The sequence below is a fragment of the Microbacterium sp. AG157 genome, from assembly GCF_003385695.1.
GTDB lineage: Bacteria > Actinomycetota > Actinomycetes > Actinomycetales > Microbacteriaceae > Microbacterium > Microbacterium testaceum.
On record NZ_QRDK01000004.1, the window covers coordinates 448708 to 564050 of the forward strand.

A 115343-nucleotide genomic window follows, 5' to 3' on the forward strand; every position below is an offset into this window, starting at 1 on the left:
GAGATCGTGGTCACCTCGGTCGTGGAGGGGCGTTTCCGAGCGGAGTGACGCCGGGGCGGCGAAGCGGGCTAGTCGCCCAGCCGGTTCTTCGTCCGCATCGCACGTTCGGCTTCGCGCTTGTCTTCGCGCTCGCGGATCGTCTGACGCTTCTCGAACTCGCGCTTGCCCTTGGCGACCGCGATCTCGACCTTGGCGCGCCCATCGAGGAAGTACAGCCGCAGCGGAACGAGGGTGTAACCGCCCGCCGATACGGCGTGGGAGAGCTTGATGATCTCTTCTTTGTGCAGCAGCAGCTTGCGCGTGCGCTTGGCCGAGTGGTTCGTCCAGTGCCCCTGCGAGTACTCCGGAATGTGCACGGCATCGAGGAAGGCCTGACCGCCGTCGATGTAGGCGTAGCCGTCGGTGAGGTTCGCGCGCCCCTGACGCAGCGACTTCACCTCGGTGCCCGTGAGCACCAATCCGGCTTCGTACGTCTTTTCAATGGCGTAGTCGTGGCGCGCCTTCTTGTTCGACGCGATGAGCTTCTCACCCTGCTCACGAGGCATGGTGCCACCTCCTCATGATCATGGGCACACAGAGCCTTACAGTCTACCCACACCGGATGCCAGCCGAGCGCGACACCGCGAGATGTCAGGCCCGCAGCCAGCGCCGGATGGCGAAGCTGGCACTCAGCGCCGCGAGCACGATGCCGATGACGATGAGAAGCGGGATCACGATCGCGACATCCGCGAAATCCACCCACGAGGTGATGAAGGCGATCCGGTCTCTCAGGTACTGGTTCACGCCGACGCCGACGATCGCCCATACCGCCACGCTCGCGAGTGCCGACCCGATGAGGGCCGCCAGCACGCCCTCGACGATGAACGGTGTCTGGATGAACCGGTTGGACGCGCCCACCAGGCGCATGATCCCGAGCTCCTTGCGTCTCGCGAACGCCGACAGACGGATTGTCGTGGCGATCAGCAGCACGGCGGCGATCAGCATGAGCCCGGCGATTCCGACCGCGACGTAGGTGGCGACGGTCAGCGCCTGGAACAGGGGTTCGAGGTATTGCAGCTGATCGGTGACCGCCTCGACCCCGTTCTGCCCGCTGAAGGCCTCGGCGATCACGTCGGACTGGCTCTGATCCACGAGGTTGATGCTGAAGGTCGCGTTGAACTGGTCCGCGGTCACGACGCCGGCGATGTCGTCGGGAAGCTGCTGCTTCGCGTTCTCGAAGACCTGGTCGCTGGTCTGGAACGTGTAGTCGCGGATCAGCGGTGCGAGCGCCTGACCATCGAGCGTCGCCTTGACGGCGTCGATCTGGTCCTGGGTCGCCGGCTCCCCGGCCACGCAGGTCGGAGCGTTCGATGAAGCCGCGCACATGAACACCGCCACCTGGGCGCGGTCGGCCCAGTACGACTGCATCTTGCCGATCTGCATCTGCATGAGCATCGCGGCGCCGACGAAGGTCAGCGACACGAAGGTGACGAGGATGACCGAGATCACCATCGACGCGTTGCGGCGGAGACCGGTGAACGCCTCCGACAGGATGAGCCCGAATCTCATGACGTGGGTCCCACTTCGTCGTTGCGGTCTTTCTTCTCGCCCAGGCCGAGCCGGTCGGCGAGACCGAGAGCATCGACGTCGGGGCGGGTGACCGGGATGGAGCGTGTGTTCGTGCCGGGCTCGCGCGGCTCGGCTGCAGACGCCTCGGGCTCGGAGTCTTCGGTGGGAACCTCGGATGCCACGGGAGCAGCGGAAGCAACCGGCGCGTCCGACCGTGGCGCGGCGGGCGGAGCGTCGACACCCGGCCTCGTCAACGGTTCGACCGGGCCCGTGAGCCCGGTGACCTCGCGCTGCACCTCGAGGACGGCCGTGAGGGCCGCGACCGCGGCAGCACCACGCTCGACCTCGGGAGCCAGCCGCGGGAGGCTCGACGTATCGCCGTACCCACCGTGACGCTCGTCACGGACCATCTCGCCGCCACGCAGCTCGATCACGCGACGCTGCATCTGGTCGACGAACCCGGCCTCGTGGGTCGCCATGACGACGGTCGTCCCACCGGCGTTGATGCGCGCGAGAAGGCGCATGATGTCGATCGACGTACCGGGGTCGAGGTTTCCGGTCGGCTCATCGGCGAGCAGCACCTGCGGACGGTTGACGAGCGCGCGGGCGATCGCCACGCGCTGCTGCTCCCCACCCGACAGCTCGTGCGGCAGCCGCTTCTCTTTGCCGTCGAGGCCGACGAGCGCCAGCACCTCGGGCACGGCCTGCTGGATGAACCCGCGCGAGGCGCCGGTCACCTGCAGGGTGAAGGCGACGTTCTGATGCACCGTCTTGTTCGGCAGCAGGCGGAAATCCTGGAACACCGAACCGATGTGACGGCGGAAGTAGGGAACCTTGCGGTTCGACAGCGTGCGCAGGTCGCGACCGAGCACGACGACGCGGCCGTCGCTGGGAGTCTCGGCGCGCAGGATGAGCTGCAGGCACGACGACTTGCCGGAGCCCGACGCGCCGACGAGGAAGACGAACTCCCCGCGCTGCACTTCGAAGTCGACGGCGTTCAGGGCGGGCTTCGCGGTGCCGCGATACCGCTTGGTGACGTTCTCGAACCGGATCATGGCTCGATGAGCCTAAGCGCGGGCACCGAGCACGCGGAGAGGACGCGCCGTGTCGCGAAACCGAGAGAGCCCTATGGATGCCGGTTCAGCGGCATCCACAGGGCTCTTGTCACTCGTGGAGAGCGCTCAGTCGTCGTCCTTGCGCTTGCGCCAGCGGATGCCGGCCGCGATCAATCCGTCGAGGTCGCCGTCGAAGACGACCGCGGGGTTTCCGACCTCGTAACCGGTGCGCAGGTCTTTCACGAGCTGCTGACCGTAGAGGAAGTACGAGCGCATCTGGTCGCCCCAGCTCGCCGTGATGGTGCCGGCGAGTTCTTTCTTCTTCGCGGCCTCTTCTTCGCGCTTGAGCAGGAGCAGTCGCGTCTGGAGCACGCGCATGGCGGCAGCGCGGTTCTGAATCTGCGATTTCTCGTTCTGCATCGAGACGACGAGGCCCGTGGGCAGGTGCGTGATGCGCACGGCGGAGTCGGTCGTGTTGACCGACTGGCCGCCGGGACCGGACGAGCGGAACACGTCGACACGGATGTCGCCCTCGGGGACCTCGACCTCGACGGCCTCTTCCATCACGGGGATGACCTCGACCGCGGCGAAGCTCGTCTGACGCTTGTCGGCGCCGCCGAAGGGGCTGATGCGCGCGAGACGGTGCGTCCCTGCTTCGACCGACAGCGTGCCGTAGGCGTAGGGAACGTCGACCTCGAAGGTGGCCGACTTGATGCCGGCGCCTTCGGCGTAGGACGTGTCCATGACCTTGACGGGGTACTTGTGACGCTCGGCCCAGCGCAGGTACATGCGCAGCAGCATCTCGGCGAAGTCGGTGGCGTCGTCGCCGCCGGCGCCGGAGCGGATCGTGACGACCGCGGAACGCGGGTCGTATTCGCCGTCGAGGAGCGTCTGCACCTCGAGCTGGCCGATCACATCTTTCAGCGAGGCGAGTTCGCGACGAGCCTCGTCGGCCGATTCCTCGTCCTCCATCTCGATCGCGAGCCCGACCAGCACCTCGAGGTCGTCGAGACGCTGCTCGATCTCGGAGACGCGCTTGAGCTCCGCTTGGCGGTGGCTGAGACGGCTGGTGACCTTCTGAGCGTTCTCGACGTCGTCCCAAAGGTCGGGGGCACCGGCCTCGTCGCTGAGGCGTTCGATGTCGGCTTTGAGTGCGTCGACGTCGACCACGGCCTGGATATCGGCGAAGGTCGAGCGCAGCGCCTGGATGTCGGCGGTCAAATCGAGTTCGAGCATTTGAGATCAAGCCTATCGTGGAGACAGTGACAGCCGACTCTCCCCGGAACGTGCTGGTGCGCTTCGCACCGATGATCTACGGCCCCACCCTGCTCTTCGCCCTGGGCGAGGGCGCCGTGATCCCCCTCATCCCCGTGATCGCGAACCGCCTCGGCGCCGACGTCGCCCTGGCCGCGCTCGTGGCGGCCGCTCTCGTGGTCGGTCAGCTGTGCGGGAACATCCCCGCCGGATGGGCCGTCGCCCGCTTCGGCGAGCGCCTGACGATGGGGGTCGCCGGCATCATCGTGCTCGCCGGACTCCTCGGCATCGTCTTCGCGCAGTCGCTGGCGTTCTTCACCGCCGCGGTGTTCCTCATCGGCTTCTGCGCGGCCTCGTTCGCCCTCGCGCGTCACTCGTTCATGACCACGCGCGTTCCCCTGACCTTCCGCGCTCGCGCTCTGTCACTCCTGGGCGGCACGTTCCGCCTGGGCATGTTCGTCGGCCCGTTCATCTCGGCGGCCCTCTTGGCGATCTTCGGCTCCGAGACGGCATCCATCGTCTTCTTCGCGGTCTGCCAGGTCGCGACGATCCTGCTCGTGTTCTTCGGCCCGGATCCCGAGAAGGCCGTCCCCGTGGGCGCGGGCTCGCCCACCGGCCGCGGGGCGGGCGACTCGCGCGACGCGGAAGACACGGGCGAACCCGTCACCGGAGCGATCCCCACCGTCGAGCGGGTCGGGGTGTTCCGCACGATGTGGCGGTACCGCGGCGTGCTCGCGCGCCTGGGCCTCGCCGCCTCGTCGCTGTCGGCCGTTCGCTCGGCACGCCAGGTGGTCCTGCCCCTGTGGGGTGTCTCCCTCGGACTGGATGCCGGCACGATCGCCGTGGTCGTGGGTGTCTCGGGGGCGATCGACTTCGCCCTCTTCTACGCGAGCGGCCAGGTCATGGACCGCTTCGGTCGCCTGTGGGCGGCCCTTCCCGCCATGGTCCTCATGGGCGCGGGCTTCTTCGCCCTGTCGTTCACGCACGAGCTGTCTTCGGCGGCCATGTGGTACGCGATGTTCGCGGCGGTTCTGGGCGTCGGCAACGGCCTGTCCAGCGGCATCCTGCTCACCCTCGGCGCCGATGTGGCGCCTCCGACCGACCCCGCGGCGTTCCTCGGATCATGGCGGACCCTGACGGATGCCGGTGGCGCGGTGGCCCCGCTGATCGTCTCGGCCCTGACGGCCGTCGCGTCCCTGTCGGTCGGTGTCGGCGCGATGGGTCTGGTCGCGGTGCTCGGCGCCGCGGGCTTCATCCGGTGGGTGCCCCGATACGTGCCGCGCTCCCGCTGACCGCACCACACCCGCGTGAGGGGCCACTTCCTGTCGCTTCGGACACCCCACGGCGACAGGTTCCGACCCCTCGCGCGGGAGGGCGCACTCACTCCGCGACGCGGATCAGCACCTTGCCCAGCGCACCCTGCTCGACGGCGTCGTGCGCCGCGGCAGTGTCGTCCAGCACGAACCACGTGAGCGGGAGCCCGGCGTCCTCCCCGACCGGGAGCGCTCCGTCGGCGACGGCGGCGGCGACGTCTTCGGCGGCGGCGAGCAGCGCCCGCTCCCCCACCGTGTACAGCAGCAGGCCCTGCCAGCGCACATTCTTCGCGAAGCTCTCGCGCACGCGCGCCGTGAAGTCGGCCCCGCCGTTGTCGGCGTAGTAGCCGATCGTTCCGTGGTTGGCGACCACCTCGACGTCGAGGCCGGCGTTGTCGGCGATGGCGACCTCGACGATGTGCTCGACGCCGTTCGGGGCGAGCTCCCGGATGCCGTCGGCCAGCGTCTCGCTCGGGTACTGCAGCACGTGGTGGGCGCCGGCCGCGCGAGCCAGGGCCTCCTTCTCATCACTGCTCACGGTGGCGATGACCGTGGCTCCGGCCCACGCGGCGAGCTGGATCGCGGCGTGACCGACGGCCCCGGCACCGCCCTGCACGAGCACGGTGCGACCGGCGAGCGCACCGGGGGCCAGACGCGAGGGTCCGTCCTCGTGCACGGTCAGGGCGCGATGCGCGGTCATCGCGGGGACTCCGAGGCTGGCGCCGAGCTCGAACGACGCGCTGTCGGGCAGGGGTACCGCGCGCGAAGCGGGAAGGACGGTGTACTGCGCCGCCGTGCCGAACGGACGCTGGTGGGCGGCGAGGTACACCCACACCCGCTGACCGACCGACAGCGTGTCCACGTCGGCGCCGATGGCATCCACCACTCCCGCCCCGTCCTGGTTCGGGGTGACCTCGTCGAAGGCCAGCGGGCGCCCGGTCGTCGCGCGGGCCTTCCAGTCGGTGGGGTTCACGCCCGACACGGTGAGGCGCACGCGCACCTCGCCCGCGGCGGGCTCGGGCAGCGGTCTGTCCTCGAGCGAGAGGACGGAGGAGTCACCGGGCTGGGAGTACGTGATCGCCTTCATGCGAGGATCCAGCGTCGAAACGGCCCGAGACATTCCTTGGGCGTGTCGCGGCGCGCGGGACGAGCGCGGCGTTTGACGGCGGCTTCACAACGTCGGAGCGCTGCGCCCGCTTAGAATGAGCACACTCGCGGGAGTGGTGAAATCGGTAGACACGCAGGATTTAGGTTCCTGTGCCTTCGGGCGTGGGGGTTCAAGTCCCCCCTTCCGCACGGTGACCGCCACCTCCAGCACCGACCTTCCGACCCGACGGGACCGATGTGATCCACACCACCAGCTCGTTGCTCCCGTGGCTCGACCCCGCGACGATCATCACCAACTCGCAGCCGTGGGCGCTGCTCGTCGTCTGCTTCATCATCTTCGCCGAGACCGGTCTGCTCATCGGCTTCCTGCTGCCGGGCGACACCCTGCTGATCATGGCGGGCCTGCTGTCGCACTCGACCGACGCCGCCCCGAACGGCGTGTTCGGGCTCAACGCCTGGTGGGTCGCCCTCGCGATCGGTTTCGCGGCGTTCGTCGGCGGCGAGGTCGGGTACTTCATCGGCCACAAGGCCGGTCCGTCGATCTTCGAACGCAAAGAGTCTGGACTGTTCAGCAAGAAGAACGTCGAGCGCACGAACGCCTTCTTCGAGCGCTTCGGTGGCCTGACCGTCATCCTCGCCCGCTTCGTTCCGGTCGTGCGCACCTTCGCGCCGATCGCCGCGGGTGTCGGCCACATGCCGTGGAAGAAGTACTCGCTGTACAACTTCATCGGCGCGGTTATCTGGGGCATCGGCCTCACGATGATCGGCTACCTGGTCGGCTACATCCCCTTCATCCGCGACATCGTCACCGAGTACATCGACGTGATCCTGCTCGCCGCCGTCGCCGGCACGGCGATCTTCATCGCAATCCACTACTTCCGCGAGCGCGCCGCCGCCAAGCGCGAGGGTGCCGTCACCCCCGCCGAGGCCGAATCGCTCACGCTCGACGCGAAGACCCTCGAAGACGGTGACCAGCCGACGCGCTAAGACGCCTTCGCGCTCTTCTTCTTGGCCGCCGGCTTCGTGTCGGCGGCCTTGCCTTTCTCGTCGGCCTTGCCGGTGTCCGCGCCGCCCGATCGGGCCGCGCGACTGCGCTCGACGCTCGCGCGAAGGGCCTCCATCAGATCGATGACCTCGCCGCCGTCTTCTTCTTCCTTCTTGCCGAAGGTCGCGTCGGTGTCGATCGCGTCGCCCTGCTCGAGCTTCGCGTCGATGAGGGTACGCAGCTCCGCCTGGTACTCGTCGGTGAACTCCTCGGGGTCGAAGTCCTTCGAGAAGCTGTCGACGAGCGATGCCGACATCTCGAGCTCCTTCGCCGAGATCCGCACGCTCTCGTCCAGCGACGGGAACGCCGCCTCGCGCACCTCGTCGGCCCACAGCAGCGTCTGCAGCACGAGCACCTCGCCGCGCACCCGGAGGGCCGCCAGCCGTGTCTTCTGCCGCAGCGAGAAGCGCACGATCGCCGTCCGTTCGGTCTGCTCCAGCGTCTTGCGCAGCAGCACGTACGCCTTGGGCGAGGAGGAATCCGGCTCGAGGTAGTAGGCCTTGTCGAGAGTCAGCAGGTCGACCTGGTCGCTCGGCACGAACTCGACGACCTCGATCTCGCGACTGCGCTCGCTGGGCAGCGACGCCAGGTCGTCCTTGGTCAGCACGACCGTCTGCTCGCCGTCGTCGTAGGCCTTGTCGATGTCCTGGTAGGGCACCACTTCGCCGTCGACCTCGCAGATCCGTTGGTAACGGATCCGCCCGCCGTCCTTGTTGTGCACCTGGTGCAGCGAGACGTCGTGGTCTTCGGTGGCGGAATACACCTTCACGGGCACGTTGACGAGGCCGAAGGTCAGGGCGCCCTTCCAGATCGATCGCATGCGACCAGTGAACACCGGATGGGGCGCGAATGCCGAGACCCTTGCGGACCGGGTGCGCGCCCGTCCCACGCCGGCCACACCCATGCGGCAGGCCCCCACCGCTCTACCCCGGACTCGCCCCTGTCCACCGGAACCCCGCACCGCGTGCTCGCAACCCCCTGGGCACACGCCATCGTCCTCGCTCTACGCTGGGGCGATGACGGAGCAGACGGTGCGCATCGGCGGTCGCCGCCTGCGTCTGTCGAACCTCGACAAGGTGCTCTACCCCGAGACCGGCACCACCAAGGGCGAGGTGATCGACTACTACTCGCGGGTCGCTCCCCTGCTGCTCCCGCACGTCGCCGACCGCCCGGTGACCCGCAAACGCTGGCCCGACGGAGTGGGAACGGATGCCAGCCCGGGCGAACCGTTCTTCGCCAAGGCTCTCGAGCCGGGCGCTCCGGCCTGGGTGCGCCGCCTCTCGATCGATCATTCCTCGGGCGCGAAGGACTACCCCCTCGTCGACGACCTGCCGACCCTCGTCTACCTCGCACAGGTTGCGAGTCTGGAGCTGCACGTGCCGCAGTGGCGCTTCTCGGGCGACGGCGAACGGCAGAACCCCGACCGTCTCGTGCTCGACCTCGATCCGGGGCCCGGGGTCGGTCTCGTCGAGTGCGCCGAGGTGGCGCGGTGGGCCCGAGCGATCCTCCAGGACATCGGGCTCGACCCCCTCCCGGTCACCAGCGGAAGCAAAGGGATCCACCTCTACGCGCGCCTCGACGGACGACAGTCCAGCGACGCGGCCAGCGCCGTCGCGAGGGAGCTCGCGCGCGCGATCGAGGCCGACCATCCCGACCTCGTCGTCAGTCAGATGTCGAGAGCTGCGCGCCCGGGGAAAGTGTTCATCGACTGGAGTCAGAACAACGGCGCGAAGACGACGATCGCGCCCTACTCGCTCCGCGGCCGCCCTCACCCCTACGTCGCCGCGCCGCGCACCTGGGCAGAACTCGACGACCCGCACCTCCGCCACCTGTTGTTCACCGAGGTTCTCGAGCGTCCCGACGACCCGCTGGCTCCCGTCGACGCGACGCACGGACCGCTGCGCGCGTACCTCGCCAAGCGCACCGCCGGGAAGACTCCCGAGCCCGTGCCCGAGAATCCGCACGGCGCGCCCGCTCGCGAGGGACTGTCCCGCTTCGTCATCCAAGAGCACCACGCCTCACGTCTGCACTGGGACCTCCGGCTCGAACGCGACGGCGTGCTCGTCAGCTGGGCCGTGCCGAAGGGCGTGCCCTCGACCACCGCGAAGAACAGCCTCGCCGTCATGACCGAGGATCACCCCCTGCCGTACCTCGATTTCGCCGGAGAGATCCCCCGCGGAGAGTACGGCGCAGGCACCATGACCGTCTGGGACACCGGCACCTACGAACTCGAGAAGTGGCGCGACGACGAGGTGATCGCGACCCTCGAGGGCCGCGGCGACGGCCCCCTCGGTCGCGTGCGGCTCGCGCTCATCCGCACCGAGGGGCGGGGCGAGAAGTCGCAGTGGTTGCTGCACCGGATGAAGACGGATGCCGATGGCCGCCCGCAGAGCGACGGAGCGCCCGTCGCGCCCCGGGATCACCGTTCCACCAGCCCCGGGGTCGCGATCTCCTCGGCCCCCGCTGCCCCGCCGACCGCCGCCGAGCTCACGCCGATGCTCGCCCGTACCGCGACCGCCGGTATGGCCCGCGCCGCCGCCGAACGCTGGGGCGGCACACCCTGGGTGGAGATGAAGTGGGATGGCATCCGGGGTATGGGGATCTGGGATGGAGAACGATTGCAGTTGCGCTCCCGCAACGGCGTCGATCTGACCGCGGCCTACCCCGAGCTCACGAGCGTCCACCTGGGGCTCGGGCGCACCCCCGCGGTGTTCGACGGCGAGATCGTCGCCCTCGACGAGCAGGGTCGACCGAGCTTCCCTCTCCTGCAGAAGCGGATGAACCTCGCGAAGCCGCGCGAGATCGCTCACGAGGCCGAGCGCACCCCCGTTCACCTGTACCTGTTCGATGTGCTGTCCGTGGGAGGGCGCGATGTGGCATCGCTCCCCCTGTTCGAACGGCGCGAGATGCTCGAGACGCTGGCCGAGGAAGCCGGCGGCCCGGTCGTCGTTCCTCCCGTGTTCGACGACGTGGATGCCGCGGTCTCGACGAGCGGTCGTTTCGGCCTCGAAGGGGTCGTGGTGAAAGACCCGGGCTCGATCTATCGTCGTGGCGTGCGATCGGAGCGGTGGCTCAAGGTGAAGCATTCGCGGACGCAGGAGGTCGTGATCGGCGGGATCCGACCGGGCAAGGGCAACCGCGAGGGCTCGATCGGCTCCCTGCTGGTGGGGATACCCACGGAGCGCGGGCTGCAGTACGCGGGCCGGGTGGGCTCGGGATTCGGCGAGCGGACCCTGGCCCGGCTGACCGAGGTGCTCGAGCCGCTGCACGCCGACACGAACCCGTTCATCGGTGTGCCGGCCGCCGATGCGCGCGACGCCCTGTGGGTGCAGCCCACCCTCGTGGCGGAGGTCGAATTCGCGGAGTTCACCCCCGGCGGGATCCTCCGACAGGCGCGGTGGCGCGGACTTCGTCCGGACAAGTCGCCCGCGGAGGTCGTGCACGAGAACCGATCCTCGTGAGACCTGGACCGTTCAGTCGTCGACGACGATCCATTCGCCGAAACGGCGGAATCCGGATGCCAGCGCGAGTGCCACCGACGGCGCGTTGTCGAGCTGGCACCGGTACTGGGGTTCGTACCCGCGCTCCAGCGCGTCGGCAGCCATCGCCAGCACCGTCGCTCGCGCCAGTCCGCGCCCACGGAATTCCGGCAACGTGATGACGCCGAGGTCGGCGAGTCGCGTGCCCGTCCAGGGATACATGCTCGCCGCCGCCGCCAGCGTGCCGTCGACGAACGTGCCGAACACCAGCCAGTGGTCGAGCTCGACGAAAGCCTCGTCGAGGTCGTCCTCGGGCGCTGCTGCGGCGAGAGCGGCGAAGGCGTGCGCGTCATCGGCCGTCAGTCGACGCGTGCTCGACTCCGGCTCGGGAGCGGTGACGTTCGCGTGCTCCTCCATCGGAAGGTAGAAGAGGTGGTCGGGGTCGTTCAGGGAGATTCCCGCCGCGTCGATACGCTGCAGGACGTCGTCCGCCGAGAGCCTTTCCCCGTCAGAGACACCGACCTGCGCCGCCCGCTCCGGGCTCACCGACACGATGACCGCGCCCTCACCGGTGCGCAGGATCGACACAGACCGATTCTCGGGCAGTTTCGGATCGACGACGACGATCGCCTCGTCGTCCGAGAGGGAGCTCGCCGAGCCCGGCAGCCAATGGTCGATCACGAGAGAGGAGAACATACGGAACCTTCCGGGGATGCGGGTGCCTGTGCCCGAAGGCTATCCGACCGCGCTCACGCGTGACGCGAATCGTGCTCCACGTGCCCCGCGGGCTCGAGTTGGAACGTCGAGTGTGCGACATCGAAATGATCGGCGAGGCACGTCTGGAGCGAGCCGAGGATCGCGGCCGCGCGGCCGTCGGTGAGCGCGGCATCGTCGACGATCACGTGGGCGCTGAAGACCGGGGCGCCGCGAGTGAGCTGCCACACGTGCACGTCGTGCACGTCGACCACCCCGTCGGCCTCGCGCAGATGTTCCCGGATCTCGGCCACGTGCACCCCGACCGGGGCCGACTCCGTCAGCACCACGACGACCTCGCGCAGCAGGCCGATGGCCCGCGGAACGATGAGTACCGCGATCAGCAGAGAGGCGATGGCATCCGCCTGCGTGAACCCCGTCGTCACGATGACGAGGGCCGCGACGATCACCGCGACCGATCCGATGAGATCTCCCAGCACCTCGAGGTACGCGCCACGCACGTTGATGCTGCGCTTCTGCGCGCGTGACAGCAGGAACATCGACATGGCGTTGGCGATCATGCCGACGGTGGCGACGACGAGCATCAGCCCGCCCTGCACCTCCGCCTCGGCCGGGGTGAGCAGGCGCTGCACCGCTTCGACACCGACCCACGCGCACAGCACGATCAGGATCACGCCGTTCGCGAGAGCGCCGAGCACCTCTGCGCGCTGGTACCCGAAGGTGCGCCGATCATCGGCGGGCCGTGCGGCGATCGCGGTGGCGATGAGTGCGACCACCAGCGCCGCGGCGTCGGTGAACATGTGCGCGGCGTCGGCGAGGAGCGCGAGCGAGCCCGTGAGGATGGCTCCGACGATCTGCACCACCATCACCGTGGCGGTCAGCGCCAGGGCCGTCGCGAGCAGGCGCCTGTTGCCGGCATCCCGGATGCCACCGGAGGGCGCGTGATCGTGCATAGCTCCAGGCTAGAACGGTCACAGGCTCCGCTGCGGGGGTTCGGCGCAGTCGGGAATGAGAACCGGTGTCGGTCTCGTTCTCAGAGCCCCCGAAGCAGCGGCGCCAGCTCCCGGAACGCCCGCGCCCGGTGCGACGCGGCGTTCTTCTCCGCCGCCGTCCACTCGCCGACCGTCCGCTCCTGTCCGGCCGGCTGACCGTCGGGGACGAAGATCGGGTCGTAGCCGAATCCACCGGGGCCCGCCGGCGCGGTCGCCAGCCGGCCGGGCCAGCGGCCCTCGACCGTCTGCTCGGTGCCATCCGGATGCACGAGCGCGATCACCGACACGAACTGTGCCGTACGGTGCGGGTCGGCCACATCGGAGAGCTGATCGAGCAGCAGCTCGAGATTCGCCGTGGCGTCCTTCTTGTGCCCGGCCCAGTACGCCGAGAAGACCCCCGGCGATCCGCCCAACACGTCGACGGCCACGCCGGAGTCGTCGGCCAGCGCCGGCAGACCCGTGTGCGCCGCCGCCGCTCGCGCCTTGATCAGTGCGTTCGCGGCGAAGGTGACGCCGTCTTCGATCGGCTCCGGACCGTCGTAGCCGACCACCTCGAGGTCGGGACGTACCTCGGCGACGATCGCCTGAAACTCCTCGACCTTGTGCGCGTTGTGCGTGGCCAGAACGATGCGAGACACGTCAGCCCTCGAGCGTAGCGAGCTGGATGCCGCGCAGCTCGGCGCAGCCGTTCACGCCCAGCTCGAGCAGCTGGTCGAGCTCGCGCTTGTCGAACGGTGCACCCTCGGCCGTGCCCTGCACCTCGACGAACAGCCCCCGACCGGTGACGACGACGTTCATGTCGGTCTCGGCGCGCACGTCTTCGACGTAGGCCAGGTCGAGCATGGGCTCACCGTCGATGATGCCCACCGAGACCGCGGCGACCGAGTCGCGCAGCACCTCGGCCCGCTGACCGATGAACTTCTTCTCGCGCCCCCAGGCGATGGCATCCGCCAAGGCCACGTACGCACCCGTGATCGCTGCGGTGCGCGTGCCCCCGTCGGCCTGCAGCACGTCGCAGTCGATCACGATCGTGTTCTCGCCGAGCGCTTTGGTGTCGACGACGGCGCGAAGCGCACGACCGATCAGGCGCGAGATCTCGTGGGTGCGCCCGCCGACCTTGCCCTTGATCGACTCGCGGTCGTTGCGGCTGTTCGTGGCGCGCGGGAGCATCGCGTACTCCGCGGTCACCCAGCCCTTGCCCTTGCCGGTCAGCCAGCGCGGAACGCCGTTCGTGAACGACGCGGTGCACAGCACCTTGGTGCCGCCGAACGTGACGAGGGCCGAGCCCTCGGCGTGAGCCGACCAGCCGCGCTCGATGGTGACGGGACGGAGCTGGTCGTTGGTGCGACCGTCTTTGCGGGTCATGGGTCCTCCAGAGGAACGGGAATGGATGCCGCGACTCAGCGCGGCAGGTCGATGGCGCCGGTCTGCACGAGCTGCACCTCGCGCACCTCGCGGCCCATGAGTCGGTGAGCCAGGCGCAGGAAATCGTCGGCGGATGAGCCGGTGGCCTCGTAGCGGGCGGTGGGCACGGCATCCGGAGTCGCGAGAAGGTCACGCGACACGAGCTGGCGGTACACGTCTTTCGCGGTCTCGCTGTCGCTCGAGACCAGGCTCACCTCGGAGCCCATCACGTAACTGATGGCGCCCTCGAGGAACGGGTAGTGCGTGCAGCCGAGCACGAGAGTGTCGACGCCGGCGTGACGGAGCGGCGCGAGGTACCGTTCGGCCGTGGCGAGCACGTCGGGTGAGTCGGTGACGCCGGCCTCGACGAACTCGACGAAGCGCGGGCACGCCTCGGCGAACACCGTCAGGCGCTCGTTGACCTCGAGCATGTCCTGGTAGGCGCGCGAACCGATCGTGCCGACGGTGCCGATCACGCCGATGCGGCCGTTGCGGGTGGTCGACATGGCGGTGCGGACGGCGGGGCCGATGACCTCGACCACCGGGACGTCGTAGCGCTCGCGCGCGTCGCGGAGCATCGCGGCCGAGGCGGTGTTGCACGCGATCACGAGCATCTTCACGCCCTGTTCGACGAGGGTGTCGAGCACCTCGAGCGCGTATTTGCGGACGTCGGCGATGGGCTTGGGGCCGTAGGGCGAGCGGGCGGTGTCGCCGATGTAGAGGATGGACTCGCGCGGCAGCTGCTGAGAGACGGCCCGGGCGACGGTGAGTCCGCCGACCCCTGAGTCGAAGATCCCGATCGGCGCGTCGTTCATAGGGCTCCAGCCTACCGGGAGGGGGTGGGACGGGCTGGTCTGCGGCGTCGCGTTATACCGAACTCCTGAGGAACGAGGCGAAGAGCCGCCATGTGCTGCCGTTCGGCCGTCTCACGGTCGGAAAGTCAGGAGTTTCGCACGACGCGGCGCGGGCGCGGCGCGGGGGCGGCGCGGGGGCGGCCGGGGCGGGGGTGGCCCGGGACGCGGGTGGCCGGGGGCGCGGGGCGTGCGAAACTCCTGAGGAAATCCGACGGTTCGCGGTGCCACGGCATCCATGGCTCGCATCCGCCCCGAGAGTTCAGGATTTCGGTACGCCGGGAGGCGACTGTCAAGCGCGGGGGTCCGCGCGGGCACGGCCACGGGGCCGCAATATGCTGGCGCCATGAGCCGCAGCACCGCCCTGCACACCGACCGTTACGAACTCACGATGCTCGACGCGGCGCTCCGCGACGGCACGGCCTCGCGCCGTTGCGTGTTCGAGGTGTTCGGCCGACGCCTGTCGGGTGGGCGCCGGTTCGGCGTGGTCGCGGGGACGGGGCGTCTGCTCGAAGCGATCCGGGACTTCCGGTTCGGCGACGACGAGCTGCGTTACCTTCGCGACAACCGGGTGGTGGATGCCACGACCCTCGACTTCCTGGCCGATTACCGGTTCACGGGCTCGGTGACGGGCTACCGCGAGGGCGAGGTCTACTTCCCCGGCTCTCCCCTGCTCACGATCGAGGGGACATTCGCCGAGGCCGTGCTGCTCGAGACGCTCGCGCTCAGCATCCTGAACTACGACTCCGCCGTCGCCACCGCGGCCGCCCGCATGAGCGTGGCCGCGGGTGACCGGCCGCTCGCCGAGATGGGTTCGCGTCGTGCGAGCGAGGAGGCCGCTGTCGCAGCCGCCCGCGCGGCGTACATCGCCGGCTTCTCGGCGACCAGCAATCTCGAGGCCGGCCGTCGCTGGGGCGTGCCGACCATGGGCACGGCTGCTCACGCGTGGACGCTGCTGCACGACAGCGAAGAGGACGCGTTCCGCTCTCAGGTCGACGCGCTCGGCGCGGGTACGACCCTGCTCATCGACACCTACGACATCACCGAGGGCGTGAAGACGGCCGTCCGCGTCGCCGGCACCGATCTGGGCGGGGTGCGCATCGACTCGGGTGACCTGCCGATCGTCGCGGGCGAGGTGCGCGCGCTCCTCGACGAGCTGGGCGCGACGAACACGCGTATCACCGTCACGAGCGACCTCGACGAGTACGCGCTCGCGGCTCTGGCGGCCTCCCCCGTCGACTCGTACGGCGTGGGCACCTCGGTCGCGACCGGGTCGGGCGTGCCGACCGCGGGGCTCGTCTTCAAGCTCGTGGCGCGCGAGGCCGCCGACGGTTCGTGGGTGGGCGTGGCCAAGGCATCCGCGCAGAAGGCCTCCCACGGCGGGCGCAAGGCCGCCTTCCGCACGGTGGACTCGGGCACGGCGACCTCGGAGCTCGTCGTCGTCAGCGATGGGTTCGAAGAGCTCTCGACGGCGGCGGAGCACCCCGACGCCCGCGCCCTGCAGGCGATGCTCATGCAGAACGGCGAGGCGGATGCCGGCGCTCTCGGCTCAGCCGGCGTGCAGGCGGCTCGGGCGCACCATTCGCGCGTCCGCGAGGAGCTCCCCGTTCGCGCGCTCGCGTTGAGCAAGGCCGACCCCGCGCTGCCGACGGAGTATCGCGAGGCGGTCTAGCGACGCACGGCTGGCCCGCGCGCTGCGTCGTCCGTCGCACGGACACGTGAGGGGCCGACAGACGTCGCCGAGCGCAAGCCGGCGTGACGTCTCTCGGCCCCTCACGTGGGAGCCAGGACCCTCAGTTGATGAGGGACTCGTAGATCTCTTTGCACTGCGGGCAGACCGGGAATTTCTCGGGGTCGCGCCCGGGCGTCCACTTCTTGCCGCATAGGGCCCGAACCGGCTTGCCGCTGAGGGCGGACTCGAGGATCTTGTCCTTCTTCACGTAATGCGAGAAGCGCTCGTGGTCACCAGGCTCGATGTTCTCTTCGCGGATGAGCTCTTCGAGCTCACGATCCAGGGTCGCGAGACCCCCGCTGTCGGGACTGTCGAGAGGCGTGCTCATGGAGAGCCAGTGTAGCCGCGGTCAGCCCCGAACGGTCGGCCGGGACCGAGGTCAGGTCGCTTCTGCGAACTCCATGAGGCGCGTTCCGCGGCGCTCGAACAGCGCCGCGCCGATGGCGACACCGGCCACGAGCACGATCGCTCCCGCACCGACGCCGACCCACAGGGCGATAATCGTGTCGACGGTCTCGCCGTTGATCGCCTGCCAGGTCAGCCACGCGGCGGGCGACGCCGCGGCGATCGCGCCGACCATCACGAGGCCCTGGGCCACGACGCCGCCAGAGCCCGTGCGCTGCGGCTGTTGGAAGGGGCTGTCGCCCGGCCGCGAGACCGCGTACGGCGCCACGACCGACGAGATGCTCGACAGGCCCAGACCGGCGAGGAACAGTGCCGCGCACACGCCGACCATGGCGGGGAAGATCGCCCAGCGCCCGTGGGCCACGACGGCGAGCGGCAGCGTGACGGCGAGGATCGGGATGCCGATGAGCAGCACGGGCACGAGACGCCCGATGCGGTCGGGAGCACCGCGCACGCCGCTGGCGATGTGCATCCAGAGGGCGGTGGAGTCGTAGGCGAGGTCGTTGTGCGGCAGCCACCCGAAGAACAGCGCCATGATCGGCACCGGCAGCAGCACGGCGAGCTCGAACGGGACGCCCGCGACGAGCAGCGGCACCGTCGAGACGACGGCGGCGATCGGCACGATGATGACGTTGACGAGGTAACGGCGGTCGCGCAGCCAGTACGAGAGGCTGCGGGCGGCGACCGCTCCCCCGGGGGTGCCGGGAAGGATGGCGAACCACCCGAGGCCTCCCCGCTCGCGCACGGCGACCGGTCGGCGGGTGGTGGTGAGCAGGACGTCGACGAGCACGAACCAGGCGAGCGCCAGCAGGACGACGGTGGCCAGCGCCACGACGAAGCTGCCGACGGCCGCTCCGGCCGAGGGAGCCAGGGCGATGCCCCATGCGGCGCCGATCGGCGTCCACGCAAGCACCTCGGCCGCCGAGGCGAGCTGCGAGGGCACGACGCCCCGCCACTCGAGCGAACCGAGGAAGACACCCACCGGCACGACGACGACGAGCACCGCGATCAGGTACACGCCGACGAGTTCACGCGACTGTCGAGGCCTCTGCACGAGGGCGCCGAGCGCCATGCTCACGCGAGCGAACAGCACGCAGGTGGCGAGGCCCAGGACGACGGATGCCACGCTCGCCCAGGTCGAGGCGCCGTGCGCGCCCCACGCGATGGCCAGGCTGACCCCGAGAACGAGAACCACCAGCACCGGCACGCTGAGGAATCCGGCGAGGAGCAGCGCTGCGGCCAGGGGCCGGGGCTCGGGACCGACGACGGCGAAACGTCGCGGGTCGAGGGGGTCGATCGAGGCGGTCACGGGAGGACCGACCGCGAAGCCGAGGGTCACCGCCGATCCCGCGAGGACGGTGACGACGGCCGTGGTGAGGGGGCTGGCATCCGCGAGACCGGCCGCGCTGCGGGCAGCTACGACGGTGGCGGCGATCAGGATGACGATGCCGATGGCGCGCCGGAGTACTTCGCGCCGGTCGCCCCGGAGGGCGCCGAGCATCATCGCGAGTCTCAGGCGGAGAACGTGTGCAACCACTCGAGGCCCTCCACGTCGCCGAGCCCACCGGACAGCTCCCGGAAGCGCTCCTCGAGCGTTCCTTCGCCGCGCACCTCGTCGACGGTGCCCTCGGCGAGCACCTGCCCCGACACGATGACGGCCACGCGGGAGCAGACGCGCTCGACGAGTTCCATGCCGTGGCTCGAGAGGATGACGGTGCCCCCGTGCTCGACGTAGGTGCTCAGGATGTCGAGGATCACGCCGCTCGACACGGGGTCGACGGCCTCGAACGGCTCGTCGAGCACGAGCAGACGCGGGGAGTGGATCATGGCGCCCGCGAGCATGACCTTCTTGGTCATACCGGCCGAGTAGTCCGAGACCGGTCGCGACAGCGCCTCGACGAGGTCGAAGGCCCGGGCGAGGTCGGCGGTGCGGCTCTCGACGAGCGCCGCCGGGAGTCCGCGCAGCGCCCCGTAGTACGACAACAGCTGACGGCCGGTGAGCCGGTCGAAGGTGCGCAGCCGGTCGGGCAGCACGCCGATGAGCTTCTTGGCTTCGCGCGCACGCTTGGCCGCGTCGACGCCGTTGATCGTCACGGTGCCGCGATCGGGACGCAGGAGCCCCGCGATGATCGACAGGGTCGTGGTCTTGCCGGCGCCGTTCGGGCCGACGAGCCCGTAGAACGCGCCCGCGGGCACGGTGAGGTCGATCGCGTCGACGGCGCGCAGCTCGCCGAAGCTCTTCGTGATCGTGCGCAGGGCCAACGCCGGGACGGCGGTTTCGTCGTCGGATGCCGTGTGCACGTCGGCGGCGGCTTCCGCCCCGACCACGGCGGGCACGAGGGCGCCGTCGACCGGGGTGGTGGACTCGTCCGGCTCGATGGGGGGCGCGAGATCGGCCGTGGCCGCGTCGACCACGGGGGTCTCTTCGTTCTCGGCGGCCGGAGTCGCCTCGAAAACGGCGGTCTCGGGCATGTCGGGCGACGCAGGAGCATCGACGGACTCGGACTCGGACTCCGCGGATTCGGGTGCGATCTCGTCGACGCGCACGTCAGCGGGAGTCGGGTCTTCGGTCTCGCTCCCGCCGTCGATGACGGAGGGCGAGGGGTCGGCGGGGCCGGTGCCGGCGGGAACGTCATGCTCGAGAGGGGTCTCGGTGACGACCTCGACCGGGGGCGACACGGCGAGCGAAGTCGACGACTCGTCCTGCTCCGGCTCCTCTGGCGTGCGGGTCGCCGGTTGCTCGACCGCGACGTCGGCGGGAGTCGGATCGCCCACGGTCTGCGCAGCAGAAGCCGCGGACGCGGGCAGCTCCTCGGCGGAGGCCTCACCCGACGTGGCATCCGCCCCAGACGGAGCAGCGGGAGTCTCGGGCTCGAGGTCACCCCGCGCGTCGATGCCGTCCGCAGCGACCGGAGGCTCATCCGCGGTCTTTTCGTGACCGCCCTCTTCCGACCCGTCCGCCACGGGCAGAGGCGGGCGCGGCGGCACGACGATGTCGTCGGGCAGCAGAGGCGGGATGCCGGCGCTCGGCGCACCCGCGATGGCCGCAGCCTGCGGCGTCTCGACGGCCGGCGTCTCGGCCTTCGCCGCCGCCGCCTTCGCGGCCGCCGTCTGGCGTGGAGCCGCGGGCTTCCGGGGAGTCGCGGGTTTCTTGGGCGCAGCGGGCTTCGCGGCCGCCGGCTTCGCAGCCGTCGACCCCGCAGCCTTGGATGCCGCCGTGGCGCGGGGCGCGGCCGGTTTCTTCGGCGCAGCGGGCTTCTTCGCCGCGGGCGTGCGGGCTGTCGTCCCCGAGCCCGAGGCAGCACGGGCGGCGGTCGTTCGCGGAGCGCGCGGCTTGGGAGCCGGCTTCGGCGCCTCGGCCGAGCCGGCTTCCTCTTCGCCGCTCGCGGTCGCCGCGGTCGGTCGACGCGGTGCGCGGGGCGTGGTCGCCCGCGGCGTGCGGGGCGTGGGCGGAGGCGACGCCGAGGCTTCGGCGCTCGCCGACGCGCCCTCGGTATCTGCGGAGGACTTTTCGGGGGGCACCGGCAGCGACGCTGTCATCACACCAAACTACCAACCCCCTCCGACACCGACCGACGCCTGGTCGCGCGCCGCACACACTCACAGACAACAGGGGGACGGTGGACCCGCGCGAGACATCTCATCCGAACGACGGCCGTCCTCTCCGGCATCCCGGGCGCGCATCCGCACGCCGCACGCTCGCCCCCTCGCGTGAGGCGCCGACGCACGGCGCTTCGGCGACCTCGGGAGACCGCTCCGGCGCCTCGCGCAACCCCGCGCCCGGGAGTCGGCGTCCGCACCCTGCCGTCAAGCACCCCCGCCCGGCTCGCCGAACGGGTGAGGATGGAGGCATGGCTGAGAAGGTGCACCGCATCCACACCCTGCCCGACGATGCCCCCTGGAAGGGCGGTCTCCCCCCGGTGGGCTCGGAGGAGCACCCGCGCACCATCCGCATGCTCGATCGTGTGCTGTCGGTCCAGCGCCCCGTCGTGCTCGCGCACCTGCGCAGCATTCGTCTTCGGCATCCGGATGCCACCGTCGACGACATCCTGAAGATCCTCGAGCGCCGCTATCTCGCGGCCGTCACCACCGGCGGAGCCGCCGTGGGCGCCACCGCCGTCGTGCCCGGGATCGGCACGGGCGTCACGCTGGCCCTGAGCGGCGTCGAGACGGTCGGCTTCCTCGAGGCGACCGCGCTCTACGCCCAGTCGGTCGCCGAGGTGCACGGCGTCGTCGTCGAAGACCCCGACCGCGGTCGCGCGCTGGTCCTGGCCCTCATGCTGGGTAAAGAAGGCATCGACCTCGTCTCGCAACTGGCGTCTCAGGCCGCTGGCCGCGGAGTGTCGCGCTCCACCTACTGGGGTGAGATGGTGACGAAGACGCTGCCGCGCGCGATGATCGGTCCTCTCGTCGACCGCCTCAAGACGACGTTCGTGCGCCAGTTCGCCACGCGCGGCGGCGCCTCGTGGATCGGCAAAGCCCTCCCCTTCGGCGTCGGCGCCGTGGTGGGTGGGGCGGGCAACCACCTGCTGGGCCGCCGCGTGCTCGTCAACGCCCGCCGTGCCTTCGGCGCTCCCCCGCGCGCGCTGCCCGCCGATCTCGAGCCCCAGCCGGGTGCGGAGCGTCTCGAGCGCACCGCGTTCGCCGGGGTGCGCCGCGCAGGCGGGGCCCTCGTGGGAGCGGGGCGCCGCACCGGCTCGGCCGCTCGAAAGGCCCTCCCCCGTCGCACGCGCCGCACGGACGCGTCGGAGCTCGAGGCGAGCGGTGACGACGAGGCGGCGGCATCCTGAGTCTTCTCTTCTCTCATCGACACGGGTGCGTGCGCAAGACCTGCGCCGATGACGCGTCGGCGCGTTAGCCTCACCGCATGGGCGACCTCCTCGAACTTCTCGCTGTCTGGATGCCGCGTCAGCGCTGGTACGGAACGAAGGGCCGCGATCCGCTGCTGACTCCGGTGGCCGACTGGCCGATCGATGACGCCGATGCGCGCCTGCTGTTGGTTCGCGACGACGCCGTGCAGCCGGCGATCGTCTATCAGGTGCCCGTTGCGCGCAGGGCGGAGGGCTCGGTCCCCCCGGGGAGTCTGATCGGTCCGGCCGATGAGGGACGAGTGTGGACGGATGCCACGACAGACCCCGCCTTCACCGATGCGCTGTACGCGCTGGTCACGGCGGGCGGCGAAGCGGGGACGGACGAAGACGGGTTCCGCGGCATTCCCCTCGGGGCGGCCGACCGGCGTCCGCTGGCCTCGCGGATGACCGCTCGCGTGCTGAGCGGTGAGCAGTCGAACACCTCGATCATCTACCGTCCCGACGACGACGAGGCGGGTGTTCCCGTCATCTGCAAACTGTTCCGACAGGTGAACCCGGGGATCAATCCCGACGTCGAGCTCCAGTCGGCCTTGGCGGCCGGCGGGGCCGCTTTCGTGCCCGGAGCCATCGGCGAGGTGCGCGGAGTCTGGATGACGCTCGAGGGTATTCCGGTAGGCGGTTCGCTCGCCTTCGCGCAGGAGTTCTTCGAGGGCGTCGAAGACGCCTGGCGGGTCGCCCTCGACGCCGCCGCGGCCGGCGAGGACTTCTCGCAGCGCGCTTACGCGCTCGGAGCGAGCGTCGCGGGCATGCACGTGGCTCTGGCCGAGCGCTTCTCGACGCTCGCGCCGAGCGCCGCCGACCGATCGTCGGTGAACAACGCGTGGGAGCGCCGCCTCGCCATCGCGCTCATGGAGGTCCCCCAGCTGGCGCCGTACGCGGAGCAGATCCACCGGGTCTACGAACGTGCTCTCGAGACGCCGTGGCCGGACCTGCAGCGGGTTCACGGCGATCTGCACCTCGGCCAGGTGCTCGACACCCCCTCGAACGGCTGGGTGCTGCTCGACTTCGAGGGTGAGCCGCTCCGCCCGATCACCGAGCGCCTGCAGCCCGATGTCGCCGTGCGCGATGTCGCCGGCATGCTGCGCTCGTTCGACTACGTCTCGGGTGCTGTCGCCGATGACGACGGCGCTGCCGTGCGCGCGTGGGTCATCGCGGCGCAGCAGGCCTTCCTCGACGGGTACGCCGACACGACCGGCCGTCCCCGCACCGACGACGACCCGCTGCTGAAGGCCTTCGAGCTCGACAAGGCCGTCTACGAGGCCATCTACGAAACGCGCAACCGTCCGGACTGGGTGGGCATCCCCCTCGCGGCGATCGGGCGACTCGCGCCCTTGAGCTGACGAGACCCGTCACGACGAAGAACGCCACCCCGCCTGATCGGGCGGGGTGGCGTTCTTCGTTCTGGTGAGCGGGTCAGCTCGTGGGCATGGAGCCCAGGGTGACCTCGGCCGTCTTCTCCTGGCTTCCGCGGTTGTAGGTGACCTCGGCCTTGCTGCCGGCGGCGAGAGCGCGCACCTGAGCGGTCAGGTCGATGGAGTTCGTGATCGGGATGCCGTTGAACTTGGTGATCACGTCCCCCTTCTGGAGCCCTGCGGCCTGTGCGGCGCCGCCGCTCGAGACGTCGGCGATGTAGGCACCGGTCGTGGTCGCTCCCTGGATGGAGGCGGCATCCTGAACCGAAGCGCCCAGCAGACCGTGCGAGGCGGAGCCGTTGTCGATGATCTCCTGCGAGACGCGCTTGGCGATGTCGGAGGGGATCGAGAAGCCGACACCGATGTTGCCGGACTGTCCGCCCGACGAGGATCCGCCGGCGCTCGCAATGGCGACGTTGATGCCGATCAGCTTGCCCTGGTTGTCGACGAGGGCGCCACCGGAGTTGCCGGGGTTGATGGCCGCGTCGGTCTGGATGACCGCGATCTTGATGGTCTGGTTGGTCGACTGCTGCCGCTGACCCTGACCGAAGTCGAAGCGGAACGGGCTCTCCTGGCCGGGCTCCTGCTGCTGCTGGTCGGATCCGTCGCTCGGGGCGGCCGAGGACGCGACCTGGATCGAACGGTTCAGCGCGCTGACGATACCCGTGGTGACCGTGTTCGGCAGGTCGAGCGGGGCGCCGACGGCGATGGTGTTGTCGCCGACGTTGAGCTTCGACGAGTCGGCCCACTCGATCGGGGTCAGGCCCGAGGCGTTGTCGAGCTTGATGACCGCGAGGTCGTAGGTGGGGTCGGTGCCGACGACCTTGGCCGCGTAGACCTTGCCGTCGGAGGTGGTGACCGAAATCTTCGCGCTGCCGCTCTGGCCGTCGAGGGTGACCACGTGCGTGTTGGTGAGCACGTAGCCGTCCTGGCTGAGGATGACGCCCGAACCGGTGCCGCCCGACTGCCCGGCCGTGGCGCTGATGGTCACGACGCTGGGGACGACCTTCGCGGCGACCGCGGAGGTGTTGTTGACGCTGTCGGGGTTGTTGACCGTGATGGCCTGCGGTCCCGAGGCGACGGACGAGTTCGACCCGCCCCAGAGAGTGAGGCCGGCGTAGGTGCCGCCGAGGCCCGCACCACCGCCGACGAGGGCGGCCGCGACCAGCAGGGCGGCGATCCGAGGCGCGGAACCCTTCTTGCGGGGAGCGGTGGATGCCGAGGACGGCATCGCGAGCGTGGGGTGCGCGTCGGTCGCGGCGGGGCCGAAGGCCTGGCCGGTCGGCGAGGTGGCGCCCGAGGGGGCCGAGGCGTAACCGGGCTGCTGGGGCGCGGCTCCGGCGTGGGGCGCGGCACCCGCCGCGGGCGGCGGCCAGGCCGCGGCGGCCGAGGCCGGCGAGCGGGTGGGCACCGGCGGTGCGTCGTAGCGCTGCGCGGCGGGGGTGGTGGACTCGGGCTGCGGCGACGCGGGAACGGCGCCGTTCGCGGCCGAGGTGTTCAGGTGGCTGTTGTCGTTGCCGTCGGGACGGTTGTCCGTGGTGTCGCTCATGGGGTGCTCCTTGTTCCAGGTGCTTCTACGATGACCACCGATCCTGTGGACCACCTATGACGGGCGTGGGCCGTCTCTATGGGTCTAGCAGGAGAGACCCGCGTGGCATTCCCGCTTGCGCTGCACGAGGGTGCGGCATCCTGGATCCATGCGACACATCCCCGGCGCTTGGCAGCGCACCGCTCGAGGCGCGGGTCTGCTCGCGCCCGACGGCTCGTCGGTTCCCACGATCTTCGCCGAGATGAGCGCCCTCGCCACCGCGACCGGAGCCCTGAACCTCGGCCAGGGCTTTCCCGACGAGGACGGGCCGGAAGCGGTGCGGGATGCCGCCCGCTCGGCGATCTCGTCGGGGATCAACCAGTACGCGCCGGGGCGCGGATTTCCCGACCTGCTCGCCGCCGTCGCCGAGCACCAACAGCGCTTCTACGGGATCGAGCTCGACCCGCAGCGCGAGGTGCTCGTGACAGTCGGGGCGACCGAGGCGCTCGCCGCGACCCTGCTGGCGCTCGTGGACTCCCCCGACGACGAGGTGGTGGTGTTCGAGCCGTACTACGACTCGTACGCGGCCTGCGTGGCCCTCTCGGGTGCGAAACTCGTGACGGTGCCCCTGCGGTGGCCCGACTTCCAGCCCGACCTCGAGCAGCTGGCATCCGCCGTCACCGATCGCACACGCGTCATCCTCGTGAACGACCCGCACAACCCGACCGGCACGGTCTTCTCGCGCGAGGTGCTCGACGAGGTGGTGCGCCTGGCCCACCAGCACGACGCGATCATCGTCACCGACGAGGTGTACGAGCACCTGGTGTTCGACGGACCGCACGTGCCGATCGCCACCCTGCCCGGAGCTTTCGAGCGCACGGTGTCGATCTCGTCGGGCGGCAAGACATTTTCGCTCACGGGCTGGAAGACCGGATGGGTCACCGGCCCCGCCGACCTCGTGTCGGTCGTGCTCGCCGTCAAGCAGTACCTCACCTACGTGGGCGGCTCCCCCTTCCAGCCGGCGATCGCGGTCGGGCTTCGCCTGCCCGACGCCTTCTTCGCCTCGGTCGCGTCGGAGATGGCCGCCAAGGCCGCCCTGTTGGGCACCGGTCTGCGCGCCGCCGGTTTCGACGTCTCGACCCCTGCGGGGTCGTACTTCACGGTGGTGGATGCCGCCCCGCTCGGCGCCACCGACGCCGACGCGTTCTGCCGCGAGCTGCCCGCCCGCGCCGGTGTGGTCGGCATTCCGCTCACCGCTTTCGTCACGCCCGCGCACCGCGGCGAGTACGCGACGTTCGTGCGGTTCGCCGCGTGCAAGCGGGTGGAGGTGCTGGAGGACGCGGCGGGGCGGTTGGCGGGGATGTCGATCAACTGAGGCGGGTTCGCGGAACGCGGCGAATGAGCCGGAGGGACGATTTGATTGCCTTCTCAGCAGTGTCAGTCCACCAAGGCTGACCAGTGGCGCACGTCTGTGGGCGCCGCCGACGTCTGGACGAGGCGATTACGCTCCTTGCTCCGCCCCGCAGCGTTTGCCGGAGTGATGCGCTGACCCGTCCTGTACGTTTAGCCTCATGAGGTCAGGGGCTCGGCAGACGGCCGGCGTGTTCGCGGGTGTATTGGCCACAATTGTGGTCCTCGCCGGGGCGATCTCCCGCGTTGACGTATACGTCCCTCTACTACTGGCCACGGCCGTGGGATTCGTCGGCGCGAATGCGGGGTTAGAAAAGGCAATGCACCAGCGAGCGCGCGTGTCCCGTGACGAATGAACTACACGGTCGGCGTGGGCTCGGTATAGCGCTGACGATTGCGATTGGCACCCTCACCCTGTGGCCCTCGTCCGCCACCGCGCACCTGCCCGCAGGTAGCTTCTACCCCATCTTCATCGCTCTGCTCGCGCTGGTCGCTGGCCTCGGGGTGGCATCCAAACGGCTAAAACGTCCGCCGTTTATATGGACGCTTCTCGCCTTCTACATAATCGTGACTGTCTCGTCGATTGTTTTCACCGAGGCGAACCCCTTCTCCTTGATGATCGGCACCGTCGCCATCCCCGCTTATTGGGCCGCATACAGCGCTACCGGCGCGGAGAAACGCCGTGTCGTCCAGGCTGTCCTCGGTATAGCCATGATCGAAACACTGCTCGCCTTTGGAGAGGTGTTCCTTGAAACCGGGGTTCTGCTCGGCACGCCGTTCCGGCTGTCGCCAGAGAATCCCTTCTTCGAGGGAGCTCCCCGGGCGCAGGGAACACTGGCCCACCCTCTCGCTCTCAGCTTCGTGCTTCTCGTCGCGCTCGGGTTTGTGTGCGCGCGGCGATCGCACGCCGCGATGAGGATGGTGCTGGCAAGTATGTTCGTCGTTGGCGTGCTCCTCACGGGGAGCGCGTCCTCAGCCGTCATCGCTGCGCTAATCGTCCTCTATTGGTTCGTGAATCGCGCGACAGCTGCTGGCGTGACCTTCGCCATCCTGTCTGCGACGGCTGCCGTACTACTCGTATTTGCCAGCGGAGCCCCAGCTACGGTGTTCGAGCAGGAGTTCGACCAGCGAAATGCCGGGCACCGGCTCAACTCAATCGCGGCAATTCCCTCACTTGCTTTCGACCGAGACGCGCCGCAAGCGCTCCTCGGCAGCGGGTATGACGTCCGCAACCTTTACACATCGGGCTACTTCTACAACGACGGTTTTTTCACGATTGACAATCAGTACGTGAGCTTCTTGGCGCAGGGCGGGCTCGTCGGATTAGCGCTGGTCATCTCTCTCCTGGTCGGCGTGACTATCCGATCCAGCCGGCGTTACTTGCCCGGCTGGATCGGGCTACTGGGCATGGGACTGTCGTTCGACTTTATGAGTTGGTATGCGCTCGCCCCCTTGACGCTCGTGTTCGCGGCGCTCGCGATCAGACCGGGCCCACCAATGCCGACCGCAGCATCCCCACCCCGTCGAGCAGCTGTGCACCGTCGCAGCGTCATGGTTGCAAGCGCGCAATTGCCGGCGCAGACACCCCGAAAGCACCCCGACCGGTTCGGCTGACCGCTTACGTCGGATGGAGCACCGCGACACGGCTGCCGTCCCAGACATCGCCGCGTGCCTCCTCGAGGCGGTGTGGGAGCAGTCCTCCAGGGTTCGTGCGAGCAGAACACCGACAGATACGCGCGTGACGCTGGCGTGGCCGGGCTGACCGGCCTGGTCGAGGCGCGGAGCTAGCAGGGGCTTGGCGCGCCATGTCGCACGGCAAGTCGGACCCTATGTTGTCGCATGCGGTGACCGGTCCGGAAGTTGGCAAAGCCAACACCAGGACGCCGTGCAAGCTGCCACCGAATCAGCGGGGCGTGACCCGAAATCGCCGCAGCTCCAGCGCGGGATTCACACGTCGCACACGCGCGATTGCGGCCGGATCGACCTGCGCCACCGTCACGTCAATCGCAGTGCCCACCTGAGCCAGCGTGACGCCCTGCGGGTCGATAATCACTGACTGCCCCACCCCGAGCGGCGGCGGATGATCAGCGGCGGCCACGAAGAACGTGTTCTCGATCGCCCTGGCTGCCAATAGCGTTCTCCAGTGGTGCTCCTCCAGCGCACCACGTACCCATTCGACCGGAACCAGCGCCACGTCGACTCCCAAGCCGGCCAGCGTTCGCGACACCTCGGGCAACCGCAGGTCGTGACACGTCATCAGACCGAACCGCAGGCCCCCGCACCTCGAACACCTGAGGCGGGGCAATCTCCCCTGGCTCCACCCAATCGGCCTTACGCTGTGCAAACGCGTCGTACAGATGCAGCTTCCGATACGCAGATCGAACGCCATCGGCTTCTACCGCCACAACGGTGTTCCGTACTCGGCGACCGTCGTCCGCCATTTTGAAGAGGCCTGCAACCACAAACAGGGCGAGCTCGGCTGCCAGAGCTGTACGCGCACGCACAAACGGCCCGTCGAGGTCTTCAGCGTTCTCGCCGAGCGAGGAATCGAAGGGGTCGACGAAGTAGCTGAAGTACGCCGGGAAGACAACGACGCTGGCTCCGCGTACGGAGGCTAACGGGCGAGGTCAGCGATGTCCGCGAGGTTGCCTTCGCGAGAGGCGGACGGGGCGAACTGTGCGACTGCGATTCCGAGGGTCTCGTGACTCATCGTGCGCTATCTCTTCCCCGGCGCCGGATGATCATTGGCACCGCGATCCACAGCACCAGGATGACCACGCCGAGCACGACTCCGGACGCCACGGCCGCCCCGAGACCCACGACGACGTCGAAGACGAACGCGACGACACCTACTAGCAAGAGAGAGACCAGGGCGAGAGCCGCGCGGAGGGCGTCATGCGCGAGCCTCACGAGCACCGGTTTGACCTGCAGGTGGAACACGGCACGGTGGAGCGCTACTGGTGCGAGGGCAACCACCGCGCTCAGTGCGGCGAGGCAGATGAGTACGAGGTAGAGCACCCGCTGGGCGGTCTCGAGCTCGGCGAACGACGCTTGGAACGCCAGCGCTAGAAGAAAGCCCGTGAGGATCTGCGTACCGGTTTGCAGCACCCGCAACTCCTGCAGAATCTCGTTCCAGTTGCGGTCGGCCCTCTGCGCAGGGGTCTCGGGGCGCCCGTCGGCGAAGTCGTCGATGTTGCTGCTCACCTGGCCATTCTCTCGCGACACTCCCGGGCAGTAAGCCCGGATTTGCGGGTTCGTTCATCTGCGGGTAATGTTTTCTCTTGTGCCGCGGGGTGGAGCAGCTCGGTAGCTCGCTGGGCTCATAACCCAGAGGTCGTAGGTTCAAATCCTGCCCCCGCAACAAAAAGAAGGCCCCGAATCGAGAGATTCGGGGCCTTCGACTTTTCTAGCCGGTCCGCTCAACCGTGTCATCTGCTCGCCCGCAGCCCAAGCTCCAATCAAGGGTCTCGAGCCGCCTTGAACCCGAGACCGCCGCATCACTCGTCCGGACCCGTGATTCGCAAGGTGCGCGCAGAGCGTCTCCTCGCGCTGCGCCCCGAGTTCGTCGCTCGTAGTTTCCCGAGATCCCGCTGTCGACACCGCGGCGATTCGAGAGGTCGTCGCTGACGGCGGACGTCAGCATGAAGGCGGTCGCGTCCCATTCGCTGGCCCTATCTACGACCGCTATGCAACGAACCTCAATGACGCCCACGATCAGCGCGCAAGGCGGCGGCCCCGGTCTGCCGACCAGAAGAAATGCATTCTTCACGTGAAGGTGATGGAGCGCCCCAAGCCTGCTGGTAGCGTTCAGCCCAGGAGCGCCGCAATTGCTGCGCCCTAAGAAGGGACCCCCGCCGGATGTCGAGCGACCTCATCAACGGCTCAGCAAGGCCGAGCGCAGATACGGACGCATTGAGATCATCTGACTCCACATTTCGGATTCCCGCCGCATCCAGCGTCGCGCACCCTGCCGATGGGTGACGCGATGCGCTCCCCCTCGCGCAGGTCCCTACGCGCACGCCGCAAGGAGCACGGCGGCGCGGCTGGCATCTTGAGCAGCGCCGGCGCAGGCCTTCTTAGCATCTTTGTCGGCCTAGCTCTGCTTCCTCTGGTGATCGGAACCGTTGGCAGCGGGGCTTACGGACTCTGGCTTCTCGTCTCCGCGGTTTCTATATACCTGCAATACGCCGATGTGGGTGTTGGATCTGCCATTGTCCATTTCGGTTCCCGGTCGAGAGCGGGTGTCCAAGGCCACACCTTCTCCCAGTACGTGTCAGGCGGGCTGATGTGGAACCTTCTGGTCGCCACCGCGGTTGTACCGCTCTTCGCGGCACTTGCTGTCTTCATCACCTCGTCGAACGCGGATGCCGCAGGAGTGTCGTCGGCCGACGCCAACGCACTCGCGCTTCTCGCGACCCTCATGCTCGCCTGCCTTCTCATCTCGCCATTCGCCTCAGCGCTGATCGGGGCGGGGCTGCTCCCCGTCGAACGGAGAAATCAGTCGATCGGGATTGCAGTCCGTTGTGCCGGCACTCTTACTGCGTGCCTGGTCTTTGACAGCATCGTTTGGCTTGCTGCGGCTGAAGTCGTCGCTGCGATCACTCCTCACGCCGCGGCTGTCGCCACACTTGCGAAGCGCAAGTTGTTGAAGATCTCATTCCGACACGGCGCCTTCAGCGCCCTGCGAAAGATGTTGCGCTACAGCATCCGCTCTTTCGGTGTTGCACTGGTAGGAGCGACAATTCTTCAGTTGGGAACCGTCGTTGTCGGCAGCGTGATGGGCCCGAGCGACGTGACCTACTACAACGCTGCATTCCGCGTATACACGGCTGCCCGCCAACTACTGACCTGGATCGTTGACCCGTTCCGCTCGACGCTCAGCCGGCAATTCGTTGAAGATCCCACGAGAGCCAGACGAATACTGACGACTCTTTGCGCGGTGGCCTTCGGCGCGTCTGCGCTAGGCGCAGGCGTCCTTGTGTTCGGCGCGAGCGACATCGTCCATCTCTGGCTCGGCGCCTCCGTCCCGGCGGCCACCATTGCGCTGACAATGATCGTGTTCCTCATCGGCTTCGTCATCAACTCGATACAGATCCCGATGGTTCCCGCTGGCGACGCTCTTGGGCGGCCGGGGGCGTTCTTCTTGATACAGCTCACCTGGCTTGTCGCCTTCGCAGTGCTCAGCTTTCCACTGGTGGACGGTCTCGGCATCGTCGGCGCCGCACTGGCGTTGAGCGCACCCCTGGCATTCATTGCCCCCCTCTACCTCTGGCGGGCTCGTTCGGTGCTCGAGCTCGGGACCGATGACTGGCGAGCAAGCGGTATATTTGCGATCGTCGCGGTCGTCGTCGCTGCCACCACACTCGCCTCCGTGGCCGCCGGAATACAATTCCTCGCTGGGCTACAACCCCTTTCTCTATACAGCACGCTCGCGTTCGCGATGTCTGCGGCAATTTTCGCGCTCATCTTGCGTAAGCACCTCCCCGCCCAACGATTCGTCGAGCTACTTCGCGCAAAGCTGTAGCCAACCGTCCTCCGGAATGGAATATCAAGGTGAGCGAAACTGCCTTCCCCGTCTTCGAGTCGCTTGACGCCGTCCGGGCGTTCACTTCTTCCGTCTTGCAAGGCGCCCTTTCGGACGCCTCCGAGGTCGTTCTGCTCGATATCCCGACTCACGAGAACGTCGGAGATAACATGATCTGGCAGGGAGAAATCGAGTATCTGAAAAGGCTTCGCGTCCGAGTGGCTTACGAAGCGGATATCTTCCGGCACAGCAACAAGCTTCTCGATCGACTCGCTCCCGGCGCACCGATTCTGCTGCATGGAGGCGGAAACTTCGGAGACGTATGGCCAGTTTTTCAGGAATTTCGCGAACGGGTGGTAGCTGACCATCATGACCGCCGCATCGTTCAGCTCCCGCAGACCGTGTACTTCCAGTCCCCTTCGCGCGCGGCGCAAGCCAATGCGATCCTTTCAGCACATCCCAACTTCACCTTGCTTGTTCGTGACACGGACTCTCTCGAGAGGGCTCTGGCTGCTCTCCCCGATGTGAACGTCCGCCTGTGCCCCGACATGGCGCTCGGTTGGACCCCCAGAGAGACTCTGACACGCGGGGAACCTCAAGGCATCCTTGTCCTGGCGCGCGAAGACAAGGAAGCAGCTGGAGATCTCGCCGCGGAGGTCGAGCTGCACCTCGAGTCGTCTGACGAGGTGCGCGACTGGCGTTTGACCGGGTGGCAGAAAGCCCTGTGGAAAGTGACGCGCGTGCCGGGACGGTTGGCCCGGCTCGCCCCATGGCTCCGCGACAACGCTCTCATGTTCCGAGTAGTACAGCGCGCCAACGACTTCAATAGAAAGCAGAATCTCCTGGCTGGCCTGACACTGGTGCGGGGCAGGCGTGCAGTCATCACGAACAGACTGCACGCGCATGTGCTGGCCGGCCTACTCAGCGTTCCGCATGTCGTTACGGAGAATAACTACGGAAAGATCGGGCCGATCTTCGAGAATTACACACACGTGCTTCGTTCGGGGATATTCGCCCCCAAGGCAACCGACGTCCTCTCGTCAGACGTTCTGAAACGGGCGGAGAACCGATGACCCGCACCGTCACGGTAGGCTTTCCCGCCGTATGGGACATCGCGGAATGGGAGACGTCGCACGCGAACGGAGAACGACCGGACCGCTGGCCCTACGGCCTGGACCGTCTCGACGATCAGTACGATCTAAGAACCGTGGCGTTGTCGAGCCGCGGCTATCTCCCCCAATTTCAGAGTCGTCGATCGCAGCGGCGAGGTGTTGCGATCGGGTGGGAAGAAAGCAGTGTTGCTCGGCTCGTCGCTTCCCGTCGGTTCGAGCACGTCGTCGGGGGCGTCATTTGGAACACCGACCCGCCAGTGAACGCGCGAGACCGCGCAGTCAAAGCCCTCTACCGCAGGGCGCTCAAACAGGCGAGTGCACTGTGGTGCCTGAGTCGACCCCAGGTTGCGTTGGTAGAAGCGATTCTCGGCCGCGACAGACCCGCGGTTCACTTCTTGAAGTTCGGTATCGACACGGACTACTACAGGCCAGCGCCCCTTCCACTTCAGCCGCTCGTACTGAGCGCAGGCGGCGACCGCGATCGAGATATACCGACGCTGTACGCCGCAATGGCTGAGATCAAGGCCGCCCGACCGGACACGCAGGTGGTGGTTCAGACTGCCTCCGACCATCCGGTGCCCGCGGGTATCGTTCGCGTGCAACGCCTTTCCCATCGAGATCTGCGCGACCTTTACGGTCGCGCCTCCATCGTGGCTATCGCTACGCGTTTCAATCACCACGTGTCGGGGATGACAGTCGCCCTCGAGGCCGCGGCAACAGGACGGCCAGTCGTGACGACAGACACACCCGGGATGTCCGACTACGTCGACGAGGCGTCTGGTCGCCTGACGCCAGCTGGCGACGCAGGCGCCATGGCAGCAGCTGTCGTCGGACTCCTGGACAGCCCCCGCCAGCTGCGGGATCTGGGACGCGCTGGGCAACACCGGGTGTTGACGTCACACTCCACGAAAACAATGTCCTCAGCGATCGGCGAGATCGTCGCCTCTTTGTCCCATTGAACGCGTCGCACTCATTCACTTCTTACGAGGAGGCAGACTTTGCCTAAAGTCGCAATCATTGGCACACGCGGTTACCCGAGCTATTACGGGGGCTTTGAGACGGCCGTGAGGAAACTAGCACCGTACTTGAGCGAGGCCGGATGGGACGTTGTCGTGTACGGACGGCCGCAGTCCATGAAATTGGATGACCCCGAGCGAGACCAACGGGTGCACTCCGTCGCCACGCGCGGACTCGAGCGAAAGTCCCTCAGCACGCTGACATACGGCTTCACAGCTACGCGACGAGCAGTGAAGGACGGTTGCGACGTCGCTCTCGTCATGAATGTTGCAAACGGGTTCTGGCTTCCCCTGCTTCGTGCAGCTCGGATCCCGACACTTGTCAACGTCGATGGAATCGAGTGGGAGCGTGCCAAGTGGGGGCGGATCGCGAAAGCTGTCTTCCGCAGCGGCGCGAGGAGCACGGCACGCTGGGCCAACACGCTCGTCTACGACGCGCACGAGATCAAGCGTTGGTGGGGAGCGAAGTTCGGTCGGGACGGAATTTACATCCCCTACGGGGGAGACGCCCCAGCACAAGATAGTGAACCACCACTCGGCCTGAGGTTCCGCGGCTATGTACTGGTCGTCGCTCGTTTCGTGCCGGAAAACACTATTCCGGAGTTCTTCGAAGCAGCGGCATCAATCGCGAAAGCGTGGCCGGTGGTCATTGTTGGGTCGTCCGGTTACGGTGGCGAACTCGATGACAGTGCACGGCTGCTTGCGGAGTCGACCCCGAACATCACGTGGCTAGGACATGTCGCCGACGATCAACTTCTCCATCGTCTCATGCAGAACTGTGGCGTCTACTTTCACGGCCACAGTGTTGGCGGCACAAACCCTGCGCTTGTTCAAGCGATGGCGTGCGGCACCCCAGCTGTCGCCCGAGATACCGTCTACAATCGCGAGGTGCTGGGAGACGCGGGTGTCTTCACTGAACCAAGCCCACGTCAAATTGCGGACACCGTGTCTGAATTGATGCAAGACAGTAACCGCCAGTCCGCTCTTTCGCTCGCAGCTCGGAGCCGTCAGCAGGAATTGTTCACCTGGGAGTTGGTCTGTGGACGTTACGAATCCGCGCTAAGGGAGGCGCTGAATGCGCGTCCTGTTTGACGCATTCTGGTGGCATAGAGGACCCATCGCCAACAGAACCGTAATGCGCGAGATCATTTTCGGATGGTCGCGGCGTTTCCCGGAAGACGAAATAGTTCTCGCCGTGCGCGCACGCCATAGGAACCTTCAGGACGTACCGCCCGATGCGAGGATCGTTTTCACTCGGCTGTCCCCGCAGGCCCTCTCGAATGTCGTAGAGCTGCCCCTTCAGGCTCGACGCAACCGGGTCGACCTTGTCGTATCCCATAACTACACCTCCCCATTTACTCGCAATGCAGTGTTCATTCACGATCTGCTCTTCGAGGAATCCCCGCATTGGTTCACCCGCAAAGAACGAGTGTACTTCTGGCCCATGAGCCGTCTCGCGACCTACGCGTCGACCGTGTTCACGTCCTCGCGCACAGAAGCGGCGCGAATTGAGAGGCTGCACCCCCGTCTCTCGCCCGTGCGTGCAACGAGCCTCGCCATCTCACCGGCCCTCGCCGCCGCGACACCTCGCACCCCCGCAATGATGCCGACCGGCTGGGAAGGCTACTGGCTTTGCGTAGGGCGATTGAACCGGAGAAAGAACCTCGATACCGCTCTTCGCGGGGCGGTGGCGTCGGGACTTCTCTCGCCGACGCATCCGATGATCATCGTAGGAAGTGCCGAGTATTCCGGCGCCAACACCGAATTGCCAGAAAATATTCGCGCGCTCGTGGACGCGGGGCACGTCATCTTCGCTGGCCGCGTTTCGGATGAAGAGCTCAGATGGCTCTACTCCAATGCCAATTGTCTTATTTTCATGTCGCGCGATGAGGGTTATGGCTTGCCACCCGCAGAAGCTCGTTTTTTCGGAACTCCGGCCATAGTCTCCGACATACCCGTTATGCGGGAGCTGGTTCCGGATGCGCACGCCTTCGTCGATCCAGACTCACCGACAGCTTTGGCCACCGCCCTCGCAAGCATGCCGCAAAGGCGCGCCGCTGGACCCGTCGACGGGTTGCAAGACGCCGAATCTGCCTGGGAAGACATCGCTTCCCGGATAAGGTCCGCATCCATAGCACCGCGAGAATGAAAGAGGCGACAAGGTGATCGAAACGGATGAACCGGCCACCCCCGTCCCGCTCGTGACCGTACTCATCGTCACGTACAACAGTCGGTCCACTATTCGAGCAGCGATCGACGGACTCGTAGGCAGCTGCGAGATCGTGCTGGTCGACAACGCTTCGCCCGATGGCACCGCAGATTTCGTCGAGAACACCTACGGCTCACGAGTCACCTTGATCCGCTCAGGGGAGAACCTCGGGTTCGCGAGGGCAGTGAACCGCGCGGCAGAGTACGCCCGCGGCAGATACCTGCTCCTCCTCAACCCCGACGCTTCATTGGACTCCGAGAACATAGATCTTCTGACCGTCGCTATGCGCGCTCACCCCGGCGTCGGCGTTGCAGCCCCAGACGTCATCGAGGGCGCCGGGGAGTTCCGCACCATGGCTGCGGGGTACGAGCCCTCGGTGAAGCGCATGTTCCTTCATTCATCCGGCCTGTCGCGCTTAGGCAAGTACACGGCACGACTGCGTGGGCACTATCTCTTGCGGGATCAAACTCGCCCGAATCAGCCGGAATTCGTGAAGTGGGTGTCCGGCGGCTGCATGCTCGTCGAACGTACCGTCTGGCAACATTTGGGCGGACTCTCCGAGCGGTGGTTCATGTACGCCGAAGACGTGGAATTCTGTCTCCGCGCGAGTAGCGCCGGCTGGAAGGTAGCTGTCTTCCCTTGGGCCCGCGCCTACCACAGCGTCGGAGGCAGCAGTGACGATTCTTCGGGCCCGGTGAGGACTGTATGGCTCGAGAACCTCTATGACCTCTTCGTTCTCCGGTATCACCCGAGCACTGTCCACGCAGCGTCGTGGCGAGGTGTCGTCGCTGTCGGCTTCGCCGCTCGCTCGAGTGTCTTCGCTCTACTCGCATCGGTTCGTCCGGCTTATCGCGGCGATGCAAGGCGATTCGCAGCCTATGCTCGTGCGGCATGGGGCTTACCTTCGCCTGAGTCCGTGCCGAGCGCTTAGGAGACCGCCCGACGCCTGACTCGTCCGTCCACTCGGGCTAGAACTCACTGAGGTGAGGGAAAACAGTTCCGCGCGCTACGCACCCGCGGTACCGACCCCCACGAGTACGAGGTAAACCGCGTTGTAGACGACATGCAGGATGACGGCAGACCAAGCCCGGCCCGTGAGCAGGACGAGTAGGGAGCAGACGCCACCCACCAGGAACAATTGCAACCCGCTCGAGAGGGAGAGCGGGGCGTACGCCCCGTGAAGGCACACGAAGGCGCCGGCGGATGCGAGGAGAGCAGTAGCACCCGCCGCAGCTGCACCCAATGTCTTTCGGAGCATCTGGAAGATGACGACAACGAGAACGGAACGGAAGAAAAGCTCTTCTACAAGAGGCCCGACAAAGGCGGCAGCTAGGGTGATCGCCGTCAGTGAGCTGGCCGCGAGATCGATCGAGAGGGATGTAGAGGTGGGGAACGATGCAGCGTTCGCATCACTAAGGCCCCCCTGCACCAGGCGGAGCCCCACACCCAAACCGACTCCCCAAAGCACGTCGACGAGTCGCAGACGGAACAGGCCCGCCGGGCGCCCCCTGACCACGGCGTAGCCCACCGGCACAAGCAGGCCGACCCACAAAGCGGGCAACGACAATGCGGCGACCCCGGCTATCGCGGAATGGGCGAGGACGACGCTGACGAGGATTGCGGCTCCTGCTCCAATTAGCGCGCACACGAGGACCCTCAGGTCCCATTTGCTAATCTCTCGTCCACCCATCCGCCAATCGGTGCGCCGACGCCTGCGGATTTGAGCAGCGTCGGAGTTGGCGCCGAGGGAGCCGGGGTCAAAATGGACCGCTGGACCGGCGGCGTTCGCAACGGTCGACTGATTATGCTGATGACGCACGCGCTCAACTTACTCGGAGTCTGGACGTGCGGGCATCCCAGATCGGCATCTCGGAGGAGCAGCTTGCTGAACATACTCGCCGTGTGCACAGGCAATGTGTGCCGATCCCCCTTAGCCGAACAGCTTCTCACGGAGCTCGTGTCTGGATTCGACGTGAGCGTAAGCAGTGCCGGCACGCGCGCACGGGGCGGGGTGCCGATGACGACCGAGACTGCCGAGATCGCGGTCACCCACGGGTGTGATCCCAGACAGGTGGAGAGTCACCGAGCGAGAGCTCTGACCGACGAACACCTTCGGTCTGCACATCTTGCTCTCGCGATGGCTCGAGAACACCGCCGAGAGATCGTTGAAACGAACCCGTCAGTCCTGCGCCGAACGTTCACCGTCCGGGAGCTCAGCCGCCTCCTCGCCGACGTCAGCGATGATCAGCTTCGTGAAGAGTCAACGCGGGCATCAGGTCCCTTGACGCCTGAGAACAAGTTCTCCGCGATGCTGCTGTTCGCGGCGAGTCGTCGAGGACTCGTACTTCCGCCCGCGATGGCCGAGGACGACGACATTGTCGATCCCTATCGTCGATCCTCGCGGACCTACGCATTGTCCACGGAGCAGCTCACCTCGGCGCTCCCCGTAGTCCTCCGTCTGGTCCGTCTCGCTCACGATTGAAGGCCACAGTCTCGTGGATCGCGCCATGGGGTAATCATGGGCTACGCAGTCGGTGGCCAATGCAGGAGGACCCGCGGTATTCACGCCATCGCCAAAACCAGCCACAAACAATCCATGTGACAGACTGACGTCCTTCCCCCAGTGCCGCACGACGTGTGCCGGCGACACCTCGAGAGGCACCATGGAGCTCAGCGACTACATCCGAATCCTTCGGAAAAATTGGCTCGTGATCGTGGTCCTCACGACCGTGGGACTTGCCGCTGCCACCGTCTTTACGCTGACCCGCACACCGGCGTACGAGTCATCCAGCACCGTCTTCGTCTCGACGCAGGGGGGAGGCACGACGGCCGAACTGCAGCAAGGGTCGAACTTCACGCAGGCGAGAATCAATACCTACGTGGGCTTGGTAGTTACGCCCGCCGTCCTCGATCCCGTGATTAGCGACCTCGGACTCGCAACCACTGCCGACATGCTGGCGAAGGACGTCAAAGCGTCGGCTGCACTCAATTCCACACTCATCACGATTGCCGCCACAGATTCTGATCCGGTCACCGCCTCGGCGATCGCGAATGCCGTCGCAGCGAGCCTTTCGACCGTGGTGCCGGCGCTCGAGCCGGCAGTGGACGGCGGCGCCAGCCCCGTTCGGCTCACCCGAGTCACAGACGCTCAACCGGCGTTGAGCCCCACGTCGCCGAATGTGCCGCTGAACTTGGCTCTTGGCCTGCTCGCTGGGCTGGCAATCGGTATCGGAGTCGCGGTTCTGCGCACTGCCCTGGACAACCGCGTGAGAACGCCTCGGGATGCGGAACAGATCACGGACGCACCCGCCATCGGTGCCATCGCCTACGACGCCAAAGCGAAGGAACGGCCGCTCATCGTCCACGCGGATCCGCTGAGCCCGCGGGCCGAATCGTTCCGTGCGCTGCGCACGAACCTCCAGTTCCTCGACATGGGCGGGCGTTCGAGCTTCGTCGTCACCAGCTCGATCCCGAGCGAGGGGAAGTCGACGACCACGATCAACCTGGCGATCGCCCTGGCCGATGCCGGCAAGCGAGTCGCATTGCTCGACACCGACCTGCGCAAGCCCAAGGTCGCGGAGTACCTCAGCATCGAAGGTGGCGCAGGGCTGACGGACGTTCTCATCGGCCGGGCCAAAGTCAATGAGGTCATGCTCCCCTGGGGCGGCCGCAGCCTCTACGTGCTGCCCGCGGGAAAGATCCCGCCCAACCCGAGCGAACTGCTGGGGTCGCAGCAGATGACCGTGCTGCTCGAGATGCTCGAGCGCGACTTCGACGTCGTGCTGTGCGACGCTCCCCCATTGCTGCCCGTCACCGACGCCGCGATCCTCGCCCGAGCCACGAGCGGCGCACTCATGGTCGTGTCGGCGGGCAAGACCACCAAGCATCAGCTGACAGGAGCCACCGAGGCACTGAACACCGTCGGGGCCAAGCTCGCCGGTTTCATTATGTCGATGGTGCCGACCCGAGGACCGGACTCGTACTACGCCGCCTACGGATACGGGTACGGGTACGGGTATCGCGAGCTGCCCGCGAAGACCAGCCGGTTCTCGCGGAAGAAGGAGAAGAGCGTCGCCGACGCGGACGCCCCGGAAGATATCTCGCTCGACGAGCTGGGCTTCTCGCCGCGCCGTACCTCGCGCGAAGCACAGCGCGACGGCTGACCCACAGATCCACCTCGGATCGACAGAGGTGTCACAGTAGCGAACGGAGACCGGCGTGACCACGGAAGCGAAGGGCACCAGCGTGAGCTCCTCCCCTCTCCCCCCGGCTATGCTCAGGGCCGGTCGCGTGGCGGCCTGGGTCGTCGGAGCCTTCCTCGTCCTCCTCGTCGTCATCGCCGCCTGGGTGGGCGTGCGGGGGTGGATGGCTTATCAGCACCTGTCGCGCATCGAAGCGGGGATCAGCGAGGCCTCGTCGGCGCTCGCATCCGACCCGGGCGCCGCGGGCGCCACCGTCGCCCGCTTGGCGACGGACGCCTCCGCCGCGCACGAGCTCACCTCCGACCCGGTGTGGCACCTCGCGGAGACTGCGCCGTGGATCGGCCCGCAGCTGCAGGCTTTCGGCACGGTGGCATCTGCGGGCGACACACTCCTCAGCGATGCCCTCCTGCCCCTGGTGACGGCCGCCCAAGACACATCCTTCGACGCGTTGAAGCCGGTCAACGGTCGTATCGATACGACCGGCCTCGCCGTTCTCGCGCAGCCCGCCCAGTCCGCGGCATCCGCAGCTGCAGATGCCTCCGGTCAACTGCTGGGTCTCAATCGCACGCCTCTCGTCGGAGTACTCGCGCGCGCGGTCGATAAGTCGACCGCGGTCTTCGAACAGACGGCCACCAGTCTCGACGCGCTGTCACGGGCGACGCGTCTGCTCCCCGACGTTCTGGGGCAGAACGGTGAGCGCAACTACCTGGTGCTCGTGCAGAACAATGCAGAGTGGCGGTCGTTGGGCGGCATAGCGGGGACGGCGATTCTTCTCAAGACCGATCATGGCGCGATCAGCCTGGCGAACACCGAGTCCGGCACCTCGCTATCGAAAGGGATCAAGAATCCGGTCGTCGACCTTCCGCCCGACGTGCAGAACATCTACGAGACCCGACCCGCGCGGTTCTTCCAGAACCTCACGCAGATTCCGGACTTCACCTTCGACGGACCCCTCGCCCGCGAGATGTACAAGCAACGAACCGGCGTCGAGGTCGACGGCGTCATCACGCTCGACCCCGTCGTCCTGTCGTACCTTTTGCGCTCGACCGGACCCGTTGCACTGCCCGATGGCGAGACGCTTTCCGCAGACAACGCCGTGCAGATGCTTCTCAGCGACGTTTACCAGCGATACCCGGACCCATCAGCGCAAGACGCATTCTTCGCCGGTGCAACGGGAGCGGTCTTCACTGCCTTCCTCGAGGGGCGCGGGTCGACGGTGAGCCTGCTGACCAACCTCGCGACCGCGGCCGAACAACGCCGCGTCTTGATGTGGAGCACCGATCCCGAAGAACAGGACATCCTCGAGGGATCGTCCGTGGCGGGCGAATTGCCGGTGACCGATGAGGAGACGGCCCGATTCGGGGTGTATCTGAACGACGGCGGCGGCTCGAAGATGAGCTACTACGTCAAGCCCGACGTTTCTCTCGCTTGGGACCAATGCGCGCCGGACGGACGCAAGGGGCAACGTCAGCTGACTCTGAAGATGACCCTCACGAACACAGCCCCGGCGGATGCCGCGACATCGCTCCCGAGATATGTGACCGCGAACGGCCAATTCGGCACAGCGCCGGGCACCGCAACGGTCGTGAGCAACGTCTACCTCCCCGAGGGGTACGAACTCGTGTCGGGCGCGACAGCCGAGGGAACGGCATCCGTGACCGGATCTTTCGAGGGGCGGCAGGTTCTGACCTTCGGCTTCCAACTGCTTCCGCAGGCGTCCGCTGATCTCACCGTGACCGTGCGTGCCACGACGACCGCGTCGAAAGCGGAAGCCCTTATCACGCCGACGGCCGATGCCGCCATCGATCCGACGGTTGCCACGGCCTGTGAGACGTCGGGAACGGCCACCCTCGGATAAACAATGCGGCTGCGTAAATGCGCTTCCCACTGCGCGTCAGCGTAAATTTACGTAGTCGAAACCTTCACAGTTTGCAACTGAGCCAATGCCTAGGTAATACTCAGGAAGGGTCTCAGTACCGCCCACCGCTTCATTGTTGTCCTTCCCCTTGCAGCTTCATCGGGATAGCACGGACGCGGACCACCACCTCCCGGTAGCCCGGATTCGAAAGCAGGCACTCATGAAGCTCTCCCTCAAGAAGGCTGGCGTCTCCGCCGCCCTCGCCGGCGCGCTGCTGTTCGCAGCTCCCGCCGTGGCTCAGGCATACGTCCCCACCGCTCCCGGCACGCAGACCGTGACGATCACCAACAACGGCCCGGTCACGTTCAACGTGGCTCCCGGCGCCACCGTCACCTTCGTGCTCGTCGGCTACAACGCCAACCAGGCCGGCCTCGCCACCGCGAACCTGCCCGTCAGCTCGAAGTCGATCACGAAGGTCGCCGACGCCTCTGGCAACGCCACCGCGAACGTCACGCTCCCCGCTGACGCCCGCGGCACCTACACGCTGTCGGCAACGCCCGCCGGCGGCACCGCCGGCGGCTCCGGAAACAACGCGGGCGGCTCCACCGGTCTCCCCGCGACCGGCTTCGACGCCAGCTCGATGCTCGGCCTCTGGGTCGGCGGCGGCGCACTCGCGCTGGCCGGCGGCACGATCGCCGTGGCCACCACGGTTCGTCGCAACCGCGCCGACAGCAAGGCCTGACGCACCACGCGTCCCCGAGGGGCGTCGTCGACTCCGGTCGGCGGCGCCCCTTCTTCGTTCGCACCGGTCGGCTGCGCCGACGGCACCTGGCATCCGTCCCCTCCGTCAACCCTCCGCTCCCCCGCGTCGCGCGCGGTTGACTCGACGCATGGACACCACCACCACCGCCCCTCTCGACAACGACGGGCGCGACGCCGACACCCCGCCGACGCTGCCCTTCGTGCACATGTGGACGGGGCTCGACGGCAAGAGCCGGCTCGACGAATCGGTGATGCGCGGCTTCGGGCTCCAGAGCGTGGGCGGCGGAGCCGACCCGCAGTGGATGCGCCCGTTCCCCGGGGAAGTGTCGGCGGTGCTGTTCGCGGCGCTCCCGGTGGGGTGGGTGGGGCAATGGCATCCGTCGCCTCATCCTCAGTGGGTGATTCCGCTGCGCGGACGCTGGTTCCTCGAGACGCAGGACGGCTCGCGCGTCGAGATGGGCCCCGGCGACATCCATTTCGGGCAGGACCTCGAGACGCACGACGTCGACGGGACCGAGGGTCATCTCTCGGGCACCGTGGGAGATGAGCCGTGCCTGCAGGTGCTCATCCAGTTCGCGTCCTCGCCGGCCGCGCCGACGCCCCACCCGTTCGGCTGAGCCCGTCAACCCGGCTCGCCCCATCGCAGGCACACGTTTGACTGAGATCATGCCCCGTATTCCTCTCGACGGTCAGCTCCTGCAGCGTTCTCGTTCCCCCGAGCCGGTCCGCATCGCTCCGCCCCGCGTCTGGGACGAACGTCTCGCCGCCGTGCTGCCGCGCACCGCGCGCCTGCTCTCGCTCTACGCCGACGCCACGTGGGCCGAAGGACCGGTGTGGTGGCCCGAGGAGCGCTCCGTGATCTTCAGCGACGTGATCGGCCGCCGCACCCTCGCGTGGCGCGAGGACGGGAGCATCGTCACGGTGCGTGACCGGTCGAACTTCGCCAACGGAAACGCCATCGACGCTCAGGGACGGCTCGTGCAGGCCGAGCACGGGCGCCGAGGTATCAGCCGCACCGACGAGAACGGCACTCGACTGCTGGTCGACGCCTTCGAGGGCGAACCGCTCAACTCGCCCAACGACCTGGTCGTGGCATCCGACGGCGGGATCTGGTTCACCGACCCCACCTACGGGATCTCGGATCCGCGCGAGGGGTACCCCGCCGACCCCGCGCTCCCCCACCAGAGCGTCTACCGCTGGCGCGACGGCGACGGGCTCCAGCGCATGATCGACCTCGACCAACCCAACGGCCTCGCCTTCAGCCGCGATGAGAAGACGCTGTACGTGGCCGAGTCGAACGCCGAGCGGCTGCCCCGCATCGTCGCCTGCGGCTGGGACGGTGAGACGCTCGGCGCCCCGCGCACCTTCGCGACGGTGGATGCCGGCATCCCCGACGGCTTCGTCGTCGACAGCCGCGACTGGCTCTGGATCTCGAGTGAGGCGGGCGTCGTCATCGTCGACGAGACGGGAGCGCGCCTGGGCGTCATCCCCACCCCACACGTCGTGAGCAACTGCACGTTCGACGCCGACGAGAAGCGCCTGTTCATCACGGGCGACAGCGACCTGTGGATGGTGGAACTCTCGTGACCGACGTCGAGATGGCGCACATTCCGGCCGGACGCGTGTTGCGCGGAGACCTGCAGGGTGCGGAGCGACGAGAGATCGTCGTCGACGCCTTCGAGATCGGTGTCTACCCGATCACCGAGGAGCAGCTGGCCGAGCTGCTCGGCATCCCGTCGCGCTTTCCCCGGCGACCGGCGACGCAGGTGAGCTGGCTGCGGGCGATCCGGCTCTGCAACGCGCTCAGCGAGTGGGAGGGACTCGATCCCGTCTACTCGTTCGACGGGGAGGTCGTCACGCGGGATTTCGACTCCGACGGCTTCCGCCTGCCCACCGAAGACGAGTGGGAGTACGCCTGCCGCGCGGGATCGACAGCGTCGGCCTACGGACCCGTGCGCGAGGTGGCGTGGACGGCCGCGGACGGCCTGCGATTTCCCGCCGAGGTCGGAGGACGGATGCCGAACCTGCACGGACTCTTCGACACTCTCGGAAACGTGTGGGAGTGGTGCGCCGACCTGTACGACCCCGAAGGGGAGAGCGATGCACGAGTGTTCCGCGGTGGCGGGTGGTCGGACATGCCGGCGCAGGTGCGGGCGACGGCCCGGCGCGGCGGGCGTCAGCGCGATGCCTTCGATGACGTCGGGCTGCGGGTGGCGCGGGGGCTGTGACGCGCGCTGGCGCCGGGTCGCAGGCGCGGCCGGGTCAGTCGTCGGCGGTGATCGACTCGGTCAGCGAATCGAGGAACGCGACGATCGTGTCGAGCTCGCCGTCGTCGAAGCGATCAGCCACCTCGCGCATGGCGCCCAGGTGCACGCCGAAGTGCTGGAAGAACTCGCGCCGAGACTTGTCCGTCAGCACGACGACGCGCGCGCGACCGTCGGAGGGGTGGGGCAGACGCTCCAGGTGGCCCGAGGCGACGAGGCGATCGATGAGCTTGGTGGTCGACGCGGTCGAGATGCGCAGGTGGGTCGCCACGTCATGCGGGCTGACCGTCTGGCCCCGGTGTTCGCGGATGGTGAGCATGCGCAGCGTCGCGAGGTCGCTGGCATTCATGTCCATCTCGCCCTTCATGCCGGAATGCATGCGGTCGAGGGCGTCGCTGAGGGTCTGAACGGCGCGTAATGTGTGGGTCACGGCGGGCCTCGTACCAGAGGTCGACACGGCTTTCGTCACGGTGGACACCCCCTTTCGGCGTCGGTATAGTCAAGGCTACATCGCTAGCTAAACTAGCAAACGGGAGGCACGATGAGCGAGACCGAACATGTCGTCCTCCTGGACGACTTCGGAAACGAGATCGGCACGGCGCCCAAGGCTACCGTGCACGACAGAGATACCCCTTTGCACCTGGCTTTCTCCTGCCACGTCGTGAACACCGAGGGTGACGTTCTCGTCACCCGTCGCGCCCTTCACAAGAAGACCTGGCCCGGAGTCTGGACCAACTCATTCTGCGGTCACCCCGGTCCCGCCGAGCCCGCGCTGTCGGCGGTCCACCGGCGCGCCCAGTTCGAGGTGGGTCTCACGATCCGCGACCTCGAGCTGGCCCTCCCGAACTTCCGGTACCGCGCCGTGGACGCGAGCGGGATCGTCGAGCACGAGATCTGCCCCGTGTACGTCGCCCGCGCCGACGTCGACCCCGAACCGAACCCCGACGAGGTCGCCGAGTACCGCTGGGTCGACCCGCGCGAACTCGCCGCTTCTCTCGAGTCCACACCCTGGGCGTTCAGCCCGTGGCTCGTGCTGCAGGCGCAGCAGCTGCACCTGTTCCAGGCCCCCCGAGAAGTGAGGCGCGCCTCGTGATCAGCCTCGACTCCTCCCCCGTCGCGCGCCAGGGCATCGACCGCGAGATCGACGGAGCGCTCTCTCGCCTCCAGCGCCGCGCCACCAACCTCGGCGACGGCGCCCGGTACCTGGCATCCGCCATCCGCCGCGCGACCGAGGGCGGCAAGCGCTTCCGCCCCCTGCTCGTGGTGTCGGCCTTCGACACGCTCGGCGGCGACGACGACCACCGCATCGGCGTGTACCAGGTGGCCGCGGCCTTCGAGCTGCTGCACACCGCCTTCGTCATTCACGACGACGTGATCGATCACGACACCGAGCGCCGCGGCCTGCCCAATGTGGCGGGCGAGTTCCGCGACCGGGCGGCGAAGAAGGGCGCGGATGCCGCGGGCTCGGCCCTGCTCGGAGACGCCGCCGCGATCCTCGCCGGTGACCTCCTGTTGCATGAGGCCGGACGCATGATCGCGCTGGCACAGCTCCCCGACCACATGCGTCACGCGCTGCTCGAGATGCTCGACGACGCCGTCCTGATCTCGGCCATGGGCGAACTGTCCGACGTCGAGCACTCCGTCTCGTCCGGCGAAGTCGACGCGGAGGCGATCCTGCGCACCACGCGCGATAAGACCGCCGCATATTCGTTCTCGGCCCCGCTGCAGGCCGGGGCCGTCATGGCCGGAGCGCCTACCCCCTCGGTCTACGCGCTCGAGCGCTTCGGCCAGAAGCTGGGTCTTGCCTATCAGCTCGTCGACGATCTGATCGGCGCGTTCGGTTCGTCGTCGCTTTCGGGGAAAGAAGAGGGCTGCGACCTGCGCGAGGCGAAGAAGACGCACCTCATCTCTCTTGCGCGCCAGTCGCCCTACTGGCCCGAGGTCAGCGAGGCTCTCGCCCAGGCCCACACCGGTCCGATCGCCGTGCGCGCCGCTCAAGACGCCCTTGCGCTGTCCGGTGCCCGCGCCGACCTCGAGTGCCTCATCTTCGACACCCTCGAAGACACGCTCGGCATCATCGAGGCGTCGACCCTGCCCGACGCCTGCCGGAACATGCTCCGCGGTCTCGTGCGCGCCGTTCAGGAGCGCATTCCGTGAGTCATGCGCCCACGGGCCTCGAACTGTACTCACGAACGGCGGACGACGCCGCCGCCGCCGTGATCAACCGCTACTCCACCTCGTTCGGGATCGCGGCGCGGCTGCTCGGGCCTCGTCCCCGCCCGCACGTGCGCAACATCTACGCCCTCGTCCGCGTCGCCGACGAGATCGTCGACGGACCCGCGCACGACGCCGGACTCAGCCCCGAGCGCGAGCGCGCGGTGCTCGACGGCCTCGAGAACGAGGTTCGGGATGCCATCGCCACCGGATTCAGCGCCAACCTCGTCGTGCACGCGTTCGCGCGGACGGCGCGGGAGTGTGGCATCACCGACGAACTGATCGCCCCGTTCTTCGCATCGATGCGCACCGACCTCGACACCGCCGCGCACGACGACCTGTCGCACGACGCCTACGTCTACGGTTCGGCCGAGGTCGTCGGGCTCATGTGCCTCCAGGTGTTCCTCAACGCCGGTATGTCGGCCCCCGCGAAGCCCGCCGCCGATCTGGTCGACGGCGCCCGACGCCTGGGCGCGGCCTTCCAAGACGTCAACTTCCTCCGCGACCTGGCCGACGACGCCGACCGTCTCGGCCGCGACTACCTCGACGGCGCGGCCGACGACGAACGGCGTATCGCGGTGCTCGACCGGATCGACGCCGACCTCGCCGCCGCGGCATCCGTCATCCCCCACCTGCCGCCCGACTGCCGCGCCGCCGTCACGACGGCCCACGACCTGTTCGCCGAGCTGTCTCGACGCCTTCGCTCCTCCCCCGCCGGCGCCCCGCGCGTCCGCGTCCCCGACGGTGTCAAAGCCACCCTCGCCGCCCGCGCCCTCCTGGGCCGCCCCCCGAAAGGTTCACGCCCATGAGCGCCCAGCGCATCGTCGTCGTCGGAGGCGGGATCGCCGGTCTCGGTACCGCCGCCCTGCTGGCCGACCGCGGACACGACGTCCACCTGTTCGAGGCGCGCGACGCCCTCGGCGGCCGCGCGGGCTCGTGGGAGAAGGACGGCTTCCGTTTCGACACCGGGCCCAGCTGGTACCTCATGCCCGAGGTGTTCGACCACTTCTTCCGCCTGCTCGGAACGAGCGCCGACGAGCAGCTCGATCTCGTCCGCCTCGACCCGGCCTACCGTGTGTACGGCCCTCCTGGAAAGGGCGAGCCGATCGACATCGTCTCGGGCCGCGAGGCCGTGCGGGCGTTGTTCGAGGAGCACGAGCCCGGATCGGGTGCCAACCTCGAGGCGTACCTCGACTCGGCGAAGGACGCCTACGAACTGTCGACGTCGAAGTTCCTCTACGACCCCTACTCGTCGACCAAGGGCCTGCGCGACCCCGCGCTCGTCAAGCGCCTCCCCACCCTCATCCCGCTGCTGACGCGCACGCTGTGGAAGCGCGTCACCACGGACTTCACAAACACGCGGCTGCAGCAGATCCTCGCCTACCCCGCGGTGTTCCTCGGCGGGTCGCCCTTCGAGGTGCCGAGCCTGTACCACCTGATGAGCCACCTCGACCTGGGTGACGGTGTGCTGTACCCCAAGGGCGGCATGACCGAGATCATCACGGCCATCGAGAAGCTCGCGCGCGAACGCGGCGTGACGATCGAGACCTCGGCCCCCGTCGAGGCGATCATCACCGAGTCGGGCACGGCGCGCGGCGTGCGCCTCGCCGACGGGCGCGTGATCGCCGCGGATGCCGTGGTCTCGGGCGCCGACCTGCACCACACCGAGAACGACCTCCTCGAGGCGAAGGACCGCCAGTATCCCGAGAAGTGGTGGAAGGACAAGGTGCCGAGCCCCGGCGCCCTGCTGCTGCTGCTCGGGGTGAAGGGAGAGCTGCCGCAGCTCACCCACCACACGCTGCTGTTCACCGACGACTGGCACACGAACTTCGACGCGATCTTCGGCGAGAACAAGCGCATCCCCGACCCCGCGTCGATCTACATCTGCCGCCCCAGTGCCTCGGACGACTCCGTCGCGCCGGAGGGGCACGAGAACCTGTTCGTCCTCGTCCCCGTGCCCGCCGACCCCGACAGTGGGCGCGGAGGCGTCTCGGGCGCCGGCGACGAGCGCATCGAGAAGGCCGCGGACCGTGTCATCGCGCAGATCGGCGAGTGGACCGGCATCCCGGATCTGGCCGACCGGATCGTCGTGCGCAAGACGATCGCGCCCGAAGACTTCAAGGAAGACCTGCACGCCTGGCACGGCAACTCGCTGGGACTCGCGCACACGCTGAACCAGAGCGCGATCTTCCGCCCCAAGAACCGCTCCCGCAAGGTCGACAACCTGTACTACGCGGGCACCTCGGTGCTGCCGGGTATCGGTCTGCCGATGTGCCTCATCTCGGCCGAGCTCGTGGTCAAACGTCTGACGGGCGACACCACGGCCGGTCCCCTGGCGGAACCCGCGCGCGCGGCGGTCTGACGTGCCCGGGATCTACCTGGGCGCGATCGTCTTCTCGCTGGTCGGCATGATGCTGATCGATTGGAAGTACTCGCTCGCGCTGCGGGTCGCTCCATGGCGCACCGCTCTCGCCGTGCTGGTGGGGACGGTGTTCTTCCTCGCGTGGGATCTCGTCGGGATCGTGACGGGCGTGTTCGTGAAGGGCGAGAGCCCGCTGTTCGTCGGCATCGTGCTCGCGCCCCACCTGCCGCTGGAAGAAGTGTTCTTCCTCCTGTTTCTGAGCTACCTGACGGTCGTCATGTTCGCGGTGTTCGAACGGCGGGCGGCGGCTCGGCGCTCCGGCGCCGCAGCGGTCGAGAGGCGGCTCGAGTGACCTACCCGCTCATCGTGCTGCCGTTCGTCGTGGTGACCGTCATCGTCACCCTCGCGACGGTGAAGCGGCCGCGGTTCCGAGAGCGCATGGCATCCTCGGGCCTCACCGCCCTCGTGCTGGTGGGCCTCACCCTCGTGTTCGACAACCTCATGATCGCCGTCGACCTGTTCTCGTACCCTCAGGAGCACCTGAGCGGCCTCAAGATCGGTCTGGCACCGATCGAAGACTTCGCCTACCCCCTGTGCGCGGCGTTCCTGCTGCCGGCGCTCTCCACGCTCTTCGCTCCCCTCCCCTCGAAGGACACCGCATGACCGCCCCCGCCGCCCTCACCCCCGGCCGCGTGCTGAGGGAGCTGTTCGTGTCGTCGCGACCGGTCAGCTGGATCAACACCGCGTTTCCCTTCGCCGCCGCCTACCTGCTGACCACCCGGACGATCGATGCGCCGCTGATCATCGGCATCCTGTTCTTCCTCGTGCCGTACAACCTCGCGATGTACGGCGTGAACGACGTGTTCGACTACGAGTCCGACCTCCGGAACCCTCGCAAGGGCGGCACGCACGGCGCCGTGCTCGATAAACGGATGCACACGATCACGCTGTGGGCCTCGGCGCTGACCTGCCTGCCGTTCGTCGTGTACCTCGTGGTGATCGGGTCGCCGCTGTCGTGGCTCGTGCTGGCGCTGAGCCTGTTCTTCGTCGTGTTCTACTCGGCGCCGCCGCTGCGACTCAAGGAGCGGCCGTTCGCCGACTCGATGACGAGCAGCATCCACTTCTTCTCTCCCGCCGTGTACGGGCTCGTACTGGCCGGGGCGGTGTGGACGCCGCAGCTCGTGTTCGTGCTGGTGGCCTTCGCGCTGTGGGGCGTCGCCTCGCACGCTTTCGGTGCCGTGCAGGACGTCGAGGCCGACCGTGCCGCCGACATCTCGTCGATCGCGACCGCCCGCGGGGCCCGTTGGACCGTGCGCTTCGCCCTCGTCGCGTACGCCCTCGCCGGGGTGGCCATGCTGTTCACCGCGTGGCCCGGACCGCTGGCCGCCGCACTGGTGGTGCCGTATCTCGTCGTCTGCTGGCCGTATCGCAACGTCACGGACGCCGACAGCGACCGCGCAACCGCCGGTTGGAACCGCTTCCTGTGGCTGAATCAGATCGCCGGCTTCGGCACGACGATGCTGCTGATTTGGTGGTGGTTCCTGACCGCGTGAGCGGGGGCGCGTGAGCGGGGGCGCGTGAGCGGGGGCGGCGGGGCGGTGTGGTGTGCGCGAGGGCGGTGCGGTCCGCACGGCGGGCGGGCGCCGGCATCCGGTGTTCCCCCGTTGAGTGTCCAAAACACCCGGACGAATTTCGAAACCGTCCGGGTGTTTTGGACACTCAACAGCGATCACGCGGGGTGCGCGGTGGCACGGTGCACGGTGCACGGTGCGGGCGGGATGCCGGCACCCCGCCGACGAGTGTCCAAGACACGCCGGATGCGGGGCGAGGCATGCGGCGTGTCTTGGACAGTAACCGAGGCGGTACCCGGAGGACTCCCGGGCGGCGGGATTCGCACGGCGGGCGGGCGCCGGCATCCGGTGTTCCCCCGTTGAGTGTCCAAAACACCCGGACGAAATCTGAAACAGTCCGGGTGTTTTGGACACTCAACAGCGATCACGCGGGGTGCGCGACGGCACGGTCGTGGGCACGGCGCGGGACCGGATGCCAGCACCCCGGCGTTGAGTATCCAAGACACGCCGGATGCGGGGCGAGGCATACGGCGTGTTTGGACACTCAACGGAGCGACGACTGCGGGACCCGCGCCCCGCGCGCGGCCTGCGCGAAACGACGACGAGGGGTCGGTCAGCCGGCGGGCGTGGCCGAGGGGGCGGGGGTCGGCGAGGTGGTCGCCGTACCGCCCTGGCCCTGCGACTCGAGGTCGAGCAGGCGTTGGACGGCCGCGGTAAGACGGGCGTCCTGCGTGGCGAACCCGGCGAGGTCACCGCTCGTGAGGGCGGCCTGTCGTGCGGTCAACGCATCGCGTGCCTCCTGCAGCGCCGCGGCGTAGTCGCCGGTCGGCGCCGGGGTGCCCGACGATCCGCCCGTGCCGCTGTTCTGATCGGTCGGGGTGACGGTCTCGTCTCCGGTATTGGCTCCGGAATCACCGCCGAACAGGGTGTCGAGCGCTTCACTCAGCGTGTTCTCGAACGCGATCTTGTTGCCGAAGGCCACGAGCACACGTCGGAGCTGCGGGAGCTTGGTGTCACCCGACGACTGCACGTACACGGGCTGCACGTACAGCAGACCGCCACCCACCGGGAGGGTCAGCAGGTTGCCGTTGAGCACCTGCGACTGCCCCTGTTTCAGGATGTTGATCTGCGACGACACGTTCGTATCGGAGTCGAAGGTGTTCTGCACCTGGCCGGGGCCGGGAACCGTGGTCGACGCGTCAATCACGAGCATGCGGAGCTTGCCGTAGTCGTCGCGTTTGACGCCTTGCTGACCACCCGCGTCGGAGTCGACGGCGAGATAGCCCGTCAGAACGTTTCTGGCCTGACCGCCCTGAGATGCCGGGATGAAGCTCGTGAACATCGAGTACGTCGGGTCTTGCTGACTCGGCATCTTCATCGTCAGGTAGTAGGGCGGCTGGAAGGTCGCCGGGTCCTGCGGGTCGTTCGGCGTGGTCCACCGGTTGTCCTGACGGTAGAACGACGTCGCATCGTCGACGTGGTAGACGCCAAGCATCGAGCGCTGAACCTTCATCAGGTCGGTCGGGTAGCGCACGTGGCTCATCAGGTCGGCCGACATCTCGGACCACGGCTTGACCGTCGACGGGTAGATGTTCTGCCACGCCTGGAGCAGCGGGTCCTGGTCGTCCCACGCGTAGAGCGTCACCGAGCCGTCGTAGGCGTCGACCGTGGCCTTGACCGAGTTGCGGATGTAGTTGATGTCATCCAGCGCGTAGGTCGGGGCCGGGTTGTTCGAGTCGGCGATCGCGCGCGAGAGCGAGACGCCGGACGAGTACGGGTAGTTCGCGCTCGTCGTGTAGCCATCGATGACCCACTTGATGCGTCCGTCGACGACCGTGGGGTACGGGTCGCTGTCGAGCGTCAGGTACGGTGCGACCTTCTGCACGCGGTCTTTGGGGTTGCGGTCATAGAGGATCTGCGAGTCGGCGTTGACGCTGTCGGAGAACAGGATCTGCTCGGACTGGAACTTCAGCGCGTAGATGAGGCGATTGAACACGTTGCCGACGCTCGGTCCGCCGTTGCCGGTGAAGGTCGTGCGGGTCTCGGTGCCGCCGTCCGCACCCAGCGGGTAGTCGAGCTCGATCGGATCGGTGCTCTCGGGCGCGCCGACGATCGAGTACTGCGGCGAGCTCTCGCCGAAGTACACGCGCGGCTCGTACTTCAGATCGGTGAGGAAGCCCGTGCCCGGGATCGCCTGCTCGAGGAAGACCGGGTCGCCGTCGGCAGTGCGCTCGTTACCGGCGGCGGCGACCATGCCGTAGCCGTGGGTGTAGACGAGAGTCGTGTTCTGCCACGAGGCCGCGTCGCCGAGCTGACCGATGTTGAGCTCGCGCAGCGACACCACCGTGTCTTGCGTCTGGCCGTTGATCGTGTAGCGGTCGACGTCGAGGGGGGTTTTGAACTGGTAGTAGGCGCGGTACTGCTCGAGCTGACGCACGGTCGGGCCGATGATCGCGGGGTCCATGATGCGCAGCTGAGCGGTGGACTCGGCGTCGTTGCGCAGCTGGCCCGCCTGCGCGGTCGTCGTCGCCTGGAAGTTCTCTTTCTCGATGTTGTCGAGGCCGTAGGCGGCCTTCGTCCCGTCGAGGTTGCGCTGGTAGTACTGGCTCTCGAGGGCGAGTTCGTTCGGGCGCACCTGGAAAGTGGTCACGGCCCACGGGATGGCCGCTCCGACGACGATCGCCGAGACGACGAGCAGCGCGGTACCGATCAGCGGGTAGCGCCAGCGGCCGAGGAACGCGGTGACGAAGAACGCGAGCGCGACGATGACGGCCGCGATCGCGAGGATCGTCTGGCCGGGGATGACGGCGTTGGTGCCGACGTAGCCGGGGCCGGTGATGCGCTCCGACGGCTCGACGAGCGTCCGGAAACGGTCGAGCCACAGGCTCGCACCCTGCAGGAGCAGGTAGAGACCGGCGAGGATCGCGAGCTGGATGCGCGCGGCCTTCGAGATGCGCAGCTCTCGCTGCCCCACCCGCACCGAGCCGTAGAGGTACGAGACCACACCGGTGAGCAGAAGGCACACCAGCACCACCGCGGACGCGAACCCGAGGGCGGCCGCGTAGAACGGCATCCCGAACAGGTAGAAACCGGTGTCGAGACCGAACTGGGGGTCGGTGGTGGAGGTGGAGACGCCGTTGAACCACAGCCACGTGGTCTCCCACTGGGCGGAGGCCGCGAAGCCGGCGAAGAAGCCGAAGAAGATCGGAATGCCCCACATCGCGAGGCGCCGCAGCGGCTCGACGACCTCCTGGTAGCGGTCGAGCTGCGAGCTCAGACGCGCGTACACCGGACGAAGCCGGTAAGCGAGCTGGATGACGCCCCACACGGGCACCGCCATCGCGAGGAAGCCCACCACGAACATCACGCTGCGGCCGATCCACTGGGTGGTCAGCACGGTGGTGAAGCCCAGCTGGTCGAACCACAGCCAGTCGGAGTACAGGTTCGCGAAGACGAAGAACGCCACGACGAGCGCCGCGATCACCGCCAGAGTGATCGAGATGATCCGTCGAGAGCGGTTAGCGGGCGTGGCCTGATTCGGCGCCGAGGTCGTGGTCACCCGTCCATCCTAGGCGCGCCCTGCCGGGGGTTCGCCGTGAAAGGACGATCACGAAGTACACGTCGGCAGGGCGTCGAGATCGCCCCCGTCGCGGATGGTCTCGAGCACGGTGAGCGACTGCTTCAGCGTGGAGGTCGAGAACACCCGGATGCCGTCGGGAACGTGTCCCACGACCTCGTTGCAGTTCGCCTCGGGGGCGAGGAACCAGGTGGCCCCGGCATCCCGCGCTCCGTAGAGCTTCTGACGGATGCCGCCGATCGGGCCCACGTTTCCGTCGGCGTCGATCGTGCCGGTGCCGGCGATGTGCTGACCCCCGGTGAGGTCGCCGGGCGACATCTTGTCGATGATCCCGAGCGCGAACATCATGCCGGCACTGGGACCGCCGACATCGTTGAGCTGGATCTTCACATCGACGGGGAGGTCGAACGTCATCATCAGCCCCACGCCCAGCAGGTACTGCGCCTGGCCGTCCACCTCGGTCTGCCGGGGAGTGATCTGGACCGAGGATGCCGTGCCGTCGCGCTCGTAACCGACGGTGACCGCCCGACCGGCGGCCTTCTGCACCGCGGCGCGGACGTCGTCGATGCTCGAGACGGCGGTCCCGTCGACCGAGGTGAGGACGTCGTTCTGCTGCAGCTTGTCTTTCGCGGCTCCGGAATCGTCGATCGTGCCGACCGCGATCTGCTGAGGAACGTCGTAACCGAGCTCCCGGAGGGCAGCCGCACTCGCCTCGAGCTGCGAGTCGGTCATGAGGGCGGCGTTCTCGGTGTTGCGCTGCTCGGTGCTCTGCCCCGCGGGGAAGATGCGGTCGATCGGCACGACCGCCCGAGAGCGGTCGAACCAGGCCGAGGCGAGCTCGATCCACGAGGGGGTGTGCTCGCGGTTACCGCTGACCTGCACGGTGAGCAGGTCGAGCTGACCGGTGCTCGTGGAGTCCTTCTCGTCACCCTCGGGGACCGAGATGAGCGGGACCTGCTGGCCGTCTGCGGAGGCCGTGGTGCCGAGCGTGTTGTACACCGGGCCCGGCTGCTGGATGACGTAGGCCGAGGGCAGGAACGTCATGACGAACAGCACGATCACCGCGACCGTGAGGGACCAGACACCTACGACGGTGCCGCGCCGCCACCGCTGGCGCGGGGCGGGCACGACGGAGACGTTCTCATCGAACAGGGTCACGGTCTCAATCCTTTGCCGGGTCGTTCGCGCGCGGCGTAAGCGGCGCGATGCCGAGCCGACTGATGCGGGGAAGCGTGCGACTAGCGTAGAACCCGTTCCCCCAGACCTGGCTGAAAGGCGGCTCACGTGGCAGACGACAACCCCGGCGGCGACCGGAGCCCCGAGGACGAGTTCCAGGAACTCATGCGCCGTCTCATGTCGGGAGATGTCAGTGGCATCGACCCCGAGCAGCTCTCACGACTGTCGGGCATGCAGATCGACCCCGCGATGCTGCAGGCCGTCATGAACCAGCTGCAGGGCGCCTTCGCCGGCACCCAGGAGGGCGTGGACTGGAGCCTGGCCGAGCGCCAGGCCCTGCACATCGCCAACCAGGACGGTCTCGGCGTGACCACCGGTCAGCGCACCGACCTCGACCAGGCCTTCACCCTCGCGGCTCTGTGGTTGGGCGAGGCGACGTCGATCAGCGACCTGCCGCGCCCTCCGCGTGCCGTCACCCGCGGTGCCTGGGTGAGCGCGACCCTCCCCATCTGGCAGGAGCTCGCCGAACCCGTCGCCACGAGCATCGCCGACGCACTGACCGCGGCCCTCGGCCAGCAGGCCCCCGACGACATGCAGGACATGATCGCCGGAGCCGGTCGCCTGATGCGCACCGTCGGCGGTTCGCTCTTCGCCACCCAGCTCGGCCAGGTCGTCGGTCGACTGTCCACCGAAGTCGTGGGTGGCGGGGATGTCGGCATCCCGGTCATGCCCGACGGCGACGCGGCGATCCTGCCGCAGAACTTCGCCGACTTCGGTCGCGACCTCGAGATCCCCGACGATCAGCTGGCCCTGTACCTGGCCACGCGCGAGCTGGCGCACGCCCGCCTGTTCCGCCACGCGCGATGGCTGCGCCTGCACGTCATCTCGCAGGTGCGCGACTTCGCGCACGGCATCCGCGTCGACACCGACGCCCTCGAAGACCTCGCCTCGCGCTTCGACCCTTCGCAGCCCGAAGAACTGCGCGGCGCGCTCGAGAGCGGCGCCCTGCTGCCCGAGCGCTCCGAGGAGCAGACCGCGGCGCTGACGCGCCTCGAGAACCTGCTCGCGACGATCGAGGGCTGGGTCGACGTGGTGACCGAGGACGCCACCTCGCGCCTCCCCTCGGCCGCGCGCATCGCCGAGGCGGTCCGCCGCCGCCGCGCCGTCGGCGGCCCCGCCGAGCAGGCGCTCGGCTCGCTCGTGGGCCTCGAGCTGCGTCCTCGACGCATGCGCGAGGCCGCCGCGATGTGGCGCGCGGTCACCGACGCCGTGGGCGTCGACGGTCGCGACGGCCTCTGGGACTACCCCGACCTCATGCCGTCGTCGGAGGACATCGACGATCCCGCGGCGCTGATCGCCCGGCTGACCGCCGCCTCGCGCGGAGAAGCGGCACCGTCGGACGCGATGGACGACGCCCTCGCGCAACTGCTGGCCGAGGAGGCCGACGGCGGACGGCGCGACGGTGGTGCGGAGAGCGCGAGCCCGGATGCCGGAGCCCCGGACGACGGCTTGGATGGCGGCTCGCGCGGTCGGGCGGATGGGCCGCGCGACGGCGACGATGACGCAGCGGCGCCGGGAGATCAGCGGCCGGTGTGAGGCTTTCGGCGGACTGCGGCGCATTGTGTGGTCACGCCTGTGTGGGGTGACGCCCGCGGCGTGGTGACTCCCGTGTCGTGGTGACGCCCGCGGGGAGGATGAGGCTCCTCCCCACGGGCGTTTCTCTGTTTTCGCCCTGGGGACAGCGGCCCCTGCGATCTTGCGCGACGCGATGATCGGGCGATGATCCGTCTCGACTCTGCCGCTCCCCCACTCTGGCGTCCCGACGGGAGCGTGCAGTTCGGCGCCCCCGCGGTGGCCGTCTCGCCCTTCACCGGTTCATGGGTCGACGTCGTCGTCGCCGCGCTCGCGGAGGGCACGAACCCCACCGCGGTACGGGGCCTCGCCCGTGTGCACGGGGCCGAGGACGGAGAGGCCGACGAACTGCTCGCGGCAGTGGCCCCGGCGTTGGCGCGCAGGGCCCGGCATCCGCCCCTCGCTCTTCAAGTCGACGACGACCTGCCCCCGCGCGCGGCTCGCGCCGTGCTGGCGGCATTGCCTCCGCGCACCCGGGTCCTTCCCTGGGCGGGCGCGGCCACCGAAAGCGTCGCCCCGGGCACGCGAGTGGTCCTGCTGGCCGCGCACCGCGTCGATCCGCGACGGGCAGCGCCGCTCGTCCGCGATGACGTGACACACGCCCCGCTCGTGCTCGACGGGTCGAGCGCCCGGGTCGGACCGGTGGTCGTGCCGGGACGGACGGCGTGCCTCGCGTGCCTCGACGCGGATCAGCGGCGCGACGACCCGGACTGGGCGACGGTCGCCGCGCAGCTGGTGGGCCGACCGCGCCCCGAGGTCGACGTGGCGCTGGCGGCCGAGGCCGGACGCGCGGCGCGGTTTCTGCTCAGCGCTCCGATCGGCCAGACGACGCGATCGCTGCGCCTGCGCGCCGACTCGTTCCGGCGGGCCTGGGCGCTGCATCGGCCGAGCGCAGACTGCCGCTGCCGATCTCTCGAAGAAAGCGCGATGGAGACCGCTCCATCCGTCCTCGACCCCGCGCCCAGCTCACCGACAGGGTTCGCGCGGCCCGCGTGACGCCCACGTATGCCAGGCGACGCTCTTCGTCGACCGCCTCGAACGTCTTCGCGTACGAGATCGGCAGCAGCCCTTCGCTGAATCCCACGAGGTACACGTGATCCCACTCCAGCCCCTTCGCCGCGTGCAGCGTCGCGAGCGTCACCGTGCGCGTCGTCGGCTCGTGCTGATCGCGCGCGCGTGCCTGCAGGTCGTCGGTGAAGGCGCGCAGGTCGGTGCCCGCGGGCGCTTCTTCCGCCAAGCGCAGGATGGCGGCTCGCGCTTCCCACGCTTCGCGCAGCGCACCGCCCGCCTCGGGAGGGTCGTCGGTGAGCCCGACACTGCGGAGCACGTCGCGGACGGTAGGAAGGAACCCGGTCTCGAGCGGCGCCACCGACGCCGCGCGAAGCGCCATGAGCGCCTGTCGCACCTCGGGGAGATCGAAGAACTTGCGGCCCCCCAAGACGGACGCTGCGACTCCGACCGAGGCGAGCGCCGAGATCAGACCAGCCGACTGCGCATGCGAGCGATAGAGCACCGCGATGTCGTGAGGATCGACGCCGCGCGAAAGCGCGTCGCGGATCGAGCGGGCGACCGCGGCAGCCTCTTCTTCGTCGTCGTCGAAAGCGCGCACGGTCGGTATCGGCGTGTCGTCATCGCTCGCCGCCACGAGTTCGAGCGCCCCGGCTCGGCCGCGCATGAGATCGTTGGCGACAGCGAGGACGGGAGCCGTGGAGCGGTAGTTGCGCTCCAGACGAACGACGCGCGCGTCCTCGTGCGTGCGCTCGAAGTCGAGCAGGTAGCGCGCGTCGGCGCCGGTGAACGAGTAGACCGTCTGGCTCGCGTCGCCGACCACGCACAGGTCGCGGCGATCGCCCAGCCAGAGCTCGAGCAGGCGGTTCTGGAGAGGCGAGACGTCCTGGTATTCGTCGACGGTGAAATGCCGGTACTGCTCGCGCACGGCCGCGGCGACCCGCGGCTCGGCCTCGATCATGCCGGCGCAGGTCAGCAGGACGTCTTCGAAGTCCATCTGCCGACGCTCGTCCTTGAGCTTCTCGTACGCGCGCTGCAGGGCGACGACCTGGTCGATGCTCAGACGACCGACACCCTCGGGGCGATCCGCCGCGTACTGCTCGATCGAACGGAGCGTCACCTTGCGCCACTCGATCGCCGACGCCACGTCGCGCAGGGTCGCCGTGTCGGGGGCGAGCCCCACGCCGTCGGCCGCGTGGGCGAGCATGCGCACCTTGTTGTCGATGATCGACGGGGCTTGGTCACCGGCGAGCGTCGGCCAGAAGAAGTTGACCTGCGCGAGAGCGGCGGCGTGGAAGGTGCGGGCAGAGACCCCCGCGACGCCGAGGGCGCGCAGACGTCCGCGCATCTCCCCCGCGGCCTTGGCGGTGAATGTCACCGCCATCACGCGCTGCGGCGAATAGGCGCCCGTGTCGACGCCGTGCGCGATGCGACGTGTGATCACACGCGTCTTGCCCGTACCCGCACCCGCGAGTACGCAGACGGGACCGCGGAGGGCGCGCGCGGCCTCCAGCTGGTGCTCGTCGAGTCCCTCGAGGGGCGCGGTCACGCGACACCCCGGTACCAGTCGTCGATCAGACGACGGGCGATGGATGCCGGGCCCGGAAGCATCGCTGAGCCCTCGCCGCGGAGAGCGGCGCCGATCTCGTCGCGGTCGAACCAGCGCACCTCGACGATCTCCTCACCGTCGGCCTGCGCCTCGTGGTCGTCGACGACCGCCGCACGGAAACCCAGCATGAGAGACCGCGGATACGGCCACGCCTGCGAGCCGCGATACGCGATGTCGCGCAGACGCACCCCGGCTTCTTCGCCGACCTCGCGAGCGACGGCATCTTCGAGCGACTCCCCGGCCTCGGCGAACCCGGCGAAGCACGAGTACCGGTCGCCGCCCCACGCGGCGTTGGCGCCGAGCAGGATTCGGTCATCGCTCGTCGCGGAGGTCACGAGCACGATCACCGCAGGGTCGGTGCGCGGGAAGTGCTCCCGCCCGCAGACGGGGCAGTGGCGCGACCAACCGGCATGGCGCACCTCCGTCGCCGAGCCGCACGCGGGACAGAAAGCGGCATCGCGCAACCACCCCGCCAAGGCGACGGCGGTGGTGAGCAGTTCGGCTTCGCCGTCGGGCAGATCGCCTCCGGCCGCGCGAAGCGGCACCCCGTCGGCATCCGGGACGAGGTCGTCGGGGGCGTCGTCGGCGAGGGCCGCGAGGACGACCGCGGTGTGCTCGGGGGTGCGACCGAGGAACGCCCACTCCTGGACGTGGTCGTCGGCGATCCGCGCGCGAGAAACGAGGACGAGGCGGCCGTCTCTGAGGGGTGCGACATCTCGACGGATGGCGAGGACCACGGTGCGGGGCTCCGACAAGACGCGCTCGAGCAATGTCTCGTCGCCGCGTTCACCGCCCGCGCGGTCGACGGTCAACGGGACCTCGGACGGCGAAGACGCGGAACGCGGCATCGAACACCTCTCTGACGGTGGTGCGGGTGGCGGTCGGCGGCCCGACCTGCTCGGTGAAGGGCGTGGCGCGAGCCGGTGGAGGAAGGCCCGACCTACCCTGGGGGCATGGCACGCTCGCCCCTCATTTTAGCCGCGTCGGCGACAACGGCCCTGCCCGGCGCAGCCTTCTCGAACGTCAGCGCCCTGACCGAGAACGCCGCCGGGCGCTTCGACGCCGCGCTGGCCCGCACCGCCGACGGACGCGAGGTCGTCATCCGCATGCCCGCCGGCGAAGAGGGTGCTCCCGACCTCGCCGCGGAGTCCCGCGCGCTGCACGCGCTGACGGCGGGCGTTCGAGCGCTCCTCCCTTTCGCCGTGCCGGAGGTGATCGGCGAGAGCGGTTCCGGGGCGCAGCGTGTGCTCATCGTCGACCGCATCGAGGGATACCGCATCGACCCGGCCCACCTGCCCAAAGGTCCCGGGTACGCCCCGGCGATCGGCGGCGCACTGGCCGCTGTGCACGCCCTTCCCGTGTCGATCGTCCGGACCGACGGACTGCCGGTGCGCTCGCCCGATCAGGTTCGCGACGACGTCAAACGACTTCTCGACCGCGCGGACGCCACCGGCCGCGTCAGCGACGACCTCATGCTGCGCTGGCGCCGCGCCCTCGACGTCGACGAGCTGTGGCGCTTCGAATCGGCGGTCGTCCTGGGCGGTGCGACGAGTTCGTCGATCCTGCTCGCCGACGACGACGACGAGATCCCTCACGTGGTCGGCATCCTGGACTGGGCCGGCCTGAGCGTCGGCGACCCCGCCGTCGACCTGCGCTGGCTGGCATCCGCCCCCCTCGCCGCCGACGACGTCCACGCCGGATACGCCGCCGCCGGCGATCGCTCCCCCGATCCACTGCTGCGCGAGCGCGCCCGGCTCTACGCGGAGCTCGAGTTCGCCCGCTGGCTCGTGCACGGTCACGACGCCGGCGAGACCGACGTCGTCGCCGATGCCGTCGCCCTGCTCGATGCCCTGGCCGACGGAGTGCGCGGAGACCACATCGTGCCGGACTCGCGTAGCGACATCGACGACGCGATGGCCCTCGTGGAAAGCGTCCCCCCGGTCTCGGCCCCGGCCGCCGTCGACACCTCGATGCAGACCGACGCCTACGATCCCGAAGCGCTGTCGTTGTACCTGTCCGCGGAGCGCGACCGCGTCATGGCTGCCGAGGCACTGGCTGAAGCCCTCGCGAACGCGAAGGAATCGGATGCCGACAGCGGCGCGATCCACGTCGACCGACTGCCCGTACCCGACAGTGTGGAGCCGGGCGAGACCGAGCCCCTCGACCTCGACGGGTGGTCCGGCACGACTCCCGAGGCCCAGAAGGATCGTGGCCAGGGTCCCGCGTTGAGCGGCGACACCGACGCGACCTCGCTGTGGTCCCGCTCTGCCGTGTCGGCTGACCCTTCCGGGCCGGCCGTGCGCGAAGAAGGCTCCTCGGGTGACGACGCGACGGGATCCGACACCCCGGGCGACTCCGATCCCGCCGCGCATATCGACGACGAAGAGGACGCCGCTCGCGCGAGCCGCGCCGCGCTGCGTCGCTGGGGTGTCTCCGGCGACGGGTCCTGACGAGCATCACGGCTTCGCCGTCGCCGCTCCCTCGGGTACGTCGCGGCATCCGCCCTTGCAGGCGCGGCCCGCTACCCCGAACCCCTCATCCCGCCCCCGCGGTGAAGAGCCGGCCCGGGCACCGGTGCGCCGCTCACCGGCGTGCGGCGCGAAGCGGGGCGTGCGAGGCCGGAGCTCGAGGGACCACACGCGATAGCCTGTGCACATGCTGTTCCGGCCATCCAAAGAGGCTCCCCCGCCCCTGCCCGCGGGTGTCGAGGCGGGCCTATACAAGCTCGGCCTGCCGGAGCGTCCACACGAGCTCGTCGGCTACCTGTCCGTGCGCCCCTTCCACGCGTACGAGGTGGACGGCCCGTGGTGGCGGAAGCGGCTCGTCCGACCGACGCTGATCGGTGATTGCCACGTGGACTTCGTCGATCTCGATGTTCGACGAACCTGGCCGGACGCTTCCCACCGGAACGACATCAAGGAAGGGCCGGTCTTCGAAGCGGAGGGCTTCGACGAACTCGATCAGGGGCGGTTCACTCTGCACGGCGTGGCGTTCTCCACCGTCAAAGTCGACCCGACCGACAGCCCGAACGAGTACCGCGCTCACTTCCGTTTCGTCGACGTCGCGCGCTAACCGCCGCGAGCCGCCGAGCCGGCGAGAGGCCGAGCCGTCAGCTCCGCAGCACCAATTCGTCGCCGACGTAGAAGAGGGCGACGTCGATCTGGTCGAGGTCGATGCCGTGCTTCGCGTGATACGCCTCGCGATAGAGCTCGAGCTGCAGCATGCGTGAGCGACGCTCGGGCTCGCTGGTGGGCGGGCGACCCGTCTTCCAGTCGACGATCTCGTACCTCTCGCCGCGGCGGTACACGGCATCCAGCTTGCAGATGACGACGTGCGCACGACCGTCGAGGCGCGTCGTGACGAAGTCGATCTCGGTCTCGACCTCGAGGGGTTGCAGCCCCGCCCATTCCGAGCGTTCGAAGCACTCCCGCAGCCGCTGCAGTTCGGCCGCGTCGGATGCGGAAGCTCCCGCCTCGTCGTCGTCCCATAGGCCGTCGTCGTCGAGCCCGACACCCGCGCCGACCAGCCCGGAGCGCTGCTCGACCCACGCGTGGAAGAGCGTTCCGAGGCGGGTCTGCCGGTACGGCCGCTCTGGCAGAGGCCGATGGAGGTCTTCGACCGCGCGGCCGTAGTCGGCGACGAAGTCTTTGAACCGCGACGCCGGGATCCGTGTCGGGGCGGGCGTGTGCACGGGCCGAAGCCGGTCCGAGCGCTCCGCGAGCAGGAGCTCGAGATCGTCGTCGGCATGGGCTGGAGTACCCGCGCGCGCAGCGGTGACGGCGCTGACGGCTGCTGAGATCGCGGTGCGTCTCGCCCCGAGCGGGTCGAGCGGCCAGTGCAGCAGGCGCCGCTCACCGTCGTACGGGTCCTCCCCCGCCTCGTCGACGGTCAGCTCGATGCCGAGCGCCTCGGCGGCCTCGTCCAGGAACACACTGGGCCGACGAGGGCGCTTCGTGCCCGACCAGCTCGACCCCGAGAGCATGAGATGGTCACGCGCCCGCGTGAACGCCACGTAGGCGAGACGCCGGTCCTCATCGAGCTGCCGAGCCCGGTTGTCGACGACGAACGCATCGATCGCCGCCTTGAGATCCTGCTGCGTCTCGGCCCCACGCCACCCGAGCACCGGGAGCCACGCGGAATCGCCTCGGAACTCCGCGGGGAGGATGCCGAAACCCAACCACCCCTTCGTGTCACGCGGCAGCGACGGCAGCTCGTCGGTCACGAGTCGCACGACGGCCACGGCATCCCACTCCAAGCCCTTCGAGCCGTGGATGGTGAGCAGTTGCACGACGTCGTCTTCCGGCGGCTCGGTGCGCGGGGCGAACTCGTCGGCCCGTTCGGCATGATCGAGCCACGCCAGCAGACTGGTGACGGAGCCCGATTCGTCGGCCGCCAGGAACCCGCGGATCTCGTCGACGAAAGCACGCAACTGCGCCGAAGCGATGCGGGCGGGACCGCGGGCTTCGTTCGCGGCGAGTTCGATGTCGAGACGCAGCTCGGCCTCGATCAGTCGGATGAGCTCCGGGATCGGAGCCCCGACACTCCGGCGGAGCGCGGCGAAGACCGCCCCGGCTTCGCGGAGACGAGCGCGCCCCTCGGGGGTGATGTCGGTGAGCCACCCGTGTCCGTCGGTCTGGCGGGTGACGAAATCGAGAGCGTCGACCAGTGACGCGCGATCGGCGCCCGGTGTCGAGCGCAGGCGGTCCACGACCTCGGGGGCCAGCGGCCGCAGGCCGACGTCGTGAGTGGCCAATCGCCGCGCGAGCTGCGCGAGGGCGCGCAGATCGGCGAGCCCCACGGCCCACCGCGGGCCGGACAACAGCCGGATCAGCGCCGACCCCTCCTCGGGGTCGCTGAGAACCCGCAGCACCGACACCACGTCGACGACTTCGGGGGTCGTCAGCAGACCGCCGAGCCCGAGGATGCGATGCGGGATGCCTCGCCGTCCGAGGGCATCGCCGAAACGCACCATGTGCTTCTTGCTGCGGAAGAGCACGGCGCCGGTCGTCGCGCGTCCCTCTGCGGCGCGGGCCGCGCGGACGCCGACGAACCATGACGCGATGCGGTCGGCCTCGGCATCGAGGTCGTTCTCGAAGGCGATCTCGACGACGCCGTCCGGAGCCCCGGGACGCGCGCGCAGCTCTTCGACGGCCACGGCCGCACGACGAGCGAGGGGCGCCAGCACGGCATTGGCTGCGTCGAGCACCCGGGCGCTGTTGCGCCAGCTGGTGAGAAGCGCGAAGCGTTGGCATCCGCCGTCGCCGGCGAAGGCCGCGGGGAAGCCGCCCAGGTTTCCCGCGCTGGCGCCGCGCCACGCGTAGATCGCCTGGTGCGGGTCGCCGACGGCCATGACACCGGTACCCCCGAAGAGCGTGGCCAACAGGTCGGTCTGGACGACCGAGGTGTCCTGGTACTCGTCGAGCAGCACGACGCGGTAGCGCCCCCGAAGTTCTTCGACGACCGCGGGATGCTCCTGCGCGATGCGCAGGGCACCGGCCACCTGATCCGCGAAGTCCATCACGCCCAGGCGCGCTTTCTCACGGTCGTAGTCGGCGGCGAGGCGAGCGAGCAGGGAGAGCGCCGACACGCGCGACGCGGCCTCAGCGACCTCTTTGTAGACGGTGACGCGCGCCGAGGTCGACGGACGATCGACGATGCGGCCGAACTCGTCGGGGAACGCCGCCAGCTCGTCGAGATCGACGAGGTTGTCGACCCCGTCGCGCGCGATGCGCAGGGCCGCATCGATAATCGTACGAGGCGACTCCTGCCGTTCCTCGAGTCGCGGGTCGTCGGAGGCGAACACCACGCGGCGCATGAGCAGCCAGGCCGCCGATTCAGAGAGCACGGCGGCCTCGGAGTCGCGACCGATGCGCAGACCGTGCTCGCGCACGATCGCATCGGCGAAGCTGTTGTACGTCGACACGGTGGGCCGATGCAGCAGCTGGTCGCCGTCATCGAGATCGTCGTCGACGCTGCCGACCTCGGCGGCGAGGGCGTCGAGAACCTCGCGGCGCGCGGCGTCTGCGCGCGCTCCCTCGAGCTGCGCCAGCTCGGCGAACACCGCAAGGCGCCCGGCTTCGTGCAGAGCCGGGAGAGCGCTCACCAACCCGCGCGTCTCGAACTCCGACAGGCGCTGCAGTCGGCGCTGGATCCGCTCGGCCAGCTCACCCGCGGCTTTGCGCGTGAACGTGAGCCCGAGCACCTCGTCGCGTCGGACCAGTCCGTTCGCGACGAGCCAGACGACGCGACCCGCCATGGTCTCGGTCTTGCCGCTGCCCGCGCCGGCGACGACGAGGGCAGGCGCCAGGGGCGCCTCGATCACGGCGGTCTGCTCGACCGTGGGCGGAAACTGCCCGAGAGCGGCGGCGATCGTCGCCGCTGACAGGACCGCGCTCACGATGCGCTCACCGCCGACACCGTGTGGATGCGGCACAGTCCGTACGAGAACTCGTCGCGGCAATGCACCTCGTACGGCGCCGCGAAGCTCGTGCCGCGCATCACCTCGACCGCCCGCTGCACGCGCTCGACGAACTGCCCGCGCTGCGCGTCGTCGAAAGGCTTCTGCGTCGGTTCGGCGTAGTCCTTCTTCACCGCCGTGGGCCGGAGCACGAGGAGCTTCGCGCCGCCCGACGGCATCCCCGCGACCTGCTCGATGGCCCCCGACGAGAATGCGAGCTGGTACGCGGCGAGCTGCGGGTTGTCGGCGACCTTGGCATCCGTCTGCGGTTCGCTCTTGCCCGTCTTGAGGTCGACGATCACGACCTCGCCCGAGGGCGTCACCTCGACGCGGTCGATGTCGCCGCTCAGCACGGCGCCGTGCTCGCCGGCATCCGGGATCGGGATCGGCACCTCGAAGTGTCGCTCGGCTCCGATCAAGCGTCCCCCCGCGTCGTCGAAACGACGGAGATACGAGGCCAGCCGGCGGATGAGTTCGCGCGCTCGCGTACGTTCGGCGCGCTCGCGCCAGACGGCGTCGAACGCCAGCTCACCCCAGCGTTCGTCGACGACCGCCCACAGATCGTCTTCGGACGACGATGCCGACGTCTCGAGCGCCGCGTGGATGATCGTGCCGATGCCCGCCGTCGTCCCGCCTCTGTCGCCGCCGAGGTCGGCGATGACCCAGTCCAGTTCGCACTCTTCGAGCGCATGCAGACGCGACGGCGAGACGCGGACGTCTTCGCGTGAGAGATCCCGCAGCGGCGCCGACGAGGTGGGAGCCGCTACGCCGTACCACTGCTCGGGAGCGGCTCCCGCGACGCCCGCCGCCGCGAGAAGAGCGAGCTGCCCCGCCGCGTGCGCACGCTCGGCAGGGCTGACGCGTGGGATCGTGAGCGAGCGGCGATGCCGCGCCACGAGACCGCGGAGCGACAGAGGATGTTCGGGGATGGATGCCGCCGGCTCGGGCGTCGGGAGCATCTCGAACAGCACACTGGGACCGGTGTCGTCGTCGTCGACCGCGGTGACCACCAGCAGCGCGCCGGCCCGGCTGAGGGCGCGAACGAACAGCCGCAGCTCGTCGTGCATCGCCGCACGGCGGCGATCGAGCATCCCCGCGGCGGGAAGATCGGGGTTCTGCATCGCGTCTGCGAGCCGCCAGGTCTCGAGCAGCCCGCCGCGCAGGCGGGTGTTGGGCCAGACACCGTCCTGCACCCCGGCGATGACGACGGTGTCGAACGCCGTGCCGGCCGCGGCCGCGGGGGTCAGCACCCGGACCGTGTCGACCACCGCGGGCTGCTCGATGCGGTCTTCGGCGACATCGCTGTCGAGCACGGCGCGCAGGAAGACCGAGGCCTCACCGTCGGGCTCGCGCTCGGTGAACCGCTTCGCTGCGTGGAACAGTGCGACGACCGCGTCGAGGTCGCGATCGGCCTGCTCGGCGATCGGGCCGTGTCCGCGCACCGCCTCGCGCCAGGGTCGCGATAACCCGCTGCGCTCCCACGCGGTCCAGAGCAGTTCGTGCGGGGTGGCGTGCGCCCGCGTCTGCGCGCGGAGTGCGGCGAGGGTCTCGCCCAGCCGAGCGGCGCGGCGGGCCTCACGGGTGTCGACGGCCTCGAGTTCGAGCGGGAAGCGCACCCCCGACACGAGGAGTTCTGTCGCCGTGCGGGTACCGCCGGCGCCGACCTCCTCGTGCCGGAGCGCGGTGCGCAGGCGTCGCAGCTCGATCGGGTCGAGCCCGCCGAAGGTGCCGAGCAGAGCGTCGACCACCTCGTCGGCGATCCACTCCGCGGGATCCTTCATACCGAGTTCGACCAGCCCCACGAGATCGCGGACCGGGCGCTGCATGCCCAGGGCGAGGCCGGGGCCGCTCGCGCGCGCGGGCACCTCTCGCGCAGCGAGTTCGGTCTCGAGCGTGGCGACCTGCCTCGAGTCGTGCGCGATCACGGCGCACGAACCCCACGGCACGCCCTCGAGAACGTGTCGCTCGCGCAGCAGGCGCGCGATGGCGTCGGCCTCTTCCGCGGGCGACCGCAGCAGGTAGGTGCGCACCGAGCCCTGAGGCGCGGCACCCGAGGGAGCGCGGCGATGCGCGACCACCCCGGCCGCACCGATTTTCGTCACCACGCGGCGCACGAGATCGACCTGCTCCGGCGTGCCGCGATGGGGCTCACCGAGCGCGGCGGTGGTGCCGAGCTCGCGAGCGAGACGGGCGAAATTCTCGGGCGTCGCCCCTCGGAACGCCCCCGACCCCACGTCGGGATCACCGAACGCGACCACCCCGATACCGAGCGCACGACACGCGCGCAGCAGATCGATGCCGCCCGCGGTGAGCTCCTGGGCGTCGTCGACGAGGATGCAGCGCAGCGTCGCGAACCGCCCGAGAAGCCCGCGATCCACCAGGGCGTCGTCGAGGACGACGACGGCCTCTCGAGCGAGGTCGGCCGCGTCGCGGTGCGTGCCGCGCATCGCGGAGCGCACGGTGCGGTACTCGTCGGCGAACGAGGCGACCGACGCCCAGACCGGCAGGTCGAACCTCTGCGCCAGCGCGATCAGGTCGTCGGAGGCGATGCCCAGGTCGGTGCACTCCGCGAGGAAGGCCCGGAGGTCGCCGCGGAAACCGCGGGTCGCGCGAACGGCGGGCCCGAGCCACGCGGGCCAGCGCGACGCACCCTCGAGCTCATCGAGGGCATCGCCCTCGAGCAGATCGCGGATGATCTGGTCTTCGTCGCCCCCGGTGAGCAGCTGCGGAGGCTCGAATCCGCGCCGCACCTCGGCGCCACGGACGATCTGGAACGCGAACGAGGCCACCGACCGCGCGAGAGCACCCGAGGTCGCCCGCTCGACCGCGAGGGCGAGCGGATCGCGCAGAGCCGTCGCCGCGGGCCGCGTGGGAGTGAGCACCAGGACCTCGTCGGGATCGACTCCGGATGCCACCAGCTGCCGCACTCGAGCGAGCAGAGTGGTCGTCTTGCCCGACCCCGGAGCCCCCACGACCACACCGCTCGCGGTCGCGGGCCAGTCGACGACGACGCGCTGCTCGGCGTCGAGGACACCTCCCCGGGAGGGAGATGCGTCGAGGGCGACGGCATCCGGGATCTGCATGTCTCCACGCTAATCGCGACCTCCGACATCGCCGGGTGCGACGCCGCGACGGCACCCGGTCGGGTCGTCGATGCGCCACGCGTTCGCCGTCCGCGAAGCGGCCCCTCCCGCGGACTGCGGTGTCGGAAGCCTGCCCTAGAGTCGAAGCACGCGCCGGGCCGACCGCGGCCCGCGGGGAAAGGACGCATCGTGGAGATCCGCATCGGAATCACCAACACCGGCCGCGAGCTGAACTTCGAGACGAACGAGAGCTCGGACGCCGTCAAGTCGGCTGTCGCCGCTGCGCTCGACAACGCCGCCAGCCATGTCTCGTTCACCGATGTGAAGGGCAACTCCTACCTCGTCCCGACCGCCAACCTCGCGTTCGTCGAACTCGGCACCGAAGAGTCGCGTCGCGTCGGCTTCGTCGCCTGACACGGCCGACCCGTGCAGATTCTGCTCGGACTCGTCATCGGCGCGGTCATCGGCCTGGTTGCGCATTTCGCGCTGCCGCACCGTCACCTCCGCGGTGTCGCGCTCGCCCCTCTGGCGGGGGCGGCCGCGGCCGCCGTCGTCTGGACCGCGCTCACCTGGGTCGGTCTCGGAGCGGACTCGCCGATCCTGTGGATCGTCGCCGTCCTCGCCCCGGCCGTCACGACCTTCGCCCTCGCGTCACTGCTCACCCGGTCACGTCTGGCGCGCGACGAAGCCGACCGGGTGCGCCTGGGCGTCTGATCGATCTCGACAGATCGCCGGATGCCGTCACCCGACGTCCGCGATCTCGCCCGCAGGTTCGCGGGCTCTCCTCGACGGGACTCGATCACCCGCGCGACCATGACGCTCGCTACGCGGCGAGCCCCATGGCATCCATGCGCCTGGAGTGAGCGCCCATCAGTTCGCTGAAGACCGGCTCGACCTTGGCCTCGTCGGCGCGATCGAGGTGGCCGTGGCGCAGTGCCGCACGCGCGACGAGCAGGGTGTCGCCGACGAGACGGCGGCCCCAGAGAGCGAGCAGCCAGCGCCACTCCTCGTCGCTCTCGATCGTGGCCCCGAGGATGTCGACGATCGCCTGACGGTCGTCGTCGGCCTGCAGGATGCGCGCCACCCGGCGACCGGTGTCGCCATAGCTCGACGAGAGCGCGAGGTAGAAGTCGTCAAGGAGTCCCGCCGTGATGTGCACGGTGAGCATCGTCTCCTGCGGGCGCACGCCGTGCGTGTTGCGGCGGAAGGCGTCGAGCGACTCGCGGAACGGCAGCATGAGCTGCGTCGGGTCGGCCCCGCGCTCGCGGATCAGGGCGACGAGCTCCTGGTGCTTGATCAATGCCGCTCCCGCCGCGCGCGAGAGCGACTCCTTCTCGGCGAGCTCGGGTGTCAGGGCGATCAGCTCGCTGAGCGTCTCGAAGAACCCGAGCTGCAGGTACGCGGCTTGACCGAGGAACGTCTCGACGTCGGGGGCGAGCTCGGCGAAATCGACGCGCATGGCCTCACCGAGGTCTCCGCGCGAGCGCAACTGGAGCGTACGACCCACCGGGCGCTGTCGGCGACGGAACCACTCGAACACGTACGACAGCCTAGGCGTCGGGGGCTTCGGAAACACGCCGGGTAGAGTGGACGAGTCCCGGCGATGGATCGGGACCCCGCGCCTGTGGACGAGTGAGGCGTGGATACGACTCCCCCAGGCGGTCTCTCGCCGCCGGAACAGGCACGCACCATGACGACTTTCGCCGATCTCGGCGTCGACCAGGACATCGTCGATGCCCTCGCGACGAAGGGCATCATCGACGCCTTCCCCATCCAGGAGCAGACGATCCCCCTCGGCCTCCCCGGCCAGGACATCATCGGCCAGGCCAAGACGGGTACCGGAAAGACCTTCGGCTTTGGCATCCCCGTCGTCCAGCGTCTCGGCCCCAACCCCGAGCCCGGCGTGAAGGCCCTCATCGTGGTCCCCACCCGCGAGCTCGCTGTGCAGGTCTACGAAGACATGGACATGCTGACCTCGAACCGCCCCACCAGCGTCGTCGCCATCTACGGCGGCAAGGCGTACGAGGGCCAGATCGACCAGCTCAAGGCCGGCGCGCAGATCGTCGTCGGAACCCCCGGACGCCTCATCGACCTCGCCAATCAGCGCCTGCTCGACCTGTCGAACGCGACCGAGGTCGTGCTCGACGAGGCCGACAAGATGCTCGACCTCGGCTTCCTCGCCGACATCGAAAAGATCTTCTCGAAGGTCCCGCCGGTGCGTCACACACAGCTCTTCTCGGCGACCATGCCCGGCCCGATCGTCGCGCTGGCCCGCCGCTTCATGTCGAACCCCATCCACATGCGCGCCAACGACCCCGACGAGGGCCTCACGCAGGCGAACATCAAGCACCTCGTCTACCGCGCGCACTCGCTCGACAAGGACGAGGTCATCGCCCGCATCCTCCAGTCGGAGGGTCGCGAGAAGGCCGTCATCTTCACCCGCACCAAGCGCGCCGCCCAGAAGCTCGTCGACGAGCTCGGCGACCGCGGCTTCAACGCCGCCGCCGTCCACGGCGACATGAGCCAGGAGGCGCGAGAGCGCTCGATGGCCGCGTTCAAGGCCGGCAAGAAGGACGTGCTGATCGCCACCGACGTCGCCGCCCGCGGCATCGACGTCAACGACGTCACCCACGTGATCAACCACACGATCCCCGACGACGAGAAGACTTACCTGCACCGCGCAGGACGCACCGGCCGCGCCGGCAAGACCGGCATCGCGGTGACCTTCGTCGACTGGGACGACCTGCACAAGTGGGCGCTCATCAACCGCGCCCTCGAGTTCGGGCAGCCCGAACCCACGGAAACCTACTCGTCGAGCCCGCACCTCTACACCGACCTGAACATCCCCGAGGGCACGAAGGGTCGTCTGGTGACGGCTCCCAAAGCCGTCGCGCCCCGCGCCGAGAAGAAGAGCGAGGGCCCGGATGCCGAGGGCACCCGCGGTCCGCGTCGTCGCCGCCGCGGCGGGTCGTCGTCGGCTGAGGGCGCTGCCCCCGCCGGTGAGGCCGCCCCGCGCGAAGAGGGTGGCGCCGGCACGCACGACGGCGCCGGCAAGGAGCACCACGACGGCAATGCGGCGCCCCGTCGCCGCCGTCGTCGTCGCGGCAGCGGAAGCTCGGGAACGCCGACGGCCCCCGTCGCCTGACGCGCCTTCCGTGGAGACGGCGCCGATCCCCGCACGGGGGTCGGCGCCGTTCGCGGAGATAGCGGCATCGTCGGCATCACGCGACGACGGCATGCGGGATCGTCAGGACCCGGCATCACACGGCGACGGCATCCGGCGTCGTTCACTCGGTGCGGTCCGGCACAGCCCAGCGCGCGGCGCCGACCAGCACAGCGAAGCGCGGTGCCGCCGCGCAGTCTCTGCACCCACGCATAAACGCGATCCACGCGCATAAACACGCGCTCCCCGCGTTTACAGGCGCCAACAGCGTTTATGCGTGGCCCACCATCACCCCGTCCCGCTCCCGCACCGGCCGTGGCCCACGCCGAACGCCCCGCCGTCCGCCCTCCCCCCAGAGCCGCGCTCCATAAACGCGATCCACGCGCATAAACACGCGCTCCTCGCGTTTATCGGCGCCAACAGCGTTTATGCGCGGCCCACCACGCCCCGCCCGCCCGCGCCGCCCAACGCGCGCCCGTCGGCAGACGACGACGGTCGCGCCACACGACGCCGGCCTCGCCCCACGCGGCGGCCGGCCGTCCCCACGCGGCGCGCACCCATCCGCGCCCGGGCATCCCACACTCCGCGGGGCAGCCACCTACGGGAAGACCGGCGACGTCCCGCGTCCGCGGGTGAAGATGCGCTCCACCATGTCGTCGTCCGTCGTGTTCTCGCCCGGGACGTTCGGTTTTCCGAGGCCGTGATAGTCGCTCGAGCCGGTGACGATCAGGTCGCGGTCGGTGGCGAGATCGGCGAGCAGAGCCGTGGGCTCGGGGAGGTTCTCGCGGTGAGCGAGTTCGAAGCCCGCAAGGCCCGCGTCGAGCATCGCGTGCAGCACACTGTCGGGAAGCAGAGATCGTCCCGCAGGGTGAGCGATGATCGGCACGCCGCCCGCCGCCACGACGAGTTCGACCGCCGTCACGGGGTCGGGCGCGTACAGCGCCACGTAGTAGTCGCCGGAGGGGTGCAGGATGCCGGCGAAGGCCTCGGTCCGATCGGCGACGATGCCGCGCGCGACGAGGGCGTCGGCGATGTGCGGTCGCCCCACGGTCGCGCCGTCGGTGGTCTGGGCCACGATGTCGTCCCAGGCGATGTCGTAGTCGTGCGAGATACGCTCGGCCATGATCTGCGCGCGGTCCAGCCGCGAGGAGCGGATGCGGTCGGTCATCGACCGGAGATCTGTGTCGTCGGGGTCGACGAGGTAGGCCAGCAGATGGACGCTGCGCCACCGATGCCGGGCCGACAGTTCCATTCCGGGGACGAACGTCATCCCCAGAGAGGTCGCGGCCTCGGCGGCCTCAGCCCAACCCGACGTGGTGTCGTGGTCGGTCAGGGCCGCGGTGTGCAGCCCGTGGCGGTGGGCTGCCGCCATGACCTGCGCGGGCGGCTCCGTACCGTCGGAGTGCGAGGAGTGCAGGTGCAGGTCGCTCGGACCCTCGAATCGCCGTTCACGCTGCACCCGTCGAGCGTATCGTCCCGCATTCGCAGAGGCGGCGCCCATGCGGCATCCGTGGATCTCTCAGACGTCTCCCCTATCGTCGGGTGCGTGCGTCGTCTGGTCGGTCTCCTGGTCGCGCTCGCCTTCGCGGCGGGTGCCGCGGTGCTCACGTGGCCTTCGGCGTTCGGCATCGAGCGCACGTTCCCCCTGGCGCAGATCATCTCGTTCCGCGCGCCGCTGGCGGCCGCCTTCGTGGCCGCGGCCCTGCTCATGCTGCTCTTCGCGCTGATCCGTCCGATCCGTGCCCTCGCCTTCGTCCTCGCGATCGTGTTCGGTCTCGCCGGCGGAGCCAATGTCTCGCTGCTCGCGCAGCGCGGCCTGGGCTCCGAGGATCTGCCCGCGAAGACGGCGTCGAGCCTGCGCATCATGACGTGGAACACCGCGGGTTCGGCCACCTCTGCCGAGTCGATCGCGCAATTCGCGGTGGGAATGCAGGCCGACGTCGTGACCCTCCCCGAGACCACGATCGAGACGGGTGCCGAGGTCGCCGAGCTCATGCGCGACATGGGCCAGCCGATGTGGGCGCATCACGCGGAGTACGGCGAGTACGGCATCACCGGGTGGGATGCCACCTCGACCACCGTGCTCATCAAGCCCGAACTGGGCGAATACTCCGTCATCCAGTCTTCGCTCGACGGCTCGAGCAACACCTCGACCGTCCCGAGCGCCGTGGCCATGCCCGTGTCGGGCGACGGCCCGATCATCGTCGCCGCCCACGCGGTCGCCCCGCGCGAGGAGTACATGACGCAGTGGCGCAGCGACCTGCAGTGGCTGGCCGACCAGTGCGCGACAGACAACGTGATCCTCGCGGGCGACTTCAATGCGACCCTGGATCACATGACCGGGATGGGGGTCGACGGCGGCACGCTGGGGCGCTGCCACGACGCGGCATCCGAAAGCGGCAACGGCGGCGTAGGCACCTGGCCCACGAACGCTCCCGCGCTGCTGGGCGCGCCGATCGACCACGTCATGGCGACCCCTGACTGGACGGTCTCGGCGTCTGTCGTCATGCGCACCCTCGACGGCTCGGGCAGCGATCACCGCCCGATCGTCGTGCAGCTCGAACGCACGGGCGGCTGACCGGGCGCACCTGCAGCGCTCCCGAAGCCCGACTGGATGCCGCTTCTCCGGCCGACAGCCGACGGTCGCGTGCCGCGCTCCGGATCGTCGACCGGATGCCGGCACCCCGGCGCGCCGACAGGGACGACGCCGCGCCATTCCCCCGCGCCCGGTCCACCCACCCACCGCCTGCGGCCTCGTGCCGAACCGACCGTCGTGCGCGCGGCGCCCGACGGTGCGAGACTGGAACGATGGACGCCCCCTCCACCAGCGACACGACCGCGACGACCGCCGACCGCCAGATTGCCGACTCGCCGACTGCGGAGCCGCAGTCCGACGCGGTCGAACTCGACGCCCCCAGCAATCGGAAGGCCCCGTTCCCCCGCGGCTTCCTCGAAACGATCTCGACCGGCTGGGCCGAGCACCCCGCCGAGCTCCCCCAGCCGCGCGAGCAGGCCGCCTGGGCCGCGCGTCGCCGCGCCCGCGTGTCGGAGGCGTTCCCCGGTCGGCGCGTCGTCGTGCCCGCCGGTGGTCTGAAGCAGCGCAGCAACGACACCGACTATCCCTTCCGCGCGCATTCCGCCTTCGCGCACCTCACCGGTTGGGGGCGCGACGCCGAACCCGACGCCGTGCTCGTCTTCGAGCCGCGCGACGAGGGTCACGAGGCCGTGCTGTACTTCCGCGAACGGGCCGATCGCACGACGGCGGAGTTCTACTCGGACGCCACGGTCGGCGAATTCTGGATCGGCCCCCGCCCCGCCCTCGACGGCGTCGCCGCCGACCTGGATCTCGCCACCGCACACCTCTCGGACTTCCAGCCCGGTGACCACGACCTCACGGTCGACGTGGACGACGAGGTCACCCGTTTCGTCTCCGAGCTGCGTCTGATCAAGGACGAGTACGAGCTCGCCGAGCTGGCGCTGGCCGTCGAGGTCACCGGCCGCGGGTTCGACGACATCGTCGCCGAGCTCCCCCGCATCATCGAGCACCCGCGCGGGGAGCGCGTGGTCGAGGGCGTGTTCCACCAGCGCGCGCGCTCCGACGGCAACAGCGTCGGCTACGACACCATCGCCGCCTCGGGGCCGCACGCCTGCTACCTGCACTGGACGCGCAACGACGGCGCCGTCACGCCCGGCGACCTGATCCTCGTCGACGCCGGCGTCGAGGTCGACAGCCTCTACACCGCCGATATCACCCGTACGCTGCCGGTCTCGGGGACGTTCACCGACATCCAGCGCCGTATCTACGAGACGGTCCGCGAGGCCGCCGACGCCTCGTTCGCCGCCGCGAAGGTCGGCGTCCCCTTCCGTCGTCTGCACGAAGCCGCGATGGAGGTCATCGCCGCGCGGGTCGCCGAGTGGGGTCTGCTCCCCGTGACGGCCGAAGAAGCACTGGACGCCGACAAGGGCGGTCAGCACCGCCGCTACATGGTGCACGGCACGAGCCACCACCTCGGCATCGACGTCCACGACTGCGCTCAGGCCCGCCGCGACATGTACTACGACGGTCTGCTCGAGCCGGGCATGGTGTTCACGATCGAGCCGGGTCTGTACTTCCAGATCGACGACCTCACCGTTCCCGAGGAGTACCGCGGTATCGGCGCGCGCATCGAGGACGACATCGTCATGACGGCCGATGGCCCGGTCAACCTGTCGGCGGGTATCCCCCGCACGGCGGACGAGGTCGAGGAGTGGATCGCCCGGCTGTCGCGATGACGTTCACGCCGCCGGCATCCTTCACCACCCGGCCGACGCTGCGCGGCACCTTCGGGATGTCGGCGTCGACCCACTGGACGGCGACGGCCACCGCACAGGCGGTGCTCGAACGCGGCGGCAACGCGTTCGACGCCGCGTGCGCGGCGGGCTTCGTGCTGCACGTCGTCGAGCCGCACCTGAACGGCCCCGGGGGCGATCTCGTCGCGCTCGTGCGCCCGGCCGGTGCGTCCGAGCCGTCCGTCCTGATGGGTCAGGGGCCGGCACCCGCCGCGGCCACCCTGGAGCATTTCCACGGACGCGGGCTCGACCTCGTCCCGGGCGCCGGCGGCCTCGCTGCGACGGTGCCCGGGGGTGTCGACGCGTGGCTGCTGCTGCTGCGCGATCACGGGACGTGGGAGCTCGGCGACGTCCTCGCCTTCGCGACGCGCTACGCGCGAGACGGCCATCCGCTGGTCGCGGGAGCGGCCGCCACGATCGGCCGGGTCGCCGATCTGTTCCGCGCGCACTGGTCCTCGTCGAAAGACCGATGGATGCCGACCGGCGAGCCGCCCGCGCCCGACACGGTGGTCCGCAATCCGGCCTGGGCCGACGTGCTCGACTCGCTCACGGCCGCGGGGACCGGCGCCATCGATCGGGAGTCGCGCATCGACGCCGCGCGCGAGCACTGGATGACCGAGGTGCTCCCCCGGGCGGCGACCTTCCTCCGGGAGCCGCACCGGCACGCGGACGGTCGCGATCATCCCGGCATCCTCGATGCCGAAGACCTGGCGTCGTGGCGGGCGACGTTCGAGCCCGCCGTGTCGGTGTCGTTCCGCGGGTGGGACGTTTTCAAGGCGGGAGCGTGGTCGCAGGGCCCGGCGCTGCTGCAGACGCTTCGACTGATCGAGGACGCCGACGACGTCGACCCCGGGTCGGCGGACGGCGCCCACCTGTTGCTCGAGGCGCAGAAGCTCGCCTATGCCGACCGCGACGCGTGGTTCGGCGACACCGACGACGCCGTTTCGGTCGAGGCCCTGTTGACCGACGAGTACATCGCGGCCCGACGCGCGCTCCTCGGTGCCGACGCGTCGCTCGATCTGCGCCCCGGCTCCCCCGATGGTCGCGAACCGGTCCTGCCGGCTCTGCGGACGACGCACGCCGTGGCCTCGGGCTCGACCGGCGAGCCGACGGTCGATCGCTCGGGCCAGACCCGCGGCGACACGTGCCACCTCGATGTGATCGACCGGTGGGGCAATGCGATCTCGGCCACCCCGTCCGGCGGTTGGCTGCAGTCCTCTCCCACGATCCCCGAGCTCGGGTTCTGCCTGGGCACGCGACTGCAGATGGTGTGGCTGGAGCCGGGGCACCCGGCATCCCTCGTCCCCGGTCGTCGTCCGCGGACCACGCTCACCCCGACGCTGCTGACCCGCGGCGACGAGGTCATCGCGATCGGCTCCCCCGGCGGCGATCAGCAGGACCAGTGGCAACTGCCGGTGCTTGTACGGATGCTCGTCGGCGGCTACTCCCCGCAGCAGGCGATCGACGCCCCGACCTTGCACACGACGGCGCTCGTCGACTCGTTCTGGCCGCGCACGTGGTCACCGGCGGGTGCGGTGGTCGAAGACCGCTTGGGCGACGATCTGATCGCCGAGCTCGAGCGGCGCGGGCACCGCGTGCGCCGGGCCGGGGACTGGGCGTTGGGCCGAGTGAGCGCGGTCGGCCGAGACGCCGAAGGACTGCTGTGGGCCGCCGCGAATCCGCGGGGCGCGCAGGGGTATGCAGCCGGGCGCTGAGCCCCCGTGCCGTGCCCGCCGACACGTGACCGGTCGCGCAAGCGGACGGCCGCCGCAGAAGCGAGGTCCTCGTCTGTCCCGAGCGGGGCGGGATTCACGCGCGACACGCACCGACCGAGGAATGGTTTCGACCCGACGGCGGGGGCATCCGCCGGGCTGCGCCGATCAGGCCCCGCGCGCGAAGTCCGCGACGACGGGCGCCAGACCGGCGCCGATCTCATCGGCGGGGCGGCGGGCGCCTTTCACCTCGAAAGAGTGGTTGCCGCCCGCGATCCAGTGCACCTGGGCGTTGCGACATGACGCAATCACCTCGTCGAACTGGTCCCGCGGATCGATGAACGGGTCGTTCTCGCCCTCGACGAACAGCTGCGGCACCGAGATCGCCGACAGGTGCTCGCGGCGCGGTTTGTCGGGCCGCCCGGGCGGGTGCAGGGGGTAGCCGAGGTAGACCAGCCGGGCGGGAGCGATCACACCCTCGGAGGTGGCGACGGATGCCATGCGCCCGCCGTACGACTTGCCCGCGGCGACGTAGCGGCCGGGGGCGGCCGAGGCGAGCCAGGCCTGCACGCCCGCCCAGGTGGCGACGGCGTGCGTCGCGGGCCCGGGCATGCGCCGGCCCGCCTCGACATACGGGAACACGAAGCGCAGGACGGAGATGCCCTCGGCGACGAGCGCATCGGTCAGACCGGCCAGGAACGGATGCTCCATGCCGGCACCCGCGCCGTGCGCCAGAGCGACGGTCGCCGAAGAGTCGGGGGCCGCGGACCACAGCCCCGATACCTCGGTGCCGCCCGTCGGCAGCGCGACGGCGATGCGGACGGCCTCGGCGCTCACCGCTCGGTCGGGGCGGGGTGCTCGTCGGAGCCGTCTCGAGCGTCGGCGGGGCGCTCTGCGTTTTGTCGGTCCCCAGCGGTGCGCTCGGACGGGGGCGCGATCCGCTCGCCGTACCGCGGCGGCTCGTCGTCGCGCGGGGAGGGAGCCTGGGTCGGGGCGGGCGGACGCGGCGGAGCGACCGGTGCGGCGGTGCCCGGAGCGACGCGCTCTCCGTACTGCGGAGGAGCAGTGTCAGATGCCATCGGACGCGAGACGACGGCGCCTCCGCCGACGGCCGAGGGCCCGACGATCCCGCGGGCCTTGTGGACGCTCGGGGCCGCGACGCACACGTCGTAGTGGTCGGCGGCGACCTGCATGACCGAGGCGAAGTCGCGGCGGCGACGCACGATCGAATAGGTGCCGATGCTGAGGATCATGCCCAGCGCCATACCGACCAGCAAGACACCGATGAAGGCGGAGATCTGCACGGTCGGCATCCCGAGCACGAAGATGAAGGCGAACAACAGTCCCAGCATGAGGCCGTTCAGCGCCCCCGAGCGGGCCGCCGTGGCGTACCCGAGCCTGCCGGTGATGCGTTCGATCGATCGCAGACCCGAGCCCACGATCGCGATGTCGCGCGCAGGCACTTCTCCGGCGATCAACGAGGACACGGCTTTCTGCGCCTGCTCGTAGGTCGGGAACGAGGCGATCTTCTCGCCGACCTCGTCGCGACCGGCACCCGGACGCTGCGCGAACATACTCATTTCACCATCCTGTCATGCGCGCCTGACCGTTCCACCGGCGTTGCATAGGAGGCGCGGACTACGCTGGACCAGTGAGCACGCAAAGGGTATTCGTCGCCCGCCTGGCGGGCTGCACGGTGTTCGACCCGGCGGGAGACCGTCTGGGTAAGGTGCGCGACGTCGTGGTGATCTACCGCGCCTCCGCCGCACCGCGCGTCGTGGGGCTCGTCGTCGAGATTCCCGGACGACGACATGTGTTCGTGTCCATCGGACGCGTCACCTCCATACAGGCCGGTCAGGTCATCACGACCGGCCTCATCAACGTGCGCCGTTTCCAGCAACGTGGTGGCGAAGTGCGTGTGATGGCCGAGATGCTCGGCCGCCGCGTCAGCCTGGTCGACGGTTCCGGCACTGCCGTGATCGAAGACGTCGCGATCGAGCGCAACCGGCTCGGCGAATGGGACGTGGGGCAGCTGTTCCTCCGACGCCCGCGCACGAGCGCGTCGCCCTTCGCCAAGGGCGCGACGACCTTCGCGGCCTGGGGCGAGGTGCGCGAGAACCAGACGCCCGGCGAGGCGCAGTCCGCCGAGCAGCTGGTCGCGACCTACTCCGAGCTCAAGCCGGCCGACCTCGCCAACACGCTGCTCGACCTTCCCGAGGAGCGACTCATCGAGGTCGCCGAGGAACTCAGCGACGACCGACTGGCCGACGCCCTCGAAGAGATGCCCGAAGACGAGCAGGTTCACATCCTCGAACAGCTGGGCGATGAGCGCGCCGCCGACATCCTGGATGCCATGGAGCCCGACGACGCGGCCGACCTCCTCGGTCAGCTTCCGGAGTCGCGCTCCGAGCAGCTGCTCGACCTGATGGAACCGGAGGAGGCCGACGACGTCCGCGCCCTCCTGCAGTACGGCCCCGACACCGCCGGTGGTCTCATGACGCCGGAGCCCATCGTGCTCTCGGCCGACGCGACGGTGGCCGAGGCCCTGGCCCTCATCCGCCGGCACGAGCTGCACCCCGCCCTCGCGGCATCCGTCTTCATCACCCTGCCCCCGTACGAGACGCCCACCGGGCGGCTGCTCGGGACGGTGCACTTCCAGCGCATGCTGCGGTACCCGCCGCACGAGCGCCTGGGGGCGATCATCGACGACACGCTGGAGCCGGTCACCGCCGACGCCACTGCGGCCGAAGTCGCGCGCCTGCTCGCGAGCTACAACCTCGTGTCGCTCCCCGTGGTCGATCAGGCGCACCGCCTCGTCGGCTGCGTGAGCGTCGACGACGTGCTCGACTACCTGCTGCCCGACGACTGGCGCACGCACGACAGCGACGATCCGAGACCCCGGACGACCACGAGGTCCACCGCGACCTCGAGCATCCCCCAGATCACCCCGCAGACCCCGAGGAGGCGCTGATGGCACGCACCAACCGCAAGCCCGCTCTCGACGCCCCGCGCGGCCGCACCGGCGTCCTGGCCCCCCGCGCTCCGCAGCCCTCGCGTGACCGCTTCGGACGGTTCACCGAGTGGGTCGCCCGCGCGATGGGGACGCCCACCTTCCTGCTGTCGTTGACGCTGTTCTGCGTGGTGTGGATGGGCTGGAACTCGATCGCGCCCGACGAGTTGCGTTTCGACTCCGCAGCGATCGGCTTCACCGCGCTGACACTCGTGCTCTCGCTGCAGGCCTCGTATGCCGCCCCGCTGATCCTGCTGGCGCAGAACCGACAGGACGACCGCGACCGCGTGCAGATCGAGCAGGACCGGCAGCGCGCCGAGCGCAACCTCGCCGACACCGAGTACCTCGCCCGTGAGATCGTGGCGCTGCGCATGGCGGTGCGTGACCTGACCGACGAGGTCATCACGAAGGACACGCTGCGGGCCGAGCTCAAGGCCGCCCTCGAGCGCCTCGACGAGCACGACGACGCTCCTCGGCCCGCCTCGTGAGCGACGCCCTCACCGGGAGCGTTCGCGCAGCGGTCGCCGCCGTCACCGATCCGGAACTGCGGCGTCCGCTGGGCGAGCTCGACATGGTGCGCGACATCGCCGTCTCGGGCACGACCGCCGAGGTCGGCATCGCCCTGACGATCGTCGGCTGCCCCGCCGCGGATCGCATCGAGAGAGACGTCCGGGATGCCGCGGCCTCGGTCGCGGGCATCGAGGCGGTCGAGATACGGGTCGGCGTGATGTCGCCCGACGAACGGAAGGCGCTCACCGCGAAGCTGCGCGGCGGACGCGCGAAGCGCGAGATGCCGTTCGGGCCGGATTCGCTGACGCGCGTGATCGCCGTCACCAGCGGCAAGGGCGGCGTGGGCAAGTCCACCGTCACCGCGAACCTCGCCGTGGCCCTCGCGGCGAAGGGGCTGCGCGTCGGGCTGATCGACGCCGACGTGCACGGCTTCTCGATCCCCGGGCTGCTCGGGCTCGTCGACGCCGACGGCCTGCCGCCCGCCCCCACCAAGCTCGACGACCTGATCCTGCCGCCGGTGGCGTACGGGGTGAAGGTCATCTCGATCGGCATGTTCCTGCGCCGGCCCGGAGAAGATGCGGCGGGCGCTGTCGCGTGGCGCGGACCGATGCTGCACCGCACCGTGCAGCAGTTCCTCACCGACGTGTTCTTCGGCGATCTCGACGTCCTGCTGCTCGACATGCCACCGGGTACCGGAGACGTGGCCATCTCGGTGGGCCAGCTTCTCCCCCACGCCGACGTGCTGGTCGTGACGACCCCGCAGGCCGCGGCCGCCGAAGTGGCCGTGCGCTCCGGCCTGGTCGCTCGTCAGACCGGCCAGCGCCCCATCGGGGTGATCGAGAACATGGCCGCGATGACACTCCCCGACGGCACGGTGCTCGATCTGTTCGGTGCCGGCGGCGGCGCCGAGGTGGCCCGCGCTCTCTCGAGCGCCGATGCAGACGTGCCGTTGCTGGCATCCGTGCCGCTCAGTCCCGCCCTGCGTGCCGGCGGAGACGATGGGCGCCCGGTGGTGCTGTCGCACCCCGACGACCCGGCCGCGCGCGCGATCGACGCGGCGGCATCGGCCCTGGCCGTTCGTCCGCGTGGCCTGGCAGGCAAGCCGCTGCGACTCGGCGTCTGACCCGAGCAGCTCCCGTCACGAGAACAGGGCGCCGCCGCGAGAATAGGGCGATTCGCGCCGAATCGGCCTGTTCCGGTGACATCCCCTGTTCTCGTGACACGCCGTCGTCCGACGCCGCCCCAGGCGGAGGATCCTGTCGAAGCCACCACGCAGACCCCGCCCTTCGACAGGCGGAGGAACCTCCACCCGATTCAGAGATGACTGCCCGGGTCGGCCGCCGAATCCGCGTCAGGTCGCCTCGTCGTCGAACGGCGGCCGCTCACCCGCCACGAAGGGAGCGGATGCCGGCTTCTCGCGCGCCGCGAGGGCTGCGGCGCCCGCGGCGCGCATGGTCGCCGTCGGGGTGTCGTCGAGCAGTGCCTCTCGAATGATGCGGCGCGGATCGTACTGCCGCGGGTCGAGCTTCTTCCAGTCGACGTCGTCGAACTCGGGGCCCATCTCGTCGCGCATGCGCGTGCGGGCACCCTGCAGCGTCTCTTTCGCGCGCTTGGTGAACTTGGCCAACGCTTCCGCATATCGCGGGAGGCGCTCGGGGCCGACGAGGACCGCCGCAATCACGCCGATCAGCATCAGCTTCTCGATCGTGAGGCCGAAGAACATGCGTCCAGATTACCGGCCTCGCCTAGGGGGTGAGCGACCATCCGCCGTCTAGCCTGATCTGAGGAGGTCCACGTGAGCGGTCATGAGGCGAACGAACGGTTCGTGCAGGAGTCGACGGTCGAGCCCGAGCACATCGCTCGCGCCCGGGCGCACGCGCTCGAGCTCGGAGCGGCGCCGATCAGCCCCGCGGTCGGAGCGCAGGCGGCCGTGATCTCGGCGGCATCCCGCGCTCTCAACATCGTCGAGGTCGGCACCGGCGGCGGGGTCTCGGGACTCTGGCTGCTGCACGGCTCCCCTCGCGCGACCATCACGACGATCGACAGCGAGCCCGAGCACCTCGGAGCAGCCCGGTCCGCATTCATCGACGCCCGGGTACCCGCCGCACGGGCCCGGTTCATCACCGGTCGGGCAGCGGATGTCCTCCCGCGCATGAACGAGGCCTCGTACGACATCGTCTTCATCGACGCCGATCCCGAGGGCGTCATCGAGTACGTCGAGCACGGCCTGCGCCTGGTGCGCGCCGGTGGCACGGTCCTCATCCCGCGAGTACTCGCGCACGGTGCGGCCGACCCGGTTCGCCGTGACCCGGTGACCACGGCCTACCGCTCTCTCATCCAGGAGGTGCAGTCCTCCCCCGCTGTCATCGGCGCGCTGTCGACCACCGGCGAGGGTCTGCTGCAGCTCACCACACGGCCGCCCGAGGACTGAGCCTCCCCCAGTGCACGAAGAAGGCCGGCCCCCACGGGGACCGGCCTTCTCTGCGTCGATGGGCGTCACGCGGTGACGACACCACCGAGCACGTCGTAGAGTTCCTTCGCCTCGGCGTCGTTCACCGAGACGACGAGTCGCCCGCCGCCCTCGAGCGGCACGCGCACGATGATCAACCGGCCCTCCTTCACGGCCTCCATCGGTCCGTCGCCGGTACGCGGCTTCATGGCTGCCATCGCGGCCCCCTTTTCGTCGTTGGTCTGCCTGAGAAGTTTACCGGTATCCCGCGTGGCGAGTCGTACCGAGCGGGCAGCGAGGGTCGACGGGCCTCAGGGAATCTGCCAGTACGCGTTCGCGAGGGCGTACATGTTGTAGATCCACCACCACTGTCCGAGCAGCGCCACAGCGAGCACCGCGAGCCTCCACCCGCGGGACCGGGGCACTGCCAGAGCCCCCCAGAGCGGCGAGATCGGCACCAGCAGCCGGAAAATACTCGACTGCGGAAAGAACACCAGCAGCAGGTAGACCAGGTAACTCGCCGACCACAGCCGTACTTCGATGCCGAGGCGCTTCACCTGCGGCGAGAACAGCAACAGAGCGGCCACGGCCAGCACGAGCAGCGCGAGGAACACGTACCCGGTCACGGCGCCCAGCCCCCAGCGGGTGAACCAGAACCCGGCGGCCTGCACGAACCCGTCGAAGGGGACGAACCCGCCGTTCGAGTCCCCGAGCCAGTTGCGTCGCCAGGCCAGTTCGGTGGCCAGGTACGCGCCCGGGTCGCCGGTGACGAATCCCGCGATCGCCTGCCACGCGAATCCGACGACGACCGAGAGCCCGCCGAGCGCCACGAGGTGCGCGATGTCGCGTGTCGGCAGCGGATCCGCGCGTCGACGGAAGAGTCGATGGATGCCATAGAGCCCGAGGAACAGGGCGAAGGCCAGGATGCCGGGACGCGTGAATCCCATCGCCGGCACGAGGAGGTACAGCCAGGCCCACTGACGCCGCTGGACGCACCGGAGGGCGAGGAAGAGGAAGAAGAGGAACAGCGCCTCGGCGTAGCCCACCTGGAACAGGGCGGCCAGCGGCCCGCACGCGAAGAAGATCACGGCCCACATCGCGGGCGACGCGCCGATGCGTTCGCGCAGCAGGGAGTGCAGCACGAGACAGGCGCCGTAGCCCGCGGCCAGCGAGATCGCGACGGCCCCCGCGCCCCACGACCCGAGCAGGAAGCCCAGTGCGGCCGAGAGATACGAATACAGAGGCATGAACGCCCAGGCGTTCTCGGCGACGTGACCGCCGGCGGCGATCGGCAGGTCCACCGGGTACCCCGAGACGGCGGCGAACCAGTACCACTGCGCATCCCACCCCAGGGCGAGCTTTTCGAGCGAGGGGGCGATTCCGTAGCGCGAGCCCGGGCCCGACAGCGCCGACGCGAGAAGGAAGAAGCCCGTCGTGACCACGCGCGCCACGGCGTAGACGATGGCGATACGTGCCGCCACGGGCAGGCGATCCGCCCATCCGACCCGCGTGCGCGTCGTGGCCGCGGTGGTCACGACCCGCTCAGCCAGGCACGCAAGCCGCGCTCGACGGCGTCGATCTGCGCGAGCGGCACGCGCTCCTCGTCGTGGTGCGCGAGGTGCGGGTCACCGGGGCCGTAATTGACGGCCGGAATGCCGAGGGCAGAGAACCGCGCGACATCGGTCCAGCCGTACTTGGGTTTCGGCGTGGCGCCCACGGCATCCACGAACTCCTTCGCGAGAGCCGCGTCGAGGCCGGGGCGAGCTCCCTCTGCCACGTCGACGATCTCGACGTCGAAACCGGTGAACACGTCGGTGACGACACGGGTCGCGGCTGCGGCGTCGCGGCTCGGAGCGAAGCGGTAGTTGACCTCGACGGCGCAGGCGTCGGGGATGACGTTGCCCGCGACGCCACCCGAGATGCTCACGGCGTTGAGCCCCTCGCGGTAGACCAGTCCCTCGACCTCGATCTCGCGGGCGCGGTACTCTGCCAGGCGCGCGAGGATCGGGGCCGCCTTGTGGATCGCGTTCTCACCGATCCACGATCGCGCGCTGTGGGCGCGGACACCTTCGGTGCGAACGATCGCACGGAGCGTTCCGTTGCAGCCGCCCTCGACCTCGCCGTTGCTGGGCTCGCCCAGGATGGCGAAGTCGCCCTCGAACAGATCCGGGCGGTTGCGCGACAGCCTGCCGAGGCCGTTCAGGGCGGAGTCGACCTCTTCGTGGTCGTACCACATCCACGTGATGTCGACCGGGGGCTCGGTGAGCTCGGCGGCGAGCTTCAGCTGCACCGCGACACCGGCTTTCATGTCGACCGTCCCGCGCCCCCAGATCACGTCGGCGCCGTCGACAGAGCGGTCCTCCACCGGGAGGTTGCCGTTGATCGGCACGGTGTCGATGTGCCCGGCGATCACGACGCGACGGTCGCGACCGAGGTTGGTCCGGGCGACGATCGTGTCGCCATCGCGAATGATCTCGAGGTGGGCGTACGCGGAGACGGCGGCCTCGATGGCATCCGCGAGAGGGGTCTCGTCTCCCGAGACGCTGGGGATGTCGCAAACGGCCCGGGTGAGGGCGGCCGAGGACTGGGTGAGGTCGAGCGCGGGCATGCCCCGATCTTCCCACAGGCAGTGCCCCAGTACCCTGGGACGGTGAGCAACGAACGACGCATCAGTGCTGCCGGCCTCTCGACGCGGACCACCGGGGGCACGGTGCTCGACGCCTGGTTCCCGAACCCTGTCCTGGGCGATTCGACAGACCTGGATGCCGAGAAGGCGGCGCTCGAATCCTCCGCGGGCCCCGATGAGCGACGCGGTGTCGTCGTCGAGACGGTGGCGCTCACGATCGACGCCGACGAGCCCCCCGCCTCGACCGCGGACGCCTACCTGCGTCTGCACGCGCTGTCCCACCTGCTCGTGCGCCCGAACGAGATCAACCTCGACGGGATCTTCGGCCACCTCCCCAACGTCGCCTGGACCAACGCCGGTCCCGTGCACCCCGACGACGCGGCTCGACTGCTGCCGCAGCTGAAGCGTCACGGCATCGAGCTGCAGGGCCTCGACAAGTTCCCGCGCCTCACCGACTACGTGCTCCCCGCGGGCGTGCGCATCGCCGATGCCTCGCGCGTGCGCCTGGGCGCGCACCTCTCCCCCGGTACGACCGTGATGCACGAGGGCTTCGTCAACTTCAACGCCGGCACGCTCGGTTCGTCGATGATCGAGGGCCGCGTCTCACAGGGCGTCGTCATCGGCGACGGCACCGACATCGGCGGCGGAGCCTCGATCATGGGTACCCTCTCGGGCGGAGGAACCCACCGTGTCTCGATCGGCGCGCGTACCCTCCTCGGTGCGAACGCGGGCATCGGCATCTCGCTCGGTGACGACTGCGTCGTCGAGGCGGGCCTCTACGTGACGGCCGGCACGAAGGTCCGCGTCGGCGACGAGACGGTCAAGGCCGGCGAACTGTCGGGTCGCGACGGCATCCTGTTCCGCCGCAACTCCCTCACCGGCGCCGTCGAGGCATCGGCCCGCTCCGGGGTGGGCGTGACGCTGAACGAGGCGCTGCACGCCTGAGCCGCCCTCGGCCTCGTCGGGCTGCGGCTCAGTCGCGCACCCGTACCGACAGGCAGGTGACGCAGCCCTCGAGCTTCTCGAACTCGCTCACATCCACGGTGACGACGTCGAGGCCGCGGAACCGATGCTCTTCGGCCGTCGCCGGGGCATCGGACGACATCAGCACCGTGCTCTCGTCGAGCACCACCACGGCCGTACCGTGCTCTTCCGGAACGCCCGCGAACACGGGGAACAGCGAAGGATCGTCCACCAGCGGCTCGAACCCGACGACCGTGCCGTCGGGTAGCGCCGTCACGCCCGACTTGAGGTGCAGGACTTTCGTGACCGGGATCTCGCGCACCTCCCACCCACGGGAGGCGAGCACCTCGCGCAGCTGGCCGATACCCGCTGCGTTCGTCCGCGACGACGCCCCGACATACACGGTGCGGCCGACCTTCAAGACGTCGCCCCCGTCGAGAGTCCCGGGCTCGACGATCTCCACGCTTTCGATTCCGTATGCCCGCACCCCGGCCCGCACGCTCTCGATCTCGCCGCGGCGCGAGGGCGCCCCCGCCCGGCACAGCACGGCGAGCTCGCCGAAGATCACCACGGCGTCCTCGACGAACACACCGTCGGGCTGGTCGTCGGCCGGGACGATCTCGACGATCTCCCACCCGCGCGAGCGGAAGACGTCGACATATCCGTGCCACTGCTCGAGCGCGAGCTCGGGGTCGACCGGCACGCGATCGAGGTGGGTGAGCTCGCCGTCGGCGAGCTGGGGCGAGGGGCGGCGGACGAACAGGCGCGGCATGCCCCGACCCTACTGGTTGGCGTCCTCGGCGGCGGCCTGGGCACCCGGCATCCGCCCCCCTCACGCATAAACGCCGTTCGCGCGCATAAACGCGATCTCCTCGCGTTTTTACGCGCGAATCGCGTTTATGCGTGCCCCCGCACCCGCTGCGGGGCACGGCGCGCACGCGCCTCACCGCACCGATCACCGGTCAGCGCGCACGACGAAGCGCCCCGCCCCTGGCGAGAGGGACGGGGCGCTTCGGGTCGGGGTCAGACCCCGGGGTAGTTGCGCTCGGCGGCACCCGTGTACAGCTGCTGCGGGCGACCGATCTTGGTCTGCGGGTCGGTGATCGCTTCGCGCCACTGCGCGAGCCAACCGGGCAGGCGACCAATCGCGAACAGCACCGTGAACATGCGCGTGGGGAAGCCCATCGCCTTGTAGATCACCCCGGTGTAGAAGTCGACGTTCGGGTAGAGGCGACGCTCCTTGAAGTAGTCGTCCTCGAGAGCGATCTGCTCGAGCTCCTTGGCGAGATCGAGCAGCGGGTCGCTGACGCCGAGGGCCTCGAGCACCTCGTCGGCCGACTCCTTCACGAGTTTGGCGCGCGGGTCGTAGTTCTTGTAGACGCGGTGCCCGAAGCCCATGAGCTTGACGCCCTGCTCTTTGTTCTTCACCCGCTCGACGAAGCGCTCGACGCTCTCGCCGGAGTCGCGGATGCGCGCGAGCATCTGCAGCACGGCCTCGTTCGCGCCACCGTGCAGGGGGCCGGACAGCGCCTGGATGCCGGCGGAGATCGACGCGAACTGGTTCGCTCCGGTCGAGCCAACCAGTCGCACGGTCGAGGTCGAGGCGTTCTGCTCGTGGTCCTCGTGCAGCATCAGCAGCAGATCGAGGGCCTTCGTCATGACCGGGTTGGCCTCGAAGGGCTCGCTGTGCACGCCGAAGTTCAGCTTGAGGAAGTTGTCGACGAAGCCGAGCGAGTTGTCGGGGTACAGGAAGGCCTGCCCGATGCTCTTCTTGTGCGCGTAGGCCGCGATCACGGGGAGCTTCGCGAGCATGCGGACCGTGTTCAGCTCGACGTGCTCGGGGTTGTGCGGGTCGGACTCGGCCTCGTAGTAGGTCGAGAGTGCGGCCGTCGCCGCCGAGAGCACCGACATGGGGTGCGCGGTGGGCGGCAGCGCCGAGAAGAGGCTCTTCAGGTCTTCGTGCAGCAGCGTGTGACGGCGGATCCGCTCGTCGAAAGACGCCAGCTCGGATGCCGAGGGCAGCTCGCCGTAGATGAGCAGCCACGCGACCTCGAGGTAGGTGCTGTTCTTCGCCAGCTGCTCGATCGGGTAGCCGCGGTAGCGGAGGATGCCCTGGTCACCGTCGATGTACGTGATGTCGGACTTCGTCGACGCCGTGTTGACGAAACCGTAGTCGAGCGTGGTGTGACCGGTCTGCTTCGTCAGCGACGCGATGTCGATGCTCGGAACGCCGTCGGTGCCTCGCAGGACCGGGAATTCGGCGGTGGTGCCCCCTACCGTGAGAGTGGCCTTCTCCTGATGCGTGCCCGCGTCGCTCACCGCGCCTCCTTGCGATTCCTGGTCGCCCGTGTGGTCGAACGCGGGGGTTGCGGCACCCGCGATCTTGTCGACCGTTGGATGCCACGGGTATGGCATCCGGGTCGGCGGGGCGCGCGGAGGATGACCCCGAACGACCTGCCTTTACAGCCTAGTAGCCACTCCGACGTACAGATGACACCGCTAAAGGTCGCCCCCATCGAATGGAGGGAACCTCCTGGTCAGGCGCGCAGACGCTCCGCGGCCGCGGCGATGCGCTCGTCGGTCGCGGTGAGCGAGAAACGCACGTGATGCGGGAAGTGGGTGCCGTAGAAGTGCCCCGGCCCCACCAGGATGCCGAGCTCCGACAGCCGACCCACGCTCTCCCACGCGTCGCGCCCCTCGGTCGCCCAGAGGTAGAGTCCACCCTCGCTGCGGTCGATCGTGAAGCCGGCTGCCTCCACCGCGGGTTTCAGCACGGCGCGGCGGCGGGCGTAGCGCTCGCGCTGCTCGACCACGTGCGCGTCGTCGCCGAGGGCCACCGTCATCGCGCGCTGCACGGGAGCGGGGGGCAGGAGGCCGAGATGCTTGCGCCCGGTCAGCAGCCGCGAGACGAGCACAGGGTCGCCGGCGAGGAACGCTGCGCGGTATCCGGCGAGGTTCGACTGCTTGCTCAGCGAGTACACCGAGAGCACGTCGGTGAGATCCCCGTCGACCACGGTCGGGTCGAGAACGCTCGGCACGGGCTGCGCGTCCCACGGGGCATCCCAGCCCAGCTCGGCGTAGCACTCGTCGGAGGCGAGGACCGCACCGATCTCGCGCGCTCGGGTCACGGCACCCCGAAGCTCATCGGCCGACAGGACGCGGCCGTCGGGGTTGCCCGGCGAGTTGATCCACACCAGGCGCGTGTGTGCGGGCCACTCTGAGGGGTCGTCGGATGCCACGGCCTCGGCGCCCACCAGCCGCGCGCCCACCTCGTAGGTGGGGTAGGCGGCGCGGGGATGGACCACGGCATCGCCCGGGCCGAGCCCCAGCAGCAGCGGCAGCAGAGCGACCAGCTCCTTCGAGCCGACGGTCGGCAGGACGTTCGCCGCGCTCAGGCCCGGGACACGCCGACGACGCTCGTACCACGCGGCAATGGCTTCGCGCAGGGCCGGCGTGCCGGCGGTCTGCGGATAGGCGTGCGCGTCGGTCGCGTCGGCGAGGGCCTCGGCGATGACGGCGGGAGTCGGATCGACGGGCGAACCGATCGACAGGTCGACGATGCCGTCGGGGTGTCGCCGCGCGCGCTCCGCATACGGGGCGACGGCGTCCCACGGGTAGTCGGCGAGGTCGGCGACGCCCACGGCTCAGTGGCTCTGCGGGGGCAGCGCGGTGATGACGGGGTGGTCCTTCGCGATCACGCCCACCTTGGCCGCCCCGCCGGGAGAGCCGATGTCGTCGAAGAACTCGACGTTGGCCTTGTAGTAGTCGGACCACTCTTCGGGGAGGTCGTCCTCGTAGTAGATGGCTTCGACGGGGCATACCGGCTCGCACGCACCGCAGTCGACGCACTCGTCGGGGTGGATGTAGAGCGATCGTTCACCCTCGTAGATGCAATCGACGGGACACTCATCGATGCAGGCGCGGTCTTTGACATCGACACACGGGAGGGCGATCACGTAAGTCACCCGCTCAGTCTAATCGCGCCGGAGCGACCGACTCCGCCGACGGGCCCGCGGGCTTAGGATTCAGCCGGACGCGCGGGGGCCTGCAGCTTCGTGAAGTCGGGCCAGAAAGCGACGAGCACCATCAGCGCAGGCCCGACGACCGTCCATACCAGCGGGATCCACTCGGTGCCCGCGGTGGGCGCCGCCACGATCGCGGAGCCGCCCGGGCCCACCTGCGAGAAGACGTAGGTCGCAGCGGTGATGCCGAGTCCTCCGGCGAGAGCGTTGATGCGGTCGCCGGTGAGGGTGCGCAGCGCGATGAGCAGCGCGGCACTGCCGATCGTCGCGAGGATCAGACCGACCGGCACCGGGCCGACGAGGAAGGCCTGAGCGACCGTGCCGGCTGCTCCGTAGAAAGCCCCGACGAGCAGAGCCACCACCCAGCCGACGACGCGAAGAATCGTAGAAGTCACCGCCCGAGTCTAGGCGGGACGGCTATGCGCGGAGCCTGAGCGCTTCACACCGCCCACCCCCAGAGCCGCAGCAGCGCGGCGGTGGCTGCCGCGGCGGCCACCACGACGAGGAAGGGCGCACGTGCCCACAGCAACAGGGCGGCGACTCCTACGGCAGGAAGCCGCGCGTCTACGACGACCGCGGAGCCTGCTCCGAGGGTCTGCACCATCACGAGCGCCGCGAGAAGAGCGACGGTGAGGAGGTCCGCGATGCGCGCCGGGCGAGGAGCATCGAGCCAGTGCGCCGGAAGCAGGTATCCGGTCGCCTTGAGCGCGACGCAGAGAACGGATGCCGCGAGCACGGCGGTCCACAGGGTCATGGCATCCGCCCCTCGTCCGTCGACGTCGTCGCGGGCCGCGGGTCGAACAGGCCGACCGCGATCGCGACTCCGGCCGCGGCGATCACCGGGATACCGGGCATGAGCCACGGTGTGAGCAGCGCCGCGACGATCGCCGCGCCCGCCGCCACAGCCAGCGGCTGCCGCCCGCGCAGGCGCGGCCAGAGGAGGGCGAGGAACGCCGCCGCGGCCGCGGCGTCGAGACCGTACGCGCGCGGGTCGCCGAGCACATCGCCGAGGAGCGCACCGAGGAGGGTCGACAGGTTCCAGCCGAGCCAGATCGCCACCCCCGTCACCCAGAAGCCGACCTGGCGTGCGCGGGGTTCGGCCTGCGCCAGGCCGACCGCGACGGATTCGTCGATCGTGAACTGCGTGGCCGAGGCCTTCCGCCACAACCCACCCGCCACGACCGGTGCCATGCGCATCGCGTACGCGGCGTTGCGCACACCCAGGAGCGCCGACGACGCGATCGCCGCGGGGGCCGCAGCCGAACCCCCGGCAGCGATGACGCCGACGAAGGCGAACTGCGATCCCCCCGTGAACATCAGCAGGCTCAGCACGCAGGTCTGCCAGATATCGAGACCGGATGCCACCGACAGCGCCCCGAAAGAGATGCCGTAGGCACTGGTGGCCAGGGCGACAGCGAGCCCCTGACGGGTGGCCACACCCTCGGGTGTTCGGTACAGCGAACGCATGAACATCATCGTGAACGACAGCGTCACGTTCGTCAAGTCGAACGATCGGCGACGATAATGAACACATGAGCGATCTGAGCGACCGCATCGCCGCGAACCTCCGACGCGAGCGGGAGAGACGGGATCTGAGTGTGTCCGAGCTCGCGCGTCGCGCGAAGGTCGCCAAGGCGACCGTGTCCCAGCTCGAGAACGGCGGAGGAAACCCGAGCGTCGAAACGCTGTGGGCTCTGGCGTCCGCGCTCGAGATCACCTTCGCGGACTTCGTCGACGAGGACGCGCACTCCCCCACGCTGATCCGCGCGGGAGAGGCGAGCACGGCGGTGGCGTCGTCGGCATCCGAGTACGTCGCCGTCCTCTTGTCGGCGAGCCCTCCGCATGCACGCCGCGACATCTACCTGCTCTCGGCCGAGCCCGGACAGCCTCGTCGATCCGATCCCCACCCCCGGGGAACGGTCGAACACGTCGTGCTGGTGTCGGGTCGCGGACTCGTCGGCCCCGCCGACGCGCCGTACGAGTTGTCCCCCGGCGATTACCTCTCGTACGCCGGCGATTCCCCGCACATCTTCGAGGCGCTGACGCCCGGCATGAGCGCCGTGTGCGTCATCGAGTCGCGCTGACGACCCGCAGCCCGGGCGCAGGTGACGGTCCGGGAGTTGGCGCACACGCGATCGAGGTCGTTCATCACCAGAAGGTCGAGTGTCCACGACACCCGGGATGATTTCCGAGACGTCCGGGTGTTGCGGACACTCAACGGGGAGGAAACAGCGAACGGCCCCGCTCAGCGCAAGGCAGGCGGGGCCGTTCCAGGACGCGAACGCTCAGGCGTTGGCATCCTGACGCTTCATGCGCGAGGCCGCGCGGCCGCGCTCGGTCGCGTCGAGCACGACCTTGCGGATGCGCACCTTCTCGGGCGTGACCTCGACGCATTCGTCGTCGCGCGCGAACTCGAGCGACTCCTCCAGCGTGAGCAGGCGCGGGGGCGTCATCGACTCGAAGGAGTCGGAGGTCGACGAACGCATGTTCGTCAGCTTCTTCTCCTTGGTGATGTTGACGTCCATGTCGTCCGCACGGGAGTTCTCGCCGATGACCATGCCCTCGTAGACCTCTTCCGTGGGCTGCACGAAGAAGCTCATGCGCTCCTGCAGGGCGATCATGGCGAACGGAGTCACGACACCCATGCGGTCGGCGACGATCGAGCCGTTCTGACGGGTCGTGATCGAGCCAGCCCAGTCGTCGTAGCCGTGCGAGATCGCGTTGGCGATCCCGGTACCGCGCGTGATGGTGAGGAACTCGCTGCGGAAGCCGATGAGACCGCGCGAGGGCACGACGAACTCCATGCGCACCCAGCCGGTGCCGTGGTTCGTCATGTTGTCCATGCGTCCCTTGCGGGCCGCCATCAGCTGGGTGATCGCGCCGAGGTGCTCTTCGGGGGCGTCGATCGTCAGGTGCTCGAAGGGCTCCTTGAGCTTGCCGTCTTCGCCGCGCTTGGTGACCACCTGGGGCTTGCCCACGGTGAGCTCGAAGCCCTCGCGACGCATGTTCTCGACGAGGATGGCCAGTGCGAGCTCGCCGCGCCCCTGGACCTCCCACGCGTCGGGGCGTCCGATGTCGACGACCTTGAGCGAGACGTTACCGATGAGCTCGCGGTCGAGGCGATCCTTGACCATGCGCGCGGTGAGCTTGTGTCCCTTGACCTTGCCCATGAGGGGCGAGGTGTTGGTGCCGATGGTCATCGAGATGGCCGGGTCGTCGACGGTGATCGCCTTGAGCGGACGCACATCTTCGGGGTCGGCGATCGTCTCGCCGATGGTGATGTCGGGGAAACCGGCGATGGCGACGATGTCTCCGGGGCCGGCATCTTCGGCGGGGTAGCGCTCGAGGGCACGGGTCTTGAGCAGCTCGGTGACACGGGCGTTGCTGGTGGTGCCGTCGGCGCGCACCCAGGCCACGGTCTGGCCCTTCTTGAGCGTGCCGTTGAAGACGCGCAGCAGCGCGAGGCGGCCGAGGAAGGGCGAGGAGTCGAGGTTCGTGACCCAGGCCTGCAGGGGCGCCTCGTCGTCGTAGGACGGAGCCGGAACGTGCTCGAGGATCGCCGCGAACAGCGGCTCGAGGTCGTCGTTGTCGGGCAGCGAACCGTTGTCGGGGCGGTTGAGCGATGCGGCACCCGCGCGGCCCGAGGCGTAGACGACGGGGACGTCGAGCAGGGCGTCGACGTCGAGATCGGGCACGTCGTCGACGAGGTCCGACGCGAGGCCCAGCAGCAGGTCATGCGCCTCCTCCTCGACCTCGGCGATGCGCGCATCGGGGCGGTCGGTCTTGTTGACCAGCAGGATGACGGGCAGCTTCGCCTCGAGAGCCTTGCGCAGCACGAAGCGCGTCTGGGGCAGCGGGCCCTCGGACGCGTCGACGAGCAGCACCACGCCGTCGACCATGGACAGACCGCGCTCGACCTCTCCACCGAAGTCGGCGTGACCGGGGGTGTCGATGACGTTGATCGTCACCGGCACGTCGGAGTGGATGCCGTTGTACGTGATCGCCGTGTTCTTGGCGAGGATCGTGATGCCCTTTTCGCGCTCGAGATCGTTCGAGTCCATCGCACGCTCTTCGACGTGCGCGTGGTCGCCGAACGAGCCGGTCTGGCGGAGCATGGCGTCGACGAGAGTCGTCTTGCCGTGGTCGACGTGCGCGACGATCGCGACGTTACGGAGGTCAGGACGAAGGGCGTGCGCCATGGAGGGTCTCCAGGAAAATTCGGGGTGATGCCCGGAATCGGGCCTGCCTAGTCTACCGGGCGCCTGCGACACTCCCGGGCAGAAGACGTTCAGGAAGCGACGCGCCAGGAAAAAGGGGCGGGATCCCGCAGGATCCCGCCCCTCTTCGTCACCGGATCAGGAGTTGGCGAAGCCCACGATCGTCCAATCGATGGTCTCGAACTGGGTGGCGCCCCAGTTCACGAGACCCTGCTTGACGGCGTAGACGTTCGGCAGCGGCGCGATCGGGATGATCGGCACGGACTCCCAGAGCACCTTGTCGATCTCCTGTGCGGTCTGCAGGCGCGCGTCGGGGTCGAGCTCCGAGTTGGCCTTGGCCCACAGGGCGTCCAGGCGCGGGTCGGCGATGCCGGTGTAGTTCTGCGCCGAGTCGACGGGCGTGAACAGCGAACGGGTCGACGAGATCGGGTACGCGGTGCCCTGCCACGAGAACGTCACCATCTCGAAATCACCCTTGATGATGTAGTCCGAGAAGTAGCTGCCGACCGGAACCGAGACGAGCTCGACCGGGATGCCGACCTCGGCGAGGTCCGCCTGGATCTGCTCGGCGCGCTGGATGTTCGTCGTCGTGTCGGCCGGGACCGTCACCTTGAACGAGAGCGCGGTGCCGTCCTTGGTCCAGGAGTCGCCGTCCTTCGTGTAGCCGGCGGCCTCGAGGTACTTGGTGCCCGCATCGACGTCGTAGGGCAGGGAGTCGTCGGTGTACCCGTCCTGGCCGGGCATGAAGATGTAGCTGCCCTGCGTGATGGCGGGAACGCCGACCGGCGAGTTCGCGTTGTTCGCGATCTGACCGCGGTTGACGATGGATGCCACGGCCTTGCGGACGTTGACGTCGGCGAGCGGTCCGCTCGAGGCGCGCATGGTGATGTGCGTCCATGTCAGACCGTTGGACGCCTGGATCTCGGCGCCCGGGACGTTCTGGGCCGTCTGGTACAGGTCGGCGTTGGAGCTGATGTTCAGCGCGTCGATCTCACCGTTGCTGAACGAGGTGCCCTGCTGGCTCTGGCTCACGGCACGGAAGACGACCGAGTCGAGCTTGGGCTTGTCACCCCACCAGTTGGGGTTCGGCTCGAGCGTCGCGACACCGGCCGTCGAGTCGAAGCTCGCGAGCTTGAAGGGACCCGAGGACGGGAGCGCCTTGGTGAGGTATCCGGTGTTGAAGGTGTTCGGGTCGTTGGCGACGCTCGCGGGCAGCACCTGGCCGAACAGGCTCTGCCAGTCGGCGAACACCGACGAGAAGGTGATGACGACGTCGAACTGGTCGGTGCCCTGCTCGACGGAGGAGATCTGGTCCCAGCCGGTCGTCGAGATGACGACGTACGCAGGGTTGCTGCCGTTGTTGGCCTTCCAGGTGGCCTGGTAGTCGGCGACGGTGATGGGCGTGCCGTCTTCCCACTTGGCATCCGGGTTGAGCTTGATCTCGACCTTCTGGGGGTCGGTGCTGGTCAGTTCGACGGAGGACGCGTAGTTCTTGTCGACGACGGGCTTGCCGTCCTCGCCGATCCGGATGGGGCCACCCTGCATCGCCGCGACGATGTTGTTGGTGTTGACCTCGTTGCCGTCGATCTGGAAGTTGTTCCAGTTCACGGGCATGGAATCGACCGCGAGAGTGAGCGTGCCGCCGTCCTTGACGTCGGAGGCGTCGGCGCGAACCCACGCGGTCGAGGGCAGCGAGTTCTGGTCTTCGGGGTTGGCCGAAGGGGCCGCCGTGTTGCCCGGCGCGCACCCGGCGATCGCCAGGGCCGCGGCGCTCAGCAGCGCGAGAGCGCTGAGAGCCTTCGCTTTACGCATTCTCATGTGATCAATCCTCTCGTTGGTGATCGGGAAGGGCCCCCGCCGACGTGGTGCCGTCGGTCGGGGACGTTCGGGGGGATCCGAGCGGCACCGTCTCGAGGACGAGGTCGGATCGTTCGGCGTAGTGGCACGCCACCTGGGAGTGCGCCTGGGTGCGCAAGCCCGGGTCGTCGTTGTCGCACCGGCGCCGGTCCGCGTCGGGCAGCAGGCGGTAGAGCGGGCACCGCGTGCGGAAGCGGCATCCCGAGATCTCCTGCGTGGGACTCGGAAGGTCGCCGTCGAGCAGGATGCGCGTACGCGCACGCTCGATGCGCGGATCCGGGATGGGAGCCGCCGAGATGAGGGCCTTGGTGTACGGATGCCGGGGGTCGTCGAACACCTCGTCGACGGGGCCCTGCTCGACGATGCGTCCGAGGTACATGACCGAGACGTCGTCCGCGATCTGACGCACCACCGCGAGGTCGTGCGCGACGAACAAGAACGAGAGCCCGAGTCGCTCCTTCAGGTCTTCGAGCAGGTTGATCACACCGGCCTGGATCGACACGTCGAGCGCCGAGACCGGCTCGTCGAGGACGACGACCGCGGGGTCGGTCGCCAGAGCCCGCGCGATGCCGATGCGCTGACGCTGCCCGCCCGAGAACTCGTGCGGATAGCGGTCGGACATGTTCGGGTCGAGCCCCACGAGGTCGAGCAGCTCCCGCATCTTGCGATCGCGTTCGGCACGCGGGACGCCCTGCACCAGCAGCGGTTCGGTGATGACCTCGCCGACCGGCAGGCGCGGGTCGATCGCGCCCATCGGATCCTGGAAGACGATCTGGATCCCCTTGCGCAGCACCGCCTTGTCTCTGCGGTTGACCGTGGCGACGTCGGTGCCGTTGATGTGGATGCTGCCGCTCTGCGGGGCGACCATCTCCATGATCTCGAGGATCGTGGTGGTCTTGCCGCAGCCCGACTCCCCCACCAGGCCCATCGTGCGACCCGGTTGGATCGAGAACGAGATGCCGTCGACGGCGCGGACCGTGCCGACGCGACGAGGGAAGACCGAGCCCTTCATGAGCGGGAAATGCTTTACGAGGTTGGTGACCTCGACGGCGGGGGTCACGTCGGGGCGCAGCGGCGGGATCTCACCCAGCGCCTCGGGTCGCGGGAAGATATCGGGCCGCGCAAGGGCGCCGGAGGCGATCTCACCGGAGCGGATGCACGCCGCGACATGGTCGGGCACCGTCCCGTGGACCTCCAGGACGGGCTCGATGTCGTGGCACGCGTCGATCGCGATCGGGCAGCGGGCGGCGAACGGGCACCCCTTCGGGAGGGCGGCGAGGGACGGCGGGCGCCCCTCGAGCGGGACCAGTCTGTGCGAACCCGCGGTCTGCATGTTCGGCACCGAGCGCAGCAGGCCCACCGTGTACGGCATGTGCGGATCGTGGAAGATCTCGTCGACCGTCCCTCGCTCGACGAGCTTGCCGGCGTACATGACCGCGACACGGTCGGCGTGACCGGCGACGACGCCCAGGTCGTGCGTGATGAGCACCACGGCGGCGCCCGTCACCTCCCGGGCCTTCTGCAGCACCTCGAGGATCTGCGCCTGAATGGTGACGTCGAGAGCCGTGGTCGGCTCGTCGGCGATGATCACGCGCGGGTCGTTCGCGATCGCCATGGCGATCATCGCGCGTTGACGCATACCGCCCGAGAACTCGTGGGGGTACGCGCGGGCCCGACGCTCGGCATCCGGGATGCCGACGAGCTTGAGCAGCTCGACGCTGCGGGCCTGCGCCGCCTGGGCGCTCAGAGCGCGATCGTGCAGACGGAGTCCCTCGGAGATCTGGTCGCCGACCGTGTAGACCGGGGTCAGTGCCGACAGGGGGTCTTGGAAGACCATCGCCAGCTCGGCGCCGCGGATCTTCGACAGCTGCCCGTCGTTCATCCCAAGCAGGGAGCGCCCGTCGTAGAGGATGTCGCCCTCGACCTGCGCGTTCGAGGGCAGCAGCCCCATCACGGCGAGCGACGACACGCTCTTCCCGGAGCCGGACTCCCCCACGATTCCGAGGAACTCGCCCTCGTGCACGTCGTACGAGATGCCGCGGACCGCACGGACCGCAGCGCCGTCACGCTGCGGGAAAGTGACGCTGAGGTCGCGGACCGACAGCAGCGGCGAGCGGCCGGTCGAGGACAGCATGGTGGCGGATCGGGTGTCAGTCACGGTTCGCTCCCGAGGTGGGGTCGATGGCGTCGCGCAGGGCGTCGCCGATGAGGCTGATGGCCAGGAGCAGCACGATCAGCACGCCGGCGGGGTACACGAACAGCCACGGGCGGGTCACCGCGGCCGACGTGCCCGACGCGAGCAGTGTGCCGAGCGAGACGTCGGGCGCCTGGACGCCGAAGCCGAAGTAGCTGAGCGAGGTCTCGGCCATGATGGCCGAGACGATGCCGAGGGTTGCGTCGATGATGAGCAGCGACGCGATGTTGGGAATGATGTGGCGGCCCAGGATCTGCCGGGTCGGCATGCCCATGTAGCGCGCCGCGCGGACGAAATCGCGGTTGCGCAGCGACCGCGTCTGGTTGCGCACGACCTGGGCGAGGATCATCCAGCTGAACACCGCGAGGAAGAACGTCAGCGCCAGCCACGACAGGCCGCGTGTCAGCGGGCTCAGCAGCACGAGGATGAAGAACGACGGGATGACGAGCAGAAGGTGGATGAGCCACCCGATGACCGCGTCGATCTTGCCGCCGAGGTAGCCGGCGAGCGAACCCACGGCCGCCGCGATCAGCGTGGCGCCGATACCGGCGAGGGCGCCGATGATGAGCGACTTCTGCAGACCCACGAGGGTTTGGGCGTAGATGTCCTGACCGATGCCGTTGGTGCCGAACCAGTGCAGTTGGGTGGGCCCGAGACCGACGTTGAGGAAATCGCGCTGGGTCGCGTCGTAGGGGTACAGCAGCGGGCCGACGAAGGCCCAGAGCACGATGAAGACGAGGATGCTCGCCCCCACCCAGAAGCGCGGCATCTTGCGCAGGCGCGAGCGGACGAGCGCTCCGCGCGAGAGCGGCTTGCGGTCGCGGGTGACAGGGCTGGTGGCGACGAGCGATCCGTCGAGGGCCTCTTCCTGCATGGTCATGTCAGCTCCTCACTCTCGGGTCGAGTGCGGCGTAGAGCACCTCGGACAGAGTCGACGACAGCAGCACCAGCACGGCGACGAACAGGGTCGAACCCGCCACGGCGTTGATGTCCTGCTGAGTGACGGCGTTGAGCTGGAACTGCCCCATGCCTCGCCACGAGAAGACGATCTCGAGCATGGTGGAACCGGCGATCAGGGTGCCGAAGCTGTAGGCGAAGAAGGTGGACATCGGGATGAGCGCGATGCGCACCCCGTGGCGGAAGAGCGCCTGGGTGCGCGGCAATCCCTTCGCGCGGGCCGTGCGGATGTAGTCGGCCCCAAGCACGTCGAGCATCATGCTGCGCTGGTACCGCGAGTACGACGCGGCGCTGATGAGCACCAGCGCGAGGGTCGGCAGCAACAGGTGCACCGCGCGGTCGGCGACCATCGGCCAGAACCCCTCGACCCCCGCGGTGTACTCCCCCGTGAAGCGGATGAGCTGAGTGCCCGCGGCGTTGTTGAGGTTGGTCGCACCGATCATCAGGAGAACGCCGATGACGAAGGTCGGCGTCGCGAAGACGAGGTACGAGGCATAGGTCGTCACCTGATCGGTGGCACGGTACTGGCGCACCGCTCCCCACACGCCGATGAGGACACCGACGACGGCACCGATCAGCGATCCGATCAGCAGAAGACGAAGGCTGGTTCCGGCGCGCGTCGCGATCTCGGTCATGACGTCCTGGCCGCCGATCGTGTTGCCGAGCGAGAACTTCGTGAACAGGTTCACGAGCCAGTTCCACAACCGCACGAGGATCGGCACGTCGGGGTTGGCGCCGAGAGCATCCAGGCTCGCGACGATCGACTCCTGAGGGGGACGCGGGTTCATACCGTAGAAGCGGTCCTGGGGTCGCAGCAGAGCGCTACCGAGCACGTACGCCAGGCACGTCGCCAGCAGGCTCAGGACGGCGTAGTTCACGAACCGTCGTAGAACGTACAGCGTCATGAGGTGCGCGAGCCCGTCCGGAACACATCGGGGGTCAGCATCATGGGTGGTCCTCTCGCCTTCGAGATCCCCGCCTATTCGTTTGCCTGGCTAAGGATCTTCAGCGACCCTACGTCGGCTTCCCATGAAACGCGTGCCGGGGGAACACACTTTTCACGACCGTAACAAAGCTCTTACATGGCGCTTTGTCACCACGGTCTCCATCGAGCGCAGCATCGCGCTCAGCCGAGACCGCCTGAGATGAACAAAGCGATGATAACCCAGCAGATCAGAACCAGCAGGGAAATGACCGAGGGAATGTCCCACGAGCGGCGCACGACACCGCTCTTCGAGGCAGTGCGGCGCGCGGTCTCCCACGCCTCCTGAATGAGCTGCAGATCACGGATCGCGGGAGGCTCGCGACGACCCCGTGAGTCGTCGCGACGCAGCGGCGGTCGGCCGGGACGCCCCGCGACGGGGCCGCCGAACGCCTTCACGACGCGCGGCTCGTCGGTACGGATCTCGAGCTGCCAGCGCATGTCGATATCGGCGACACGCGCCCAGGCGACGTCGACGACGCGCAGCGGATTGTGGATGCGGATGCCATCGGCATCGATGCGCACGTGAGGGGCGAAGAGCAGGGCGTAGACGGCCCACAGCGCCAACAGCACCCACGGCGCCAGCAGGAGCATCTCGCCGACGCCGGCGCGGAGCGCGGCATCCCCCAAGAGCACGACCGCGAGCACCGCGCCGACGATCAGGCCCACGATCGACGACGGGGCGCGGAACACCCGTGGGTGCTCCGCGCCCCGAAAGCGCTCGTCGCGTGTCACGCGCCGCCCAGTGAGAGCGAGGCGCCGGGAATGGCGTCGAGCAGGCGCTGCGTGTACTCCTGCGACGGCTGGGCGAAGATCTCGTCGACCGTGCCCTGCTCCACGAGTTTGCCGCGCTCCATGACGCACACCAGGTCGGCGGCGACGCGGACGACGGCGAGGTCGTGCGTGATGAACAGGTACGTCAGCCCCAGCTCGGACTGCAGCTCCGCCAGCAGCTGGAGGATCTGCGCCTGCACGAGCACGTCGAGAGCCGAGACGGCCTCGTCGAGCACGAGGATGTCGGGCTTGAGCGCGAGCGCACGCGCGATGGCGACGCGCTGACGCTGTCCGCCGGACAGCTCGTTCGGATAGCGGGATGCCAGCTCCTGCGGCAGAGCGACCTGCTCGAGCAGCTCTTCCACACGGGCGCGGCGCGAGGCACCGTCACCCACCTTGTGTATGTTGAGCGGCTCCGCGATCAGGTTGCCGATGCTGCGGAGCGGGTCGAGCGAGCCGTACGGATCCTGGAAGACCGGCTGCATGCGGCGGCGGAGGTTGAAGGTGTCCTTCGCGTTCAGCTTGCCGGTGTTGACGCCGTCGACCTCGATCGAGCCCGAGGTGGGTTCCTCGAGCTTGAGCACCATCTTCGCGATCGTCGACTTGCCGGAGCCCGACTCGCCGACGAGGGCGAGCGTCTTGCCACGCGGGATCTCGAACGAGACCCCGTCGACGGCGCGGAACTGCTCGCTGCGGAACCCGCCCTGGCGGATCTTGTACTCCTTGACGAGGTCGGTGACCTTGACCGTCGCGGGAGCGTCGATGTCGGACTCGCGCAGGATGCCGCGGTCCTCCACCTTCGCCTGGATGCGCTGCGAAGCGATGCTGGGGGCGGCCGCCACCAGTCGCTGCGTGTACGGGTGCTGCGGGTTCTCGAGGATCTCGCGGCTGGGACCCGACTCGACGATCTCGCCCTGGTTCATCACGACGATCGTGTCGGCGCGCTCCGCGGCGAGCCCCAGGTCGTGCGTGATGAGCAGCACCGAGGTGCCCCGCTCGCGAGTGAGGGATGCCATGTGGTCGAGGATGACGCGCTGCACGGTGACGTCGAGAGCCGAGGTCGGCTCGTCGGCGATCAGCAGCTTCGGGTCGGCCGCGAGGCCGATACCGATGAGCGCGCGCTGGCGCATACCGCCCGAGAACTGGTGCGGGTACTGGTGCAGTCGACGCTCGGCGTCGGCGAGACCGGCCTGCTTCAGCACCTCGATCGCGCGCTGCTCGACCTCTTTGCGGCCGGTGGCGATGCCGTTCGCGCGGATCGCCTCCTTGACCTGGAAGCCGATGCTCCACACGGGGTTCAGGTTCGACATCGGGTCCTGCGGGACGTAGCCGATGTCCCTGCCGCGTACCGACTCGAACTGCGTCTGGCTGAGGTCGGTCAGCTCGCGCCCGTCGAGGGTGATGCTGCCGGCGGTGACGTGTCCGGTGCCGGGGAGCAGACCGATGACCGCAGACGCGGTCGTCGACTTGCCCGAACCGGACTCACCCACGATGGCGACGGTCTGACCGGGATACACGTCGAGGCTGACTCCGTGCAGGACCTCGCGCGTACCGCCTTCTCCCTCGAACGCGACCTTCAGGTCGCGCACGGACAGCAGCGGCGTCATGGTGGCGTCGCTCATCGGCGGGCCCTCGCTCTCGGGTCGATGGCGTCTCGGATGAGCTCGCCCAGCAGGATGAAGGCCAGCACCGTGACCGTCAGGGCGACAGACGGCCAGATCAGGGCCAGCGGCGCGATACGCAAGGACTGCTGCGCCTGGCTGATGTCGTTACCCCACGACATGGTGTCGCCGCCCAGGCCGACACCGAGGAACGACAGCGTCGCCTCCGCGACGATGGCCGCCGCGAGGCTGATCGTGGTGACCACGAGCAGAGGGGCGATCGCGTTCGGGATGACGTGCGTCAGCAGCGTGCGGAAACGCGTCTGACCGAGCGCCTGCGAGGCCGCCACGTAGTCGGCCTGACGCACGCGCAGTACCTCGGCGCGCACCACGCGCGCCGTCGACGCCCACGCGAACCCGCCGATCGCAAACGCCAGGGTGACGACGTTGCGGTACTGCGAGAAAACACTCATCACGACGATGGCCGCGAGGATGTAGGGAATCGAGAAGAAGATGTCGCCGACGCGCGAGATGACCGCGTCGAGCCATCCGCCGTAGAAGCCCGACAGCGCGCCCATGATCAGGCCGATGATCGTGCCGATCGCGGTCGCGAGCAGACCGACCGACAGCGACGTACGCGCTCCCCAGACGATGCGGGAGAAGGTGTCGCACCCCTGGAACGTGAAGCCCAGGATGTGGCCCGAGGCGGGACCGGCGTTGCTGTTGGACAGCTGGCAGTCGTTGTTGGGCGGCACCTGGGTGAACAGCGTCGGCCACACGGCCATCAGGATGACGACGGCCATGACGGCCAGCGCGATCCAGAACGTGGGGCGGCGACGGAGGTCGCGCCACGCGTCGAGCCAGAGGTTGCTCTTGCGGGCGGCGACGCGAACGGCGTCGACCGAGATGGTCTCGGTCTTGATCGGCGCGACATAGTGCGGCGCCGGGAACTGACTACTTGACATAGCGGATCCTCGGGTCCAGGAGGCCGTACAGGAGGTCGACGACGAGGTTGACCAGCACGTAGATGATGACGAAGACGGTCACGAACGAAACGACCGTGGGTCCCTCGCCGCGGATGGTGGCCTGGTACAGCGTGTTGCCGACACCGGGGATGTTGAAGATGCCCTCGGTGACGGTGGCGCCGACGAGGAGCACCCCGAAGTTCGTCGCGGAGTTCGTGATGACCGGGATGAGAGAGTTGCGCAGCACGTGCACGGGGATGACGCGGCGACGCGACAAGCCCTTGCTGTAGGCGGTGCGCACCCAGTCCTGGTTCAGCGTGTCGATGACCGAGCCGCGCATCAGGCGCATGCTCGTGGCGAAGAGGCTGAAGCCGAGCACGATGGCGGGCAACCACAGGTCGCCCCAGTTGTTCTGGGCACCCACGGTGGGTTTGAACCAGCCGAGCTGGATGGCCAGGAAGTACTGAGCGAGGAAGCACGCCACGAAGATCGGCAGGGCGACGAACAACAGGGCCACGATGAGCGCGACGTTGTCGAACAGCTTGCCCTTGCGGATGGCCGAGATGGTGCCGACCACCACAGCGAGGACGAGCTCGATGGCCAGGGCCATCACCGCGAGGCGACCGGTCACGGGGAGCGTGCGTGCGAGCACCTCGTTGACGGACTGACCCGAGAAGGTGGTGCCGAGGTCGCCCCGGAAGATCCCGCCGATGTACAGGAAGTACTGGACGATGAAGGGCTGGTCGAGGTGGTACTGCGCGCGCAGGGCTTCGACGACCTGGGGCGCAGGGGTCTTGTCGCCGAAGAGACCGAGGATCGGGTCCCCCGGCATGGCGAAGACCATGAAGTAGATCAGCAGGGTGGCCCCGAAGAACACGGGGAGGACCTGCAGCAGACGTCTGAGGATGTAGCCGAGCATCCGCTCTCTTTTCGAACGTGGGAAACGCCTCATCCGACGTTTTCAGGGGGGCATGGACCGCGAAAGGACCCGTGCCGTTTTATCACACGTCGTGATGAGGCCTGGCTGGCAGACCGCGAGGCGGTGACGAATCCGTCACCGCCTCGCGGGTGAGATCGGAAGGGTTACTTCGTGATCTCGTAGTACAGCGGAACCGAGTTCCACCCGAACTGGACGTTGTTGACGCCCTCGGCGTAGCCGCCGGTGACGTTCGAGTACCAGAGCGGGATGGCCGGGAGGTCCTTCAGCAGGATCTCCTGAGCCTTGGCGAAGTCGGCGTTCTGCGCCTCGAGGTCGGTCTCGGCGATGCCGGCCGTGATCTGCGCGTCGAACTCCGGGTTCGAGTAGTCACCGTCGTTCGACGAGGCGCCCGTGGCGTACAGCGGCGCGAGGAAGTTGTACGCACCGGGGTAGTCGGCCTGCCAGCCCGAACGGAACGTGGTCTCGATGCTGCGGTTGGTGACCGCCGAGCGCAGTTCCTTGAACGTCGGGTAGGGCGCGCCCGAGGAGTCGATGCCGAGCGTGTTCTTCAGCGAGTTCGTCACCGCGTCGACCCAGGACTGGTGTCCACCGTCGGCGTTGTAGGCGATCTGGAGCGAGCCGCTCCAGGGCGAGATGGCGTCGGCCTGGGCCCACAGCTGCTTCGCCTTGTCCGCGTTGAACTTCAGCACGTCGGCGCCCGAGAGCGAGTCCGACCAGCCCGCGATGACCGGCGAGGTGAAGTCGCTGGCCGGGGTGCGCGAGCCCTGGAAGATCGTCTTGGTGATCTCGTCGCGGTTGATGGCCATCGAGATGGCCTGACGACGGAGCTTGCCCTCTTCGCCGCTGAAGTGCGCGAGACGCTCGGGGATCGTGAACGACTGGAAGATCGCTGCCGGCTGGTTGACCGCGCGGTCCCCCAGGTCGGACTGGAACGTGGCCAGCGACGACGAGGGAACCCCGTCGATCACGTCGACGTTGCCGCCGAGCAGGTCGGCGTATGCGGCGTCCTGGGTGGCGTAGAAGATGATCGACAGACCACCGTTCTCAACCGTGCGACCGCCCTGGTAGTCGTCGTTCTTGACGAGGTCGATCTGCACGTTGTGCTGCCAGGCACCCTCGCCCTTGAGCTTGTAGGGGCCGTTGCCGATGGGGTTCTCACCGAAGGCGGCCATGTCGTTGAACGCGACGTCGGGCAGCGGGAAGAACGCCGAGTAGCCCAGGCGCAGCGCGAAGTCGGCGGCCGGCTTCGACAGAGCGATCGTGAAGGTGTAGTCGTCGACCTTCTGGAGACCGGTGAGCTCGGAGTCAGCGTCGTAGCTGAAGCCCACGATGTCCTCGAAGAACGAGCTGCTGACCTGGTTGTTCGAAAGCTGGGCGCCGTAGTTCCACGCCTTGATGAAGTTGTCGGCCTTGACCTCGGTGCCGTCCGTGAACTTCTGGCCCTTCTTCAGGGTGACCGTGAGGTTCTGGGGGTCGTTGGTGACGATGGACTCGGCCATGTCGTTGACCGGGGCGCCGGTTCCGTCGTAGTAGACCAGACCCGCGAAGATCGAGTCGAGGATCTTTCCTCCACCGACCTCGTTGGTGTTGGTGGGGATCAGCGGGTTCTGCGGCTCGGAGCCGTTCGTCCGAATGATCGCCGTGGCGTCGCCGCCCGATGACGAGCCGCCGCCGTTGTCTCCGCCGCCCGAGCAGCCGGCGAGCATAAGCCCGACAGCTCCCAGCAGGGCGAGGCCGGAGAGGGCAATCTTGTTGCGCTTCACAGTTCCTCCAGGGAAGGGATGATCGTCGCCCATGCAGGGCTTTCGCGCAGCACAAGGCGCGGGAAAGATCCGTCGGGCAGGATGAGAACACACTAGGCACGTTTACCCAGGTGCCCCAAACTCCTCTGAAAAACGTTACACAGCATTTACTCGAGAGGCTCTCCATGGAGCAATCTGACAAGCCGGTCCGGTCACGCGGCGGCGCAGACTGGACGTATCCTCCCGCCATCGCGCGCACGGAGACCTACCGGCGACGCCGGCTCGGGTGGGAGATCGCCATCGTGCTGCTCGTCAGCGTCGGTCAGTCCGCGATCTACTCGGTCGTCTCCTTCGTGCGTGCGGCGACGCGTGCGCCCATCTCGCAGCAGCAGACGCAGCTGAACCCCTCACGCAGCGCCGAGCCGCTGTGGGACGCCATCTACCAGTTCCTCGACATCTTCTTCTCGCTGGCCCTCGTGGCCCTGGCCGTCTATCTGCTGTGGGAACCGACGAGCAACGCCCTGCGCCGCATCGGCCTCGATTTCCGACGCTTCGGCGGCGACGCCGCGCGCGGGCTGCTGCTGGTGGTTCTCATCGGCGCCCCCGGGATCGGCGTGTACGCGATCGGCCGGGCACTCGGGCAAAGCATCGCGGTCATCCCCGCTCCCCTGGACTCGTCGTGGTGGGTCATCGCGCTGCTCGTCCTCGCGGCACTGCGAGCCGGCCTCACCGAGGAGGTCATCTTCCTCGGGTTCCTCTTCGACCGCCTGCGTCGTCTCGGCTGGTCGTGGACGGGGATCATCGTCTCGACGGCCCTCCTGCGGGGTAGCTACCACCTCTACCAGGGATGGCCCTCTGCACTCGGCAACGTCGTGATGGGGCTGGTCTTCGGCTGGTGCTACAAGCGATGGGGTCGCGTGATGCCCCTGGTGGTCGCACACACGATCATCGACATCGTCGCCTTCGTCGGATACCCCCTCGCGGCAGCGTGGTGGCCAGGGATCTTCGCTCCCACCCCCGCGCCGTCTCCGAGCTCCTGAGAGTCAGGACTGAGGCGGCGACCAGGTCCAGAACGCCGGCGGCAGCCCGTTGGGCTCGGAGGTGTAGGTCACTCCCCCGACGCCCGCTGCGCTGACCACGGCGCCCGTGCGCTCCAAGAGCGGCACTCCCGCGTGCGCGGCGAACAGCGACCGGTCGATGAGCTTCGCCTCCGACAGCACGTCGACGGGATCGGTGTGCGTGGTGAGGTCGTCGAAGAGCTCCTGGGTGTCTCCCCCGTCGATGCCCTCCGCGATGCGGTCGCGGGCCGAACGATAGAGGCTCTCGTCCTCGCCGACCCACGAGAGGGTGGCATCCGGAATCTCCGTCGCCGTGGCGGCTCGAACGGCGATGCCCGCCTTGGCGGCCATCGACACGATCCGCGGGAACACCAGCGAAGACGTTGGATCGGTGGTGTCGTAGGCCACTCGAAGCACGGCCGCCCGGTCGTTCAGGGCGGAGCGGGCGGCGTTCACGTCGGCTCCGGTCCCGGGAGCGCCGTTCCCCGACACGAGATCGTTGTAGAGCTGGCCGGTCGCCGGCGAGGAGAGGAAGGACTGCAGCGGCTGCGCGTTGGGACGGACGGCCCCGAGCACGTCTTGGACGAGGGATGAACGGTCGAGCGACAGAGTCGTCGCCTGACGAAGATCGGATGCCGTCGTCGTGGCGAACCGCAGCTGCAGCGTCTCTGACGTCGGCCCTACCTGGACGGTGAAGCCCGCATCGGTCAGCGTCTTCTGCTCCGCGACGTCGAGGTCACCGACGTTGGCCACATCCACCGTCCCCGCTTCGAGAGCCGACAACTGCGCGGCTCGATCCGGGAAGAACCGGACGGTGAGGCCTTCGAGGCCCGGAAAATGCGCGCCCTGGTAGCTGTCGCGTCGAGCGAGCTGGAGGGTGTCGGCCGTGATCTCCGAGACGGTCCACGGGCCCGAGGAGACGACGCCCGCGGGATCGGGGGTGGTCCCCGGTGCGACGTCGAAACCGGTGTTCCATGCCTGAGCGGCGGCGGCCAGCACGGGGTTCGGCGCGACCGGCGCCTGCGGGTCGCCCTCGGGCACGGTGAGGATCGCGGTGAGCAGGTCCTTGACGCTGACGCCCGCGCGCTGCGCGACGACGTGCACGGGACGATCGAGCAGCCATTGGCGATTCCAGTCGGCGAACGGCTGGTCGTAGGTGAGCGTGAGCGTGTCGTTCGCCCGGTCGAGACGGGGCCGCGTCGTACGAGCGTTGGGATCCGCGGGCAGCGCGGTGTCGAAGTAGCGCGTGCCCGAGACCAGCTGGCCGTTCGCGTCGTAGGTGGCGTCGTCGAAGAAATGCGAGGTGACGGCCCACCCGAACAGGAGATCGTCGAGCGTCACCGGAGTGCCGTCCGACCACACGCGGTCTGAGAACAGCTCGTAGCTCACGGTGAGCGGGTCGCCTTCGACGCGCGTGATGCGGCCGAGGCCGTTGTTCGGCACGACCTGCAGGTTTCCGTCCAGCGATCCGAGCTTCTCGTCGAGGAGAGCTGACACCGCCCGGTTGGCGGCCGTGTCGCCCGTAGCGCTGGCCGCGTTGAAGCTCGTGAGGGAACCGACGACACCGACCGTCAGACTCGTGCGCTGCTCCTTTGCCGGCTCGGGCGCGGGGTCGGCAGCCGAGCAACCGGCCAGCGCGAGCCCTGCGGCGACGAGGAGCGCGATCACGCGTCCCGGCCCGCCACGGCGTCGAGTCGGTCGAGGAACGTCGTTCAGCCCGTGGTGCACAGGGGCACTTTACTAAACGCCTCCTGAGGATCTCCCGGTCTCCTGCGGGCACCGGTCCGGCTCTGTCCGCCGGGGCGATGTTTCGCGGGCCGCGAGGCTGCATCCCGCTGACAAACCTTCGTCACGCTGCAACGCACTTGTCGGCGGGATGCAGTCTCGCGAGATCAACGGGTCCGCGAAAGGAGCGAGACGAGCGCGGCGCCGAACCCCGGATGCCGGGAGTCGACGCCGCGCGCGGGTCAGGCGAACGCCTCCGGCGGCGGGCACGAGCAGACCAGGTTGCGGTCGCCGTAGGCCTGGTCGATGCGGCGCACGGGAGGCCAGTACTTGCCGCGGATCAGCGAGCGGACGGGGTACACGGCGGTCTCGCGAGAGTACGGGTGGTCCCACTCCCCCACGACCACGGTCTCCGCCGTGTGCGGAGCGTTCACGAGGGGGTTGTCGTCGGCGGGCCACTCGCCAGCCGCGACGGCGAGGGCCTCGTGCTTGATGGCGATCATGGCATCCACGAAGCGATCCAGCTCGGCGAGGTCCTCGCTCTCGGTGGGCTCGACCATCAGGGTGCCGGCGACCGGGAACGACATCGTGGGCGCGTGGAAGCCGTAGTCGATGAGGCGCTTGGCCACGTCGTCGACCGTGACACCCGTCTGCTCCTTGAGCGGACGCAGGTCGAGGATGCACTCGTGCGCGACCAGACCGCCCTCGCCCGCGTACAGCACCGGGTAGTGCTCGCGCAGGCGCGTGGCGATGTAGTTGGCCGAAAGCACCGCCGCGGCCGTGGCCTGGCGGAGCCCCTCGGCGCCCATCATGCGCACGTACGCCCATGAGATGGGCAGGATTCCGGCCGAGCCGTGCGGGGCAGCCGAGACCGGACCGCCGTCGAACGTCCCCCCGGCGTGGTCGGCGCGCTGCGAGAACGGGTGCGAGGGCAGGTACGGCGCGAGATGCGCTTTCGCCGCCACCGGACCGACACCGGGTCCGCCGCCGCCGTGCGGGATCGCGAACGTCTTGTGGAGGTTCAGGTGCGACACGTCGCCGCCCAAGTCGCCGAACCGAGCGAAGCCGAGCAGGGCGTTGAGGTTGGCACCGTCGACGTACACCTGTCCGCCGGCGTCGTGCACCGCCTGCGTGATCTCGAGCACATCGTGCTCGTACACCCCGTGCGTCGAGGGGTAGGTGATCATCAGGGCCGAGAGCGCCTCCGCGTGCTGGGCGATCTTCGCGCGCAGGTCGACGAGATCGACGTTGCCCGCCTCGTCGCAGGCGACGACGACAACCCGCATGCCCGCGAGGATCGCGGAGGCGGCGTTCGTGCCGTGGGCCGACGACGGGATGAGGCACACCGTGCGCTCGGTGTCGCCGTTCGCGAGGTGGTAGCCGCGGATCGCGAGCAAGCCCGCGAGCTCACCCTGCGAACCGGCATTCGGCTGCAGCGACACCGCATCGTAGCCGGTCACCTCGGCGAGCCAGCGCTCGAGCTGGTCGATCATCTCGAGGTAGCCGTGCACGTCGGCCTCGGGCGCGAACGGGTGCACGCGCGAGAACTCCGGCCACGACACCGCCGCCATCTCGGTGGCCGCGTTGAGCTTCATCGTGCACGAGCCCAGCGGGATCATGCCGCGGTCGAGCGCGTAGTCGCGATCGGCGAGCGACTTGAGGTAGCGCATCATCGCCGTCTCGCTGTGGTGCGTGTGGAAGACGGGATGGGTGAGGTACTCGTCGTCACGGTGAAGGGCGCCGTCGACGCCGCGCAGCGCTTCGCCCACGGGCAGCTCGCCGCCGGCGAGACCGAAAGCGTTCAGCACGGCCGAGATGTCGGCATCCGTCGTCGTCTCATCCACCGAGACGCCCACCGTCGCATCGTCGACCCAGAGCAGCTGATATCCCCCCTCGCGGGCGCGGTCGACCACGTCCTGCGCGCGCCCGGGAACGTGCACGCGAACGGTGTCGAAGAACGCGTCGCTCCCGAGGGTCAGGTCGTACGAGCGGAGAGCGGATGCCAGGGCATCGGCCTTCTGCGCGACCCGCGTCGCGATCGCTCGGAGGCCGTCGGGTCCGTGGTAAACGGCGTACATCGCGGCCATGACGGCGAGGAGCACCTGGGCGGTGCAGATGTTCGACGTCGCCTTCTCGCGGCGGATGTGCTGCTCGCGCGTCTGCAGCGAGAGGCGGTAGGCGGGGGCGCCGACGGCATCCTGGGACACTCCGACGAGACGGCCCGGCAGCTGACGCTCGAGGCCCGCCCGCACGGCCATGTAACCGGCGTGGGGTCCGCCGAAGCCGAGCGGCACACCGAAGCGCTGGGTCGTGCCGACCGCGACATCGGCGCCGAGCGCGCCCGGTGAGCGCAGCAGGGTGAGCGCGAGCAGGTCGGCCGCGGCGACGACGAGACCGCCCTTCGCGTGCATCGTCTCAGCGACGGTCGAGAAGTCCCAGACGCGTCCTGTCGCGCCCGGGTACTGCACGAAGGCGCCGAACGCCTCGGGCAGCTCGCCCGCGAACGCGGTCTCTTCGATGCGGATGCCGACGGCCGCGGCACGGTGGTGCAGCAGGGCCTTGGTCTGGGGTAAGGCGTCGACGTCGACGAGGAAGACATCGGTCTTCGCCTTCGAGGCGCGACGGGCCACGAGCATTCCCTCGACGACCGCGGTGGACTCGTCGAGCATCGAGGCGTTCGCGGTGGCGAGGCCCGTCAGATCGGTGACCATCGTCTGGAAGTTGATGAGCGCCTCGAGCCGGCCCTGCGAGATCTCGGGCTGGTACGGCGTGTAGGCCGTGTACCAGGACGGGTTCTCGAGCACGTTCCGCGCGATCACCGACGGGGTGAACGTGTCGTAGTAGCCGAGGCCGATCAGCGGCCGCGCCGAGCGGTTCGCGGTGGCGAGCTCGCGGAGCTCTGCGAGCGCCTCGGCCTCGGTCGCCGCGGGCGGGATCGAGCTGGTCGCACGGGGCTGGACGTGGATGGATGCCGGCACGGCGGTCTCGACGAGCGCCTCGACGCTGTCGTAGCCGACGGTCTCGAGCATGCGGGCCTGGGCCGCCGCGTCGACGCCGATGTGGCGGTCGACGAACACCGCGGGCGTTCCCGCGTCGGTGCGCGGAGGAAGAAGAGTGCTCACGCGGTGAGCTCCTCGTAGGCGGCACGGTCGAGCAGGTCGGCGGGGAGCTCGCCGTCGACGCGGATCTTGATGAGCCAGCCTCCGTCGAAGGGCTCGGCGTTGACCAGGGAGGGGTCGTCGACGACCGCGTCGTTCACCTCGACGACGGTGCCGCTCAGGGGCGCGTAGAGCTCGCCGACCGACTTGGTCGACTCGATCTCGCCGCAGACGTCGCCTGCGGTGACCGCGGAGTCGGCGCCGGGGAGCTCGACGAAGACGACGTCGCCGAGCTTGTCGGCGGCGAAGTCGGTGATGCCGACCGTCGCGATGTCGCCGTCGAGGGCGATCCACTCGTGCTCGGACGTGTAGCTGAGGGCGGTGAGGTCGGTCATGCGTTTCTCCGATAGAAGGGAAGGGCGGTGACGGTCGCGGGGATGCGGGTCCCGCGCACGTCGATGGTCAGTTCGGTTCCGGGTTCGGATGCCGCGGGGGCGACGAAAGCCATCGCGACGGGGTGGCCGAGGGTGGGGCTGAGGGCCCCGCTGGTGATTTCGCCGACGGTCTCGTCCCCGTGCAGCACGGCGTAGCCGGCGCGACCCGCGCGACGCCCCGCAGAGACGAGACCGACGAGCACGGGGGCGTCGGCGGGACCCGAGGACAGCCCGTCCTTCCCGACGAACGCCTCTTTGT

The 115343-nt window shown here is 68.9% G+C and carries 99 protein-coding genes, 2 tRNA genes and 1 pseudogene (2 of these 102 only partly in view); 47 read left to right on the top strand and 55 right to left on the bottom strand.

Going from position 1 to position 115343, the window contains the following annotated elements; all coding sequences use genetic code 11:
* Nucleotides 1–48, top strand: partial view of an SIMPL domain-containing protein gene (locus DEU35_RS15020; protein WP_116239969.1) — the 3' end only. 606 nt of this gene lie to the left of the window's left edge; 48 of the gene's 654 nt are visible here — the last part of the coding sequence; its start codon lies beyond the left edge, outside the window; its stop codon occupies nt 46–48.
* Nucleotides 49–68: 20 nt separating this feature from the next.
* Here the strand turns inward: DEU35_RS15020 and smpB are convergent, their stop codons facing one another.
* The 4 genes from smpB to prfB form a co-directional block, all read right to left on the bottom strand.
* Complete coding sequence (gene smpB, locus DEU35_RS15025; RefSeq protein ID WP_094734236.1) at nt 69–545, bottom strand: SsrA-binding protein SmpB; 477 nt, start codon at nt 543–545, stop codon at nt 69–71.
* A gap of 85 nt (nt 546–630) precedes the next feature.
* Nucleotides 631–1548, bottom strand: a complete 918-nt coding sequence (gene ftsX / locus DEU35_RS15030; protein ID WP_103208757.1) for a permease-like cell division protein FtsX — start codon at nt 1546–1548, stop codon at nt 631–633.
* Nucleotides 1545–2603: a cell division ATP-binding protein FtsE gene (gene ftsE / locus DEU35_RS15035; protein WP_116239970.1), complete on the bottom strand. Its 1059-nt coding sequence runs from the start codon at nt 2601–2603 to the stop codon at nt 1545–1547. Before ftsE ends, ftsX begins: the two co-directional genes overlap by 4 nt.
* 126 nt (nt 2604–2729) lie before the next feature.
* Entirely contained in the window at nt 2730–3839 is a 1110-nt protein-coding gene (gene prfB / locus DEU35_RS15040) for a peptide chain release factor 2 (protein ID WP_103208752.1), read from the bottom strand.
* A 71-nt stretch (nt 3840–3910) separates the two neighbouring features.
* Here prfB and DEU35_RS15045 point away from each other — a divergent pair, with 71 nt between their 5' ends.
* Nucleotides 3911–5149, top strand: coding sequence for an MFS transporter (locus DEU35_RS15045; protein WP_170210683.1), 1239 nt, complete (start codon nt 3911–3913; stop codon nt 5147–5149).
* An 88-nt stretch (nt 5150–5237) separates the two neighbouring features.
* On the opposite strand, the gene DEU35_RS15050 is transcribed toward DEU35_RS15045, so the two are convergent.
* A complete protein-coding gene (locus DEU35_RS15050; RefSeq protein ID WP_103208749.1) occupies nt 5238–6257 on the bottom strand; it encodes an NADPH:quinone reductase in 1020 nt (339 codons plus the stop codon).
* A 127-nt stretch (nt 6258–6384) separates the two neighbouring features.
* Between DEU35_RS15050 and DEU35_RS15055 the strand changes: the two genes are divergently transcribed.
* Nucleotides 6385–6466 (top strand) — tRNA-Leu (locus DEU35_RS15055).
* Nucleotides 6467–6514: 48 nt separating this feature from the next.
* Complete coding sequence (locus DEU35_RS15060; protein ID WP_103208746.1) at nt 6515–7264, top strand: DedA family protein; 750 nt, start codon at nt 6515–6517, stop codon at nt 7262–7264.
* Here DEU35_RS15060 and DEU35_RS15065 read toward each other — a convergent pair.
* Nucleotides 7261–8142 (bottom strand): Ku protein, encoded by an 882-nt coding sequence (locus DEU35_RS15065; RefSeq protein ID WP_116239972.1) that lies wholly within the window; start codon nt 8140–8142, stop codon nt 7261–7263. The genes DEU35_RS15060 and DEU35_RS15065 overlap by 4 nt on opposite strands.
* Before the next feature lie 196 nt (nt 8143–8338).
* Here DEU35_RS15065 and DEU35_RS15070 point away from each other — a divergent pair, with 196 nt between their 5' ends.
* Nucleotides 8339–10783: an ATP-dependent DNA ligase gene (locus tag DEU35_RS15070; RefSeq protein ID WP_116239973.1), complete on the top strand. Its 2445-nt coding sequence runs from the start codon at nt 8339–8341 to the stop codon at nt 10781–10783.
* A 12-nt stretch (nt 10784–10795) separates the two neighbouring features.
* On the opposite strand, the gene DEU35_RS15075 is transcribed toward DEU35_RS15070, so the two are convergent.
* From DEU35_RS15075 to murI, 5 genes are all read right to left on the bottom strand, one after another.
* Nucleotides 10796–11497: a GNAT family N-acetyltransferase gene (locus tag DEU35_RS15075; RefSeq protein ID WP_116239974.1), complete on the bottom strand. Its 702-nt coding sequence runs from the start codon at nt 11495–11497 to the stop codon at nt 10796–10798.
* Between the two features lie 53 nt (nt 11498–11550).
* Nucleotides 11551–12468, bottom strand: a complete 918-nt coding sequence (locus DEU35_RS15080; RefSeq protein ID WP_116239975.1) for a cation diffusion facilitator family transporter — start codon at nt 12466–12468, stop codon at nt 11551–11553.
* A gap of 80 nt (nt 12469–12548) precedes the next feature.
* Nucleotides 12549–13145: an RdgB/HAM1 family non-canonical purine NTP pyrophosphatase gene (rdgB, locus tag DEU35_RS15085; protein WP_103208733.1), complete on the bottom strand. Its 597-nt coding sequence runs from the start codon at nt 13143–13145 to the stop codon at nt 12549–12551.
* Nucleotide 13146: 1 nt separating this feature from the next.
* Nucleotides 13147–13872 carry a ribonuclease PH gene (rph, locus tag DEU35_RS15090; RefSeq protein ID WP_103208731.1) on the bottom strand — a complete coding sequence of 242 codons (726 nt, stop codon included), beginning with the start codon at nt 13870–13872 and terminating at the stop codon, nt 13147–13149.
* A 35-nt stretch (nt 13873–13907) separates the two neighbouring features.
* Complete coding sequence (murI, locus tag DEU35_RS15095) at nt 13908–14726, bottom strand: glutamate racemase (RefSeq protein ID WP_103208730.1); 819 nt, start codon at nt 14724–14726, stop codon at nt 13908–13910.
* A 382-nt stretch (nt 14727–15108) separates the two neighbouring features.
* Between murI and DEU35_RS15100 the strand changes: the two genes are divergently transcribed.
* Nucleotides 15109–16434 carry a nicotinate phosphoribosyltransferase gene (locus DEU35_RS15100; RefSeq protein WP_116239976.1) on the top strand — a complete coding sequence of 442 codons (1326 nt, stop codon included), beginning with the start codon at nt 15109–15111 and terminating at the stop codon, nt 16432–16434.
* Nucleotides 16435–16555: 121 nt separating this feature from the next.
* Here the strand turns inward: DEU35_RS15100 and DEU35_RS15105 are convergent, their stop codons facing one another.
* Genes DEU35_RS15105 through DEU35_RS17255 form a run of 3 tightly spaced genes read right to left on the bottom strand, consistent with a single transcriptional unit; the run spans nt 16556 to nt 20439 of the window.
* Nucleotides 16556–16822 (bottom strand): DUF3039 domain-containing protein, encoded by a 267-nt coding sequence (locus tag DEU35_RS15105; RefSeq protein ID WP_056230575.1) that lies wholly within the window; start codon nt 16820–16822, stop codon nt 16556–16558.
* 51 nt (nt 16823–16873) lie between these two features.
* Nucleotides 16874–18400 (bottom strand): hypothetical protein, encoded by a 1527-nt coding sequence (locus DEU35_RS15110; protein ID WP_258873572.1) that lies wholly within the window; start codon nt 18398–18400, stop codon nt 16874–16876.
* 11 nt (nt 18401–18411) lie between these two features.
* Nucleotides 18412–20439 (bottom strand): ATP-binding cassette domain-containing protein, encoded by a 2028-nt coding sequence (locus DEU35_RS17255; protein ID WP_116239978.1) that lies wholly within the window; start codon nt 20437–20439, stop codon nt 18412–18414.
* A 311-nt stretch (nt 20440–20750) separates the two neighbouring features.
* Here DEU35_RS17255 and DEU35_RS15120 point away from each other — a divergent pair, with 311 nt between their 5' ends.
* Nucleotides 20751–21689 (top strand): hypothetical protein, encoded by a 939-nt coding sequence (locus DEU35_RS15120; RefSeq protein ID WP_103208722.1) that lies wholly within the window; start codon nt 20751–20753, stop codon nt 21687–21689.
* Between the two features lie 77 nt (nt 21690–21766).
* Complete coding sequence (locus tag DEU35_RS15125) at nt 21767–23110, top strand: maltokinase N-terminal cap-like domain-containing protein (protein ID WP_116239979.1); 1344 nt, start codon at nt 21767–21769, stop codon at nt 23108–23110.
* Between the two features lie 73 nt (nt 23111–23183).
* Here DEU35_RS15125 and DEU35_RS15130 read toward each other — a convergent pair whose 3' ends face one another.
* Nucleotides 23184–24731, bottom strand: coding sequence for a S1C family serine protease (locus DEU35_RS15130; protein ID WP_116239980.1), 1548 nt, complete (start codon nt 24729–24731; stop codon nt 23184–23186).
* A 148-nt stretch (nt 24732–24879) separates the two neighbouring features.
* On the opposite strand from DEU35_RS15130, the gene DEU35_RS15135 reads away from it, so the two are divergent.
* Complete coding sequence (locus DEU35_RS15135) at nt 24880–26085, top strand: aminotransferase class I/II-fold pyridoxal phosphate-dependent enzyme (protein WP_116239981.1); 1206 nt, start codon at nt 24880–24882, stop codon at nt 26083–26085.
* A 380-nt stretch (nt 26086–26465) separates the two neighbouring features.
* The gene (locus tag DEU35_RS15140) at nt 26466–27734 is read left to right on the top strand and encodes an O-antigen ligase (RefSeq protein WP_116239982.1); all 1269 of its coding nucleotides are present in this window, start codon (nt 26466–26468) and stop codon (nt 27732–27734) included.
* Between the two features lie 289 nt (nt 27735–28023).
* Here DEU35_RS15140 and DEU35_RS17540 read toward each other — a convergent pair whose 3' ends face one another.
* The 3 genes and pseudogenes from DEU35_RS17540 to DEU35_RS15150 form a co-directional block, all read right to left on the bottom strand.
* The gene (locus DEU35_RS17540) at nt 28024–28509 is read right to left on the bottom strand and encodes a nitrilase-related carbon-nitrogen hydrolase (RefSeq protein WP_309545571.1); all 486 of its coding nucleotides are present in this window, start codon (nt 28507–28509) and stop codon (nt 28024–28026) included.
* Nucleotides 28490–28669 (bottom strand): annotated as a pseudogene (locus DEU35_RS17545) (hydrolase); the annotation flags it as partial. The pseudogene DEU35_RS17545 and the gene DEU35_RS17540, both read right to left, overlap by 20 nt.
* Nucleotides 28670–28826: 157 nt before the next feature.
* Nucleotides 28827–29324: a DUF6328 family protein gene (locus DEU35_RS15150; protein ID WP_116239983.1), complete on the bottom strand. Its 498-nt coding sequence runs from the start codon at nt 29322–29324 to the stop codon at nt 28827–28829.
* A gap of 83 nt (nt 29325–29407) precedes the next feature.
* Here DEU35_RS15150 and DEU35_RS15155 point away from each other — a divergent pair.
* The 7 genes from DEU35_RS15155 to DEU35_RS15185 all read left to right on the top strand — a co-directional run bounded on the left by DEU35_RS15155 (nt 29408) and on the right by DEU35_RS15185 (nt 36912).
* Nucleotides 29408–29481, top strand: a tRNA-Met gene (locus DEU35_RS15155).
* A gap of 624 nt (nt 29482–30105) precedes the next feature.
* Nucleotides 30106–31644 (top strand): lipopolysaccharide biosynthesis protein, encoded by a 1539-nt coding sequence (locus DEU35_RS15160; RefSeq protein WP_258873573.1) that lies wholly within the window; start codon nt 30106–30108, stop codon nt 31642–31644.
* A 29-nt stretch (nt 31645–31673) separates the two neighbouring features.
* Nucleotides 31674–32717, top strand: a complete 1044-nt coding sequence (locus DEU35_RS15165; protein WP_116239985.1) for a polysaccharide pyruvyl transferase family protein — start codon at nt 31674–31676, stop codon at nt 32715–32717.
* On the top strand, nt 32714–33715 hold the full coding sequence (locus tag DEU35_RS15170; protein WP_116239986.1) for a glycosyltransferase: 1002 nt from the start codon (nt 32714–32716) through the stop codon (nt 33713–33715). The genes DEU35_RS15165 and DEU35_RS15170 overlap by 4 nt, the downstream gene beginning before the upstream one ends.
* A gap of 39 nt (nt 33716–33754) precedes the next feature.
* Entirely contained in the window at nt 33755–34864 is a 1110-nt protein-coding gene (locus DEU35_RS15175; RefSeq protein ID WP_116239987.1) for a glycosyltransferase, read from the top strand.
* A gap of 43 nt (nt 34865–34907) precedes the next feature.
* Nucleotides 34908–35921 carry a glycosyltransferase family 1 protein gene (locus tag DEU35_RS15180; protein WP_181904668.1) on the top strand — a complete coding sequence of 338 codons (1014 nt, stop codon included), beginning with the start codon at nt 34908–34910 and terminating at the stop codon, nt 35919–35921.
* A 13-nt stretch (nt 35922–35934) separates the two neighbouring features.
* Nucleotides 35935–36912, top strand: a complete 978-nt coding sequence (locus DEU35_RS15185; RefSeq protein WP_116239989.1) for a glycosyltransferase family 2 protein — start codon at nt 35935–35937, stop codon at nt 36910–36912.
* A gap of 75 nt (nt 36913–36987) precedes the next feature.
* Here the strand turns inward: DEU35_RS15185 and DEU35_RS15190 are convergent, their stop codons facing one another.
* Nucleotides 36988–37800, bottom strand: a complete 813-nt coding sequence (locus tag DEU35_RS15190) for a CPBP family intramembrane glutamic endopeptidase (protein ID WP_258873574.1) — start codon at nt 37798–37800, stop codon at nt 36988–36990.
* Here DEU35_RS15190 and DEU35_RS15195 point away from each other — a divergent pair.
* From DEU35_RS15195 to DEU35_RS15225, 7 genes are all read left to right on the top strand, one after another.
* Nucleotides 37792–38463 carry a low molecular weight phosphatase family protein gene (locus tag DEU35_RS15195; protein ID WP_258873575.1) on the top strand — a complete coding sequence of 224 codons (672 nt, stop codon included), beginning with the start codon at nt 37792–37794 and terminating at the stop codon, nt 38461–38463. The two genes, DEU35_RS15190 and DEU35_RS15195, sit on opposite strands and share 9 nt — an antisense overlap.
* A gap of 181 nt (nt 38464–38644) precedes the next feature.
* On the top strand, nt 38645–40144 hold the full coding sequence (locus DEU35_RS15200; protein ID WP_116239992.1) for a polysaccharide biosynthesis tyrosine autokinase: 1500 nt from the start codon (nt 38645–38647) through the stop codon (nt 40142–40144).
* A gap of 55 nt (nt 40145–40199) precedes the next feature.
* Nucleotides 40200–42041, top strand: coding sequence for a DUF4012 domain-containing protein (locus DEU35_RS15205; protein WP_258873576.1), 1842 nt, complete (start codon nt 40200–40202; stop codon nt 42039–42041).
* Between the two features lie 220 nt (nt 42042–42261).
* The gene (locus DEU35_RS15210) at nt 42262–42783 is read left to right on the top strand and encodes an LPXTG cell wall anchor domain-containing protein (RefSeq protein WP_103208681.1); all 522 of its coding nucleotides are present in this window, start codon (nt 42262–42264) and stop codon (nt 42781–42783) included.
* 148 nt (nt 42784–42931) lie between these two features.
* The gene (locus tag DEU35_RS15215; protein WP_116239994.1) at nt 42932–43420 is read left to right on the top strand and encodes a hypothetical protein; all 489 of its coding nucleotides are present in this window, start codon (nt 42932–42934) and stop codon (nt 43418–43420) included.
* A 49-nt stretch (nt 43421–43469) separates the two neighbouring features.
* Nucleotides 43470–44390, top strand: a complete 921-nt coding sequence (locus tag DEU35_RS15220) for an SMP-30/gluconolactonase/LRE family protein (protein ID WP_116239995.1) — start codon at nt 43470–43472, stop codon at nt 44388–44390.
* Nucleotides 44387–45031 carry an SUMF1/EgtB/PvdO family nonheme iron enzyme gene (locus tag DEU35_RS15225; protein WP_116239996.1) on the top strand — a complete coding sequence of 215 codons (645 nt, stop codon included), beginning with the start codon at nt 44387–44389 and terminating at the stop codon, nt 45029–45031. Before DEU35_RS15220 ends, DEU35_RS15225 begins: the two co-directional genes overlap by 4 nt.
* Before the next feature lie 34 nt (nt 45032–45065).
* Here the strand turns inward: DEU35_RS15225 and DEU35_RS15230 are convergent, their stop codons facing one another.
* Nucleotides 45066–45497, bottom strand: a complete 432-nt coding sequence (locus DEU35_RS15230) for a MarR family transcriptional regulator (RefSeq protein WP_309545572.1) — start codon at nt 45495–45497, stop codon at nt 45066–45068.
* Between the two features lie 111 nt (nt 45498–45608).
* Here DEU35_RS15230 and idi point away from each other — a divergent pair, with 111 nt between their 5' ends.
* From idi to DEU35_RS15265, 7 genes are read left to right on the top strand one after another with little or no spacing between them, the layout of a single operon-like run.
* Nucleotides 45609–46160, top strand: coding sequence for an isopentenyl-diphosphate Delta-isomerase (idi, locus tag DEU35_RS15235; protein WP_103208671.1), 552 nt, complete (start codon nt 45609–45611; stop codon nt 46158–46160).
* On the top strand, nt 46157–47224 hold the full coding sequence (locus DEU35_RS15240) for a polyprenyl synthetase family protein (protein WP_116239997.1): 1068 nt from the start codon (nt 46157–46159) through the stop codon (nt 47222–47224). The genes idi and DEU35_RS15240 overlap by 4 nt, the downstream gene beginning before the upstream one ends.
* Entirely contained in the window at nt 47221–48090 is an 870-nt protein-coding gene (locus DEU35_RS15245; protein ID WP_103208667.1) for a squalene/phytoene synthase family protein, read from the top strand. Before DEU35_RS15240 ends, DEU35_RS15245 begins: the two co-directional genes overlap by 4 nt.
* The gene (gene crtI, locus DEU35_RS15250) at nt 48087–49643 is read left to right on the top strand and encodes a phytoene desaturase family protein (protein ID WP_116239998.1); all 1557 of its coding nucleotides are present in this window, start codon (nt 48087–48089) and stop codon (nt 49641–49643) included. Before DEU35_RS15245 ends, crtI begins: the two co-directional genes overlap by 4 nt.
* 1 nt (nt 49644) lies before the next feature.
* On the top strand, nt 49645–49995 hold the full coding sequence (locus DEU35_RS15255; RefSeq protein WP_116239999.1) for a lycopene cyclase domain-containing protein: 351 nt from the start codon (nt 49645–49647) through the stop codon (nt 49993–49995).
* The gene (locus DEU35_RS15260; protein ID WP_103208659.1) at nt 49992–50306 is read left to right on the top strand and encodes a lycopene cyclase domain-containing protein; all 315 of its coding nucleotides are present in this window, start codon (nt 49992–49994) and stop codon (nt 50304–50306) included. The genes DEU35_RS15255 and DEU35_RS15260 overlap by 4 nt, the downstream gene beginning before the upstream one ends.
* Nucleotides 50303–51196 (top strand): prenyltransferase, encoded by an 894-nt coding sequence (locus DEU35_RS15265; protein ID WP_116240000.1) that lies wholly within the window; start codon nt 50303–50305, stop codon nt 51194–51196. Before DEU35_RS15260 ends, DEU35_RS15265 begins: the two co-directional genes overlap by 4 nt.
* Nucleotides 51197–51827: 631 nt before the next feature.
* On the opposite strand, the gene DEU35_RS15270 is transcribed toward DEU35_RS15265, so the two are convergent.
* Entirely contained in the window at nt 51828–54773 is a 2946-nt protein-coding gene (locus DEU35_RS15270) for a UPF0182 family protein (RefSeq protein WP_103210875.1), read from the bottom strand.
* A 48-nt stretch (nt 54774–54821) separates the two neighbouring features.
* Nucleotides 54822–55949, bottom strand: a complete 1128-nt coding sequence (locus DEU35_RS15275) for a PDZ domain-containing protein (RefSeq protein WP_116240001.1) — start codon at nt 55947–55949, stop codon at nt 54822–54824.
* Between the two features lie 126 nt (nt 55950–56075).
* On the opposite strand from DEU35_RS15275, the gene DEU35_RS15280 reads away from it, so the two are divergent.
* Nucleotides 56076–57563 carry a zinc-dependent metalloprotease gene (locus DEU35_RS15280; protein WP_396652089.1) on the top strand — a complete coding sequence of 496 codons (1488 nt, stop codon included), beginning with the start codon at nt 56076–56078 and terminating at the stop codon, nt 57561–57563.
* A gap of 841 nt (nt 57564–58404) precedes the next feature.
* Here the strand turns inward: DEU35_RS15280 and DEU35_RS15285 are convergent.
* Entirely contained in the window at nt 58405–60156 is a 1752-nt protein-coding gene (locus DEU35_RS15285) for an ATP-dependent helicase (protein WP_116240002.1), read from the bottom strand.
* The gene (gene nudC / locus DEU35_RS15290) at nt 60153–61064 is read right to left on the bottom strand and encodes an NAD(+) diphosphatase (RefSeq protein WP_103210878.1); all 912 of its coding nucleotides are present in this window, start codon (nt 61062–61064) and stop codon (nt 60153–60155) included. Before nudC ends, DEU35_RS15285 begins: the two co-directional genes overlap by 4 nt.
* 105 nt (nt 61065–61169) lie before the next feature.
* On the opposite strand from nudC, the gene DEU35_RS15295 reads away from it, so the two are divergent.
* Both DEU35_RS15295 and DEU35_RS15300 read left to right on the top strand, forming a co-directional pair.
* Nucleotides 61170–62666 (top strand): phosphotransferase, encoded by a 1497-nt coding sequence (locus DEU35_RS15295; protein WP_116240003.1) that lies wholly within the window; start codon nt 61170–61172, stop codon nt 62664–62666.
* Between the two features lie 205 nt (nt 62667–62871).
* Nucleotides 62872–63288 carry a hypothetical protein gene (locus DEU35_RS15300; RefSeq protein WP_116240004.1) on the top strand — a complete coding sequence of 139 codons (417 nt, stop codon included), beginning with the start codon at nt 62872–62874 and terminating at the stop codon, nt 63286–63288.
* Nucleotides 63289–63325: 37 nt separating this feature from the next.
* Here DEU35_RS15300 and DEU35_RS15305 read toward each other — a convergent pair whose 3' ends face one another.
* Together DEU35_RS15305 and DEU35_RS15310 are read right to left on the bottom strand one after the other, a co-directional pair.
* A complete protein-coding gene (locus tag DEU35_RS15305) occupies nt 63326–66616 on the bottom strand; it encodes an ATP-dependent DNA helicase (protein ID WP_116240079.1) in 3291 nt (1096 codons plus the stop codon).
* Nucleotides 66610–69756, bottom strand: a complete 3147-nt coding sequence (locus tag DEU35_RS15310; protein WP_116240005.1) for an ATP-dependent DNA helicase — start codon at nt 69754–69756, stop codon at nt 66610–66612. The genes DEU35_RS15305 and DEU35_RS15310 overlap by 7 nt, the downstream gene beginning before the upstream one ends.
* A gap of 189 nt (nt 69757–69945) precedes the next feature.
* Here DEU35_RS15310 and DEU35_RS15315 point away from each other — a divergent pair, with 189 nt between their 5' ends.
* Entirely contained in the window at nt 69946–70170 is a 225-nt protein-coding gene (locus tag DEU35_RS15315; RefSeq protein WP_103210882.1) for a DUF3107 domain-containing protein, read from the top strand.
* Between the two features lie 12 nt (nt 70171–70182).
* Entirely contained in the window at nt 70183–70470 is a 288-nt protein-coding gene (locus DEU35_RS15320; protein ID WP_103210883.1) for a hypothetical protein, read from the top strand.
* Between the two features lie 109 nt (nt 70471–70579).
* On the opposite strand, the gene DEU35_RS15325 is transcribed toward DEU35_RS15320, so the two are convergent.
* Complete coding sequence (locus tag DEU35_RS15325) at nt 70580–71296, bottom strand: ferritin-like fold-containing protein (protein WP_116240006.1); 717 nt, start codon at nt 71294–71296, stop codon at nt 70580–70582.
* Between the two features lie 150 nt (nt 71297–71446).
* On the opposite strand from DEU35_RS15325, the gene DEU35_RS15330 reads away from it, so the two are divergent.
* A complete protein-coding gene (locus DEU35_RS15330) occupies nt 71447–72901 on the top strand; it encodes a DEAD/DEAH box helicase (RefSeq protein ID WP_103210885.1) in 1455 nt (484 codons plus the stop codon).
* A gap of 616 nt (nt 72902–73517) precedes the next feature.
* Here the strand turns inward: DEU35_RS15330 and DEU35_RS15335 are convergent.
* Nucleotides 73518–74378 (bottom strand): PHP domain-containing protein, encoded by an 861-nt coding sequence (locus DEU35_RS15335; protein WP_258873577.1) that lies wholly within the window; start codon nt 74376–74378, stop codon nt 73518–73520.
* An 87-nt stretch (nt 74379–74465) separates the two neighbouring features.
* On the opposite strand from DEU35_RS15335, the gene DEU35_RS15340 reads away from it, so the two are divergent.
* The 3 genes from DEU35_RS15340 to DEU35_RS15350 all read left to right on the top strand — a co-directional run bounded on the left by DEU35_RS15340 (nt 74466) and on the right by DEU35_RS15350 (nt 78963).
* The gene (locus tag DEU35_RS15340; protein WP_103210887.1) at nt 74466–75497 is read left to right on the top strand and encodes an endonuclease/exonuclease/phosphatase family protein; all 1032 of its coding nucleotides are present in this window, start codon (nt 74466–74468) and stop codon (nt 75495–75497) included.
* A 230-nt stretch (nt 75498–75727) separates the two neighbouring features.
* On the top strand, nt 75728–77191 hold the full coding sequence (locus DEU35_RS15345) for an aminopeptidase P family protein (protein WP_116240008.1): 1464 nt from the start codon (nt 75728–75730) through the stop codon (nt 77189–77191).
* On the top strand, nt 77188–78963 hold the full coding sequence (locus DEU35_RS15350) for a gamma-glutamyltransferase family protein (RefSeq protein WP_116240080.1): 1776 nt from the start codon (nt 77188–77190) through the stop codon (nt 78961–78963). Before DEU35_RS15345 ends, DEU35_RS15350 begins: the two co-directional genes overlap by 4 nt.
* 165 nt (nt 78964–79128) lie before the next feature.
* Here DEU35_RS15350 and DEU35_RS15355 read toward each other — a convergent pair whose 3' ends face one another.
* Together DEU35_RS15355 and DEU35_RS17490 are read right to left on the bottom strand one after the other, a co-directional pair.
* Nucleotides 79129–79797 carry an alpha/beta family hydrolase gene (locus DEU35_RS15355; protein WP_258873578.1) on the bottom strand — a complete coding sequence of 223 codons (669 nt, stop codon included), beginning with the start codon at nt 79795–79797 and terminating at the stop codon, nt 79129–79131.
* The gene (locus DEU35_RS17490) at nt 79794–80540 is read right to left on the bottom strand and encodes a general stress protein (protein ID WP_258873579.1); all 747 of its coding nucleotides are present in this window, start codon (nt 80538–80540) and stop codon (nt 79794–79796) included. Before DEU35_RS17490 ends, DEU35_RS15355 begins: the two co-directional genes overlap by 4 nt.
* 71 nt (nt 80541–80611) lie before the next feature.
* Between DEU35_RS17490 and DEU35_RS15365 the strand changes: the two genes are divergently transcribed.
* The 3 genes from DEU35_RS15365 to DEU35_RS15375 are packed head-to-tail and all read left to right on the top strand — an operon-like array spanning nt 80612 to nt 83603.
* The gene (locus DEU35_RS15365) at nt 80612–81931 is read left to right on the top strand and encodes a magnesium transporter MgtE N-terminal domain-containing protein (protein ID WP_103210890.1); all 1320 of its coding nucleotides are present in this window, start codon (nt 80612–80614) and stop codon (nt 81929–81931) included.
* A complete protein-coding gene (locus DEU35_RS15370; protein ID WP_103210891.1) occupies nt 81931–82458 on the top strand; it encodes a DUF1003 domain-containing protein in 528 nt (175 codons plus the stop codon). The genes DEU35_RS15365 and DEU35_RS15370 overlap by 1 nt, the downstream gene beginning before the upstream one ends.
* Nucleotides 82455–83603, top strand: a complete 1149-nt coding sequence (locus DEU35_RS15375) for an Mrp/NBP35 family ATP-binding protein (RefSeq protein WP_116240009.1) — start codon at nt 82455–82457, stop codon at nt 83601–83603. The genes DEU35_RS15370 and DEU35_RS15375 overlap by 4 nt, the downstream gene beginning before the upstream one ends.
* 228 nt (nt 83604–83831) lie before the next feature.
* Here the strand turns inward: DEU35_RS15375 and DEU35_RS15380 are convergent, their stop codons facing one another.
* Nucleotides 83832–84203, bottom strand: a complete 372-nt coding sequence (locus DEU35_RS15380) for a Sec-independent protein translocase TatB (protein ID WP_103210893.1) — start codon at nt 84201–84203, stop codon at nt 83832–83834.
* 72 nt (nt 84204–84275) lie between these two features.
* Here DEU35_RS15380 and DEU35_RS15385 point away from each other — a divergent pair, with 72 nt between their 5' ends.
* Nucleotides 84276–84911 (top strand): O-methyltransferase, encoded by a 636-nt coding sequence (locus DEU35_RS15385; protein ID WP_103210894.1) that lies wholly within the window; start codon nt 84276–84278, stop codon nt 84909–84911.
* 65 nt (nt 84912–84976) lie between these two features.
* On the opposite strand, the gene DEU35_RS15390 is transcribed toward DEU35_RS15385, so the two are convergent.
* The 3 genes from DEU35_RS15390 to dapE form a co-directional block, all read right to left on the bottom strand.
* Entirely contained in the window at nt 84977–85147 is a 171-nt protein-coding gene (locus DEU35_RS15390) for a DUF3117 domain-containing protein (protein WP_074615842.1), read from the bottom strand.
* A gap of 93 nt (nt 85148–85240) precedes the next feature.
* A complete protein-coding gene (locus DEU35_RS15395; protein WP_116240010.1) occupies nt 85241–86464 on the bottom strand; it encodes a hypothetical protein in 1224 nt (407 codons plus the stop codon).
* Nucleotides 86461–87537 carry a succinyl-diaminopimelate desuccinylase gene (dapE, locus tag DEU35_RS15400; RefSeq protein WP_116240011.1) on the bottom strand — a complete coding sequence of 359 codons (1077 nt, stop codon included), beginning with the start codon at nt 87535–87537 and terminating at the stop codon, nt 86461–86463. The genes DEU35_RS15395 and dapE overlap by 4 nt, the downstream gene beginning before the upstream one ends.
* Nucleotides 87538–87579: 42 nt before the next feature.
* Here dapE and dapD point away from each other — a divergent pair, with 42 nt between their 5' ends.
* On the top strand, nt 87580–88500 hold the full coding sequence (dapD, locus tag DEU35_RS15405) for a 2,3,4,5-tetrahydropyridine-2,6-dicarboxylate N-succinyltransferase (protein WP_116240012.1): 921 nt from the start codon (nt 87580–87582) through the stop codon (nt 88498–88500).
* Nucleotides 88501–88528: 28 nt separating this feature from the next.
* Here the strand turns inward: dapD and ddaH are convergent, their stop codons facing one another.
* The 7 genes from ddaH to DEU35_RS15440 all read right to left on the bottom strand — a co-directional run bounded on the left by ddaH (nt 88529) and on the right by DEU35_RS15440 (nt 94007).
* Nucleotides 88529–89290, bottom strand: a complete 762-nt coding sequence (ddaH, locus tag DEU35_RS15410) for a dimethylargininase (protein WP_116240013.1) — start codon at nt 89288–89290, stop codon at nt 88529–88531.
* Between the two features lie 251 nt (nt 89291–89541).
* Nucleotides 89542–90837 (bottom strand): citrate synthase, encoded by a 1296-nt coding sequence (locus DEU35_RS15415; RefSeq protein ID WP_116240014.1) that lies wholly within the window; start codon nt 90835–90837, stop codon nt 89542–89544.
* Between the two features lie 218 nt (nt 90838–91055).
* Nucleotides 91056–92159: a succinyldiaminopimelate transaminase gene (dapC, locus tag DEU35_RS15420; RefSeq protein WP_116240015.1), complete on the bottom strand. Its 1104-nt coding sequence runs from the start codon at nt 92157–92159 to the stop codon at nt 91056–91058.
* A gap of 3 nt (nt 92160–92162) precedes the next feature.
* On the bottom strand, nt 92163–92483 hold the full coding sequence (gene fdxA / locus DEU35_RS15425; RefSeq protein ID WP_013586172.1) for a ferredoxin: 321 nt from the start codon (nt 92481–92483) through the stop codon (nt 92163–92165).
* Between the two features lie 53 nt (nt 92484–92536).
* The gene (locus DEU35_RS15430) at nt 92537–92935 is read right to left on the bottom strand and encodes a DUF6113 family protein (RefSeq protein ID WP_116240016.1); all 399 of its coding nucleotides are present in this window, start codon (nt 92933–92935) and stop codon (nt 92537–92539) included.
* Between the two features lie 44 nt (nt 92936–92979).
* Nucleotides 92980–93294 (bottom strand): AzlD domain-containing protein, encoded by a 315-nt coding sequence (locus tag DEU35_RS15435; protein WP_116240017.1) that lies wholly within the window; start codon nt 93292–93294, stop codon nt 92980–92982.
* Nucleotides 93291–94007, bottom strand: a complete 717-nt coding sequence (locus DEU35_RS15440) for an AzlC family ABC transporter permease (RefSeq protein ID WP_116240082.1) — start codon at nt 94005–94007, stop codon at nt 93291–93293. Before DEU35_RS15440 ends, DEU35_RS15435 begins: the two co-directional genes overlap by 4 nt.
* A 65-nt stretch (nt 94008–94072) precedes the next feature.
* On the opposite strand from DEU35_RS15440, the gene DEU35_RS15445 reads away from it, so the two are divergent.
* A complete protein-coding gene (locus tag DEU35_RS15445) occupies nt 94073–94624 on the top strand; it encodes a helix-turn-helix domain-containing protein (RefSeq protein WP_103210903.1) in 552 nt (183 codons plus the stop codon).
* 201 nt (nt 94625–94825) lie between these two features.
* On the opposite strand, the gene typA is transcribed toward DEU35_RS15445, so the two are convergent.
* From typA to DEU35_RS15495, 10 genes are all read right to left on the bottom strand, one after another.
* A complete protein-coding gene (gene typA / locus DEU35_RS15450) occupies nt 94826–96739 on the bottom strand; it encodes a translational GTPase TypA (RefSeq protein WP_103210904.1) in 1914 nt (637 codons plus the stop codon).
* A gap of 156 nt (nt 96740–96895) precedes the next feature.
* Nucleotides 96896–98575 carry an ABC transporter family substrate-binding protein gene (locus DEU35_RS15455; RefSeq protein WP_181904669.1) on the bottom strand — a complete coding sequence of 560 codons (1680 nt, stop codon included), beginning with the start codon at nt 98573–98575 and terminating at the stop codon, nt 96896–96898.
* Nucleotides 98576–98579: 4 nt separating this feature from the next.
* Entirely contained in the window at nt 98580–100748 is a 2169-nt protein-coding gene (locus DEU35_RS15460; protein WP_116240019.1) for an ABC transporter ATP-binding protein, read from the bottom strand.
* Nucleotides 100749–100764: 16 nt separating this feature from the next.
* Nucleotides 100765–101688 carry an ABC transporter permease gene (locus tag DEU35_RS15465; RefSeq protein ID WP_103210907.1) on the bottom strand — a complete coding sequence of 308 codons (924 nt, stop codon included), beginning with the start codon at nt 101686–101688 and terminating at the stop codon, nt 100765–100767.
* A gap of 1 nt (nt 101689) precedes the next feature.
* Complete coding sequence (locus tag DEU35_RS15470) at nt 101690–102670, bottom strand: ABC transporter permease (RefSeq protein ID WP_103210908.1); 981 nt, start codon at nt 102668–102670, stop codon at nt 101690–101692.
* A 221-nt stretch (nt 102671–102891) separates the two neighbouring features.
* Entirely contained in the window at nt 102892–103440 is a 549-nt protein-coding gene (locus DEU35_RS15475) for a PH domain-containing protein (protein WP_246078222.1), read from the bottom strand.
* A gap of 38 nt (nt 103441–103478) precedes the next feature.
* Nucleotides 103479–105143, bottom strand: a complete 1665-nt coding sequence (locus DEU35_RS15480; protein ID WP_103210910.1) for an ABC transporter ATP-binding protein — start codon at nt 105141–105143, stop codon at nt 103479–103481.
* On the bottom strand, nt 105140–106087 hold the full coding sequence (locus tag DEU35_RS15485) for an ABC transporter permease (protein WP_103210911.1): 948 nt from the start codon (nt 106085–106087) through the stop codon (nt 105140–105142). The genes DEU35_RS15480 and DEU35_RS15485 overlap by 4 nt, the downstream gene beginning before the upstream one ends.
* Entirely contained in the window at nt 106077–107006 is a 930-nt protein-coding gene (locus DEU35_RS15490) for an ABC transporter permease (RefSeq protein WP_103210912.1), read from the bottom strand. The genes DEU35_RS15485 and DEU35_RS15490 overlap by 11 nt, the downstream gene beginning before the upstream one ends.
* A 164-nt stretch (nt 107007–107170) precedes the next feature.
* Nucleotides 107171–108790: an ABC transporter substrate-binding protein gene (locus DEU35_RS15495; RefSeq protein ID WP_218026351.1), complete on the bottom strand. Its 1620-nt coding sequence runs from the start codon at nt 108788–108790 to the stop codon at nt 107171–107173.
* A gap of 164 nt (nt 108791–108954) precedes the next feature.
* Between DEU35_RS15495 and DEU35_RS15500 the strand changes: the two genes are divergently transcribed.
* Nucleotides 108955–109809, top strand: a complete 855-nt coding sequence (locus DEU35_RS15500) for a CPBP family intramembrane glutamic endopeptidase (RefSeq protein ID WP_258027984.1) — start codon at nt 108955–108957, stop codon at nt 109807–109809.
* A 3-nt stretch (nt 109810–109812) separates the two neighbouring features.
* On the opposite strand, the gene DEU35_RS15505 is transcribed toward DEU35_RS15500, so the two are convergent.
* The 4 genes from DEU35_RS15505 to gcvT form a co-directional block, all read right to left on the bottom strand.
* A complete protein-coding gene (locus tag DEU35_RS15505; protein WP_116240021.1) occupies nt 109813–111555 on the bottom strand; it encodes an ABC transporter substrate-binding protein in 1743 nt (580 codons plus the stop codon).
* Nucleotides 111556–111794: 239 nt separating this feature from the next.
* Nucleotides 111795–114581, bottom strand: a complete 2787-nt coding sequence (gcvP, locus tag DEU35_RS15510) for an aminomethyl-transferring glycine dehydrogenase (protein WP_396652092.1) — start codon at nt 114579–114581, stop codon at nt 111795–111797.
* 89 nt (nt 114582–114670) lie between these two features.
* Complete coding sequence (gene gcvH / locus DEU35_RS15515) at nt 114671–115045, bottom strand: glycine cleavage system protein GcvH (protein ID WP_116240023.1); 375 nt, start codon at nt 115043–115045, stop codon at nt 114671–114673.
* Nucleotides 115042–115343 carry the end of a glycine cleavage system aminomethyltransferase GcvT gene (gene gcvT / locus DEU35_RS15520; protein WP_116240024.1) on the bottom strand. It continues 823 nt past the right edge of the window, so the window shows 302 of its 1125 coding nt (coding positions 824–1125); its start codon lies off the right edge, out of view; the stop codon is at nt 115042–115044. Before gcvT ends, gcvH begins: the two co-directional genes overlap by 4 nt.

Excerpts from the sequence above, each read along its gene's own strand:
- crtI (WP_116239998.1), top strand. The coding sequence starts at position 48,087 with ATGAGCGCCCAGCGCATCGTCGTCGTCGGAGGCGGGATCGCCGGTCTC.
- DEU35_RS15445 (WP_103210903.1), top strand. The coding sequence starts at position 94,073 with ATGAGCGATCTGAGCGACCGCATCGCCGCGAACCTCCGACGCGAGCGG.
- DEU35_RS15110 (WP_258873572.1), bottom strand. The coding sequence starts at position 18,400 with ATGCTCGGCGCCCTCCGGGGCGACCGGCGCGAAGTACTCCGGCGCGCC.
- dapE (WP_116240011.1), bottom strand. The coding sequence starts at position 87,537 with ATGCCCGCGCTCGACCTCACCCAGTCCTCGGCCGCCCTCACCCGGGCC.
- idi (WP_103208671.1), top strand. The coding sequence starts at position 45,609 with ATGAGCGAGACCGAACATGTCGTCCTCCTGGACGACTTCGGAAACGAG.
- DEU35_RS17255 (WP_116239978.1), bottom strand. The coding sequence starts at position 20,439 with ATGACAGCGTCGCTGCCGGTGCCCCCCGAAAAGTCCTCCGCAGATACC.
- DEU35_RS15390 (WP_074615842.1), bottom strand. The coding sequence starts at position 85,147 with ATGGCAGCCATGAAGCCGCGTACCGGCGACGGACCGATGGAGGCCGTG.
- DEU35_RS15500 (WP_258027984.1), top strand. The coding sequence starts at position 108,955 with ATGGAGCAATCTGACAAGCCGGTCCGGTCACGCGGCGGCGCAGACTGG.
- prfB (WP_103208752.1), bottom strand. The coding sequence starts at position 3,839 with ATGCTCGAACTCGATTTGACCGCCGACATCCAGGCGCTGCGCTCGACC.
- murI (WP_103208730.1), bottom strand. The coding sequence starts at position 14,726 with ATGAACGACGCGCCGATCGGGATCTTCGACTCAGGGGTCGGCGGACTC.
- DEU35_RS15200 (WP_116239992.1), top strand. The coding sequence starts at position 38,645 with ATGGAGCTCAGCGACTACATCCGAATCCTTCGGAAAAATTGGCTCGTG.
- DEU35_RS15380 (WP_103210893.1), bottom strand. The coding sequence starts at position 84,203 with ATGTTCTTCGGCCTCACGATCGAGAAGCTGATGCTGATCGGCGTGATT.
- DEU35_RS15170 (WP_116239986.1), top strand. The coding sequence starts at position 32,714 with ATGACCCGCACCGTCACGGTAGGCTTTCCCGCCGTATGGGACATCGCG.
- DEU35_RS15300 (WP_116240004.1), top strand. The coding sequence starts at position 62,872 with ATGCTGTTCCGGCCATCCAAAGAGGCTCCCCCGCCCCTGCCCGCGGGT.
- DEU35_RS15080 (WP_116239975.1), bottom strand. The coding sequence starts at position 12,468 with ATGCACGATCACGCGCCCTCCGGTGGCATCCGGGATGCCGGCAACAGG.
- DEU35_RS15070 (WP_116239973.1), top strand. The coding sequence starts at position 8,339 with ATGACGGAGCAGACGGTGCGCATCGGCGGTCGCCGCCTGCGTCTGTCG.
- DEU35_RS15220 (WP_116239995.1), top strand. The coding sequence starts at position 43,470 with ATGCCCCGTATTCCTCTCGACGGTCAGCTCCTGCAGCGTTCTCGTTCC.
- DEU35_RS15130 (WP_116239980.1), bottom strand. The coding sequence starts at position 24,731 with ATGAGCGACACCACGGACAACCGTCCCGACGGCAACGACAACAGCCAC.
- DEU35_RS15350 (WP_116240080.1), top strand. The coding sequence starts at position 77,188 with ATGACGTTCACGCCGCCGGCATCCTTCACCACCCGGCCGACGCTGCGC.
- DEU35_RS15465 (WP_103210907.1), bottom strand. The coding sequence starts at position 101,688 with ATGACCATGCAGGAAGAGGCCCTCGACGGATCGCTCGTCGCCACCAGC.
- DEU35_RS15295 (WP_116240003.1), top strand. The coding sequence starts at position 61,170 with ATGGCACGCTCGCCCCTCATTTTAGCCGCGTCGGCGACAACGGCCCTG.
- DEU35_RS15480 (WP_103210910.1), bottom strand. The coding sequence starts at position 105,143 with ATGAGCGACGCCACCATGACGCCGCTGCTGTCCGTGCGCGACCTGAAG.
- DEU35_RS15065 (WP_116239972.1), bottom strand. The coding sequence starts at position 8,142 with ATGCGATCGATCTGGAAGGGCGCCCTGACCTTCGGCCTCGTCAACGTG.
- nudC (WP_103210878.1), bottom strand. The coding sequence starts at position 61,064 with ATGCCGCGTTCCGCGTCTTCGCCGTCCGAGGTCCCGTTGACCGTCGAC.
- DEU35_RS15180 (WP_181904668.1), top strand. The coding sequence starts at position 34,908 with ATGCGCGAGATCATTTTCGGATGGTCGCGGCGTTTCCCGGAAGACGAA.
- DEU35_RS15195 (WP_258873575.1), top strand. The coding sequence starts at position 37,792 with ATGACGCACGCGCTCAACTTACTCGGAGTCTGGACGTGCGGGCATCCC.
- DEU35_RS15440 (WP_116240082.1), bottom strand. The coding sequence starts at position 94,007 with ATGCGTTCGCTGTACCGAACACCCGAGGGTGTGGCCACCCGTCAGGGG.
- DEU35_RS15105 (WP_056230575.1), bottom strand. The coding sequence starts at position 16,822 with ATGAGCACGCCTCTCGACAGTCCCGACAGCGGGGGTCTCGCGACCCTG.
- DEU35_RS15160 (WP_258873573.1), top strand. The coding sequence starts at position 30,106 with ATGCGCTCCCCCTCGCGCAGGTCCCTACGCGCACGCCGCAAGGAGCAC.
- DEU35_RS15050 (WP_103208749.1), bottom strand. The coding sequence starts at position 6,257 with ATGAAGGCGATCACGTACTCCCAGCCCGGTGACTCCTCCGTCCTCTCG.
- DEU35_RS15210 (WP_103208681.1), top strand. The coding sequence starts at position 42,262 with ATGAAGCTCTCCCTCAAGAAGGCTGGCGTCTCCGCCGCCCTCGCCGGC.
- DEU35_RS15215 (WP_116239994.1), top strand. The coding sequence starts at position 42,932 with ATGGACACCACCACCACCGCCCCTCTCGACAACGACGGGCGCGACGCC.
- DEU35_RS15265 (WP_116240000.1), top strand. The coding sequence starts at position 50,303 with ATGACCGCCCCCGCCGCCCTCACCCCCGGCCGCGTGCTGAGGGAGCTG.
- gcvH (WP_116240023.1), bottom strand. The coding sequence starts at position 115,045 with ATGACCGACCTCACCGCCCTCAGCTACACGTCCGAGCACGAGTGGATC.
- DEU35_RS15345 (WP_116240008.1), top strand. The coding sequence starts at position 75,728 with ATGGACGCCCCCTCCACCAGCGACACGACCGCGACGACCGCCGACCGC.
- DEU35_RS15470 (WP_103210908.1), bottom strand. The coding sequence starts at position 102,670 with ATGACGCTGTACGTTCTACGACGGTTCGTGAACTACGCCGTCCTGAGC.
- DEU35_RS15330 (WP_103210885.1), top strand. The coding sequence starts at position 71,447 with ATGACGACTTTCGCCGATCTCGGCGTCGACCAGGACATCGTCGATGCC.
- DEU35_RS15120 (WP_103208722.1), top strand. The coding sequence starts at position 20,751 with ATGGCTGAGAAGGTGCACCGCATCCACACCCTGCCCGACGATGCCCCC.
- DEU35_RS15100 (WP_116239976.1), top strand. The coding sequence starts at position 15,109 with ATGAGCCGCAGCACCGCCCTGCACACCGACCGTTACGAACTCACGATG.
- rph (WP_103208731.1), bottom strand. The coding sequence starts at position 13,872 with ATGACCCGCAAAGACGGTCGCACCAACGACCAGCTCCGTCCCGTCACC.
- DEU35_RS15460 (WP_116240019.1), bottom strand. The coding sequence starts at position 100,748 with ATGCTGTCCTCGACCGGCCGCTCGCCGCTGCTGTCGGTCCGCGACCTC.
- DEU35_RS17490 (WP_258873579.1), bottom strand. The coding sequence starts at position 80,540 with ATGAGTATGTTCGCGCAGCGTCCGGGTGCCGGTCGCGACGAGGTCGGC.
- DEU35_RS15485 (WP_103210911.1), bottom strand. The coding sequence starts at position 106,087 with ATGTCAAGTAGTCAGTTCCCGGCGCCGCACTATGTCGCGCCGATCAAG.
- DEU35_RS15490 (WP_103210912.1), bottom strand. The coding sequence starts at position 107,006 with ATGCTCGGCTACATCCTCAGACGTCTGCTGCAGGTCCTCCCCGTGTTC.
- gcvP (WP_396652092.1), bottom strand. The coding sequence starts at position 114,581 with ATGCTCGAGACCGTCGGCTACGACAGCGTCGAGGCGCTCGTCGAGACC.
- smpB (WP_094734236.1), bottom strand. The coding sequence starts at position 545 with ATGCCTCGTGAGCAGGGTGAGAAGCTCATCGCGTCGAACAAGAAGGCG.
- DEU35_RS15135 (WP_116239981.1), top strand. The coding sequence starts at position 24,880 with ATGCGACACATCCCCGGCGCTTGGCAGCGCACCGCTCGAGGCGCGGGT.
- ftsX (WP_103208757.1), bottom strand. The coding sequence starts at position 1,548 with ATGAGATTCGGGCTCATCCTGTCGGAGGCGTTCACCGGTCTCCGCCGC.
- DEU35_RS15435 (WP_116240017.1), bottom strand. The coding sequence starts at position 93,294 with ATGACCCTGTGGACCGCCGTGCTCGCGGCATCCGTTCTCTGCGTCGCG.
- DEU35_RS15370 (WP_103210891.1), top strand. The coding sequence starts at position 81,931 with ATGGCACGCACCAACCGCAAGCCCGCTCTCGACGCCCCGCGCGGCCGC.
- DEU35_RS15045 (WP_170210683.1), top strand. The coding sequence starts at position 3,911 with ATGATCTACGGCCCCACCCTGCTCTTCGCCCTGGGCGAGGGCGCCGTG.
- DEU35_RS17540 (WP_309545571.1), bottom strand. The coding sequence starts at position 28,509 with ATGGCGTTCGATCTGCGTATCGGAAGCTGCATCTGTACGACGCGTTTG.
- DEU35_RS15125 (WP_116239979.1), top strand. The coding sequence starts at position 21,767 with ATGGGCGACCTCCTCGAACTTCTCGCTGTCTGGATGCCGCGTCAGCGC.
- typA (WP_103210904.1), bottom strand. The coding sequence starts at position 96,739 with ATGGCGCACGCCCTTCGTCCTGACCTCCGTAACGTCGCGATCGTCGCG.
- DEU35_RS15310 (WP_116240005.1), bottom strand. The coding sequence starts at position 69,756 with ATGCAGATCCCGGATGCCGTCGCCCTCGACGCATCTCCCTCCCGGGGA.
- DEU35_RS15455 (WP_181904669.1), bottom strand. The coding sequence starts at position 98,575 with ATGAGAATGCGTAAAGCGAAGGCTCTCAGCGCTCTCGCGCTGCTGAGC.
- ftsE (WP_116239970.1), bottom strand. The coding sequence starts at position 2,603 with ATGATCCGGTTCGAGAACGTCACCAAGCGGTATCGCGGCACCGCGAAG.
- ddaH (WP_116240013.1), bottom strand. The coding sequence starts at position 89,290 with ATGCCGCGCCTGTTCGTCCGCCGCCCCTCGCCCCAGCTCGCCGACGGC.
- DEU35_RS15075 (WP_116239974.1), bottom strand. The coding sequence starts at position 11,497 with ATGTTCTCCTCTCTCGTGATCGACCATTGGCTGCCGGGCTCGGCGAGC.